The sequence below is a fragment of the Pantoea septica genome, assembly GCF_002095575.1.
GTDB lineage: Bacteria > Pseudomonadota > Gammaproteobacteria > Enterobacterales > Enterobacteriaceae > Pantoea > Pantoea septica.
Window position 1 is genome coordinate 1 of record NZ_MLJJ01000018.1, and the last position, 94,759, is coordinate 94,759.

90 protein-coding genes, 3 tRNA genes and 5 pseudogenes are annotated in these 94,759 nt (G+C 59.5%); 58 read left to right on the forward strand and 40 right to left on the reverse strand.

Annotated features, from left to right (window positions below):
• The first annotated feature begins 4 nt into the window (after positions 1-4).
• Positions 5-79 (forward strand) — tRNA-Gln (locus HA46_RS11400).
• 26 nt (positions 80-105) lie between these two features.
• Positions 106-180: transfer RNA gene (locus tag HA46_RS11405), tRNA-Gln, on the forward strand.
• Between the two features lie 373 nt (positions 181-553).
• Here the strand turns inward: HA46_RS11405 and ubiF are convergent.
• Positions 554-1,726: a 3-demethoxyubiquinol 3-hydroxylase gene (ubiF, locus tag HA46_RS11415; RefSeq protein ID WP_084884335.1), complete on the reverse strand. Its 1,173-nt coding sequence runs from the start codon at positions 1,724-1,726 to the stop codon at positions 554-556.
• Between the two features lie 213 nt (positions 1,727-1,939).
• Here ubiF and miaB point away from each other — a divergent pair, with 213 nt between their 5' ends.
• The 9 genes from miaB (at position 1,940) to HA46_RS11460 (ending at position 11,218) form a co-directional block, all read left to right on the forward strand.
• Positions 1,940-3,376, forward strand: coding sequence for a tRNA (N6-isopentenyl adenosine(37)-C2)-methylthiotransferase MiaB (gene miaB, locus HA46_RS11420; protein ID WP_084884338.1), 1,437 nt, complete (start codon positions 1,940-1,942; stop codon positions 3,374-3,376).
• Between the two features lie 204 nt (positions 3,377-3,580).
• On the forward strand, positions 3,581-4,642 hold the full coding sequence (locus tag HA46_RS11425; RefSeq protein ID WP_084884340.1) for a PhoH family protein: 1,062 nt from the start codon (positions 3,581-3,583) through the stop codon (positions 4,640-4,642).
• Positions 4,639-5,112: an rRNA maturation RNase YbeY gene (ybeY, locus tag HA46_RS11430; RefSeq protein WP_084884342.1), complete on the forward strand. Its 474-nt coding sequence runs from the start codon at positions 4,639-4,641 to the stop codon at positions 5,110-5,112. Before HA46_RS11425 ends, ybeY begins: the two co-directional genes overlap by 4 nt.
• 81 nt (positions 5,113-5,193) lie before the next feature.
• The gene (corC, locus tag HA46_RS11435) at positions 5,194-6,075 is read left to right on the forward strand and encodes a CNNM family magnesium/cobalt transport protein CorC (protein ID WP_033751802.1); all 882 of its coding nucleotides are present in this window, start codon (positions 5,194-5,196) and stop codon (positions 6,073-6,075) included.
• Positions 6,076-6,079: 4 nt separating this feature from the next.
• Positions 6,080-7,603, forward strand: coding sequence for an apolipoprotein N-acyltransferase (gene lnt, locus HA46_RS11440; protein ID WP_084884344.1), 1,524 nt, complete (start codon positions 6,080-6,082; stop codon positions 7,601-7,603).
• A 416-nt stretch (positions 7,604-8,019) separates the two neighbouring features.
• Complete coding sequence (locus HA46_RS11445; protein ID WP_033788924.1) at positions 8,020-8,919, forward strand: amino acid ABC transporter substrate-binding protein; 900 nt, start codon at positions 8,020-8,022, stop codon at positions 8,917-8,919.
• A gap of 155 nt (positions 8,920-9,074) precedes the next feature.
• Complete coding sequence (locus tag HA46_RS11450; RefSeq protein WP_033788922.1) at positions 9,075-9,815, forward strand: amino acid ABC transporter permease; 741 nt, start codon at positions 9,075-9,077, stop codon at positions 9,813-9,815.
• Complete coding sequence (gltK, locus tag HA46_RS11455) at positions 9,815-10,492, forward strand: glutamate/aspartate ABC transporter permease GltK (RefSeq protein WP_033751813.1); 678 nt, start codon at positions 9,815-9,817, stop codon at positions 10,490-10,492. Before HA46_RS11450 ends, gltK begins: the two co-directional genes overlap by 1 nt.
• Positions 10,493-11,218: an amino acid ABC transporter ATP-binding protein gene (locus HA46_RS11460; protein WP_033788919.1), complete on the forward strand. Its 726-nt coding sequence runs from the start codon at positions 10,493-10,495 to the stop codon at positions 11,216-11,218. It abuts the gene before it with no gap.
• Between the two features lie 124 nt (positions 11,219-11,342).
• Here the strand turns inward: HA46_RS11460 and HA46_RS11465 are convergent, their stop codons facing one another.
• Entirely contained in the window at positions 11,343-11,831 is a 489-nt protein-coding gene (locus tag HA46_RS11465; RefSeq protein WP_033788917.1) for a zinc ribbon-containing protein, read from the reverse strand.
• Positions 11,832-12,055: 224 nt separating this feature from the next.
• Here HA46_RS11465 and leuS point away from each other — a divergent pair, with 224 nt between their 5' ends.
• The 13 genes from leuS to lipA all read left to right on the forward strand — a co-directional run bounded on the left by leuS (position 12,056) and on the right by lipA (position 25,562).
• The gene (gene leuS, locus HA46_RS11470; RefSeq protein WP_084884346.1) at positions 12,056-14,638 is read left to right on the forward strand and encodes a leucine--tRNA ligase; all 2,583 of its coding nucleotides are present in this window, start codon (positions 12,056-12,058) and stop codon (positions 14,636-14,638) included.
• A gap of 14 nt (positions 14,639-14,652) precedes the next feature.
• On the forward strand, positions 14,653-15,246 hold the full coding sequence (lptE, locus tag HA46_RS11475) for an LPS assembly lipoprotein LptE (RefSeq protein WP_033788913.1): 594 nt from the start codon (positions 14,653-14,655) through the stop codon (positions 15,244-15,246).
• The gene (holA, locus tag HA46_RS11480; protein WP_084884349.1) at positions 15,243-16,274 is read left to right on the forward strand and encodes a DNA polymerase III subunit delta; all 1,032 of its coding nucleotides are present in this window, start codon (positions 15,243-15,245) and stop codon (positions 16,272-16,274) included. The genes lptE and holA overlap by 4 nt, the downstream gene beginning before the upstream one ends.
• Entirely contained in the window at positions 16,267-16,911 is a 645-nt protein-coding gene (gene nadD / locus HA46_RS11485; RefSeq protein WP_033788910.1) for a nicotinate-nucleotide adenylyltransferase, read from the forward strand. Before holA ends, nadD begins: the two co-directional genes overlap by 8 nt.
• A 119-nt stretch (positions 16,912-17,030) precedes the next feature.
• Positions 17,031-17,348: a ribosome silencing factor gene (gene rsfS / locus HA46_RS11490; RefSeq protein WP_033788909.1), complete on the forward strand. Its 318-nt coding sequence runs from the start codon at positions 17,031-17,033 to the stop codon at positions 17,346-17,348.
• A 3-nt stretch (positions 17,349-17,351) separates the two neighbouring features.
• The gene (rlmH, locus tag HA46_RS11495; RefSeq protein ID WP_033751828.1) at positions 17,352-17,822 is read left to right on the forward strand and encodes a 23S rRNA (pseudouridine(1915)-N(3))-methyltransferase RlmH; all 471 of its coding nucleotides are present in this window, start codon (positions 17,352-17,354) and stop codon (positions 17,820-17,822) included.
• 34 nt (positions 17,823-17,856) lie between these two features.
• Positions 17,857-19,761, forward strand: a complete 1,905-nt coding sequence (mrdA, locus tag HA46_RS11500) for a peptidoglycan DD-transpeptidase MrdA (protein WP_084884351.1) — start codon at positions 17,857-17,859, stop codon at positions 19,759-19,761.
• An 8-nt stretch (positions 19,762-19,769) separates the two neighbouring features.
• Positions 19,770-20,882 carry a peptidoglycan glycosyltransferase MrdB gene (gene mrdB / locus HA46_RS11505; RefSeq protein ID WP_033789012.1) on the forward strand — a complete coding sequence of 371 codons (1,113 nt, stop codon included), beginning with the start codon at positions 19,770-19,772 and terminating at the stop codon, positions 20,880-20,882.
• Positions 20,883-20,892: 10 nt separating this feature from the next.
• Positions 20,893-21,981, forward strand: a complete 1,089-nt coding sequence (gene rlpA / locus HA46_RS11510) for an endolytic peptidoglycan transglycosylase RlpA (protein ID WP_084884354.1) — start codon at positions 20,893-20,895, stop codon at positions 21,979-21,981.
• A gap of 129 nt (positions 21,982-22,110) precedes the next feature.
• Entirely contained in the window at positions 22,111-23,322 is a 1,212-nt protein-coding gene (gene dacA, locus HA46_RS11515; RefSeq protein WP_033788906.1) for a D-alanyl-D-alanine carboxypeptidase DacA, read from the forward strand.
• Positions 23,323-23,422: 100 nt separating this feature from the next.
• Positions 23,423-23,686 carry a DUF493 family protein YbeD gene (gene ybeD, locus HA46_RS11520; RefSeq protein ID WP_033751835.1) on the forward strand — a complete coding sequence of 88 codons (264 nt, stop codon included), beginning with the start codon at positions 23,423-23,425 and terminating at the stop codon, positions 23,684-23,686.
• Between the two features lie 81 nt (positions 23,687-23,767).
• On the forward strand, positions 23,768-24,427 hold the full coding sequence (gene lipB, locus HA46_RS11525) for a lipoyl(octanoyl) transferase LipB (RefSeq protein ID WP_033788905.1): 660 nt from the start codon (positions 23,768-23,770) through the stop codon (positions 24,425-24,427).
• Between the two features lie 169 nt (positions 24,428-24,596).
• The gene (lipA, locus tag HA46_RS11530; RefSeq protein ID WP_084884356.1) at positions 24,597-25,562 is read left to right on the forward strand and encodes a lipoyl synthase; all 966 of its coding nucleotides are present in this window, start codon (positions 24,597-24,599) and stop codon (positions 25,560-25,562) included.
• A gap of 103 nt (positions 25,563-25,665) precedes the next feature.
• Here lipA and tatE read toward each other — a convergent pair whose 3' ends face one another.
• From tatE to HA46_RS11560, 6 genes are all read right to left on the reverse strand, one after another.
• The gene (gene tatE / locus HA46_RS11535) at positions 25,666-25,869 is read right to left on the reverse strand and encodes a twin-arginine translocase subunit TatE (RefSeq protein WP_033751842.1); all 204 of its coding nucleotides are present in this window, start codon (positions 25,867-25,869) and stop codon (positions 25,666-25,668) included.
• Between the two features lie 103 nt (positions 25,870-25,972).
• Positions 25,973-26,743 carry an amino acid ABC transporter ATP-binding protein gene (locus tag HA46_RS11540; RefSeq protein ID WP_033788903.1) on the reverse strand — a complete coding sequence of 257 codons (771 nt, stop codon included), beginning with the start codon at positions 26,741-26,743 and terminating at the stop codon, positions 25,973-25,975.
• A complete protein-coding gene (locus HA46_RS11545; RefSeq protein WP_084884359.1) occupies positions 26,740-27,696 on the reverse strand; it encodes an amino acid ABC transporter permease in 957 nt (318 codons plus the stop codon). The genes HA46_RS11540 and HA46_RS11545 overlap by 4 nt, the downstream gene beginning before the upstream one ends.
• Complete coding sequence (locus HA46_RS11550; RefSeq protein ID WP_084884361.1) at positions 27,693-28,580, reverse strand: ABC transporter substrate-binding protein; 888 nt, start codon at positions 28,578-28,580, stop codon at positions 27,693-27,695. The genes HA46_RS11545 and HA46_RS11550 overlap by 4 nt, the downstream gene beginning before the upstream one ends.
• A gap of 21 nt (positions 28,581-28,601) precedes the next feature.
• Complete coding sequence (locus tag HA46_RS11555; RefSeq protein WP_033788900.1) at positions 28,602-29,396, reverse strand: deaminated glutathione amidase; 795 nt, start codon at positions 29,394-29,396, stop codon at positions 28,602-28,604.
• Positions 29,396-30,364 carry a substrate-binding domain-containing protein gene (locus HA46_RS11560; protein WP_084884364.1) on the reverse strand — a complete coding sequence of 323 codons (969 nt, stop codon included), beginning with the start codon at positions 30,362-30,364 and terminating at the stop codon, positions 29,396-29,398. The genes HA46_RS11555 and HA46_RS11560 overlap by 1 nt, the downstream gene beginning before the upstream one ends.
• 131 nt (positions 30,365-30,495) lie before the next feature.
• Between HA46_RS11560 and HA46_RS11565 the strand changes: the two genes are divergently transcribed.
• Entirely contained in the window at positions 30,496-31,851 is a 1,356-nt protein-coding gene (locus tag HA46_RS11565; protein WP_033788898.1) for an aminotransferase class I/II-fold pyridoxal phosphate-dependent enzyme, read from the forward strand.
• Here HA46_RS11565 and HA46_RS11570 read toward each other — a convergent pair.
• The 3 genes from HA46_RS11570 to pagP form a co-directional block, all read right to left on the reverse strand.
• On the reverse strand, positions 31,835-32,260 hold the full coding sequence (locus tag HA46_RS11570; protein WP_033788897.1) for a GNAT family N-acetyltransferase: 426 nt from the start codon (positions 32,258-32,260) through the stop codon (positions 31,835-31,837). The genes HA46_RS11565 and HA46_RS11570 overlap by 17 nt on opposite strands.
• A 266-nt stretch (positions 32,261-32,526) precedes the next feature.
• Positions 32,527-32,736: a transcription antiterminator/RNA stability regulator CspE gene (gene cspE / locus HA46_RS11575; RefSeq protein ID WP_033751857.1), complete on the reverse strand. Its 210-nt coding sequence runs from the start codon at positions 32,734-32,736 to the stop codon at positions 32,527-32,529.
• 151 nt (positions 32,737-32,887) lie between these two features.
• Positions 32,888-33,457: a lipid IV(A) palmitoyltransferase PagP gene (gene pagP, locus HA46_RS11580; protein WP_084884365.1), complete on the reverse strand. Its 570-nt coding sequence runs from the start codon at positions 33,455-33,457 to the stop codon at positions 32,888-32,890.
• Between the two features lie 386 nt (positions 33,458-33,843).
• On the opposite strand from pagP, the gene HA46_RS21545 reads away from it, so the two are divergent.
• Positions 33,844-34,050 carry an ECs_2282 family putative zinc-binding protein gene (locus HA46_RS21545; protein ID WP_414692270.1) on the forward strand — a complete coding sequence of 69 codons (207 nt, stop codon included), beginning with the start codon at positions 33,844-33,846 and terminating at the stop codon, positions 34,048-34,050.
• Positions 34,051-34,067: 17 nt separating this feature from the next.
• On the opposite strand, the gene HA46_RS21630 is transcribed toward HA46_RS21545, so the two are convergent.
• Complete coding sequence (locus tag HA46_RS21630) at positions 34,068-34,157, reverse strand: small membrane protein YohP (protein WP_445260702.1); 90 nt, start codon at positions 34,155-34,157, stop codon at positions 34,068-34,070.
• 251 nt (positions 34,158-34,408) lie between these two features.
• Between HA46_RS21630 and HA46_RS11590 the strand changes: the two genes are divergently transcribed.
• Entirely contained in the window at positions 34,409-34,654 is a 246-nt protein-coding gene (locus HA46_RS11590; protein ID WP_084884370.1) for a hypothetical protein, read from the forward strand.
• Positions 34,655-34,734: 80 nt separating this feature from the next.
• A pseudogene (locus HA46_RS11595) lies at positions 34,735-35,850 on the forward strand (malate/lactate/ureidoglycolate dehydrogenase).
• Positions 35,851-35,883: 33 nt separating this feature from the next.
• On the opposite strand, the gene gntT reads toward HA46_RS11595, so the two are convergent.
• Positions 35,884-37,200, reverse strand: a complete 1,317-nt coding sequence (gntT, locus tag HA46_RS11600) for a gluconate transporter (protein WP_033788895.1) — start codon at positions 37,198-37,200, stop codon at positions 35,884-35,886.
• A gap of 290 nt (positions 37,201-37,490) precedes the next feature.
• Between gntT and HA46_RS11605 the strand changes: the two genes are divergently transcribed.
• Positions 37,491-38,648, forward strand: a complete 1,158-nt coding sequence (locus HA46_RS11605; RefSeq protein ID WP_084884373.1) for an iron-containing alcohol dehydrogenase — start codon at positions 37,491-37,493, stop codon at positions 38,646-38,648.
• 34 nt (positions 38,649-38,682) lie between these two features.
• Here the strand turns inward: HA46_RS11605 and HA46_RS11610 are convergent, their stop codons facing one another.
• From HA46_RS11610 to HA46_RS11630, 5 genes are all read right to left on the reverse strand, one after another.
• Positions 38,683-39,507 (reverse strand): Cof-type HAD-IIB family hydrolase, encoded by an 825-nt coding sequence (locus HA46_RS11610; protein ID WP_033788893.1) that lies wholly within the window; start codon positions 39,505-39,507, stop codon positions 38,683-38,685.
• 160 nt (positions 39,508-39,667) lie between these two features.
• On the reverse strand, positions 39,668-40,129 hold the full coding sequence (locus tag HA46_RS11615) for an RcnB family protein (RefSeq protein WP_084884376.1): 462 nt from the start codon (positions 40,127-40,129) through the stop codon (positions 39,668-39,670).
• A gap of 804 nt (positions 40,130-40,933) precedes the next feature.
• Entirely contained in the window at positions 40,934-41,635 is a 702-nt protein-coding gene (locus tag HA46_RS11620) for an EAL domain-containing protein (protein ID WP_084268141.1), read from the reverse strand.
• A 317-nt stretch (positions 41,636-41,952) separates the two neighbouring features.
• On the reverse strand, positions 41,953-43,047 hold the full coding sequence (locus HA46_RS11625) for an ABC transporter substrate-binding protein (RefSeq protein ID WP_033788891.1): 1,095 nt from the start codon (positions 43,045-43,047) through the stop codon (positions 41,953-41,955).
• 108 nt (positions 43,048-43,155) lie between these two features.
• Positions 43,156-44,451, reverse strand: a complete 1,296-nt coding sequence (locus HA46_RS11630; RefSeq protein WP_033788890.1) for an HAAAP family serine/threonine permease — start codon at positions 44,449-44,451, stop codon at positions 43,156-43,158.
• Positions 44,452-44,815: 364 nt separating this feature from the next.
• On the opposite strand from HA46_RS11630, the gene HA46_RS11635 reads away from it, so the two are divergent.
• On the forward strand, positions 44,816-45,958 hold the full coding sequence (locus HA46_RS11635) for an AI-2E family transporter (RefSeq protein ID WP_084884378.1): 1,143 nt from the start codon (positions 44,816-44,818) through the stop codon (positions 45,956-45,958).
• Positions 45,959-46,090: 132 nt separating this feature from the next.
• Here the strand turns inward: HA46_RS11635 and HA46_RS11640 are convergent, their stop codons facing one another.
• On the reverse strand, positions 46,091-46,657 hold the full coding sequence (locus HA46_RS11640; protein ID WP_084884381.1) for a UPF0149 family protein: 567 nt from the start codon (positions 46,655-46,657) through the stop codon (positions 46,091-46,093).
• Positions 46,658-47,077: 420 nt separating this feature from the next.
• Here HA46_RS11640 and tcuC point away from each other — a divergent pair, with 420 nt between their 5' ends.
• Entirely contained in the window at positions 47,078-48,388 is a 1,311-nt protein-coding gene (gene tcuC / locus HA46_RS11645) for an MFS transporter (protein ID WP_084884384.1), read from the forward strand.
• 10 nt (positions 48,389-48,398) lie between these two features.
• On the forward strand, positions 48,399-49,205 hold the full coding sequence (locus HA46_RS11650) for a substrate-binding domain-containing protein (protein WP_084884386.1): 807 nt from the start codon (positions 48,399-48,401) through the stop codon (positions 49,203-49,205).
• Here HA46_RS11650 and HA46_RS11655 read toward each other — a convergent pair.
• Positions 49,162-50,079, reverse strand: coding sequence for a LysR family transcriptional regulator (locus HA46_RS11655; protein WP_084884430.1), 918 nt, complete (start codon positions 50,077-50,079; stop codon positions 49,162-49,164). The genes HA46_RS11650 and HA46_RS11655 overlap by 44 nt on opposite strands.
• A 368-nt stretch (positions 50,080-50,447) precedes the next feature.
• On the opposite strand from HA46_RS11655, the gene HA46_RS11660 reads away from it, so the two are divergent.
• Both HA46_RS11660 and HA46_RS11665 read left to right on the forward strand, forming a co-directional pair.
• Positions 50,448-51,071, forward strand: coding sequence for a pyridoxamine 5'-phosphate oxidase family protein (locus HA46_RS11660; RefSeq protein WP_033788886.1), 624 nt, complete (start codon positions 50,448-50,450; stop codon positions 51,069-51,071).
• 252 nt (positions 51,072-51,323) lie between these two features.
• The gene (locus HA46_RS11665) at positions 51,324-52,259 is read left to right on the forward strand and encodes a LysR family transcriptional regulator (RefSeq protein ID WP_033788885.1); all 936 of its coding nucleotides are present in this window, start codon (positions 51,324-51,326) and stop codon (positions 52,257-52,259) included.
• On the opposite strand, the gene mdcH is transcribed toward HA46_RS11665, so the two are convergent.
• The 9 genes and pseudogenes from mdcH to HA46_RS11710 all read right to left on the reverse strand — a co-directional run bounded on the left by mdcH (position 52,240) and on the right by HA46_RS11710 (position 60,502).
• Complete coding sequence (mdcH, locus tag HA46_RS11670; RefSeq protein WP_084884388.1) at positions 52,240-53,142, reverse strand: malonate decarboxylase subunit epsilon; 903 nt, start codon at positions 53,140-53,142, stop codon at positions 52,240-52,242. The two genes, HA46_RS11665 and mdcH, sit on opposite strands and share 20 nt — an antisense overlap.
• Positions 53,139-53,759: a malonate decarboxylase holo-ACP synthase gene (locus HA46_RS11675; RefSeq protein ID WP_033788883.1), complete on the reverse strand. Its 621-nt coding sequence runs from the start codon at positions 53,757-53,759 to the stop codon at positions 53,139-53,141. The genes mdcH and HA46_RS11675 overlap by 4 nt, the downstream gene beginning before the upstream one ends.
• 1 nt (position 53,760) lies before the next feature.
• Positions 53,761-54,721, reverse strand: a pseudogene (locus HA46_RS11680) (AEC family transporter).
• A 137-nt stretch (positions 54,722-54,858) separates the two neighbouring features.
• On the reverse strand, positions 54,859-55,659 hold the full coding sequence (mdcE, locus tag HA46_RS11685) for a biotin-independent malonate decarboxylase subunit gamma (protein ID WP_033788881.1): 801 nt from the start codon (positions 55,657-55,659) through the stop codon (positions 54,859-54,861).
• The gene (locus tag HA46_RS11690; protein WP_033788880.1) at positions 55,659-56,492 is read right to left on the reverse strand and encodes a biotin-independent malonate decarboxylase subunit beta; all 834 of its coding nucleotides are present in this window, start codon (positions 56,490-56,492) and stop codon (positions 55,659-55,661) included. Before HA46_RS11690 ends, mdcE begins: the two co-directional genes overlap by 1 nt.
• Entirely contained in the window at positions 56,485-56,784 is a 300-nt protein-coding gene (gene mdcC / locus HA46_RS11695; RefSeq protein WP_033788879.1) for a malonate decarboxylase acyl carrier protein, read from the reverse strand. Before mdcC ends, HA46_RS11690 begins: the two co-directional genes overlap by 8 nt.
• Before the next feature lie 8 nt (positions 56,785-56,792).
• Positions 56,793-57,647 (reverse strand): triphosphoribosyl-dephospho-CoA synthase, encoded by an 855-nt coding sequence (locus tag HA46_RS11700; protein WP_084884391.1) that lies wholly within the window; start codon positions 57,645-57,647, stop codon positions 56,793-56,795.
• Complete coding sequence (mdcA, locus tag HA46_RS11705; RefSeq protein ID WP_033788877.1) at positions 57,647-59,302, reverse strand: malonate decarboxylase subunit alpha; 1,656 nt, start codon at positions 59,300-59,302, stop codon at positions 57,647-57,649. The genes HA46_RS11700 and mdcA overlap by 1 nt, the downstream gene beginning before the upstream one ends.
• A gap of 282 nt (positions 59,303-59,584) precedes the next feature.
• Positions 59,585-60,502 carry a LysR family transcriptional regulator gene (locus HA46_RS11710; RefSeq protein WP_084884393.1) on the reverse strand — a complete coding sequence of 306 codons (918 nt, stop codon included), beginning with the start codon at positions 60,500-60,502 and terminating at the stop codon, positions 59,585-59,587.
• A gap of 136 nt (positions 60,503-60,638) precedes the next feature.
• On the opposite strand from HA46_RS11710, the gene HA46_RS11715 reads away from it, so the two are divergent.
• A complete protein-coding gene (locus HA46_RS11715; protein WP_033788875.1) occupies positions 60,639-61,205 on the forward strand; it encodes a non-oxidative hydroxyarylic acid decarboxylases subunit B in 567 nt (188 codons plus the stop codon).
• Between the two features lie 38 nt (positions 61,206-61,243).
• Complete coding sequence (locus tag HA46_RS11720; protein ID WP_084884395.1) at positions 61,244-62,752, forward strand: UbiD family decarboxylase; 1,509 nt, start codon at positions 61,244-61,246, stop codon at positions 62,750-62,752.
• 93 nt (positions 62,753-62,845) lie between these two features.
• Here the strand turns inward: HA46_RS11720 and HA46_RS11725 are convergent, their stop codons facing one another.
• Positions 62,846-63,478 carry a hypothetical protein gene (locus HA46_RS11725; RefSeq protein ID WP_084884398.1) on the reverse strand — a complete coding sequence of 211 codons (633 nt, stop codon included), beginning with the start codon at positions 63,476-63,478 and terminating at the stop codon, positions 62,846-62,848.
• 264 nt (positions 63,479-63,742) lie between these two features.
• On the opposite strand from HA46_RS11725, the gene HA46_RS11730 reads away from it, so the two are divergent.
• The 5 genes from HA46_RS11730 (at position 63,743) to HA46_RS11750 (ending at position 68,280) form a co-directional block, all read left to right on the forward strand.
• Positions 63,743-63,979, forward strand: a complete 237-nt coding sequence (locus tag HA46_RS11730; protein WP_084884401.1) for a DUF2171 domain-containing protein — start codon at positions 63,743-63,745, stop codon at positions 63,977-63,979.
• A 336-nt stretch (positions 63,980-64,315) separates the two neighbouring features.
• Entirely contained in the window at positions 64,316-65,008 is a 693-nt protein-coding gene (locus tag HA46_RS11735; protein ID WP_084884403.1) for an RraA family protein, read from the forward strand.
• Positions 65,008-65,958 carry a hydroxyacid dehydrogenase gene (locus HA46_RS11740; protein ID WP_084884405.1) on the forward strand — a complete coding sequence of 317 codons (951 nt, stop codon included), beginning with the start codon at positions 65,008-65,010 and terminating at the stop codon, positions 65,956-65,958. Before HA46_RS11735 ends, HA46_RS11740 begins: the two co-directional genes overlap by 1 nt.
• The gene (locus HA46_RS11745) at positions 65,955-66,890 is read left to right on the forward strand and encodes an SMP-30/gluconolactonase/LRE family protein (RefSeq protein WP_084884407.1); all 936 of its coding nucleotides are present in this window, start codon (positions 65,955-65,957) and stop codon (positions 66,888-66,890) included. Before HA46_RS11740 ends, HA46_RS11745 begins: the two co-directional genes overlap by 4 nt.
• Positions 66,891-66,957: 67 nt before the next feature.
• On the forward strand, positions 66,958-68,280 hold the full coding sequence (locus HA46_RS11750; protein ID WP_143807630.1) for an MFS transporter: 1,323 nt from the start codon (positions 66,958-66,960) through the stop codon (positions 68,278-68,280).
• A gap of 71 nt (positions 68,281-68,351) precedes the next feature.
• Here the strand turns inward: HA46_RS11750 and HA46_RS11755 are convergent, their stop codons facing one another.
• Both HA46_RS11755 and HA46_RS11760 read right to left on the reverse strand, forming a co-directional pair.
• Positions 68,352-71,456 carry a multidrug efflux RND transporter permease subunit gene (locus tag HA46_RS11755; RefSeq protein ID WP_084884413.1) on the reverse strand — a complete coding sequence of 1,035 codons (3,105 nt, stop codon included), beginning with the start codon at positions 71,454-71,456 and terminating at the stop codon, positions 68,352-68,354.
• Between the two features lie 47 nt (positions 71,457-71,503).
• Positions 71,504-72,397, reverse strand: coding sequence for an ABC transporter six-transmembrane domain-containing protein (locus HA46_RS11760; protein ID WP_033788866.1), 894 nt, complete (start codon positions 72,395-72,397; stop codon positions 71,504-71,506).
• A 99-nt stretch (positions 72,398-72,496) separates the two neighbouring features.
• Between HA46_RS11760 and HA46_RS11765 the strand changes: the two genes are divergently transcribed.
• Positions 72,497-73,072 carry a TetR/AcrR family transcriptional regulator gene (locus HA46_RS11765; RefSeq protein WP_084884415.1) on the forward strand — a complete coding sequence of 192 codons (576 nt, stop codon included), beginning with the start codon at positions 72,497-72,499 and terminating at the stop codon, positions 73,070-73,072.
• A 64-nt stretch (positions 73,073-73,136) separates the two neighbouring features.
• On the opposite strand, the gene HA46_RS11770 is transcribed toward HA46_RS11765, so the two are convergent.
• Positions 73,137-75,056 (reverse strand): methyl-accepting chemotaxis protein, encoded by a 1,920-nt coding sequence (locus tag HA46_RS11770; protein WP_084884432.1) that lies wholly within the window; start codon positions 75,054-75,056, stop codon positions 73,137-73,139.
• Positions 75,057-75,550: 494 nt separating this feature from the next.
• On the opposite strand from HA46_RS11770, the pseudogene HA46_RS21325 reads away from it, so the two are divergent.
• Positions 75,551-75,691, forward strand: a pseudogene (locus HA46_RS21325) (IS4 family transposase); the annotation flags it as partial.
• A gap of 45 nt (positions 75,692-75,736) precedes the next feature.
• The gene (locus HA46_RS11780; RefSeq protein ID WP_244277521.1) at positions 75,737-76,084 is read left to right on the forward strand and encodes a DUF2303 family protein; all 348 of its coding nucleotides are present in this window, start codon (positions 75,737-75,739) and stop codon (positions 76,082-76,084) included.
• A gap of 128 nt (positions 76,085-76,212) precedes the next feature.
• On the opposite strand, the gene HA46_RS20860 is transcribed toward HA46_RS11780, so the two are convergent.
• Entirely contained in the window at positions 76,213-76,551 is a 339-nt protein-coding gene (locus tag HA46_RS20860; protein ID WP_143807629.1) for a putative T6SS immunity periplasmic lipoprotein, read from the reverse strand.
• 13 nt (positions 76,552-76,564) lie between these two features.
• A complete protein-coding gene (locus tag HA46_RS11785) occupies positions 76,565-77,080 on the reverse strand; it encodes a type IV secretion protein Rhs (protein ID WP_084884418.1) in 516 nt (171 codons plus the stop codon).
• Between the two features lie 63 nt (positions 77,081-77,143).
• On the opposite strand from HA46_RS11785, the pseudogene HA46_RS11790 reads away from it, so the two are divergent.
• Both HA46_RS11790 and HA46_RS11795 read left to right on the forward strand, forming a co-directional pair.
• Positions 77,144-78,249: pseudogene (locus HA46_RS11790) on the forward strand (DNA polymerase I); the annotation flags it as partial.
• Positions 78,236-78,589, forward strand: a pseudogene (locus tag HA46_RS11795) (tyrosine-type recombinase/integrase); the annotation flags it as partial. The pseudogenes HA46_RS11790 and HA46_RS11795, both read left to right, overlap by 14 nt.
• Before the next feature lie 18 nt (positions 78,590-78,607).
• Here HA46_RS11795 and HA46_RS11800 read toward each other — a convergent pair.
• Positions 78,608-78,684: transfer RNA gene (locus HA46_RS11800), tRNA-Arg, on the reverse strand.
• 180 nt (positions 78,685-78,864) lie between these two features.
• On the opposite strand from HA46_RS11800, the gene folD reads away from it, so the two are divergent.
• Both folD and ybcJ read left to right on the forward strand, forming a co-directional pair.
• A complete protein-coding gene (folD, locus tag HA46_RS11805; RefSeq protein WP_033788854.1) occupies positions 78,865-79,731 on the forward strand; it encodes a bifunctional methylenetetrahydrofolate dehydrogenase/methenyltetrahydrofolate cyclohydrolase FolD in 867 nt (288 codons plus the stop codon).
• The gene (gene ybcJ / locus HA46_RS11810; protein ID WP_048781499.1) at positions 79,731-79,943 is read left to right on the forward strand and encodes a ribosome-associated protein YbcJ; all 213 of its coding nucleotides are present in this window, start codon (positions 79,731-79,733) and stop codon (positions 79,941-79,943) included. The genes folD and ybcJ overlap by 1 nt, the downstream gene beginning before the upstream one ends.
• A 181-nt stretch (positions 79,944-80,124) precedes the next feature.
• On the opposite strand, the gene cysS is transcribed toward ybcJ, so the two are convergent.
• A complete protein-coding gene (gene cysS / locus HA46_RS11815) occupies positions 80,125-81,510 on the reverse strand; it encodes a cysteine--tRNA ligase (RefSeq protein WP_084884422.1) in 1,386 nt (461 codons plus the stop codon).
• Between the two features lie 217 nt (positions 81,511-81,727).
• On the opposite strand from cysS, the gene ppiB reads away from it, so the two are divergent.
• The 4 genes from ppiB (at position 81,728) to purK (ending at position 84,640) form a co-directional block, all read left to right on the forward strand.
• On the forward strand, positions 81,728-82,222 hold the full coding sequence (ppiB, locus tag HA46_RS11820; RefSeq protein WP_033752889.1) for a peptidylprolyl isomerase B: 495 nt from the start codon (positions 81,728-81,730) through the stop codon (positions 82,220-82,222).
• On the forward strand, positions 82,222-82,938 hold the full coding sequence (gene lpxH / locus HA46_RS11825) for a UDP-2,3-diacylglucosamine diphosphatase (RefSeq protein ID WP_033788852.1): 717 nt from the start codon (positions 82,222-82,224) through the stop codon (positions 82,936-82,938). Before ppiB ends, lpxH begins: the two co-directional genes overlap by 1 nt.
• A 131-nt stretch (positions 82,939-83,069) precedes the next feature.
• Entirely contained in the window at positions 83,070-83,579 is a 510-nt protein-coding gene (gene purE, locus HA46_RS11830) for a 5-(carboxyamino)imidazole ribonucleotide mutase (RefSeq protein ID WP_033788851.1), read from the forward strand.
• On the forward strand, positions 83,576-84,640 hold the full coding sequence (purK, locus tag HA46_RS11835) for a 5-(carboxyamino)imidazole ribonucleotide synthase (RefSeq protein ID WP_033788850.1): 1,065 nt from the start codon (positions 83,576-83,578) through the stop codon (positions 84,638-84,640). Before purE ends, purK begins: the two co-directional genes overlap by 4 nt.
• Positions 84,641-84,833: 193 nt before the next feature.
• On the opposite strand, the gene ybbP is transcribed toward purK, so the two are convergent.
• Both ybbP and ybbA read right to left on the reverse strand, forming a co-directional pair.
• Positions 84,834-87,251, reverse strand: coding sequence for a putative ABC transporter permease subunit YbbP (gene ybbP, locus HA46_RS11840; RefSeq protein ID WP_084884424.1), 2,418 nt, complete (start codon positions 87,249-87,251; stop codon positions 84,834-84,836).
• A complete protein-coding gene (gene ybbA, locus HA46_RS11845; protein WP_033788848.1) occupies positions 87,248-87,934 on the reverse strand; it encodes a putative ABC transporter ATP-binding protein YbbA in 687 nt (228 codons plus the stop codon). The genes ybbP and ybbA overlap by 4 nt, the downstream gene beginning before the upstream one ends.
• On the opposite strand from ybbA, the gene tesA reads away from it, so the two are divergent.
• The 5 genes from tesA (at position 87,902) to HA46_RS11870 (ending at position 91,683) form a co-directional block, all read left to right on the forward strand.
• Positions 87,902-88,528: a multifunctional acyl-CoA thioesterase I/protease I/lysophospholipase L1 gene (tesA, locus tag HA46_RS11850; RefSeq protein ID WP_084884435.1), complete on the forward strand. Its 627-nt coding sequence runs from the start codon at positions 87,902-87,904 to the stop codon at positions 88,526-88,528. The two genes, ybbA and tesA, sit on opposite strands and share 33 nt — an antisense overlap.
• Positions 88,529-88,560: 32 nt before the next feature.
• Positions 88,561-89,334 (forward strand): SDR family oxidoreductase, encoded by a 774-nt coding sequence (locus tag HA46_RS11855; RefSeq protein ID WP_033789002.1) that lies wholly within the window; start codon positions 88,561-88,563, stop codon positions 89,332-89,334.
• Between the two features lie 68 nt (positions 89,335-89,402).
• Entirely contained in the window at positions 89,403-90,260 is an 858-nt protein-coding gene (locus HA46_RS11860) for a co-chaperone YbbN (RefSeq protein WP_084884426.1), read from the forward strand.
• A 62-nt stretch (positions 90,261-90,322) separates the two neighbouring features.
• A complete protein-coding gene (locus HA46_RS11865) occupies positions 90,323-91,237 on the forward strand; it encodes an SPFH domain-containing protein (RefSeq protein WP_033788846.1) in 915 nt (304 codons plus the stop codon).
• Complete coding sequence (locus HA46_RS11870) at positions 91,237-91,683, forward strand: NfeD family protein (RefSeq protein WP_033788845.1); 447 nt, start codon at positions 91,237-91,239, stop codon at positions 91,681-91,683. The genes HA46_RS11865 and HA46_RS11870 overlap by 1 nt, the downstream gene beginning before the upstream one ends.
• Here the strand turns inward: HA46_RS11870 and cueR are convergent.
• Positions 91,680-92,090 (reverse strand): Cu(I)-responsive transcriptional regulator, encoded by a 411-nt coding sequence (gene cueR / locus HA46_RS11875; protein ID WP_033788844.1) that lies wholly within the window; start codon positions 92,088-92,090, stop codon positions 91,680-91,682. The genes HA46_RS11870 and cueR overlap by 4 nt on opposite strands.
• A gap of 134 nt (positions 92,091-92,224) precedes the next feature.
• On the opposite strand from cueR, the gene copA reads away from it, so the two are divergent.
• On the forward strand, positions 92,225-94,738 hold the full coding sequence (copA, locus tag HA46_RS11880) for a copper-exporting P-type ATPase CopA (RefSeq protein WP_084884428.1): 2,514 nt from the start codon (positions 92,225-92,227) through the stop codon (positions 94,736-94,738).
• Positions 94,739-94,759 lie beyond the last annotated feature (21 nt).

Here is a 94,759-nt window from a genome sequence, read left to right on the forward strand (position 1 = left end):
TTATTGGGGTATCGCCAAGCGGTAAGGCACCGGATTCTGATTCCGGCATTCCGAGGTTCGAATCCTCGTACCCCAGCCATACAAGACAATTTGAAAAGACACTATTGGGGTGTCGCCAAGCGGTAAGGCACCGGATTCTGATTCCGGCATTCCGGGGTTCGAATCCCTGCACCCCAGCCAAATTGACAACAGGCCCGCTTTTGCGGGCTTTGTTGTTTTTGTCGTCTGCTAATTTTTATACAGCACGTTCTTTTTAAACAGCAACGTCGCAGCCAAATCCGGCCGCCGTGGGGCTCACCGAAGAGCAAAGCGTCCAGCGCAAGGACAAAAACGCCGGGAGCGTTTTTGAACAACGCAGCGCGTTGGCCCGTTTACGGGCGCACCTCAGGGATGAGGTGCGTAACTGCGCGGGCCGAGCGGTCATGGATGACGAACAGCGACTTTGCGATCGGGGAGCCCCTCTGTGGCCGCGCACGGATACCACAGCCACACCTGTTCTCAGGCCCCATATTATAGCCATGCCCGCTCTTCGGCCCGAAAGACGCAGCCGCGTCTACAAACCCAGCGCGTAGCGCAGCACCTTGCGCTTCAGCGCGCCCGAACGCTCAGCGGCCATCAGCCCCAGGTTGCGGGCGAATTTCAGCGGCGGCAGCCGATTGCTAAAGGCGAAATAGAACAGATCCATCCCGCCCTGCATCAGCAGATTATCGCGACGACGCTGTGACTGATAACGACGCAGCACATTCTCGGACGCCCAGTCCTGCGCGTTGGCGCGCGCCTCCACCAGCACCTCTACCAGCGCGTCTACATCGCGATAGCCCAGATTAACGCCCTGCCCCGCGAGCGGATTAATGGTATGCGCCGCATCACCGATTAACGCCAGGCCAGGCAACACATAGCGCTGCGCATGACGGCGCACCAGCGGAAAACCGCCCGCCGCATGCGCTTTAAATCGTCCCAGCCGGGCAGGAAAGGTCGCGGCGATCTCTTTCTCCAGCTGCGGCAGCGGCATCGCCTGCAGCTGACGAATGCGCGCCGGCGCGTCATACCACACCAGCGAGGCGCGATTATCATACAGCGGCAGAAAAGCGCGCGGCCCCTGCGGCGTAAACTGCTGCCAGGTCGCATCGCCCGCCGGATGCTCGCAGGTCACGCTAATCAGCAAACAGGACTGCGCATAGCTCCAGCCGTCAATGCCGATGCCCGCCATCTGCCGCACCTGCGAGTTGGCGCCGTCGGCGCCGACCACCAGCCGGGCGTGCAGCGCTTCGCCATCGCTGAGGTCGAGCCGCCAGCCGCCGTTCTCCTGCTGCAAACCTGCGAGCGTCGCGGGACAGCGCCGCGCAATACCCAGCTGCTCCATCCTTTCCCACAACGCGCGCTGCAACACGCTATTTTCGACCATAAAACCCAGCTCCGGCAGGCCGAGCGACGCCGCGTCGAAACTGACGTGAGCCGTCTGCCACTCCCAGGTTTCCAGCTTGCGATAGGGCGCGCAGCGCATCGCCTGCACGCGCGGCCAGACGTCGAGCTGCTTCAGCAGGCCCGCCGAGGCGCTGCCGAGGGCGGAGATACGCACGTCGGGATCGCTGTCGGCGTCAAAAGGCGCAGGCTCCGCGCGCTCCACCACCGCGACGCGAAACTGCTGAAGCGCCAGACCACACGCCAGCGCGGCGCCGACCATGCCGCCGCCCACCACCACCACATCAAAGCGGTTATCCTGCATTGCTCATCTCCTTCTGAATCTTTACCCGCCGCAAAAAGCGGGATAACTGGCGCAAAGTGTACCGGAAAAACGCCCGGGCGGCAGAAATGGCCTGCCCAACGAGAGCCCGATTGTCACTGCCGCCGCAGATATGCGAAGTATGGCGGCTCTGCGCTGGTCACAACAGCGTCAAAGCATTACAATACGCGCCCTGCACCTCACTGCACTGAATCAATGGCTAGTTCGACAATGAAAAAACTGCATATCAAAACCTGGGGCTGTCAGATGAATGAGTACGATTCATCCAAGATGGCTGACCTGCTGAACAGCACCCACGGCTACACGCTGACCGAGGAAGCTGAAGAGGCGGACATTCTGCTGCTCAACACCTGCTCGATTCGCGAGAAGGCGCAGGAAAAAGTTTTCCACCAGCTTGGACGCTGGAAAAGCTTAAAAGAGCGCAACCCTGATTTGATTATCGGTGTCGGCGGCTGCGTGGCGTCGCAGGAAGGGGATCATATTCGCCAGCGCGCCAGCTACGTGGATATCGTATTCGGCCCGCAAACCCTGCATCGCCTGCCGGAAATGATCAACAGCGTGCGCGGCAGCAAAAGCCCGGTCGTGGATATCAGCTTCCCGGAAATCGAAAAATTCGACCGTCTGCCGGAGCCGCGCGCGGAAGGCCCCACCGCCTTCGTCTCCATCATGGAAGGCTGTAACAAATACTGCACCTTCTGCGTCGTGCCCTATACGCGCGGCGAAGAGGTCAGCCGTCCCTGCGACGACATTCTGCTGGAGATCGCGCAGCTGGCGGCGCAGGGCGTGCGAGAAGTAAACCTGCTCGGCCAGAACGTCAACGCCTATCGCGGCGCGACCTTCGACGGCGAAATCTGCACCTTTGCCGAACTGCTGCGCCTGGTGGCCGCTATTGACGGCATCGACCGCATTCGCTTCACCACCAGCCATCCGATCGAATTCACCGAGGATATTATCGAGGTCTACCGCGATACGCCTGAGCTGGTGAGCTTCCTCCACCTGCCGGTACAGAGCGGCGCAGACCGCATTCTGACGCTGATGAAGCGCGCCCACACCGCGCTGGAGTACAAAGCGATTATCCGCAAGCTGCGCGCCGCGCGCCCGGATATCCAGATCAGCTCCGACTTTATCATCGGCTTCCCGGGTGAAACCCAGCAGGACTTCGAGCAGACCATGAAGCTGATCGCCGACGTCAACTTCGACATGAGCTTCAGCTTTATCTACTCTGCCCGTCCCGGCACGCCGGCGGCGGATCTGCCGGATGACGTTTCGGAAGAGGAGAAAAAGCAGCGCCTCTATATCCTGCAGGATCGCATCAACCAGCAGGCGATGGCCTGGAGCCGCCGTATGCTCGGCACGGTGCAGCGCATCCTTGTGGAAGGCACCTCGCGTAAAAACGTGATGGAGCTGTCGGGCCGTACCGAAACCAACCGCGTGGTGAACTTCGAAGGTTCGCCGGAGATGATCGGCAAGTTCGTCGATGTGGAGATCGTCGACGTCTACACCAACTCGCTGCGCGGCAAAGTGGTGCGTACCGAAGATGAGATGGGCCTGCGCATCGTAGAAAGCCCGGCATCCGTTATCGCGCGCACGCGCAAAGAGAACGAGATCGGCGTCGGCACCTTCCAGCCTTGATACGCGCTTCATTCAGCGGCGGCGCCTGCTGCGTCGCCGCTCTTTTCTTCTGCACGCCCTTGCTTTCTGGCTGCGCGGCCCAAATATCACTAGCTACGCTTGCGCCCCGGCGACATGCCATAAATAATTCCTTCAAGTGCCGTCGTTAATCAACCCGGCATTAGCACACATTCTAACTGGCCCTGAGTGACCCAAAGGATTCGTTTGAATATCGAAACTCGTGAAATCGCCCTTGAACCGGCAGATAACCGCCGACTGATGAGCCTGTGCGGTCCGTTCGACGACAACGTCAAACAGCTTGAGCGTCGTCTGGGCATTGAAATCAACCGTCGCGACAACAGCTTCAAGCTGGTTGGCCGCGCGCTCTGCGTCAACGCCGCCGAAGATATCTTGCGTACCCTTTACGTCAATACCGCGCCGGTGCGCGGCGTCATCCCGGATATCGATCCAGAGCAGATCCATCTGGCGATTAAAGAGAGCCGCGTGCTGGAGCAGACCGCCGACAGCGTGCCGGAGTTCGGCAAAGCCGTGCATATCCAGACCAAGCGCGGCGTCATCAAGCCGCGCACGCCGAATCAGGCGCAGTACATCGCCAATATCCTGGACCACGACATTACCTTCGGCGTCGGCCCGGCCGGTACGGGTAAAACCTACCTCGCGGTCGCCGCAGCGGTGGATGCGCTGGAGCGCCAGGAAATTCGCCGTATTCTGCTGACGCGCCCGGCCGTGGAAGCCGGCGAAAAGCTCGGCTTTTTGCCCGGCGACCTGAGCCAGAAGGTCGATCCCTACCTGCGTCCGCTCTATGACGCCCTGTTCGAAATGCTCGGCTTCGAGCGCGTCGAAAAGTTAATGGAGCGCAACGTCATTGAGGTCGCGCCGCTGGCCTATATGCGCGGCCGGACGCTGAACGACGCCTTTATCATTCTTGATGAGAGCCAGAACACCACCATCGAACAGATGAAGATGTTCCTGACGCGTATCGGCTTCAACTCCAAAGCGGTGATCACCGGCGACGTCACGCAGATCGACCTGCCGCGCAGCACCAAGTCGGGCCTGCGCCACGCCATTGAAGTGCTCTCCGATGTCGAGGAGCTGAGCTTCAACTTCTTCCACAGCGAAGACGTGGTGCGTCACCCGGTTGTGGCGCGAATCGTCACCGCCTATGAAGCCTGGGAAGAAGCGGATCAGAAACGCCGCGACAAGCTGGCGGAAGAGCGCAAACGCGACGCGCTGGCGGCGCAGAGCGAGGCGCAGGAGAGTAAATGAGCCAGGTAATTCTTGATCTGCAGCTGGCGTGCGAACAGACCGGCGGCCTGCCTGACGAGACCGCTTTCCAGCGCTGGCTGGAAGCGGCGGTTACCCCTTTTCAGCCGGAAAGCGAAGTCACTATTCGTCTGGTAGATGAGGCGGAGAGCCATGAGCTTAATCTGACTTATCGCGGCAAAGACAAGCCGACCAACGTGCTCTCTTTTCCCTTCGAGGCGCCGCCGGGCATTGAGCTGCCGCTGCTGGGCGACCTGATCATTTGTCGCCAGGTGGTGGAGCAAGAGGCGGCGGAGCAAGGGAAAAGCGTTGAGGCGCACTGGGCCCACATGGTGGTGCACGGCACGCTGCATCTGCTCGGCTATGACCATATCGAAGATGACGAAGCTGAAGAGATGGAAGGGATCGAGACTGAGATAATGCTTGCTCTTGGTTATCCCGATCCGTACATTTCGGAAAAAGAAGACGCCTGAGCCGCTGGCTCAGTTTATCCCGCTGTCGGCGAGGACGCCGACAGCAACCACCCTCACCAGAGAGATCTCTAAAAAAACGCCATGAGCGACGACCATTCTCAAAACAGCGATGCACCCAGTAGTAAAAAGGGATTTTTTTCCCTGCTTATCAACCAACTGTTTCACGGCGAACCGCAAAACCGTGATGAACTACTGGAGCTAATCCGCGACTCCGAGCAAAAAGAGCTGATTGACGAAGATACCCGCGACATGCTCGAAGGGGTGCTGGATATTGCAGAGCAGCGCGTGCGCGACATCATGATCCCGCGTTCGCAAATGATTACCCTGAAGCGCAACCAGACGCTGGACGAGTGCCTGGACGTGATTATCGAATCCGCGCATTCGCGTTTCCCGGTAATCAGCGAAGACAAAGACCATGTGGAAGGCATTTTGATGGCGAAAGATCTGCTGCCGTTTATGAGCAGCGAATCAGAGCCGTTCAGCATGGAAAAAGTGCTGCGCCCGGCGGTTGTGGTGCCGGAAAGCAAGCGCGTCGACCGCATGCTGAAAGAGTTTCGTTCTCAGCGCTATCATATGGCGATCGTTATTGATGAATTCGGCGGCGTCTCCGGCCTGGTCACCATCGAGGATATCCTTGAGCTGATCGTTGGCGAAATCGAAGATGAGTATGATGACGAAGAAGATCGCGATATCCGTCAGCTGAACCGTCAGACCTATACGGTGCGCGCCCTGACCCCGATTGAAGATTTCAACGAAGTGTTCGGCACGCAGTTCAGCGACGAAGAAGTGGACACGATTGGCGGACTTGTCATGCAGGGATTCGGCCATCTTCCCGGACGGGGAGAGAGCATCGACATCGACGGTTATCATTTCAAGGTCGCGATGTCCGACAGCCGTCGCATCATCCAGGTGCACGTAAAGATTCCTGAAAACGCGCCGCTACCCCAACTGGATGACGAATAACCCTATGTCCCTGGACTTACTTTACCCGCGCCAGCGGGTACGTTTGTTGCTGGCGGTGTTAACGGGTGCCCTCGGCACCCTTGCCTTTTCCCCCTATGATTTCTGGCCCGCCGCGCTGCTGTCGTTGGGCGGCCTGCAGCTGCTGACGCTGGATCGGCGCAGCGGCCAGGCCACCGCTATCGGTTTCGCCTGGGGCTTCGGCCTGTTCGGCAGCGGCGTAAACTGGGTCTACGTCAGTATCGCCACCTTTGGCGGCATGCCCGGGCCGGTCAACGTCTTCCTGGTGATTTTGCTGGCCGCCTATTTGTCGCTCTACCCGGCGCTTTTCGCCGGCGTGCTTAACCGCATCTGGCCGCGCGCGACGCTCTGGCGTCTGGCGCTGGCGGCGCCTGCGCTGTGGCAGCTTAGCGAGTTTCTGCGCGGCTGGGTGCTGACCGGCTTTCCCTGGCTGCAGTTCGGCTATAGCCAGATCGACGGCCCGCTGAAAGGCCTGGCTCCGCTGGCGGGTGTGGAAACCCTCACCTTTATGCTGATGATGGCCGCAGGCTTGCTGGCTTACGCCGTTCATCAGCGCAGCGCCAAAAGCGCTGCCGCCGCGCTGCTGCTGCTGGCGCTGCCCTGGCCGCTGCGTTATATCCACTGGACCCAGCCGCAGCCGGCGCGCAGCGTCGAGGTCGCGCTGGTTCAGGGCAATATTCCGCAGTCGATGAAGTGGGATCCGCAGCAGCTTCTCAACACGCTGCGCGCCTATAACGGCCTGAGTCAGCCGCTGATGGGCAACGCGCCGCTGATTATCTGGCCGGAGTCGGCGATTACCGATCTGGAAAGCAATCAGCAGCCCTTTTTGCGCGCGCTGGACGGCGAGCTACGCCAGCGCGGCAGCGCGCTGATCACCGGCATCGTCGATTCCCGCCTGGAGCAGAACCGCTATCACGACTACAACTCGGTGATCGTGCTGGGCGGCGAGAAGCCCTACAGCTATCAGAGCATGAACCGCTACCAGAAAAACCATCTGGTGCCGTTCGGCGAGTTCGTGCCGCTGGAGAACCTGCTGCGCCCGCTGGCGCCCTTCTTCGATCTGCCGATGTCCTCCTTCAGCCGCGGCGACTATCTGCAGCCGCAGCTGCAGGCGGCGGGCTACCATCTTACCAGCGCCATCTGCTATGAAATCGTGCTGGGCGAGCAGGTGCGCGCCAATTTCCATCCCGACACCGATTTTCTGCTTACCGTCTCCAACGACGCCTGGTTCGGCCACTCTATCGGCCCCTGGCAGCACTTCCAGATGGCGCGCATGCGCGCGCTGGAGCTGGGGCGTCCGCTGCTGCGCGGCACCAATAACGGCGTGACCGCGGTGGTGAATGCGCAGGGCGAAGTAGAGAAAATCCTGCCGCAGTTTACCCGCGGCGTGCTGCTGGATAAGGTGACGCCGACCACCGGCGAAACCCCTTACGCCCATGCCGGCCTGTGGCCGGTCTGGCTGCTGACGCTGGGCGCCGCGCTGCTCGCGCTGTGGCGCCGCAAAGCCTGACCCGCCGTACCGCGGCGAGCGCCCTGCTCGCCGCCTTTCCCCATATTCCGCTCGCTTTCTCGCCCTACTCCCCGATTTTCTGCTGCGTCGTCAGGCTGGCACGATGCTTGCTATTAAAAAACCTGTTTCCTGTAAACCTGGCGGACTGACGCGTTAGCGCAAGCTGGACTGCACCATTAAAAGGCAGAGCGACGCCCTCTGAGCGCGCAACCCGAGAAATACGCCTCAAATTGGTGCGGAACACTTCGCAAAATAAGAAACTTTTTCGTTTCATAACGTTAACAATCCGCTATGTTAGTGAATATTCTTAGCGCGCCGACGCGATGAGATAACAAAAAAAGCAGCAGGAAATACACACAACATCACACATCTGCGCAGTTTATATTCTGCGCGACATCTCTTGAAGGAGTTGGACCATGCAGATTCGCAAAGTGGCATTATCGCTTTTGCTGGCAGGCGTTGCGGCAGCGGGCGCAGCCCAGGCGGAAGACCTCAGCGGCACCCTGAAGAAAATCAGCGATAATGGCGTTATCGTCGTAGGGCATCGCGAGTCATCTGTTCCTTTTTCTTATTACGACAACCAGCAAAAAGTCGTGGGCTATTCGCAGGCTTACTCCAACGCCATCGTCGAGGCGATTAAAGCGAAGCTGAACAAGCCGGATCTGCAGGTTAAGATGATCCCTATCACCTCGCAGAACCGTATTCCGCTGCTGCAGAACGGCACCTACGACTTCGAGTGCGGTTCGACCACCAATAACCTCGAGCGCCAGAAACAGGCGGCGTTCTCCAACACCATTTTCGTTATCGGCACGCGCCTGCTGGTGAAAAAAGGCGGCGACATCAAAGATTTCGCCGACCTGAAAGGCAAAACCGTGGTCGTCACATCCGGTACCACCTCGGAAGTGCTGCTGCATAAGCTGAACGACGAGAAGAAAATGGATATGCGCATCATCAGCGCGAAAGACCATGGCGACTCGTTCCGCACGCTGGAAACCGGTCGCGCCGTCGCCTTTATGATGGACGACGCTCTGCTGGCCGGCGAACGCGCTAAGGCGAAGAAGCCGGATAACTGGGAGATCGTCGGCACGCCGCAGTCGAAAGAGGCCTATGGCTGTATGCTGCGTAAAGACGACGCTTCGTTCAAAACGCTGGTGGACGATACCATCGCCAAAGCGCAGACCTCGGGCGAAGCCGCGAAGTGGTTCGATACCTGGTTCAAGCAGCCGATTCCGCCGAAGAACCTGAACCTGAACTTCGATCTCTCGGCGGATATGCAGGCGCTGTTCAAAACGCCTAATGACAAAGCACTGAACTAACAACGACAACAAGGGCGGCCTCGCTGCCCTCTCGATTGCTGAAAACCCGGCGCGGACAGACAAGCTGCTCAGGTCGTTCCCCTGAAGCAGGCAATACAGACGCCGTTCATCAATCTTCAGGGTAGCTTAGCTACCCTTTTTTACCGGAGCTCGTTATGGGTATCGACTGGAACTGGGGCATCTTTCTCGAACAGGCCCCGTTCGGCAACACGACCTACCTTGGCTGGCTGTGGTCCGGATTTCAGGTGACCATTGCGGTCTCCTGCTGCGCCTGGATTATCGCCTTTCTTGTAGGATCCTTATTCGGCATTCTGCGCACCGTGCCTAACCGCCTGCTTTCGGCGATCGGCACCTGCTACGTAGAGCTGTTCCGCAACATTCCGCTGATCGTGCAGTTCTTTTTCTGGTATCTGGTGGCGCCGGAGCTGGTGGGCGAGAAGCTCGGCATGTGGTTTAAATCGGAGCTGGACCCCAATATCCAGTTTTTCACCGCGTCGGTGATCTGCCTCGGCCTGTTTACCGCCGCTCGCGTCTGCGAGCAGGTGCGCGCCGCCATCCAGTCGCTGCCGCGCGGTCAAAAGAACGCCGGTCTGGCGATGGGATTGACCCTGCCGCAGACCTATCGCTATGTGCTGCTGCCCAACGCCTACCGCGTAATTGTGCCGCCGATGACCTCGGAAATGCTCAACCTGGTGAAGAACTCCGCTATCGCCTCGACCATCGGGCTGGTGGATATGGCGGCGCAGGCGGGCAAGCTGCTCGACTACTCGGCGCACGCTTACGAGTCCTTTACCGCGATTACGCTGGCCTATATCGCCATTAACCTGGTGATCATGCTGATTATGAGTCTGGTAGAGCGCAAGGTGCGTCTGCCGGGTAATCTGGGAGGAAAATAATGTACGAGTTTGACTGGAGTTCCATTCCTCCCAGCCTGCCCTACCTGCTCAACGGTATGGTGATTACGCTAAAGATTACCGTGACCGCGGTGGTGTTCGGCATTATCTGGGGCACGCTGCTGGCGGTGATGCGGCTGTCGAGCTTTAAGCCCATCAGCTGGTTCGCCAAAATTTATGTCAACCTGTTCCGCTCGGTGCCGCTGGTCATGGTGCTGCTGTGGTTCTATCTGGTGGTGCCGAGTTTCCTGCAGCAGGTGCTGGGCCTGTCGCCCAAAACCGATATCCGACTGATTTCAGCCATGGTCGCTTTTTCGCTGTTCGAAGCGGCGTACTACTCAGAAATTATTCGTGCCGGCATCATCAGCATCTCACGTGGACAGGGCAACGCCGCGCTGGCGCTGGGCATGACGCACTGGCAGTCGATGCAGCTGATTATATTGCCGCAGGCGTTCCGCGCCATGGTGCCGCTGCTGCTGACGCAGGGTATCGTGCTGTTCCAGGATACCTCGCTGGTCTATGTCTTGAGCCTGGCGGACTTCTTCCGTACCGCGTCCACCATTGGCGAGCGTGACGGCACCCAGGTGGAAATGGTTCTCTTCGCCGGTCTGGTCTACTTCGTTATCAGCCTGAGCGCTTCGCTGTTGGTCAGCTATCTAAAAAGAAAAAGGACGGTTTAAATGATTAACCTGAAAAACGTTTCTAAGTGGTATGGTCACTTTCAGGTGCTGACCGACTGCACGACCGAAGTCCAGAAAGGGGAAGTCGTGGTCGTGTGCGGGCCGTCGGGCTCGGGCAAATCAACCCTGATCAAAACCGTTAACGGCCTGGAGCCGATTCAGCAGGGCAATATTCTGGTGAACGGCACCGAAGTGAACAACAAGAAAACCAATCTGGCGCAGCTGCGCAGCAAGGTCGGCATGGTGTTTCAGCACTTCGAGCTGTTTCCCCACCTCAGCATCATCGATAACCTGGTGCTGGCGCAGGTGAAAGTGCTGAAGCGCGACAAGGCCGCTGCGCGGGATAAAGGCCTGAAGCTGCTGGATCGCGTCGGGCTGACCGCTCATGCGCAGAAGTTTCCCGGCCAGCTGTCGGGCGGCCAGCAGCAGCGCGTGGCGATTGCGCGCGCGCTCTGCATGGATCCTATCGCCATGCTGTTCGACGAGCCGACCTCGGCGCTCGATCCGGAAATGATCAACGAAGTGCTCGACGTGATGGTGGAGCTGGCGCAGGAAGGCATGACGATGATGGTGGTGACGCACGAAATGGGCTTCGCCCGCAAAGTGGCCAACCGCGTCATTTTTATGGATGAAGGCAAGATCATTGAAGATACGCGTAAAGACGACTTCTTTAATAATCCGCAGTCGGATCGCGCGAAGGATTTCCTGGCGAAGATCCTGCACTAAGGAATAGCCTGGTGCTGGCGCCTGCGCGCCAGCACCGCCTGGCTGCCATCCGGCCTGCGACAGCCTTGTCGCGGGCCGTTTTACTCTTCGGACAGTCTCATCCGCGTAAGCGCAGTCCCCCTGCTTACGGCTCAAACGGCTGGCGCTGGAACTGATCGTGTCCGCACTCCGGGCAGCGCGTTAAGGTCTCGGGGGTATAAATCGCGCGCGTAAAGTGACACTTCTCGCACACCAGATTGCCCAGCCCCACCACCTCGCCGCTCTGATACACGCCGTGATGATGGAGATCCTGAAACACCTCGCGCCACTCCAGCTGGCTCTTGTCGGTGATATCCGCCAGCTCTTTCCACAGGCTCTCGCGCATAATGCGCATAAACAGCGAATCATTCGCCTTCTCTGGCTGATGGATCTCCTGATAGCTGCGGGCAAACTCCTCTAAATCGCGTCGAACCGCCGCCAGCGCCCGATCGATCTCGCCCGGCGTCGCGGACTCGCTGGCCATGAGCTGCTGACGTCGCGACGTCACCAGCGCGTCAATGTCCCGATCGCCCTGGCGCAGTCGCTCCGTCAGCGCGGCCAGGGATTCACGGTAAATTTGCGCCACTTTGTTCATTTTATTCTCCTTTCTGCGCGGGTAAGCGAGCTTTAAGTTTAGCCGCTTTGCGCCGTTTGCCGCGTTGTTTAGCAAAGCGAATCGGAATATGAGAGCAGGATGCGACCTTCCGTGAGAAATCGCCGCATCAGGGCGGTGAAGTGTTGTTGACCGGCAGCCATATGGGTATGCTATGCGGATCTTAAAGTAAGCTAAGCGTTATTCATTAAGGACCACAGGCTGCCATGCAAGAGCAATACCGCCCGGAAGAGATAGAATCCCGCGTCCAGCAACACTGGGACGAAAACCAAACGTTCAAAGTGACCGAAGATGAGAGCAAAGAGAAATATTACTGCCTCTCCATGCTGCCCTATCCTTCCGGCCGCCTACATATGGGCCACGTGCGTAACTACACCATTGGCGACGTGATCGCCCGTTACCAGCGTATGCTCGGCAAAAACGTACTGCAGCCGATCGGCTGGGACGCGTTCGGCCTGCCGGCGGAAGGCGCGGCGGTAAAAAACAACACCGCGCCCGCGCCATGGACCTACGACAACATCGAATATATGAAGAACCAGCTGAAACTGCTGGGCTTCGGCTATGACTGGAGCCGCGAGCTGGCCACCTGCAAGCCCGAATACTACCGCTGGGAACAGTGGTTCTTCACCAAACTGTATGAAAAAGGCCTGGTTTATAAAAAAACCTCGGCGGTGAACTGGTGCCCGAACGATCAGACGGTCCTGGCGAACGAACAGGTTATCGACGGCTGCTGCTGGCGCTGCGACACCAAAGTCGAGCGCAAAGAGATCCCGCAGTGGTTCGTTAAAATCACCGACTATGCCGATGAGCTGCTTAACGACCTCGACACGCTGGAAGACTGGCCGGAGCAGGTCAAAACCATGCAGCGCAACTGGATCGGCCGTTCCGAAGGGGTCGAGATCACCTTCGACGTCGCCGACAGCGAAGAGAAAGTGACCGTTTACACCACGCGTCCGGACACTTTCCTTGGCGCTACCTATGTCGCGGTCGCCGCTGGCCATCCGCTGGCGCTGCAGGCTTCGATGGGCAACCCGGTGCTGGCTGACTTTATCGCCGAATGCCGCAACACCAAAGTCGCCGAAGCGGAGATGGCGACGATGGAGAAAAAAGGCATGGCGACAGGCCTGTTCGCCATCCATCCGCTGACCGGCGACAAAGTGCCGGTCTGGGTCGCCAACTTCGTGCTGATGGAGTACGGCACCGGCGCCGTCATGGCGGTTCCGGCGCACGACCAGCGCGACTGGGAGTTCGCCACCAAATACGATCTGCCGATTACGCCGGTCGTGCTGAACCAGGACGGCAGCGAGCCGGACGTCAGCGCCGCCGCAATGACGGAAAAAGGCACCCTGTTCAACTCCGGCGAATTTAGCGGCCTGAGCCATGAGGCGGGCTTCAACGCTATCGCTGACGCGCTGGCTGCGAAAGGCGTCGGCGTGCGCAAGGTCAACTACCGTCTGCGCGACTGGGGCGTCTCCCGTCAGCGCTACTGGGGCGCGCCGATTCCGATGGTGACGCTGGAAGACGGCACCGTGATGCCGACGCCGGAAGATCAGCTGCCGGTGATCCTGCCGGAAGATGTGGTGATGGACGGCATTACCAGCCCGATCAAAGCGGACCCGGAGTGGGCGAAAACCACCGTCAACGGCCAGCCGGCGCTGCGTGAAACCGACACCTTCGACACCTTTATGGAGTCATCCTGGTACTACGCGCGCTACACCTGCGCCAACTACGATGAAGGCATGCTGGATCCGGCTGCGGCCAACTACTGGCTGCCGGTCGATCAGTATGTCGGCGGAATTGAACACGCCATCATGCACCTGCTCTACTTCCGCTTCTATCACAAGCTGCTGCGCGACGCGGGCCTGGTAACCTCTAACGAGCCAGCGAAGCGTCTGCTGTGTCAGGGCATGGTGCTGGCGGACGCCTTCTACTACCACGGCGCCAACGGCGAGCGCAACTGGGTCTCTCCGGTGGACGTCACCGTCGAACGCGACGAGAAAGGCCGCATCGTGAAAGCAACCGACAGCCAGGGCCGCGAGGTGATTTACGCCGGCATGAGCAAAATGTCGAAGTCGAAAAACAACGGCATCGACCCGCAGCTGATGGTTGAGCGCTACGGCGCCGACACGGTTCGCCTGTTTATGATGTTCGCTTCGCCGGCGGAAATGACGCTGGAGTGGCAGGAGTCAGGCGTCGAAGGCGCGAACCGCTTCCTGAAGCGCGTGTGGAAACTGGCCTACGAGCATACGGCGAAAGGCGCGACGGCAGCGCTGGATGTCAGCAGCCTTAACGACGATCAGAAAGCGCTGCGTCGCGATCTGCACAAAACCATCGCCAAAGTTTCCGACGACATTGGTCGTCGTCAGACCTTCAACACCGCCATCGCGGCGATTATGGAGCTGATGAACAAGCTGGCGCGCGCGCCGCAGGAGAGCGAGCAGGATCGCGCGCTGATGCAGGAAGCGCTGCTGGCCGTCGTCCGCATGCTCTACCCGTTCACCCCGCACGCCAGCTATGTGCTGTGGCAGGAGCTGGGCGGCGAAGGCAGCGTGGACAACGCCGACTGGCCGGTAGCGGACGAGGCGGCGATGGTAGAAGAGTCGCTGCTGGTGGTTGTGCAGGTAAATGGTAAAGTGCGTGGTAAAATTACCGTGGCCGCCGACGCGACGCAGGAGCAGGTTCAGGCTCGCGCCGCCCAGGAACATCTGGTGGCAAAGTACCTTGACGGCGTTACCATCCGCAAAGTGATTTATGTACCCGGCAAACTGCTTAACCTGGTCGTAGGTTAAGTTCAGGAGGAACTGTGCGACATCTGATTATCAGGCTGTTTGTCCTGCTGGCGGTGATGGTTACCGCCGGCTGTGGTTTTCATCCGCGCGGCACCACGCAGGTGCCGAGCGAGCTGAAAACGCTGATCTTGAACAGCGGCGATCCGTACGGACCGCTGGCGCGCACGGTGCGTCAGCAGCTGCGCATCAACAACGTCACCATCGTTGAAGATACGAAGCAGAACCGTACCGATATCCCGACGCTGCGCCTTGGCGGTGAAACCCAGGGCCGCGATACCGCCTCGGTGTTTATCAGCGGTACGACGGCGGAATACTCGCTGATGATGAACGTGACGGCGCAGGTTCTGCTGCCGGGCAAAGGCATCTATCCGATCAGCACCACGGTGTATCGTTCGTTCTTCGATAACCCGAACGCGGCGCTGGCGAAAGATGCCGAGCAGGATATGATCGTGCAGGAGATGCGTCAGCGCGCCGCAGAGCAGCTGGTGCGTAAACTGCTGACCGTGCATGCCGCGCAGATGAACCAGAAAGAGACGCTGCCGGCGTCGGCCAGCGAACCTGCGGTGCCCGCGCCTGCCTCCTCCTCTTCCGCAACCAGTACGCAATGATCAGGATCTATCCTGAGCAACTTGGCGCGCAGCTCCGCGAGGGGCTGCGCGCTTGCTATTTGCTAGCCGGAAACGAGCCGCTGCTGCTGCAGGAGAGCGCCGACGCGATTCGCGCCGCTGCCGTCGCGCAGGGGTTCGAGGAGCATTTAAGCTTTACGCTCGACGCCCAGACCGACTGGGAAAGCCTCTTTGCCAGCTGTCAGGCGCTCAGCCTGTTCGCTCAGCGTCAGACGATGACGCTGCTCTTCCCGGAAAACGGTCCCAACGCCGCGATGGCCGAACAGCTGAATAAGCTGGCGGGCCTGCTGCATGCCGATATTTTGCTGATTTGCCGCCTGGCGAAGCTGACCAAAGCCCAGGAGAACAGCGCCTGGTTTAAAGCGATCTCCGCCCACGGCGTGCTGGTGCCGTGCCAGACGCCGGAGCAGGCGCAGCTGCCGCGCTGGGTGGCGACGCGCGCCAAAAGCATGAAGCTCTCGGTAGACGACGCGGCGATCCAGCTGCTCTGCTACTGCTATGAGGGCAATCTTCTGGCGCTGGCGCAGGCGCTGGAGCGCCTGTCGCTGCTCTGGCCCGACGGCAAGCTGACGCTGCCGCGCGTGGAAGAGGCGGTCAGCGATGCGGCGCACTTTACTCCGTTTCACTGGGTGGACGCGCTGCTGGCGGGCAAAAGCAAGCGCGCACTGCACATCCTGCATCAGCTGGAAAAAGAAGAGAGCGAGCCGGTTATTCTGCTGCGCACCCTGCAGCGCGATTTGATGACGCTGCTGCACCTGCAGCGGCATCAGGCGCAGCAGCCGCTGCGCGCATTGATGGATCAGCAGCGCATCTGGCAGAACCGCCGCGCGCTGTTTACCGAGGCGTTGCAGCGCGTGGACGGCGCGCGACTGCAGCGCGCAATTCGCCTGCTGACGCAGATTGAACTCACCCTGAAGCAGGATTACGGGCAGCGTATCTGGCCGCAGCTGGAGACGCTCTCGCTGCTGCTCTGTCATCGACATTTTCCTGCGAGCTTCGCCAGTGTCTGAACTTCACGCCCTGTTCGGCGGCACCTTCGATCCTGTCCACTTCGGCCATTTGCGGCCGGTAGAAGCGCTGGCGCAGCAAACCGGACTGGCGCGCGTGCTGCTGCTGCCCAACAACGTGCCGCCGCATCGCCCGCAGCCGGAAGCGAGCGCGGCGCAGCGCGTCGACATGCTGCGCTGCGCTATTCAGGACCGGCCGCTGTTTGATATTGATACCCGCGAGCTGATGCGCGAAACGCCTTCGTGGACGGTGACGACGCTGGAGGCGCTGCGCGCCGAACGCGGGCCGGATCAGCCGCTGGGATTTATCATTGGTCAGGACTCGCTGCTCAACCTCTCGGGCTGGCACCGCTGGCAGGATTTGCTGTCGCTTTGTCATCTGCTGGTGTGCAAGCGTCCCGGCTACCCGACCGAGATGGCGTCGCCGGAGATGCAGCGCTGGCTGGAGAGCCATCTGGCCGTTGATACGGCGCAGCTGCACCAGCAGCCCGCCGGCTTTATCTGGCTGGCCGATACGCCGCTGGTGAATATCTCCGCCACGGAAATCCGGCAGCGCCGTCACGCCGGCCTGTCGTGCGAGCAGCTGTTGCCGCCGGCCGTTATCGACTATATCGATCGCGCAGGCCTCTATCTGAAATAAGCGCTCGCCGGGCATATATCGCGCGGGCAAAGGCGTGCTATACTGCGCGGCTTAATTTTTTGGCTGCCTTATCGGGGCCAGCAGCCGGCCCGCTACTATCCGTATTAAAGGGGAACCTTTTGCAAGGTAAAGCACTCCAAGAGTTCGTTATTGATAAGATTGATGATCTTAAAGGTCAGGATATCGTCGCGCTCGACGTTCAGGGTAAATCCAGCATCACCGACTGCATGATCATCTGTACCGGCACCTCGACGCGCCACGTCTCGTCTATCGCCGATCACGTGGTGCAGGAGTCGCGCGCCGCTGGTTTGATCCCGCTCGGCGTCGACGGCAAAAATGCCGCTGACTGGGTGGTGGTCGATCTGGGCGACGTCATTGTGCACGTTATGCAGGAAGAGAGCCGCCAGCTGTATGAGCTGGAAAAACTCTGGAGCTGACGCGTGAAACTGCAGCTTGTGGCCGTGGGCACGAAGATGCCCGACTGGGTGCAAACCGGTTTCACTGAGTATCTGCGTCGTTTTCCCAAAGATATGCCGCTGGAGCTGGTGGAAGTCTCTGCCGGAAAACGCGGCAAAAACGCTGATATCAAGCGTATCCTGGAAAAAGAAGGCGAGGCGATGCTGGCCGCAACCGGCAAGGGCAACCGCATCGTTACGCTCGATATTCCCGGCCAGCCGTGGGAAACGCCCCAGCTTGCTCAGCAGCTGGAGCGCTGGAAACAGGACGGCCGCGACGTCAGCCTGTTGATTGGCGGTCCGGAAGGATTATCACCCGCCTGCAAAGCCGCCGCCGAGCAGAGCTGGTCGCTTTCCGCGTTGACGCTGCCTCATCCGCTGGTGCGCGTGCTGGTCGCTGAAAGCCTCTATCGCGCCTGGAGCATCACCGCCAATCATCCTTATCATCGTGAATAACCGGTAAGGCTAACCCCGACATTTTAAGTAGCGGATGAAATTACAAAGCAACGCCTTTCGCGATTACAGTGCCGAACAGAAACTCTTTGTCCGTCGGGCGTTAATTGCGTTCTTCGGAATTCTGGTGCTCTCTAGCGTGCTGGTGGTCAATCTTTACCACCTGCAAATCCTGCGCTTTGAAGATTACAGTACCCGCTCTAACGAAAACCGCATCAAGCTGGTGCCGGTGGCGCCGAGCCGCGGCATTATCTATGACCGCAACGGCACCGCCCTGGCGCTTAACCGCACCATCTATCAGGCGGAGCTGGTGCCGGAAAAAGTCGACAACCTCAAGCAAACGCTGGAAGATCTGCGCCCGGTGCTGGATATCACCGACGAGGATCTCGACGCCTTCGACAAAGAGCGCAAGCGCTCGCGTCGCTTTACCTCTATTCCCGTTAAGGTCGGCCTTAACGACGTGCAGGTGGCGCGCTTCGCCGTCAACCAGTACCGCTTTCCCGGCGTCGAGGTGAAAGGCTATCAGCGTCGCTACTACCCCTACGGCCCGACGCTGACGCACGTCGTCGGCTACGTCTCCAAAATCAACGACCGCGACGTGGCGCGCCTCGATAAAGAGGGCAAGTGGCCGAACTACGCCGCAACGCACGATATCGGCAAGCTGGGCATCGAAAGCTACTACGAAGATGTGCTGCACGGCATTACCGGCTATGAAGAGGTCGAGGTGAATAACCGCGGCCGCGTCATCCGCCAGCTGCACGAGCAGTCTCCTCAGGCCGGGCGCGACATCTGGCTGACCATCGATCTCAAGCTGCAGCAATATATCGAAACGCTGCTGGCCGGCAGTCGCGCGGCGGTGGTGGTCAGCGATCCGCGCACCGGCGAGATTCTGGCGATGGTCTCTACGCCCAGTTACGATCCGAATCTTTTCGTCGACGGCATTTCGAGCAAAGATTACCGCGGCCTGCTCAACGATGAAAACCGCCCGCTCTATAACCGCGCCATTCAGGCTTCCTATCCGCCCGCCTCGACCGTGAAGCCCTATGTGGCGGTCTCCGCGCTGAGCGCCGGCGTCATCAACCGCAATACCAGCCTGTTCGACCCGGGCTGGTGGCAGCTGCCCGGCTCGGAAAAGCGCTATCGCGACTGGAAAAAATGGGGCCACGGCCGCCTCAACGTGACCAAGTCGCTGGAGGAGTCGGCGGACACCTTCTTCTATCAGGTGGCGTATGACATGGGCATCGATCGCCTGTCGGAGTGGATGAACAAATTCGGCTATGGCCACCGCACCGGCATCGATCTGCCGCAGGAGAGCGCCGGCAACATGCCGACGCGCGACTGGAAGATGAAGCGATTTAAAAAGCCGTGGTATCAGGGCGACACCATTCCGGTCGGCATCGGTCAGGGTTACTGGACCGCGACGCCGCTGCAGATGAACAAGGCGCTGATGATCCTGATTAACGACGGCGTGGTAAAAGTGCCGCACCTGCTGCGCGCCACCCGCGAGGGACGCACCATGGTGCCCTGGCGTCAGCCGCCGGGCGAACCGATTGGCGATATCCACTCCGGCTACTGGGAGATCGCCAAAGACGGCATGTACGGCGTGGCGAACCGCGCAAACGGCACGGCCCATAAAAGCTTCGCCGACGCGCCCTATAAAATCGCCGCCAAATCGGGTACCGCGCAGGTCTTCGGCCTGAAAGAAAACGAGACCTACAACGCGCATAAGATCGCCGAGCGTCTGCGCGACCATAAGCTGATGACCGCGTTTGCCCCCTATGACAAACCGCGCGTCGCCGTCACCATGATTCTGGAAAACGGCGGCGCAGGTCCGGCGGTCGGCACGGTGATGAGACAGATCCTCGACCACATTATGCTGGGCGACAACAATACGGCTCTGCCGGACGCGACCCCTACCCCGCCCGGCTATGAAGGTGAATAACGATGTCGATGAACGATAGTCCGCAGAAGAGATCGATCTGGACGCGTATCCACATCGATCCGCTGTTTATGCTGGTGATTCTGGCGCTGCTCGCCTATAGCGCCATCGTGATCTGGAGCGCCAGCGGACAGGATCCGGGCATGATGGAGCGCAAAATCGGCCAGATTGCGATGGGCCTGGTGATAATGCTGGTGCTGGCGCAGGTGCCGCCGCGCGTCTATGAGGGCTGGGCGCCCTATCTCTATATTATCTGCGTAATATTGCTGGTCGCGGTGGACGCCTTCGGCCATATCAGTAAAGGCGCGCAGCGCTGGCTCGACCTCGGCGTAGTGCGCTTCCAGCCCTCGGAGATCGCTAAAATCGCCGTGCCGCTGATGGTGGCGCGCTTTATCAACCGCGACGTCTGCCCGCCGACCTTAAAGAATACCGGCATCGCGCTGATCCTGATCTTTATGCCGACGCTGCTGGTCGCGGCGCAGCCCGACCTCGGCACCTCTATCCTGATTGCCGCCTCCGGGCTCTTCGTGCTGTTTCTTTCCGGCATGAGCTGGAAGCTGATCGGCGTGGCGGTGCTGCTGGTCGCGGCCTTTATTCCGGTGCTCTGGTTCTTCCTGATGCACGACTACCAGCGCGACCGCGTAATGATGCTGCTCGATCCGGAAAGCGATCCGCTCGGCGCGGGCTACCATATTATTCAGTCTAAAATCGCTATCGGCTCCGGCGGATTGCGCGGCAAGGGCTGGCTGCACGGCACCCAGTCGCAGCTGGAGTTTTTGCCGGAGCGCCACACCGACTTTATCTTCGCCGTGCTTGCGGAAGAGCTCGGTCTGGTGGGCGTGCTGATCCTGCTGGTGCTCTATCTGCTGCTGATCCTGCGCGGGCTGGTGATCGCCGCGCGCGCCCAGACCACCTTCGGCCGCGTAATGGCGGGCGGATTAATGCTGATTTTGTTCGTTTATGTTTTCGTTAATATTGGCATGGTAAGTGGTATCTTACCGGTGGTGGGCGTCCCTCTGCCGCTGGTCAGCTATGGCGGCTCGGCGCTTATTGTCCTTATGGCGGGATTCGGCATCGTCATGTCGATCCATACTCACAGAAAAATGTTATCTAAAAGCGTTTAAGAGGCTGCACATGCGTAAGGAATGGCCTGCTGTTGCTCTGGCACTACTGGTTTTGACCGCCTGTACTACTACCCAGGAACCGCAAAATACCGCGCCGCCGCAACCGGCCTATAACGGCCCGGTGGTGGAAATCCCGGGCGTCGAGCCAAAATATGAGCCCATTAATCCCGGCACCAGCCAGGATTACAGCGCGAACGGCAAGTCTTACCGTATCGTCAAGGATCCCTCTAACTTCAGCGAAGTGGGACTGGCCGCCTGGTACGGCGACGAAGCGCAGGGCAAGCGCACCGCTACCGGCGAAAGCTACGATCCCGACGCGCTGAGCGCGGCGCACCCTACGCTGCCGCTGCCCAGCTACGTGCGCGTCACCAACCTCGCCAACGGTCGCCAGATCGTGGTGCGCGTCAACGATCGCGGTCCTTATACCCCGGGACGCATTATCGACCTGTCGCGTGCGGCGGGCGATCGCCTCAATATCTCGAACAACAGCCGCGTGCGCGTCGACTACATCAAGGTCGCGCCGGACGGCACTCTCTCCGGTCCCGGCACTATCGGCACCGTGGTGGCGAAGCAGAGCTATGCCCTGCCCGCGCGCCCGGATCTCGGCGGCAATGGTGTGATGAACGGCAGCAGCGAACCTGCCGCCGCGCCGGTGCCGGCGCAGGATATTCGCGCCGTCGACAACCGCACCCTGCAGAGCAACGGCGAGATGGGCGCGCCTGTCAGCAGCAGCGGCTTCCTCGGCGCCCCTCAGCCGCTGGCAAACGGCGTGCTGGAGGGCAGCGAGCCTGCGCCGCAGCCGATCGCCGCGCCTGCGGCCGCACCAGCGGCGGCGGCACCTGTCGCCAGCAGCGCGACCGCGCAGCCGTCCGGCGGTTTCGTGGTACAAGTGGGCGCCATCAACGACGCCGCGCGCGCGCAGCAGATGGCGCAGAGCCTCGGAGAGAAATATGGCGTGCCCGGCTCGGTCGAGAATGCTGGCAACAATGTCTATCGCATTCAGCTCGGCGGTTTTAAAAACCGCGCCGACGCCGCTGCGCTGCAGCAGCGCCTGAACGCCAACGGCCAGGCGTCATTTATCACCAGCGCGCGTCGTTGAACCTCGGCTCGCCGCGCTGGACATCTCTGCTAACAACAGAATGACAAAGCCAGATGCCTGTAAAACAGGCATTTGCTATGATGAGCCACTTTTTTTTAACCTTAACTCACGGATATTGTAGTCCATAACATGAACACGCTGAAACCCTCTCGTTTTCTGAAACGCCTGACAGTGGGATCACTGGTCGCCTTTTCGCTCAGCCACGTAGCATTTGCTGATGACGTCAACCTCAAAACGATGATCCCGGGCGTGCCGGATATCGACGCCGAAGCCTATGTGCTGATCGACTACAACTCGGGTAAAGTCCTGGCCGAGAAGAACGCCGACGCCCGTCGCGATCCTGCCAGCCTGACCAAAATGATGACCAGCTACGTAATTGGTCAGGCGGTCAAAGCGGGCAAGATCCATCAGGATGATGTGGTTACCGTAGGCAAAGATGCCTGGGCGACCGGCAACCCGGTGTTCAAAGGCTCGTCGCTGATGTTCCTGAAGCCGGGCGATCGCGTGCCGGTTTCGCAGCTGACGCGCGGCATCGTGCTGCAGTCGGGCAACGACGCCTGCGTAGCGATGGCGGACTATGTCGCCGGCAGCCAGGATGCCTTCGTTGGCCTGATGAACAACTACGTGAAGGCGCTGGGCCTGCAGAACACCCACTTCCAGACGGTGCACGGCCTGGACGCGGACGGCCAGTACAGCTCGGCGCGCGATATGGCGCTGATCGGCCAGGCGCTGATCCGCGACGTGCCGGACGAGTATTCGGTTTATAAAGAGAAAGAGTTCACCTTTAACAATATCCGCCAGACCAACCGCAACGGTCTGCTGTGGGATACCAGCCTCAACGTCGACGGCATTAAAACCGGCCACACCGAAGCGGCAGGTTACAACATCGTCTCTTCCGCCACCGAAGGCCAGATGCGTCTGATCTCGGCGGTGCTGGGCGGCCGTACTTTCAAAGGACGCGAAGTCGAGAGCAAAAAGCTGCTCACCTGGGGCTTCCGCTTCTTTGAAACCGTGGCGCCGCTGAAGGCGGGCAAAGAGTTCGCCTCTGAGCCTGTCTGGTTCGGCAACAGCGATCGCGTACAGCTGGGCGTAGAGAAAGACGCCTATCTGACCATTCCGCGCGGCCGCATGAAGGATTTGAAAGCCAGCTATGTGCTGAACAACAGCGAACTGCACGCCCCGCTGCAGAAAAATCAGGTAGTGGGCAGCATCAACTTCCAGCTTGACGGCAAGACTGTGGAGCAGCGTCCGCTGGTGGTGCTGAACGAGGTGCAGGAAGGCGGATTCTTTAGCCGCATCATCGATTACATCAAGCTGATGTTCCATCACTGGTTCGGCTAAGCGGCCTGGCGGTTGAAAAGTCGCCGCGTCGTCGCCATAACTACGCTATGATAATGCTCCCGCTTCGGCGGGAGCCTGTTTTTTATGCACCGGAGTCAATATGAAAACCAAACTGAATGAACTGCTCGAATTCCCTACTCCTTTTACCTATAAAGTGATGGGTCTGGCGCAGCCGGAGCTGGTTGATCAAGTGGTTGAAGTGGTGCAGCGCCATGCGCCAGGCGACTACTCGCCCGACGTCAAGCCAAGCAGCAAAGGCAACTACCACTCGGTATCGATCACTATTAACGCCACGCATATCGAACAGGTGGAAACCCTGTATGAAGAGCTGGGCAATATCGATATCGTGCGCATGGTGCTGTAAGTGCCGGCGTCGGCGAAGGGTCTTGGTCTTGCCCTTTGCCGACGTTATACTCAGCCTTTCCTCCTTAACCGGACCGCCGTTTTGTCAGCAGATACGCTTCTTATCCGTCAGCTCGGCCAGCGCGACTGGCAACCCGTCTCCGATGCCATGCATCAGTTCACCGATCGCCGTAACGGCGACAGCCGCGATGAAGTCTGGCTGGTGGAGCATCACGCCGTTTTTACCCAGGGCCAGGCCGGCAAGGCCGAACATCTGTTGATGCCGGGCGATATTCCGGTGGTCCAGAGCGATCGCGGCGGTCAGGTCACCTATCACGGCCCGGGCCAGCAGGTGATGTACGTGCTGATTGACGTTAAGCGCCGCAAGATCGGCGTGCGTCAGCTGGTGACCGCGCTGGAAGAGACGGTGATCGGCACGCTGGCGCACTTCGGCGTCGAGGCGCGCGCGCGTCCCGACGCGCCGGGCGTCTATGTCGGCGAGGAGAAGATCTGCTCGCTCGGCCTGCGCATTCGCAAGGGCTGTTCGTTTCACGGTCTGGCGCTCAACGTCGCGATGGATTTAACCCCATTTCTGCGCATTAACCCCTGCGGCTACGCCGGGATGCGCATGACGCAGCTCAGCGCCTTTCAGCCCGGCGTCAGCCTGGCGGACGTGCAGCCGCTGCTGGTGGCGGCCTTCGCGCGCCAGCTGGGCTTTACCCAGGTTGAGTGGCTGGCGGCTGAATCTGCGCCGCTGCCTTAACCGTGCATGCGAATTTACAAAATTGTAACTTTTCCCGCCGCCGGACGGCTGCTTCTGCCAGGCGGAACTGATATAATTTTTGAAATTTTATCAAATAAAGTTGAAAGCTTTACCGCTGACCTGAAGGCGAAAGCTCTCATCACGCAATCCGACCGGAACCTGCAGACTTATGAGTAAACCAATTCAGATGGAACGCGGCGTCAAATATCGCGACGCAGATAAAATGGCGCTGATCCCGGTAAAAACCGTGGTGACAGAACGTCAGGAGCTGTTACGCAAGCCCGAATGGATGAAAATCAAGCTGCCTGCGGATTCCAGTCGAATCCAGGGCATCAAGGCGGCGATGCGCAAAAACGGGCTGCACTCGGTATGCGAAGAGGCCTCCTGCCCTAACCTGGCTGAGTGCTTTAACCATGGCACCGCGACCTTTATGATCCTCGGCGCCATCTGTACCCGCCGCTGCCCATTCTGCGACGTGGCGCACGGCCGCCCTAACGCACCGGACGCCGGCGAACCGCTGAAGCTGGCGCAGACTATCGCCGATATGGCGCTGCGCTACGTTGTCATTACTTCGGTAGACCGCGACGACCTGCGAGACGGCGGCGCGCAACACTTCGCCGACTGCATCAGCGCGATTCGCGAAAAGAGCCCGGCTATTAAAATTGAAACTCTGGTACCCGATTTCCGCGGCCGTATGGATCGCGCGATGGAGATCCTTACCGCTACGCCGCCGGACGTCTTCAACCACAACCTCGAGAACGTGCCGCGCGTCTACCGCCAGGTGCGTCCGGGGGCAAACTACGACTGGTCGCTGAAGCTGCTGGAACGCTTTAAAGAAGCGCATCCGTCGATCCCGACTAAATCGGGTCTGATGGTGGGCCTGGGCGAAACCAATGCGGAAATTATCGACGTGATGCGCGACCTGCGCCGTCACGGCGTCACCATGCTGACGCTGGGCCAGTACCTGCAGCCGAGCCGTCACCATCTGCCGGTTCAGCGCTACGTCAGCCCGGCCGAGTTCGACGAGATGAAAGAGGAAGCGCTGGCGATGGGCTTTACCCATGCCGCATGCGGTCCCTTTGTGCGCTCTTCTTATCATGCGGATATGCAGGCGAAAGGCCTGGAAGTGAAATAAACGCAGCCCTGCCGCAGGCAATAAAAAACCAGACGCGGTAAGGTCTGGTTTTTTTATGTCCGTAAGAAATAAATGGTTACATCTATTCTCTGGCGGTCATGCATCACTCTTTATGGGTGACGCGCTCTGCCGGAACATCTTCAGCCGTTGTCTTGGTTGCGGTGGGTTCTTCATCTTTCATGGCTTTTTTGAAGCCTTTGATTGCGGAGCCCAGATCGCCACCCAGTGAACGTAACTTGTTGGTGCCAAAAAGCAGTACGATGAGCGCACCGATGATCAGCAGTTTGGCAATACTGATACCTTCCATACTTTACCTTTCAACCTAAGCGAAAATGAACAGTGCTATTTACGCGCAGATCGCCGCCAACCTCAACTAGATTCTGTAACAGAGTAAGATTATTGATGCCGCGTTAAATAAAACGGCTTAAAAACGCCTGGGTGCGCGGATGCTGCGGCTGCGCGATCACCTGTTCGGGCGGCCCCTGCTCCACCACCACGCCGCCATCCATAAATACGACCCGATCGGCCGCTTCGCGCGCGAAACCAATCTCATGGGTCACGACGATCATGGTCAGCCCCTGATCCGCCAGCGTGCGCATGGTGGCCAGCACTTCGCCGACCAGCTCAGGGTCAAGCGCCGAGGTCGGCTCGTCGAACAGCATCAGCGTCGGCTTAATCGCCAGCGCGCGAGCGATCGCCACACGCTGCTGCTGACCGCCGGAAAGATGCCGCGGCCAGGCGTCCGCCTTGTCGCTCAATCCTACCGTCGCCAGCAGCGAACGCGCATAGGCTATCGCCTCGTGACGGGGAAACTTATGCACGCCGATCGGCGCCTCGATAATGTTCTGCAGCACCGTCAGATGGGGGTAGAGGTTGAACTGCTGGAATACCATGCCGATTTTCTGACGCTGAAGGGCGATTTTACGCGGCGAGAGGCGATGCAGAATGCCCTTTTTCAGCTCGTAGCCAATCTGCTCATCTCCTACCATGATCGAACCGCCGTTCATATCTTCCAGATGGTTGATGCAGCGCAGGAAGGTCGATTTGCCCGAGCCGGACGGCCCAAGGATCACCACCACTTCGCCTGGAAACACGTCGAGATCGATCCCTTTCAATACCTGGTTATGGCCGTAACTTTTATGGACGTTACGCGCGCTGACCAGCGGCGCGACAGCACTCATATATCCTCCTTCTGAAGCAGGCGCGCGCCGGGGAGCGGCGTGGATGCGCGCGATTTCGCCGCCTCTACCGTGCGGCGCGTGCCCCGCGCGTAGTAGCGCTCTATCGCCGACTGGCCGACGTTCAGGATCGAGGTAATCAGCAGATACCAGATTACCGCCACCATCAGCATCGGGATAATTTCAAAGGTGCGGTTATAGATCGCCTGCACTGAATAGAGCAGGTCGCCCATCGCGATAACGCTCACCAGCGAGGTCGCTTTGATCATGCTGATCAGCTGGTTGCCGCTGGGGGGAATAATGGCGCGCATCGCCTGTGGAATAATGATGCGTCGCAGCGCGCGGCTGCGGCTCATGCCGAAGGCCTGGGTGGTTTCGACCTGGCCGTTGTCCACCGACAGCAGTCCGGCGCGGATAATCTCCGCCATATAGGCTGCCTCGTTCAGCGCCAGCCCGGCGATGGCCGCCGTCAGCGGCGTAATCAGATCGTTGGTGTTCCAGCTGGCCCAGGTCACGGATGTCCAGGGCAGCGTCAGCGAAAGCGTGGGAAATAGCGTCGACAGGTTGTACCAGAATATCAGCTGCACCAGCAGCGGCGTGCCGCGAAAGAACCAGATATAGAGGCTGGCGATGCCGCTCAGCAGCCGGTTCTCCGACAGACGCCACACCGCCAGTAGCAGTCCCAGCCCGGTGCCGAGGATCATCGAGACGACGGTCAGCCCGAGCGTGATTTCCAGCCCCTTCAGCACCGACTCCTCGGTAAACCACTGCAGCACCACCTTCCATTCGAAGTTAGGATTGGTCGCCACCAGCCAGAGAAAGTTGGAGGCGAGGATCAGCGCCACAATCCAGGAGACCCAGCGTCCCCAGGCGGGCGCACTGCGGGCGAAAGCCACGTCGCGCTGCTGCACGTCGGCCCTGTCCGTGGCTCGTGTATTGTGGATGTCCGGACTCATTTTGCCGCCCCTTTCGCCAGGTTGAGGCCCGGCGCGCTAATCATATTACCGTCCAGCTTCCACTTTTTCATGATGGCGGCGTAGGTGCCGTTTTGGTAAAGCGCCTTATAGCCATCCAGCACCACCTGGCCCAGCGGCGACCCTTTCGGCACTACCGTGCCCTGGAAAATGTCACCGAAGCCGTTTTTCTGCCCTTTGCCCGCCAGCTCAAGCTGGCCGCTCGCCTGCTCGATGAAGTATGTCAGGGGCGCCTGCGAAGAGAAGAAGGCGTCAGATCGCTTCGAGCGTACCGCAAGAATCGAAGAGGGCTGATCGGTAAAGGATTGCACCACCACGGCCGGCTTGCCCGCCGCCACGCACGCTTCCGACTGTTTGCGGATCACCTGCTCCGCCGATCCCGCCGCCATTACCGCGATGCGCTTGCCGCAGGTATCCTCCAGCCCGTTGATCTTTTGCGGATTGCCTTTTTGTACCCCGAACACCACGAACTCCTGCACGAAGTCGATAAAGTCTACTTTTTGCTGACGATCCGGGTAGTCGCCTATCGGGCCGATCGCCAGCTGGTAGCGTCCGGAGTTAATGCCAGAGAGCACCCCTGACAGACCGCTGACCGTGGCGTGCTCGATTTTCACGCCCAGCAGCTGGCTTAGCGCGCTGCTGAGGTCGGCAGAAGCGCCGTCCATGGCGTGCGGGCCGTTGACGATTTCATAGGGCGGAAAGGATCCGTTGTTTACCGAGATCATCTTGCCCGCCTGCTTAATGGCCTCGGGCAGGCGGTCATGCAGCCCCTGGTCGACCTGCTGCGTCGGAATCGCATCGGCGGCGTGGGCCAGCGAGGTGCTCAGGCCAAGCGCCAGCAAAATAGCGGTTGCACTCTTTTTCACGGTGGTTTCTCCCAGGCGTGCTTATTCTGTTTTGAGCTCTGGACGAGCGAAGCGACGATTTTCCAGCACCGGCAGCACGCTGCGCGCATAGGCGATACGCTGCGGATCGAGCTCCGCAAACACCAGCGCAGTCGACTCCGGCGCTTTGGCGATAGCGACGCCAAGCGGATCGACGACCAGGCTGTTGCCGATATTGCGCGGTCCGCACTCTCCCACCGCCACCATATAGCAGGTGTTCTCCAGCGCCCGCGCCGTAGTGAGCAGCTCCCAGTGCATCTCTTTCAGCGGGCCTTTCACCCAGGCGGCGGGCAGCACCAGCACCTCGGCGCCGTCCAGCGCCAGACGCCGCGCCAGTTCGGGAAAACGCACGTCGTAGCAGGTCATCAGCCCTACCTTCATGCCGGCGACCTCAACCAGCGGCGGGATAGCGGCGCCGGGATTGACGCGCTGCGACTCCTGCATGGCGAAGGCGTCGTAGAGGTGCAGCTTTTCATAAGCGGCGATAATTTCGCCGTTGCGCAGCGCAACCAGCACGTTCAGCGCTTTGTCGCCTTCGGCCGGCACATGAACGCTCATCATGGTGGTCAGCGCGCTGCCCTGGCTTTTCCTCAGCAGCTGCGTCAGAAAAGGACCGTCCAGCGGCTGGGCCGCCTTCAGCACCAGATCGGGATCGGCGATATCGCGCGCCAGCACCCCTTCCGGCAGCACCAGCAGATCGGCGCCGCCCGCTGCGGCGCGCGCCATAAGATCGAGGCAGATAGCCGCGTTTTCCTGCCATTCGCGGCTGACCGCGAACTGCCCCATCGCTACTTTCATCATATGTCCCCCTTGCTGGCCGCCGGGAAGATCGCTTCCGGGGTCAGGCGCGTTTTCGTCAAACCTTGCAGATAAAGCTCATCGGCAAAGTCGGCAATCATCTTCTTGTTAACCTCAAACCCGTTCTGATTCCAGCTGGCGGGCAATTCCTGCGCGGTGCGTCGCAAATCGTCCAGCAGCCAGGGCGTGGTGTCAGCGTACTTCTCCCGCTTTTGCATCCACAGTCGCCATGAGCGATCGATAATCTCGCTGAGCGCCTGCGGCAGCCAGGGGTGCGCTTCGGCCAGAGCCGGCTTGAGCGCCAGAATATGAATGCCCGGCACGTAGCCGACGCGGTGGAAATAGTCGCGTTCCGCCTGCTGGAAATCGATTTGTAGCTGACGCAATCCAGAGTCCGGCAGGAAAAAGCCTTCCGGCATAAAGGGCGTAAACAGCGCGTCCAGCTCCCCCGCTCGCAGCAGATCGAGCAGTGGACGCTCGCCCGGCGCGGCCTCGATGCGGCCCGGACGGCCAAAGCCCGCCAGGCGATCGACGACGGGATGCGTCTCCGTCAGGCGACCAGCGAACCAGTAAGCATCGTCGATCTCTATGCCCGCCTCGCGCAGCACGGCGCGCGTCCAGGTGTTGCCTGAATCCTGCCAGCCGGTGACGCCGATGCGCTTGCCTTTCAGCTGCGCCGGCGTCGTGAGCGGACTGTCGGCAGTGGTGATAATGCAGCGCTGACGAAAGCCGCGCATCAGAAAGTGCGGCAGACCCAGCAGGCCGCTTTCGCCGCGCGCCCGCCCCTGGGCATAGCGGCTGAAAGAGACTTCGCCGCCCTCATAGTCGGGGCTGTCGGCGAGGCGATCGACCAGCGTGCCGACGCGGTCGATCACCAGCTCAAAGCCCTCGGGTTGCAGGTCGCCCAGCGCCAGCGGCGTAAAGTAATCCCAGTCGCGCACGGCCAGTCTGACGGTTAATCTGCTCATGTTTGCCCCGTTAGCAGGTAGCGCCCTGCGGCGCTGATGGTTTATTCATCAAATAGTGCTTGAATTTGATACTAGTTCGGGAATACTTATCTGAACAATCATTAATTCGTTACTGAACAAAGTATTTTCTTATGACGCAAACGGTGGATATCGACTGGCTGAGCGAGCAGATAAGCGACGCCTCAGTAAAAGGCATTGCGCTGGCGGCTTCCACGCTGATCCGCGAGGGCAAGATTGCGGTAGGTATGCAGATGCCCGCCGTACGCGAGCTGGCGGAGAAGCTGGGCGTCAGTCCGGCGACAGTGTCGGCGGCCTGGGGGCAGCTCAAAAAGCATAAGGTGCTGGCAGGCAAAGGACGCAGCGGCGTCTGGGTGTCGGGCAATACCGTGATGCCGCGCCCGATTCGCTTTGAGAAAATTGGCAACTACGGCGACAACATCCGCGCCGATCTGTCGATGGCCTCGCCCGATCCCGCGCTGCTGCCCGATTTGCAGCCTGCCCTACAGGCCGCGCTGCAGTCGCCGCATCTCAACAGCTATGTTCGCGAGGCGATTTCGCCGGTGCTGTTGTCTGCCATCAAGCCGCGCTGGCCCTATGCGGCCGAAGCCTTTCTGGCGACGGACGGCGGCTTCGACGCGATGAATCTGGTAGTGCAGACGCTGGTCTCGCCAGGGGACCGCGTGGTGATTGAGGATCCCACTGCGACGCGGCTGCTGGATATGCTCGATAACGTCGGCGCGGAAATCCTGCCGTTAGCCTGCGACGATGAGGGACCGCTGCCGGAGATGCTCGCCGCGCTGCTGCAGAAGTCGCCGGTGATGGTGATTTATCAGCCGCGTACCCATTCCGCGACCGGCAACAGCGTCAGCCGAGCGCGTCAGGCCGCGCTGGCGCAGACGCTGGCGCAGAGCGCGACGTTGATTGTCGAAGATGACGGGCTGGGCGATCTCTCCGCGACGCCCGCCTGGAGTCTCGGCAATATTTTTCCGGACCGCACGCTGCACGTCCGCTCGTTTTCCAAAGCTTACGGCCCCGATCTGCGGCTGGCGGTTCTCTCCGCAACGGCGGAGATGGTGAGGCGCATTCAGGCGTGGCGCAACTTCGGTGTCAGCTGGACCAGCCGAATTTTACAGGATAGCGTCGCCTGGCTGCTGCAGGACGCCGCGACGCAGGAGACGATCGCCGCCGCGCGCGCGATTTATCGCCAGCGTCGCGAACAAATGCTGGCGGCGCTGGCGGCGCACGGGCTGAGGCTGCCGATGCGCGACGGACTAAGCATCTGCATACCGGTGGCGTCGGAGCAATATGCGATGATTACCCTGGCCGCGCGCGGCATCGCCGTGCTGCCAGGCGAACGCTGTCGGCTGGGGCCGACGCAGTTTATCCGCGTCAGCATTGCCTGTTTGCAGGAGAGGCAGCTGGAGATGCTGGCCAGCGCGCTGGCGATTGCCGCCGGACGCGAGGCGCGGCTTAGTTCAGACCTTTGATATGGTAGCGCGGCGACTCTTCATAGCCTTCGCGCAGGTAAAACTGGTTCGCTTTGAGCCGCGATGCGTGGCAGTGCACTTCCATGCGGTCGCAGCCGCGCTGCATCGCCATCGCTTCAGCGTGCTGCAACAGCTGCTGGCCGACACCCTTGCTGCGCTCCCCTTCTGCGATGCAGAAGTAGCTGATGCGCGCAAAGTCGCCCGCCAGCGCCAGCTGAGGAATAAAGTGCATCGACAGGAAGCCCAGCACCTGGGTGCCATGCTCCGCCACCAGCAGCATCTCGTCGGGATCGCTGCTCAGCTGCGAAAGGCGTTTATCGATAAAGCTCTCGGTGCCGCCATAGCCTAATTCGGCCAGCAGCGCGCTGAGCGCAAAGCTGTCTTTCGCCTGTGCCTGACGTATATTCATCCTGCCTCCTGAAGAAAATAATGCTGCCGCTCTGTTATATAGCGTCGGCAGAAAAAAAGCTGCAACTACGGGTTGTTATAATAATGTTACGAGGCTTTTATGTGACTGACGCCGCAGTTCGTGCGGCGTGACGCATTCATCATGAGCGATTCAGGCGGAGTTAATCTTTGTCGTCAAAGTCGGGCAGTTCAGCGAGCGGGTTTGCGGCTTTTCAAGCCATAAAAAAACCCGCCATAGGGCGGGTTTTTGAAATTCTGACTGTTAACTTACAGGCTGATAACGTTAGCAGCAGATGGGCCTTTGGCGCCTTCGGTGATTTCAAACTCTACGCGCTGACCTTCAGCCAGAGTTTTGAAGCCGTTGCTCTGGATAGCAGAGAAGTGTACGAACACGTCTTTGCTGCCATCTTCTGGAGTAATGAAACCGAATCCTTTAGATTCATTAAACCACTTAACGTTACCTTTAATCTTGGACATCTAAATTACCTTTACATGAAAAATGGACACTAAACTGTGTCGCCGTCTAGTACAGCAATTGCCGTGACATTTGTCCAGTGAGAATTGATGAAAAAGTGATAAATATCGCCTTTTTTTCACTTTTTCCCTGCCTGACAGATGCCCTGAAAAGTTAAAACTGAAGCCGCAGCCAGGCGAAGTAGACGTTGCCGTTATTGTAAGTGCCTGGAATATAGGTCATCTGAAAATTCAGCGGGCCATAACCCACCGACGCCAGCGGCAGCAGCGCGGGAACCGGAATATAGTGCCAGTTATCGCGCGCCGTGACGCCGGCGGTGTAGCCTGCGCCAAAGTGAAAACGGCTCCCGTCGATGGGATGCCACGTCGCCTCCCAGCCGTAGCCGGTGAAGGGCTCCCACTTGTTATAGGAGTCCTTAAAGGCCATCAGATAGAGGCCATGCCAGTTGCCCTTCTCGTCATAGCGCGAGATGCCGCCGCCCGCGCCCCAGGGTCGCTCGTTGTAGCGCTCGATATGCTCGTCGTCGTAGGTCCAGCGGTTATGCCAGGTGATAGCGGGCAGATACAAATCGCTTTCCTGCGACTGCCGCCAGGTCTGCTGCAGGTTGTTGGTAAAGGTGTTCCAGCCGCTCTGGACGGCCGTAAGCGTCGCAGCCTGGAGGGAATATGAGAAAATAAGCGCGGAGCAGGCGCCGACCGCGGCGCTCGAAGAAAACCGGTTCACAACTCTTTTCCTGTACAAATCGACGCGCGCCGACCAGCTTGCTCCTGTCAGGCCGCACGCATCCTGGTTAAATACAATCCTGCGTCAGGGGCGCGATTATGCGCAACCGAAATCAAACCGGAACCAAACAGAGAAAAACAATTGCTTTTAGATGCCTCGACAGGCGGGCCCGGCGCCGTTTCTACGCCTCATCGGGCAGCGTCTTATATTTCACTCCGCACAAGAGTTACCAAGAGCAACAATAACTCAATATAATTATTAAATAATTAAACAAGAACCTCAAAAGATAACGCGCATTAATTGTTTAGAATTTTTGATAAATAAACCGGAGGGATTTGTTAGAATAGCGCCTGTTCGATTCAGGCAAGGAGAGCATTAGTATGGTAATGAAGATTCGCTGCACCGCCTGTGGCAGTGCGAAGTTTACTTTTACCCACGATCCTTCTGCAGATCCGGCGTTTCATGGGGCACGCTGCGCCAGCTGCAATAAGCGCCTGACCGCGCGGGATCTGTTGCCGAATACGCTTGTCGACCCTATCGCGCGCTGTCTGGTCGCGCAGGCGTCTAAGAGGCACAGAAGCAAGGGCACCTGAGCGGTGCCCGCGTTGATTCAGAAAATTAACTTAAATACGCCGGTCAGCGTCAGTAACCCAACAATGAAAATGATGGCGATAATCCACAAAATTATTTTCATATCCATGTTCCTTTGCCAGTAAAAAACCTTTCCAGATAAGAGTATAGCCTATCGCTGCGTTTTTGCTGGGCCACCTTACGCGCTGGCCGGCGCGAACCTTTTCCAGATAAGCCCGAACTATTTTTGCGACGTCGATCGCAGCAGCTGTTTTTTTAACCGCCTCACGCTTCGTTTCCGCCTTTTCCACCCGCTAAACTTTTAGCGGCAAAGGCAGGCCTCTGCGACGACCACCATAAGATGAGCAACAAGGAGACACTATGAGCATGATAAATACCAGTATGGGTCGCTACAGCCTCAAGGCGAAAAATGCTGGCGATCACATTAAAGGGTCTTTCGCTATCAATGATGAAGGCGGCACGCAGCTCAGCATGCAAGAGTTCGATGAGCACTATATTGATGATGTTATCAACAACGTGATCTACCCCGTTACCGGCGGTAATCGCGAAATTTCGCGCGCGCTGCGCGAGCAAATGATCAAAGCTGGCTTTGAACAGCCGCATTAACCCGCTGTTTTGGGCCACGCGTTGTGGCCCATCTTATCCTCTGAAACCATCACTTGCCGTCGCTTTTTTTTAGCCGCAGGATGCGGTGTACCCATAAAAAGGAGAAGAGCAAAGTGAGTGAACTCTATCGAATCAATGCCGCGCGGCTGCATCAGTTTGTGCAGGCGATATGGCTGCACGCCGGCAGCGAAGCCGACGAGGCGCGTCTGGTGGCGGATCATCTGGTGGCGGCGAATCTGGCCGGACACGACTCCCACGGCGTCGGCATGATCCCCAGCTATATGCGCTCGTTCAGCTAGGGCCATCTGCAGCTTAATCAGCATCCGGTGCTGGAAAAAGACGCCGGCGCGGTCCTGACCTTTCACGCCCGTTCCGGCTTCGGCCAGGTGGCCGCTTATGAGGCGATGGAACAGGGTATCGCGCGCGCGCAACAGTTGGGGATCGCCGCGGTCGGCCTGCACCACTCGCACCATATTGGCCGCATCGGCCACTGGGCTGAACAGTGCGCCGCGGCGGGTCTGGTCTCTTTTCATTTCGTCAACCTGATGGGCGACCCAATGGTGGCGCCGTTCGGCGGCAGCGATCGCCGCTTCGGCACCAACCCCTTCTGCGCCATTTTTCCGCGTCGTAACGCCAGTCCCCTTCTGCTCGATTTCGCCACCAGCGGCATCGCCTTCGGCAAAACGCGCGTCGCCTGGAATAAAGGGGTGGACGTGCCGCCCGGCTATTTGATCGACCATCAGGGCAAGCCGACCGAACATCCTGCCGTTATGCATGAAGCGCCCTACGGCTCTCTGCTGCCCTTTGGCCTGCACAAGGGCTATGCGCTGGCGACGCTGTGCGAAATCCTCGGCGGCGCGCTCTCTGGCGGACGCACCACCCATGACGAAACGGTGCTCGCCAGCCATGATGCGATCTACAATTGCATGACCGCCATCATTCTTAACCCGGAAGCGTTCAACGCGCCGGCGATGCAGGAGGAAGCGGAAGCCTTTCTCGACTGGGTGAAGCGATCGCCGCAGAGCGGCAGCGAGCCGATACAGGTGCCGGGAGAATGGGAAGAGGCGAATCGCGCGCAGCGCGAGCGTGAGGGGATCCCGCTGGACGCCAACAGCTGGGGGCAAATCTGCCTGGCGGCGACCCAGGCGGGGATGCCTGACGAGGAGCTGGCCGCGTTTCGCGCGCTGGCCAGCTAAGGTTGTGCGCCGGGCAACGCCCGGCGATAAAGTTTAAATCACCATCGACAGCAGCATACAACCCACCAGGCCGCACACCGAAATAATGGTTTCCAGCGCCGACCAGGAACGAATGGTCTCGCCAATCGTCAGGTTGAAATACTCCTTAAACAGCCAGAAGCCGGGATCGTTGACGTGGGAGAAGATGACGCTGCCTGAACCGACCGCAATCACCATCAGCTCCGGACTGGCGCCGCTGCTGGCGATCAGCGGCGCGACGATGCCGCCTGCGGTGATCGCCGCTACGGTGGCGGAGCCGAGCGCAATACGCAGCACTGCGGCAATCGACCAGGCCATAAAGATCGGCGAAACGTTGCTCTCCTGCATCATCGCGGCGATATATTTATCGACGCCGCTGTCCACCAGCACCTGTTTGAACGCCCCGCCGCCGCCGATAATCAGCAGCATCATGGCGATAATTTTAATCGAATCGGTAATGGTGCCCATCACCTCATCCATGCTGCGTCCACGATTGAGGCCGAAAGTGAAGATGGCGATCAGCACCGCAATCAGCGTCGCCATCACCGGGTCGCCGAAAAACTCCGCATAGGGCAGCAGGACATGCCCTTTGGGCAGCACCATTTCCGCCAGCGCGCGCAGCGCCATCAGCACTACCGGCACCAGCGCGGTCCAGACGCTGACGCCGAAGCCGGGCATCTCTTCTTCGCTAAACGTTTTCGGGTTATAGAGCCCTTCCGGGATCGGTTTATCGATGCCTTTCAGGAAGCGGGCGTAAACCGGGCCGGCGAGGATCACCGTCGGGATGCCGAGCAGCGTGCCCCACAGCAGAGTTTTGCCCATATCGGCGTTAAACAGCGTCGCGATTGCCGTCGGACCAGGATGCGGCGGCAGAAAGCCGTGCGTCACCGACAGCGCGGCCGCCATCGGCACGCCGACGTAGAGCAGCGGCACGCGCGCCGAGGCGGCGATGCTGAACACCAGCGGCAGCATCAGCACGAAGCCAACTTCATAAAAGAGCGCGAAGCCGACGGTAAAGCCGGTCAGCACCAGCGCCCACTGAATATGCTGCTTGCCGAACTTCTCAATCAGCGTAGTGGCGATGCGCTGCGCGCCGCCGCAGTCGGCCAGCAGTTTGCCGAGCATGGCGCCGAAGCCCATAATCAGCGCCAGACTGCCGAGCGTGCCGCCGACGCCGTTTTTGATCGAAAGGATCACTTTATTGACCGGCATGCCCTGCATCATGCCGACAACCAGCGCCACCAGAATGAGCGCGATGAATCCGTTAAGTTTGAAGCGAATCATCAGCAGCAGCAGTAACGCCACGCCGATCGCCACAATAAGTAAGGGCATAGGTTTTCTCCACCTGACTGACCGGCGAGCGCCAGCAGCATATTGTTCTCATGGGTCCGAAACGGACATTGGGTACGGCATCGGAAAAACGGACTAACAGCCTGACATAATCTGTTACCAGTAACATGTTAAGGGTAACATCCTGATGAAAGCATCTCCCCTCACAGGCTGAATTTCTGTTTTGCGAAGGTGATCAACTTTTCATCGCAGCGTTATCAGAAAGTTTGCCGCTGCCGCCGTTCGGCTTTTGGTTACACTCTCTCTTTTCCTGATGACATAAGGATGTTGCGGTGAGTGAGAACCTGATCGAGCTGTACAGCAATCAACGAACCCTCTCTGGACGCGGCAGCATCAATAAGCTGGTGCCGCTGCTGAGCGCCGACCCTCAGCCTACGCTGCTGTTCTGCGGGCGCTCTTTTCTTAACGGGCCCGTCTATGCGCGTCTGAAAAGCGAGCTGAACGATCACATTATTGGTTATGAAATCGTGGCGCATGAAGCGTCACCGGCTGAGATTGACGCCTGGGTCACACGCTGGCGCGGCCACGTGGATCGCGTAGTGGCGATTGGCGGCGGCAGCGTGCTCGACGGCGCCAAAGCTTTCAGCGCCATGATGCAGCATCCGCTCCCCACCGCGCGCTATCTGGAAAAGGTCGGCGATACGCCGGTGCAAGCGGTGACGCTGCCGCTAATCGCCGTGCCGACCACGGCCGGCACCGGCAGCGAGGCGACGCAGAATGCTGTGGTGACCGATCAGCATGACATCAAGGTGAAGGCTTCGCTGCGCCATCCGGTATTTGTGCCGCAGGTGGCGATTCTGGATGCGGATCTGCTCAAAGGCGCGCCCGATAAGGTGCTGGCGACCTGCGGCATCGACGCCTTTACCCATCTGTTCGAGGCCTATCTCTCCAGCAAAGGGAATCTGTTTACCCGCCAGCTGGCGCTGACCGGGCTGCGCCAGTTTATCCAGGCCTGGCCCGCGCTGAACCGCGACGATACGCAGGGCGACGCGGCGCGCGACGCGATGATGATGGCCTCCTGGCTGGGCGGCGTCTGCCTCAGCAGCGCCGGCCTGGGCGTGATCCACGGCATTGCCGGCGAGCTGGGCGCCATCAAGCCTTATCATCACGGCGAAGTATGCGGCCGGCTGCTCTTTCCGTTTCTCGATCTGCTGGCGGAAAGCGACGATACGCAGCAGCAGCGGCTGATGCAGGATCTGCAGCAGCAGCTTTTCGCCGCGCCGGCGGCGCAGCCAGCGCGCTTTTTGAAAAACTGGCTGCAGCAGCAGGCGATCGCGCCTTTCTGGCAGGAGACCCAGACGCTGAGCAGTGAAGAGGTGGAGTGGATTCTGGCGCGCGCCAACAGTAAAAACTCGCTGGTGAACTACAGCCAGCAGGCGATGCGCACGATGCTGACGCAGGCGTGGCGCGTGGTGCCAGCGCAGGCGTAACGGGCAGCGACGCCGCCGCCCGCCCGCGCAGAATTCAGGCGAACGGCGGCGCGCCTGCCAGCATCTTCTCGATAACCTGCAGAACGCCCGCCTCGTTGTTGCCGGGCGCAGCGTAGCGCGCCGCCTCTTTCACCCGCTGCGGCGCGTTGGCCATGGCGAAGCTAAACCCGGACTGCCTGAGCATTTCCAGATCGTTGCCGCCGTCGCCAAACGCCAGCACCTGCTGATGATCGATGCCCCAGCGCTGCGCCAGAATGTTCAGGCCGTTGGCCTTGTGATGGCCCGGCACGATAAGATCCACCGAGCCGTGACCGCTTGAGGTCGCCGCCGCAGCGCCCGCGTGCAGCCGCTGAATATCCGCCATCAGCGGCTCGACATAGTCGTCGGAGAGGTTAAGCGCGAACTTGAACAGCCGATCGTCGCCGGTCTCGTCCAGCGAGTTAATCGCCTTCAGCCGATGGCAGTAGTGGCGCATTTTCGCCAGCCACTGCTCTTCAACGCCGCTGAAGTAGTAAGCGCTTTCACGTCCGCACAGGATATAACGCAGCCCTGGATAGTTGCCGTTTTGCAGCGTATCGAGCACCGCATGCACGTCCGGACGAGAAAATGCGCCGCAGAACAGCTCTTCTTCGCCATCGAGGATCCAGGCGCCGTTCTCCGCCACAAAGGCGATCTCGCTGGCAATAGCGGGAAAGAAAGATTTCAGCTGGTAGTACTGATTGCCGCTGGCGACGACAAACTTAATGCCGCGCGCTTTCATCTCTTCATAGCAGCGCATAAAGCGCGGGCGGTCGTACTGCTTCTGGTTATCAAGAAAGGTGCCATCCATATCGACCGCCACCATTTTTACCGCTGTCATCTCGACTCCTTATCAGGCGAAAGGGAACAGTATGGAAGCAAAGCATAGCCTGGAGAGCGTGAAAAAAAGAGGAACAGGTGCGCGCGCAGGCAGCCGGTTTTCCGAAGACCGAGGCGGAAATCAGGGAGAACGAGCGGCCGGAGCCGCCCGAGTGGCCGCCTTAGTTAAAGGCGTTGCCGAGGATCAGCGAAGTGATAATGCCCGTCGCGGCGGCAATCAGCACATAGTTGCCGTCGATATAGGACCAGTATTCGCCGCGCGGCGGCTCCGGCAGACGGCGCTCGCGCCAGTCGTCTACCCGATAGTGCGGGCCGCGATATTCGTGCGGCATCGGGTGGCCGCGGCGAAAATCGTGTCCGTTCCAGGCGAAATGATCGCGGTCACGGTCGTGGTAGTCATGTCGGTCGCCATGAGGGTTGCCGGCAAAACGGTCGCGATCCGGACCATGGCCTTGCGGACCACGGCCGCGATCGTCGTGGCGGTCGCCATCGCGACGATCGCCATCATGCTGCCGCCAGGGCTGGCCATGATGGTCTCCCGGGCCGTCAGCCCAGGAAAGGGTAGAAATCAGCGAGCTGCATGCAATAAAAGTCGCGATAACGCGTAATGTTGTTTTTTTCATCGTAAACCTCCAGTGGCAACAGCGAACGTTGCGCCGTTGAGCTCTACTATCGGCGATTCGCATGGCGCCTGCATCTCCAAAAGTCTTAAAAATCTGAAACTTACAGACTATTACGCCGTTTAGCGCTTCCTTAACACTCGGCAGAAATTATGGAGACCGCTGGACCTGCGGGCGGCGCGATGAACAGACCGCGCAGGCAGCGCGGGCAGCGCATTAAAGGGCGGTTTAGCAGAGAGGAAAATAGAATCAAACCGAAATGAAAACCCGATCGAAATCGATCGGGGGAATCGAAATTCCTTTATACCGAAGGCCGGCTAATCCTTGCCAAATCAAGGAAAAAACTAGAGGAGACAACACCACATCACTAGTGTTGAACAAAGAGACTAACACTGTAGCTATTATTTTGGCAGCACTAATTTTCCTGATTAGGATATTTTCTTATTCATATCACGCTGCGCTGACTTAATTTTTAGCGTGAATTAGACTTTCCGTTAAATATCCGCCTCGCGCATCATCATTTAAACAAAACAGGTATGGGGTCTGACCAGAGGGAGGAATTAATTATTTGGACTATTAATTTGGCTGCTAAATATCGCCTTGCGAAAACTTTAGCGCGCGGTCTGATGGCTCGCCCGCATGTCGCGTCAGCTCTCACCCTGACGAAGCACAGCGCGAACGAAAAAAGCAATAGTGTTTTCATTTTATTTACGCTTTATCCGCCCCGCTTAGCCAGGTTTATTAATCGCATTTTTTATGCGAAAGCGATAAAACACGCGATATGCGCTGCGCCCAATAAAAAAGGACTCAGCTGAAAAACTGCGGTAAATCCTCTATTTCCAACGCGCTAAAATAGTATCCCTGCAGACCGTAAAGCGGGATATGTTCCAGCGCCGCCAGATCCTCTTTATTTTCGACGCCCTCTACGATTATCTGCGGACAATAGCGCTGAATATTGGCCATCAATACCGGAAAGATCGATTTATCCTTTTGCTCCCAGAAAAAGCGCTTGTCGATTTTTACCGCCTCAAACAGACCGGTATAGAGCGCTTCCAGATTGGCGAAGCCGGTGCCGAGATCGTCGAGGAAAAAACGGATGCCGCGCGCTTTCAGCCGATGCAGCGTTTCGCGCGCCTCATGATCCTGGTGAAAGTCGATAGCTTCGGAAACCTCTAGCCGTATGACGCTGGCGGTGCTGAGCAGCCAGCCCAGCCGCGCATCCTCCTCCAGCATGGTCACCATATCGCGGTCTACATTGATACTGACGAAGAGGTGATGCGCCTCAAGCAGCGCCACAACCGGCGACAAATCGCCCAGCTGCTCATAGAGCAGATCGCGCTTTTCGCTGCACGGCATATTTTCAATCACCATAAAGGGATTGCGCGATTTCCCCGCCAGCGAGGTGTAGCGCGTCAGCAGCTCAAAACCGACAAAGCGGCCGCTCTGCGACATAACCGGCTCAAGGATAAATTTTTTACTCAGCGTAGAGGCCAGGGAGTGTGAATTCATAAATACCTCGGGCAAAGCCCAAACGACAGCGTCCAACCCCGCATAAAGCCCGCCAGGGCTGGCTGCGACGAGAAGCGCTGCCTCATTGATCGTCTGGTTTTGCACTTCCTGTTGCACGGTTTATTAGGCCCGCGCGAAATAAACGCGCGCATTTCACCCTGTTTTTTAGTTTTGGCAATATTTTTTCAACTGGCGGCGTGAGAGACGCAAAGAAATACCGGAAGCAAAAGTAAACAGCGGTTTGTTTAAGAGTAGCGAAAGATAGCGCAGCGGAAAGGTAAATTAACCGCGCGTTTTGTCAACGCGCGGTCGGCGGCTCAGGGCGCGCTTAAGGTCACCGGCGCATCCGGCAGCCGGGTAAAGTGGGTCACGATGTAGTGGAAATCGGCCGTAGGATCGAGCTGCGCAAACGTCTGCGGATAGAGATCTTTCGCCAGAATCTCCATGCCGATGATGTTGTAAGGATGGTTATAGAAGTGGTGATAAACCCCATAAACGCGGCCATTCTCGACCGGCGCGATCTGCTTCAGACCGCTGCGGTTCAGCAAACCGCTAAAGGTCGCTGAAACCTCCTGCGGCGTCGTGTTATAGCCAAACGGCAGCACGCCAGGGTTAGGACGCTTCGAGCCGGTCATAATATAAACGTCCGGCTTCATAGCGATAATCTTCTCAAGCGAAACAAAGCCGGCGTTGCCCGGCAGCAGCGCGGAGCCGATATTCTTACCGCCCACCGCCTCCACCAGTCCGCCCCAGCCGTTATGGCCGTGCGTGAAACAGCAGTTGTCGCTGTTGCCGGCGATCGGCTCGATAAACACCGTCGGCTTCTTCGGCACCTGGGCGATGGCCGCGTCGAGCTGCTGTAAACGCTGCTGATAAAAGGCGGTATAGTCGGCCGCCTCTTTCTCGCGGTTAAGCACCTTGCCGAGCAGCGCCACGCTGCGCGCGGTGTTCTCTTTCGGGTGCAGCTCATAGTCGATAAACAACACCGGAATATTGAGCCCTTTCAGCGTATCCAGCACGCCTGACTGCTGCAGCGCCGATTTCGCGCGCAGCTGGGCGATCATCAGGTCCGGCTTCTGCGCCAGCACGCTTTCGAGATTGACCTGCCCCTGATCGTTGAAGCCCATATCAACAATGTTGCTTGCCTGCGGCCAGCGCTGCCTCAGCAGCTCCCAGGTCTGGGTATCCTGCTTTTTCGGCAGGTTATTCCACGCCACCACGCGCCTGAAGGGATTGTCGCGGTCGAGCAGCGCCAGCGCCAGCACGTCGCGGCCATCCTGCAGGATCACATGCTGCGGCTCACGATCGAGCCGAATGGCGTTGCCGTCGAGATCGGTGATCTGCAGCGGGTAAGTGGTGGCGCCGCACGCCGCCGACGTCAGCAGCCCGGCCAGCAGAAGTCCCTTTTTCATCGCTTACTACCTCAGTAACTAATAATTATTCTCAACAAAGTTAGCATGTTGCGGGACGGGAAAGCTATACCGCGACTAAACGGCCCGCGCCAGGCGGGCGTCTTCTCGTTAGCTGAGCAGGGAGTAGAAGATGGCGGAGATCGCCACCAGCCCAACCAGCACCACGAACAGATTGCTGAGATGCCCGCTGTATTTGCGCATCGCGGGAACGCGGCGGATGGCGTACATCGGCATCAGGAACAGAATTATCGCGATCACCGGCCCGCCGAGGGTTTCGATCATATCGAGAATGCTCGGGTTCCAGCTCGCCACCAGCCAGGTGCTGAACAGCATAAACAGCGCCGTCGCCCGGTTCAGCTTCGCAGGCGCCAGGCTTTTGCCGCGGCTGTGCAGCATTTTATTGACCAGGCCGTTAAAGCCTTCGCGCGCGCCGAGATAGTGGCCGAGAAAGGATTTGGTAATGGCGACGATGGCGATCAGCGGGCCGAGCCAGGCGATAACCGGGACGTTAAAGTGGTTGGCGAGATAGGAGAGAATCGAGATATTCTGCGCCTTCGCCGCGGCGAGATCCTGCGGCGACAGGCTGAGCACGCAGCTAAAGACGAAAAACATCACCGTCGCCACCATCAGCAGATGGGAACAGGCGAGAATGCGCGAGCACCTGGGCTCCGCGCCTTCGCCATACTCCGCGCGCTTCGCCACGGCGAACGAGGAGATGATGGGCGAATGGTTAAAAGAGAAGACCATCACCGGGATCGCCAGCCACAGCGTCATCGCGATGCCTTTGCCGCCGCCGCTGTGGTGCAGCGACAGGGTCTGCAGCGCCGCGCCATGCCAGTGCGGGATCAGATATACCGCCAGCAGCATCAGTACCGCGACAAAGGGAAAGACCAGAATGCTCATCGCCCTGACAATCATCTGTTCGCCGAAGCGCACCACCGTCATCAGACCGATAATCAGTATCAGCGACAGCAGCACGCGCGGCGGCGACACCAGCCCTAACTGATGTTCGATAAAGCTCTCGACCGTATTGGTGATCGCCACGCTGTACATCAGCAGAATGGGAAAGATGGCGAAGAAGTAGAGCAGCGTAATGATTTTGCCCGCGCCGGCGCCGAAGTGCTCTTCCACCACGTCCGTAATATCTTCTCCCGCGTTTTTGCCGGAGAGCACAAAGCGGGTCAGCGCGCGATGGGAGTAAAAGGTCAGAGGAAAGGCGAGGATCGCCATAATGATCAGCGGCAGCAGCCCGCCGACGCCTGCGTTGATGGGCAAAAAGAGTACACCTGCGCCAATGGCTGTGCCGTAAAGCCCCAGCATCCAGGTGGTGTCGGTTTTGCGCCAGCCGCGTTCGGCGGGCGCCTCTGCGGCTGCGGTCAGCGCGCCGGTTTGCGTGGTTTTCATCTGCCTGTCCTGTCTTCATGACGCCAACGCCGTCGACGGTGAGTTGGCATCGACGGCCGCATTACCGCGTCGCCCTGCACTGCCGCCTTGCGGCAGCACGACGATTCGCGGCAAAAAAACGTCTCTCCGCGGCGGGAGTAAACGATTGCGCAGGATTTTTACACACCTTAACGACAGGCTTCAACCGCGATGCGCCGATCGTGCATATTTAGGCCGAATATCCGCTAACGCGGCGATGCGCCCGCTTTGTCGCGCGCGCTCCGACGCGCTGGATATAAATTTCAAACGAAACCGCAGATTGGCATTACAAAGCGCGCCGGGCGTTCTATAGTTCACCCGCAACACTTAATCCTGAGGTTTATGCATGCGTGTTAAAGGACTAAATATCGGTTTCTTCATCGTGATTCTGGCGATAGTGACCGTTGCGTTTTTCGATGTACTGGCGCCCTACTTTTCCCCGATTCTCTGGGCCGCCATCCTGGCGGTGATTTTCGCCCCCCTGAAGACCTGGCTGCGGCATAAAATGGGCGATCGCAACGGTGTGGCGTCGCTGGTGACGCTGCTGATTATCTGCCTGATCGTGTTTACGCCGCTGGCGGTTATCGCCTCTTCGCTGGTGGTGGAGGTTAACGCCGTCTATCTCAAGCTGCAGAGCAATTCGGCGCAGTTTCCGGCGGTATTCGCCGATCTGCTGCATCACCTGCCCGGCTGGCTGCGCAACTTCCTCTCTGAGCATCAGATGAATAACGCGGCGCAGATCCAGCAGAAGCTGTCGACCTTCGCGCTCAAGGGCGGCCAGTATATGGCGGGCAGCGTGTTCCTGATCGGCAAAGGCACCTTCACCTTTACCGTCGGCTTCGGCGTGATGCTCTATCTGCTCTTCTTCCTGCTGAAAGATGGCTCCTATCTGGTGCATCTGATTCTGGAGGCGCTGCCGCTTTCGACCTACGTGAAGCATCACCTGTTTATGAAGTTCGCCGCCGTTTCGCGCGCCACGGTCAAAGGCACGGTAGTGGTCGGCATCGTGCAGGGGATTCTGGGCGGGCTGGCGTTCTGGTTTGTGGATATCGACGGCAGCCTGCTGTGGGGCGCGCTGATGGCGTTCCTGTCGCTGATCCCCGCCGTGGGTTCGGCGATTATATGGGTGCCTGCGGCGATATTCTTCTTCGCGACCGGCGCGCTGTGGAAGGGGTTATTCCTGGTCGGTTTCTTTGTGGTGATCGTCGGCCTGGTAGACAATATTCTGCGTCCGCTGCTGGTGGGCAAAGATACCAAAATGCCTGATTACCTGATTCTGATCGCCACCTTAGGCGGCATGGAGATTTACGGCATTAACGGCTTCGTGATTGGTCCGCTGATCGCCGCGTTGTTTATCGCCTGCTGGAACCTGCTGTCGGGCAAAGATAACCGCGACAACGTCGAAGAGATTGACGAAGAGTTTATCGAAGAAGGGAAAAAGCTGTCGGACGAGGCCGCACTCGGGAATGACGCGGGGAGTGGTGCGTGAGCGGCATCCCTGCCGGCTCGGCCCGCGCGAACAGGCATTTCATCCCTGAGGAGCGGTAGCTGCCGGGCCAACGCCCGTTTTTACAGGCTTAAGGAGCCGTCTGTGTGGGACCCACTCAGACGGCTCCGGCGCTTAGTGAATCGCGTCGGTTTTGCCATGCCAGTAGTTATAGAGACGCAGCGCCGCAGGCTGGATAGCGTCAGTGCTCTGCAAGTAGGCGATCTCATCCATACCGTCGAGTTTTTCGACCTCATCAATATCGCCGTGCAGCGCAATCGCCTGCAGAGACGGCTGTAGCTCGGCGGGCAACTCCGGCCATTCCGCCAGCGCCACGCCGGTCATATAGCCGAAGCACCACTCTTCCACCACCAGCAGTTCGCGGCCGTCCATTTCACGGTAGCCGAACAGCGGCTCAAACTGCTCCGGGTAAAGGCTGAGGCGCTCGGCGATATCGTTCATCATCCGCGCCGCCAGGGTATTGAAACGCTGCTCATCCGCAGGATCGTCCCAGTCCGGCGCGCTTTCGCCCCAGATAACCGGCTTCATCGCATCAAGCGCCAGCGGCGACGGACTGGAGAGCGCCGCGGTGAAAAGACCGTCCAGCTCGCTGATATCGATCAAGCCGTCTTCGCTGTCGTGCTCCATCAACACATCTTCCATCCACTCGATTTCGTCTGCGTTCAGTGGGCCTGTAGCCATGGTAATTCCTCTTGTGGTGTGTCGAAGGTGTGGGCGGCGCACGCTGGCATGCAGCCCTGTGGAAAGTCGGGTGAGAAAACCGCGTCTCAGCGGGGAATCTGTTTCGCTGCGGGTAGTGTGCCTGAGAGCAGGCGCGAAGCCAACCAAAGAGACCGGCGGCAAGCGAATGTCGTACCACGTCGGTATGAAGCCGGTCACGAAATTGATAAGGCAAAAAGGAGCCGTCAGAGGCGGCGAGCGGTCGCCTGTGCGCGCTGTCGCCAGTCGCTGCCGGATGTCGCTCTCAGCAGGCGGAAAATTCATGCGCCGCACGCATTAATCGATACGCAAAATGCACTTATTAACTCCGCCTTCCTGTTCCAGTCTTGAGTCACAACAAAGTAATGAATCATTAACATTACGTAAACGCTGGAGCATTTAATGGAAACATCCTCTGCATCAATCAACACGGTTTGCGCCCGGGCAGGCGCGATCCTTCGCGTCACTTCGGGAAACTTTCTCGAACAGTTCGACTTTTTCCTGTTCGGCTTTTACGCCACCTATATCGCCCACACCTTCTTTCCGGCGAGCAGTGAATTCGCCTCGCTAATGATGACCTTCGCCGCCTTCGGTGCCGGCTTCCTGATGCGCCCCATCGGCGCGGTGGTGCTGGGCGCCTATATCGATAAAGTGGGCAGGCGCAAAGGGCTTATCGTCACGCTCTCGATTATGGCGACGGGCACCTTTCTGATCGTGTTGATCCCTTCCTATGCGGCGATCGGCTACTGGGCGCCGCTGATTGTGCTGATGGGACGGCTGCTGCAGGGCTTTTCCGCAGGCGCGGAGCTGGGCGGCGTCTCGGTTTATCTCTCTGAAATCGCCACCCCGGGCAAAAAAGGCTTCTATACCAGCTGGCAGTCCGGCAGCCAGCAGGTCGCCATTATGGTGGCCGCGGCGATGGGATTCGCCCTCAACGCCCTGATGGAGGAGAGCGCGATTCGCGACTGGGGATGGCGCATTCCTTTTCTGTTCGGCTGCTTGATCGTACCGTTTATTTTCTTCCTGCGGCGCAATCTGGAGGAGACGGCGGAATTCAGCGCGCGCCGCCAGCATCCTGAAATGCGCCAGGTCTTTAGCACGCTGCTCGGCAACTGGAAAACCGTGATGGCGGGCATGCTGATGGTGGCGATGACCACCACCGCCTTCTATCTGATCACCGTTTATGCGCCCACCTTCGGCAAAAAAGTGTTGATGCTAAGCGCATCGGACAGCCTGCTGGTGACCCTGCTGGTGGCGGTCTCAAACTTTATCTGGCTGCCGATCGGCGGAGCGATCTCGGATCGCTACGGGCGAAAACCGGTGCTGATCGCCATGGCGCTGATCGCCATCGCGACCTCCTACCCTGCCCTTAAATATCTGGCGGCCGATCCGAGCTTCTACTCGATGCTGGGCGTGCTGCTGTGGCTCTCGTTTATTTACGGGCTCTACAACGGCGCCATGATCCCGGCGTTAACGGAGATCATGCCGGTCTCGGTCCGGGTCGCGGGCTTCTCGCTGGCCTATAGCCTCGCCACCGCGCTGTTCGGCGGCTTTACGCCCGCCATCTCCACCGCGCTGATTGAAGTGACCGGCGACAAAGCCGCGCCTGGCTTATGGATGAGCTTCGCCGCCGCGTGCGCGCTGCTGGCGACCCTGTTCCTCTATAAGCAAGAGGCGGTCCATCATCACGCCGCTAAAAAAACGTTTGGTTAAGGAAAAACAGATGAAACGATTGTTACCCCGCCTGCTGCTTATCGCGCCGCTCTGCCTCCTGAGCTGGGAGACGTCGGCGAAAGAGATCACGGTCATGATCTCCGGCGGCTTCAAGGCCGCCTGGGAAAAGCTTAGTCCCGCTTTCGCCGCTGAAAAAGGCTATACCATCAAGACGGTGCCGGGACCGTCGATGGGCCAGTCGCCAGAGGCGATCCCCAACCGGTTAGCCGCGGGCGAAAAAGCGGACGTCATTATTATGGTCGGCTATGCGCTGGATAAGCTTGATAAAGAGGGACGCCTGCTGCCCGGCACGCGCACCGAGCTCGCCGACTCAAAAATCGGCGCAGTGGTGAAAAAAGGCGCCGCCGTGCCCGACATTACGACGGCGAACGCGCTCAGGGCTACCTTGCTGAAGGCGCACTCTGTCGCCTATTCCGACAGCGCCAGCGGGAAATATGTCGAGACGACGCTGTTCAACAAGCTGGGCATCGCTGAACAGCTAAAGCCTAAGGCGAAGAGGGTCGAGAAAACCCCTGTGGCGCAAAGCGTCGCCAGCGGCCGCTACGAGATCGGCTTCCAGCAGGTCAGCGAACTGCTGCCGTTGGCCGGGGTGACCTTTATCGGCAAGCTGCCGGAGGATATGCAGTATGTCACCCGCTTCGCCGGCGCGGTCTCTAACCATTCAGCCCAGCCGGAAGAGGCGAAAGCCCTGCTGGCGTACCTCTCCTCTCCCGGGGTGCAGCAGCAGATTCAGGCAACCGGCCTCGATCCCGTTAGCGGTCGTGCGCCTGCCCCTCAGCCGCGTTTATCGCAATAATCATCGCCTCCAGCTCACCGGCAAGATGCGGCAGCTCCTGACCGGTGCGCTTCACGATGCCGACCGTGCGGCGCACCGTCGGCTCATGGAGGGGAATGGTGGCTAAAAAAGGGTGGCCCCCTTTCGGCATCGCCATCCCCGGCACCGCGGCGATCCCCAGACCGGCCTCCACCATGCCCAGCAGCGTCGTGACGTGACGCGTTTCGCAAACGCCCGGCTTTTCCGGCACGATGCCCGTCAGCGCCTGATCGAGCAGGTTGCGGTTGCCCGAGGTTTTATCCAGCCAGACATAGGGCCAGCTATAAAATTCCCGCCAGCTCAGACTCTTCCTGCCGGCGAGCGGATGGTCGCGCGGGCAGACGGCGACGTAGGCTTCATCCACCAGCGGCAGAAACCTGACATCCGGCTGCGGCGCGCCGGTAAAGCTCAGGCCGAAATCAGCCTGCCCGGCGATCACCGCGTCGTAGACGTCACCGGCGCTGGAATCGATCAGCTTAATACGTACGCGCGGGTAGTGAAGCTGAAACTGCGCGATGACTTTGGGCATAAAATAGTAGGCGGCCGACGGCACGCAGGCGACAGTCACCAGGCCCGTTCGGTTCGAATTGACATCCCCGACGTTGGCGATGGCACTCTCTAAATCCTTCAGGATCTGCTGCGCGCGCGGCGCGAAACTGCGGCCCGCCATGGTCAGGCTAACGCGCCGCGTGGTTCTTTCGAACAGCCTGACGCCAAGCGACGTCTCTAACTTATCGATGCGTCGGCTCAGCGCCGGTTGAGAAAGATGAATCGCCTCTGCGGCGGCTTTAAAGCTTCTGAATGTCACCAGAGCCTGAAAAGCGTAGAGATCGTTAAGGTCGACGTTTAACGTCATCGGCTTCATATCGCAGTGGGTTCCAGGTTGACGGCGGTAAGCGCCTTATTCTACAGGGATATGCCGCCGTTGCGGGCATCTTTGCTACACCCCGTCACTCTAATCCCCTCAGCAGGCTGCCAGGCCTTCCGCATCCGCCAAAAAACGTCGGCGGCCTCCTCTTTAAGGTTTTCCGACTGAAACTGGACGCCGCTGCAGGCGGGGCCGAGCGCTGCCTCGTTGCAGGCCGGTTATCTGCTGGCTGGGGGCAAAGGCTGCGTTGTCGCAGGCTCGGCCTGAAATAAAACGGCACGACAGCCGGTGCGCCGCTGGCTGCGCTGCTGTATAAAAGAGAAAAGCGCATATCTGCATACTGAGGCGGTGACGTAATGACGAATGAAAAGAGAGGCATTACTTGCGAAGCGGAACTGGAACGGATTTATGGCGCGGTCGCCAGACCCTCGCTGACCAAGGAGAGCGACCATATCCATCCCGCCTACCGCCCTTTTATCGAGGCGGCGCCCTTTGCGGCGCTCGCGACCTCGGGACCGGGCGGGCTTGACGTCTCGCCACGGGGCGATCCGGCAGGCTTTATCGTTATCGAAGATGCGAAGACGCTGTTGCTGCCTGACCGGCGCGGCAATAACCGCATCGATAGCCTGCGCAATATTCTGCACGATAATCGCGTGGCGCTGCTTTTTCTCATACCCGGCATCGGCGAAACGCTGCGGGTAAACGGCACCGCGGAGATCTGCAACGATCCCGATCTTCTTACCCGCTTCGCCGTCAACAACCAGCTGCCGAAAACGGTGCTGCGCATTAGGGTGGATAGCGTCTTTTTTCAGTGCAGCCGGGCGATTATTCGCTCAAAACTCTGGGATCCCGCCGCACAGATCGCGCGTGACAGTCTGCCCAGTCCGGGAGCGATCCTGCATCAGCTTTCGCAAGCGGAAATAGACGGCGAGGCCTATGACCAGGCGCTGCCGGAACGCTTAAAGAACACGCTTTACTGAACGGCCTGCCCTCAAGCCCTGATGCGATCGGGGCTCTCTGCGTTTATTCACTCTTCTCTTTGCCGGATCAATACCTGCTCTGCGGCGCCAGTTTATATTCCCTGCGGAATACAGGATTCACAGTACACTTAGCCGAAGAAGCACGCATTCTCTTGCGCTGCGCGCTGGCGATCCCGCGCGTTGGCTTTGCCTCTTTTGTCGCGCCAGGATTATTCTTTACGCCCGCTTAAGGAGATCCGCGAAGGAAAAAGCATGAATAACGATATCAATCAGGAGATTACCTTCCGTAAGCTCAGCGTTTTTATGATGTTTATGACCAAAGGCAATATCGCTCGTACGGCGGAGGCGCTCGATCTGAGCAGCGTCAGCGTGCACCGCGCGCTGCACACGCTGGAAGAGGGAATCAACTGCCCGCTGTTTATCCATAAAGGACGCAATCTGGTGCCGCTGCCCGCCGCATGGACGCTGCTGGAGTATTGCCAGGACGTTACCGCGCTGATGAGTAAAGGCATAGAAGAGGCAAGACAGGTAGCAGGCGTTGGCTGCGGCCGATTAAGGATCGGCACGCTCTACTCGCTCACCCTGGAGACGATTCCCCGTCTGATTATGGGCATGAAGCTGCGGCGCCCCGCGCTTGAGCTCGATCTGACCATGGGCTCCAACCAGACGCTGCTCAATATGCTTGAGGACGACGCGCTCGACGCGATTCTGATCGCCACCGACAGCGCCGAACTCAGCGACTCGGCTTTTGATGTGATCCCGCTTTTTCACGACCATATTTTTCTTGCCGCGCCGGCGGGCGAAAAGCTCGATACCTCGCGCGACGCGGATCTGCGCGACTACGCCGATCGCGACTTTGTCTCGCTGGCGGAGGGCTTCGCGACCTACGCCGGGTTTCAGGAGGCGTTTCAGGTGGCCGGATTCCAACCGCGCATCGTCACCAAAGTAAACGACATCTTCTCTCTGGTCAGTCTGGTACAGGCGGGCATGGGCTTCTCGCTGATCCCCGGCCGCATGAAAAAGGTTTATGAAAACAGCGTACAGCTGGTCCGCCTGGCAGAGCCTTACCAGATGCGCCAGCTGGTTTCCATCGTCTACTCGCACCATCGCGAGCGCGATCAGGATCTGCTGGCGCTCGCCGCAGAAGGCCGAATGTACGCGCGCAGCCTTACTGACTCAGCCGTTTAGCCAGGTGGAGCGCAACCTCGACGCTGTTACGCTCCATGCAGATCGCCTCTCCCTGCCAGCCCGCCTGGTGCGTCAGCGCGGTCAGCACATTGCCCGGCGGCATCTCAATCGCCAGCCTGGCGTCGCGCTGATTGGCCGCGATCACGGCGTCGCTCCACTGCACGGTGCGCGCCATATTGAAGGCCAGATCGTCGGCGATCCTGGCGGGTTCCCAGATCACGCGGCCGGTCGAGCCGCTCAGATAAGCGCATGAGGGCCGCGACAGCGAGACCGAGCCGAAGGCGCTGGCCAGCTCCGCCGCCGGCTTATCCAGCAGCGCGCAGTGGGACGGTACGCTGACCGCCAGCCGCGCCGCCTTGCTGGCGCCCGCGTCGAGCGCTTTTTGCGCCACGGCCGCCATATCCTCGTCGCGTCCGGCGATCACCGTCTGGGTTTCCGCATTGATATTGGCGATATAGGTATTGCTGCCCGCCATCAGCTTCTCCAGCTGGCTGAGCGTCAGCCCGACGATGGCGGTCAGGCCGTAGCCGTGAGGATAAGCGCGCTCCATCAGATCGCCGCGCAGCGCGACCAGCCGCAGCGCGTCGCTGAAATCGAGCGCGCCCGCCGCCACGGCGGCGGGATAGGCGCCGATAGACAAACCGCTGACGATATCCGGCTTCACGCCGTTTCTGATCAGCTCGCGCGCCCAGGCGACGCCGACGATCAGCAAGCAGAGCTGCACCGCGCGCGTGTGCCGCAGCGCCTCCGGGCTGTCGAGCGCGTCGGTCTCCTCTCCCAGCACGGCGCGCACGCTGCTCAGCAGCGCCTCTCCGTCAGGGAGATTGCGCAGCATGCCGGGGCGCTGCGTGCCCTGGCCAGGAAAGGTAAAGAGGATTTTCATACAGTCTCCCTGCTCCAGGGCGACGCGGTCAGCACCGGGCCGGCGGCGGTTTTCACCAGCGCGCGCCCTTCGCGCAGCCACTCGCTAAGCGCGAAGGCGCCTGACGGCGTTTCAACCTGGGTGTCGACGCGGCAGGGCAGACTCTCCGTCTGCGCCTGCCACTGCTGTAAAAGGTCGCGCGCCAGCGGCTGCGGCGCGCGGATGGTTAAATCGAGGTCGCTGCCGGAATGCAGCACCGGAATAGCCGTTGCCAGCGCATAGCCGACGCTGCCGGTAACCCCCCAGCGCCAGGGCCAGCGGTGCTCGCTGAGCGCAAGCGCCGCCTGGATCGGGCGGTAAGCGACAAAGGGCGACGCCAGCAGGCGGGCGCGATCGGCGACCATTTCCGGCGTAGTGACGTGCAGGATATCCGCCGTCTGCGCCCAGGCGGCGGCGCGCTGATCCCGCCGCGCGCCGCGCACGCCGACCGGGATGCGGTCGGCCGTGGCGACATCGCGCCGCACCACCACCGGCAAACCGGCGTGCCACTGCTCGCTGACCCACGCCTCTTTCACCGACAGCAGTACGCTATCGGCGCGAAGCCAGAGGAGATCGTGAGGGCGCGGCGTCAGAGTCATATCAAATACCTGAAGTCAGAGTAATAAACAGCGGCAGAGAAAGAATACACAGAATCGAGCTGAGCAGCAGCACCGCCTCCGCATCGGGCGACTGCACGCCAAAGCGGTTGCCGAAAACGACGCCGAAGAAACCGGCAGAGAGCGCGATCATCAGGATGGCGGTAACGGCAACCGGGCCGCTCAGGCCGAGCGCGGCGACGATGCCCCAGGCGATAAAGGGCTGAACCAGCAGTTTGACGAGGGTGCCGACGCCAACCACCGCGTTGAGTTTCAGCTTACGCGCCGAGAGGATCACGCCGGTCAGAAACAGCGCAGCCGCCGTGGCCGCCAGTCCCAGCGGTTTAATCGCCGCCAGCACCAGGTCCGGCATTTTGATGCCGATCGCCGACAGCACCACACCCACCAGCGGGCCAAGCACGATCGGTTTTTTCACCGAACGCCACATCAGCACCGGCAGCATCGCAAAGGTGGAACCGTGATCTTCACCCGCGGTGCGCGCCTTTTCGCGCTCCAGAATCAGCAGGCAAAGCGGCGTCAGCAGCACCGAGCCGCAGGCGATCGACACCGCCACAGAAAGCGAGGTGGTGGCGTTTTCACCCAGCACGCTGCCGAGGATCGGCAGCCCCAGCGCGGCATAGTTCGGCAGCGCCACGGTGAGCGTCAGCACCGCCGCATCCTGAGGGGATTTTTTTAAATACTTTGGTCGCGAGAAAATAGATAGCCGCATAGGTAATCCACATGGCGCCGGTAATGACCACAATCAGCGGCCACTGCGCCACGATCCCCGGCCAGGGCGTCTGTACCGTGGCGCTGAACAGCGCGGCAGGCAGCGCAAAGTCCATTACGAAGATATTAAGCAGCGAGACATTTTTATTGTCGACCATCCCCGCTTTACCGGCCCAGAAGCCGAGCAGCATGATGACAAATATTGGCGCAAGGGCATGAACAATTGTGTAAATCATAAATCACCTGTATTTAAGAAATAAAATTTCAGTCACGCGATGTTTATAATTTCTAAAAGCGGCCCCTGCGCCGGGGTGCAATTACGCACCCCGAACGGACCGTTTCCGGCAGGTCTTTTTTTATTTATTTACGGCTATTACCAGGCTGCGCGCATTCGTTCGCGCACCAAAGATGAGCTGCGGCGGTTTTCCGCGCCGAGCCGGGTTTTCAGGGAAGGATCATGACGCGCGTCGGCAATCGCCTTTTGCAGCGCAATCTCTACCTGCGCCAGATCGGCGTCGGAGGGGGCGTCAGGATTGCCCACCGTCAGCAGATCGGCCAGCAGGCCCAGCGTAGCGAAGTTGCTGACGTCATAGGCCATCGGCGGAATGGTCGCCGCCAGTTTTTCCAGCGCCTCGACCGTACGCAGCGTAATGCGCGCGGCGGACGCTTTGCCCATCGCATGCACCAGCACGCCCCGATCGTTAATCGCGATCAGACGGTTCGCCTGATAGCCGTGCGCCAGAAACGCGCCCGACATCGCCTTGCCGACAATCAGGCCGATCACCGGATGTCCAGCCAGACGCGCTTTGGCATAGGCGCCAGCCGCGCCGGCAAGCGCCTGATGAATGCCGAACGCCTCTTCGCGTCGACCGTAGGCCTGGCTCGGCACGTCGATGACCGCGATAATCGGGCGCTTCACGTCGCTGTTTTTATCTGCGTCGATGGTTTCATTCACCACCTTCGCCAGCGTCCAGCCCTCCAGCAGCCCGACTTCGCCGCGCGCGGCGCGCGGGTAGTGGTTGTTTGCATCGGGCACCACGGCGATCAGACGTACGCGCTCGCCGTTGAGTTCGCCGTCAGCCACCTGAACGGAGTCGCACAGGCCGCTCAGGCGCTGCGCATTAGGTGCCAGTTTTTCCAGCCAGGTCGCACCGCGGCTGATAGTCTGGGTCATTATTTATCCTCCCGGGCAAAAAGCTGTTTAATCTGCGCCGTATCCGCCTGCTGACGCGTATCGAAACGGGTCAGACGCGGCAGGAAGTCGGCATATTTGTCGCTGCGATGCTGCGCCGGCACGCCCTTTTCGATAAAGCCATTCATCGCGGTTTTCACGGCGTTGATGCCGTCATCGACCAGCGCGTCGGCCAGTCCGCTCGCGTAGCGGATTTCGCCGCCGGTCATGCTCCAGATAAAGGGGCGGTCGCGCGAGTCGTACTCTTCGATGCCCGCTTCCTGCTCGATAACCTGCGGGCCGTTAAGCCCCAGCCGCGCCTCGCGCGTGACGATCAGATAGCTGCAGAGCGCGGCGGCGATCGACATGCCGCCGAAGCAGCCGACGGTGCCGGCGATAATGCCGATAACCGGCGTATAGCGGCGCAGGTCGACAATCGCGGCGTGGATATCGGCAATCGCCGCCAGCCCCAGATTAGCCTCCTGCAGGCGCACCCCGCCGGTTTCCAGGCAGAGCACCGCCTGGGTCGGAATGCCGTTGCGGTTGTCTTCAGCCGCCAGCTCTAACGCCGCCGCCATTTTCGCGCCGGACACTTCGCCCATGCTGCCGCCCTGGAAGGTTCCCTCGATGGCGATGACCACCGCGGACTGGCCGTTAATCGTGCCGCGCGCCACCACCATGCCGTCGTCGGACTGCGGTACGACGCCCTGCGGCGCCAGCCAGGGCGACATGATGCCCTCAAAAGGATCGAGCAGTTCGCGGTAACTGCCCTCGTCCAGCAGCGCATGGGCGCGATCGCGGGCGCGCAGTTCGATAAAACTCGGATCGTTACGCATGGCTCACCTCTTCAAAAACCTGTTCGATACGGATGCGCGCAACGCCCGGCGTCGCGCCGAAATCGTGAATGACCATCTGCCCGGCAGGCAGGCCGTTGATCAGGCTGAGGCGATCGAACAGCGCCTTCCAGCGGGTGTCGCTATTGTCGAGGGAGGTGGTGATATCAATACTCAGCGTTTGCCCTTCGGTTGCGGTGAACAGCACTTCCATATCACCGGAACCAACGACCCCTGCAAGGGCTCTGCCGCTGAAGGTGCGGTTAGCAGGGAAAGATAATGTGATGTGTTCCATAACGTCCTCTAAAGAAAAGAGTGATGGGCCGTAACGGCTACCCTGTCAATGAACAGCGTGGCGGCCAGCAGATCGGCGGCGCCTCCCGGCGAGGCGTTCAGGGCCAGCATGTCGGCATCCAGCTGCGCCAGCGCGCGCTGGCCTTGCGCCGTCATGCAGCCACCGGCCAGCAGCACCGCCCGGGCGCCCGCCTGCATCGTCTGCAGGCCTTCGAGGCCGGCGCGGGAAAGCACGCAGGTGTCGCTGAGGGAGGTCATGATCGCCATCAGCGCGTCAAGCCGGGCTTCGCTTTCGCTCGCGCCCGCCGCGCGGCTGCGCAGCAGCGCCAGCCTGACGACGTGGGGAAAGGCCTGCTGCGCCTCTTCCCGCGCGCCAGGCACGCGATAGCGATGCGTCGCCTTCAGCCCTTTGCTGAACAGCTTCGGCGCGGCGCGATCGGGCAGGCTGGCCAGCGACGCCGCGGTACGGGCGAGCCGCTCCGCGTCGGCGCCGCCGCCGTTCATCGCCGCGGCGCTGACCAGCAGGCCCAGCGCCCAAATCGCGCCCCGATGGGTGTTGACGCCGCCGGTGGCCGCCATCATCTGCCGCTCCCCTTCCCGCCCGAGACGGCCGACCGCTTCGCGCAGGGCGACGTCAGCCGGACGCTGCCAGCACTGACGCGCCAGCTGCAGAAAAGTCGGCTGCAGGCTGCGGGCCGAGCGCTCCATCAGCGCGAGCGTCAGATCCTGATGCGCGCCGTTGCCGCGGCTGTCCACCAGACCCGGCTTCGGACTGAGGCGCGCCTCATCGATCAGGCAGTCGCGCGCGATGGCCGCCAGCTGACTAACCTGCGCCTCGGCTTGAGTCTGTGACAGGAGTTTCATTACCAGCTCCGGAATTTTGCCGGCGGGTTGTAGAGGCCGCCCGACCATTCGACCAGATCCGCGACGCTGCCTGCGGCGAGCAGAGAGCGCGTGGCGTCTGAGCGGCGAATGCCCATATCTTCCGGATAGACGACCTTGCCGCTTTTACGCAGCGCGGCCACGCGCGCGGCGTCGACGCCCAGACCAATATCGGTGATGCCCGCTACCGCAGCCACCATGGCGCGGCGCTCTTCCAGACTGTCGGCGCGATAGAGATAGGCGATGCCCTCTTCGGTCAGCACGTGGGTCACGTCATCGCCGTAAATCATTACCGGCGCCAGCGGCATGCCGGACGATTTCGCCACTTCCACAGCGTCGAGCTGCTCGACGAATGTCGGCTTCGCGCCCGCCTGGAAGGTTTCCACCATCTGCACCACCAGCTTTTTACCGCGCTGCATCGGGTCTGGCTCGGTAATCATATTGAGCCAGGCGGGCGTCGCATGGCGGCGACCGTGGGGATCGTGGCCCATGTTAGGCGCGCCGCCGAAGCCGGAAAGGCGACCGCGCGTCACGGTAGAGGAGTTCGCCAGCCCGTCGACCTGCAGGGTCGCGCCGATAAACATATCGACCGCGTACTGACCGGCCAGCTGACAGAACGCACGGTTAGAGCGCATCGAGCCGTCGCTGCCGGTGAAGAAAATGTCTGGACGGGCGCGGATATACTCTTCCATTCCCAGCTCGCCGCCGAAGCAGTGCACGCTCTCTACCCAGCCGCTCTCAATCGCCGGGATCAGCGTCGGATGCGGGTTTAGCGTCCAGTGTTTACAGATTTTGCCTTTCAGCCCGAGCTGCTCGCCGTAGGTCGGCAGCAGCAGTTCGATTGCGGCGGTGTTGAAGCCGATGCCGTGGTTGAGCGACTGCACCTGATGTTCGGCGTAGATGCCTTTGATCGCCATCATCGCCATCAGGATATGCTCCTGCTTGATCAGACGAGGATCGCGCGTGAACAGCGGTTCGATGAAGAAAGGCTTGTCGGCGACGACAATGTAATCTATCCAGGACGCGGGAATATCGACGCGCGGCAGGTCGCTTTCGTCATCCACCAGCTCGTTGACCTGGGCGATAACGATGCCATCGCGGAACGCGGCGGCCTCCACCAGCGCCGGCGTATCTTCGGTGCTGGGACCGGTGTAGAGGTTGCCTTTGCGGTCAGCTTTATAACCGGCAATCAGCGCCACGTTCGGGCTGAGATCGACGTAGAGGCGGGAATAGAGTTCGATGTAGGTGTGGATGGCGCCAATTTCCAGCTGACCATCCTGCAGAAGCTGGGAAATACGTAAACTCTGCGGGCCGGAAAATGAGAAGTCGAGTTTGCGGGCGATGCCCTTTTCGAAAATATCGAGATGTTCGCTACGGCCCACGCTGGGCATAATCATATGCAGGTCGTGTACTTTTGCCGGATCCACTTCAGCCAGCGTACGCGATAAAAAATCCGCCTGCTTCTGGTTATTTCCTTCAAGGACAACGCGGTCCCCTGGAGCAATTAATTTTTCGAGCGCTTCTACCGCTCTTTCAGTAGGGATTACTTTACCGTCTGCGGGAAAAGATGCCAGTCGACGCGCTTTTTCACTGCGGCGCGTATTCCATTCCCGAACCGGCGCTTGGCCAGCGTGCATTATAACCTCCTGATTCAGATAACCATTATTTCGTTTATGCTGGATGGAGTCTGCGCTTTCTGCTCAAGTGATTCAATTAAGGCAAGGGGACGATCATTAGTCTTAGAGTAATGATTCAGGGATCGTAGTGGAGATAAGCGAAACACAAAAACTGAGTGTAGACGCCATCTTCAGGAGAAAAAGGCAGGAGCAAAATATTTCTTCAGTTTGCAATATATATTTACCACGCATTTCTGTTTTTTAATCCGCCTGAATAGCCAGGCTGCAAGCATAATATGCGGATTATGCTGGTTGTTTTTTCTCGCTGACAGACGGCATAAACAGCGACTGCGTATTTTTAATAAAATGCATCATGTCGCTATTTTTTCTTCCCTCTTTCCAGCAAAGGTACAAAGAGGTGGTGATATCGGTGCCGGTAATATCTAACGCCACCACATCCTGACGCAAAAAATTACGCTGCGAAGCGGGAATGCAGGTTATTCCCATCCCCATCGCCGTCAGGTCAATGGCGGTGTTGACGTCCCGTGCCCGCACTATTTTCGCCGGCACCAGACCCGTTTCCGTATACATACGCAGCACGGTGCCGCCCAGCCCAACGCCGTCGGGATCCTGCTGAACGATCAGGGTTTCGCCAGCCAGCTCGCGCAGGCTGATCTGCTTATCCCCTGCGCGCGGATGGTCGTCGGGTATCACCGCGCTCAGCGCCGTCTGATGGATTTCCCTGCAGGCGATAAAGCGAAAATCGGGCAGCGGCCCGCGCAGGATGCCTGCATCCAGCTCGCCGCTTTGCAGCAGCCCGATCTGCTGATTGACGTTATATTCCATCGGCTCAAGGCGGATAGCCGGAAACTGGCTTCTGAAACTTCGCAGCGCCCTGACCAGCAGCGGCTCGAGCACCGCCGTGCCGACATAGCCGAGCCGCAATAATCCCCTGCTGCCGGCGGCGACCTCTTTGACGGTTGCGCGCAGGTTGTCGAGCCTCTGCACCGTGCGCTCCGCCTCCTCGAGCAGCAGTTGCCCTTCGACCGTCAGGCTGACCTGTCGTTTGTTCCGCTCGAACAGCCTGACGCCCCAGCTCAGCTCCAGCGACTGAATATGCTGGCTCAGCGCGGGTTGCGTCAGGCCGACCTCCGCCGCCGCGCGGGCAAAATGCAGGGTGCGCGCCAGGGTAATGAAGGATCGAAGCTTAGGGTATTCCATGACTCACCTGATAAAGATTGCTTATTAATAAAAGCATAATACCAATTAGACCCTTATCAGTCTCGGCGTTATCTTCCTCTCATACCGCCATCCGGCCCTTCGGGCTGGGCATCTTTCACCTGACTCAGGAGGCTGCATGAGAATTATTGTCGGCATGACCGGTGCGACGGGCGCGCCGCTCGCAGTGACCCTGCTGCGCAAACTGGCGGCGATGCCGCATGTAGAGACGCATCTGATCGTCTCCCGCTGGGGTAAAACCACCCTGGAGCATGAAACGGGTTTGCAGCTTAGCGACCTTAAAGCGCTGGCGGACGTTTACCACAGCGCCGGCGATCAGGCCGCGACCCTCTCCTCCGGCTCCTTTGTCACCGACGGAATGATCGTCATTCCCTGCAGCATGAAAACGCTGGCGGGTATTCGCAGCGGTTATGCTGAAGGGTTGATTGGCCGCGCGGCGGACGTCGTGCTGAAAGAGCAGCGCAAACTGGTGCTGGTCGCGCGGGAAACGCCGCTGAATACCATTCATCTGGAAAATATGCTCGCGCTCTCCCGCATGGGCGTCAGCATCATTCCCCCTGTTCCCGCCTGGTACAACCATCCCGAGACCATCGCGGATGTTGAAAACCATATCGTCGGTCGCGTGCTCGATCAGTTCGGGCTGGATACCGCGCAATCGACCCGCTGGCAGGGCCTGACCCGTTAAACAACCGGCTGCCTCTTATTTTGATCCAGGAGAAAAATATGACAGACATTGCACATCGTCCCGCAGAGGAAAAAAGCTTCGATCTGCGTGCCGCCATCGACATACTGAAACAGTACGAGGGCGAATATATTGAGACCAGCGAACCGGTGGATCCGGCCGCAGAGCTGTCAGGCGTTTACCGTTATATCGGCGCAGGCGGCACGGTAATGCGCCCGACCCGCACCGGACCGGCGATGGTCTTCAACAAAGTGAAAGGCTATGAGGATTTCCGCGTGCTGATCGGCCTGCTGGCTTCGCGCCAGCGCGTCGCGCGCCTGCTGGGGGTGCCGAAGGAGAATCTGGCTAACCTGCTGCGCGAATCGGTGCATCGCGCCATCGCGCCGGTGGTGATCCCCAACGAGCGAGCGCGCTGCCAGGAGGTGGTGCATCTGGCGTCCGACGAGGGATTCGATATCCGTACGCTGCTGCCGGCGCCGACCAATACCCCTGAAGACGCAGGCCCCTACTTCACGCTCGGCATGTGCTACGCCGCCGATCCGGAGACGGGAGAGCATGATGTAACTATTCACCGTCTCTGCGTGCAGGGCAAAGATGAAATCTCGATGTATTTCGTTCCAGGGCGTCATCTCGATCAGTTCCGCATCAAAGCGGAACAGGCTGGCAACGCGCTGCCTGTCACCATCAGTATCGGCGTGGATCCGGCAATTGAAATCGGCGCCTGCTTCGAGCCGCCGACGACGCCGCTGGGCTTCGATGAGCTGGCCATCGCCGGCGGGCTGCGCGGACGCGCGGTAGAGCTGGTTGAAGGGGTCGCGGTCAAGGCGCGCGCCATCGCCAACGCGGAAATTGTGATCGAAGGCGAGCTGCTCCCCAACTATCGCGTTCAGGAGGATCAGCATACCCATACCGGCAAAGCGATGCCGGAGTTCCCAGGCTATACCGGCGAAGCGCAGGCGGCCGTGCCGGTAATTAAAGTGAAGGCGGTCACGCACCGTAAGCACCCTATTTTGCAGACCTGCATCGGACCCAGCGACGAGCACACCAATCTCGCCGGCATTCCGACCGAGGCCAGCATTCTCGATATGGTGGAGCGCGCGCTGCCGGGGCTGGTGAAAAACGTGCACTGCCCGTCGCCGGGCACCGGCAAATATATGGCGGTGCTGCAGATCAACAAGCGCGGCCCGCAGGATGAAGGACGCCAGCGTCAGGCGGCGTTACTCGCCTTCTCCGCCTTTTCAGAGCTTAAACATGTTTTCCTGGTGGATGACGATGTCGATATCTTCGATTTGAGCGATGTGATCTGGGCGATGACCACCCGCTATCAGGCCGACATGGATACGGTGTTTATTCCCGGCGTGCGCTGCCATCCGCTCGATCCGTCGCAGGATCCGGCGTTCAGCCCCTCGATCCGGGCGCACGGCATCACCTGCAAAACGATCTACGACTGCACGGTGCCTTATGACCTTAAGTCGAACTTCCAGCGCTCGCAGTTTATGGAGGTTGACGTTAATCGCTTCGTGCCGGGTTTTATGGAGAGTGCAAAATAACGGCCGGACATTGTCGCTGCGCCAGCGAGCCAGCGACAACCTCCCGCTCTGCCCTGCCGGAAAGCGCCCCCGAGTGCGCTCCGGCAACGGCGCTTAATCGAGCTCTACCGTGCTGATCACCACGCGCCGGTTGAGGTGACTTTCCGGCTCTGCGCCCCAGCAAAAACCGGCCCAGTGCTCGCAAAACTCATCCCATCCGCGCACGCGCTCCAGCTTTCTGTCCTGCCAGGCCGCATTATAGATATAGACGTAGTGTCCCGAATCGCGCAGCGCCCAGGCAATCATGCCTTCCCACATAACGCGAGCGGCATTGGTCTGTGCGCTGTCGGTAACGATGACCGAGTAGGTTTGCAGAAAGTAGCGGAAAAAGCGGCGGGCGATGCCGTGCACCGCATGTTCATGTTCGGGTTGCCGGGTGCGCCATACCATGACCTGAATGCAGGCGCGCTCCGGTGAGGTAAAATCCTGCGTCTCATCCAGCCTGACCGCATATACCGTTTCCGGCACAGCTTCACTGGTCACCATACGGTACTGCTTTTCATCTGGGCAGCTCACCAGACGGTAGCCAAACGGCAGCGTATAGCCAGGCAGGACAAAATCAGCGTGACCGCGCGCAAGAAAAGCCTGAGTATTTATTCTGTTGGTCGTTTCGGGGCTCAGCACCTGGTTGAAGCTTGTGTCGGGAATAAGGATGGGCATCTCATCGTCTGCTATAGATTTTTTCACGGGCTCTCCTCTGGTGCCGGAGGGGTTAAGGAACAGACAAAAGTGTAGACGAGAACTGAATCTTTCTTTTTAGCGCCTGTCAGGGCCAGCGGAAATAACGGTTTATAGCGCCTAAAAGCAGAGGATTTCTCTGCCATAGTGCCCATAGTAAATATTTCATTTTGTTACTGACTTGACCGAACCGGCAGGTAGCGACCAGGCTTAGAGAGTCTTGAAGCACATCGAACGATGCGTTTCACCCCACTAACTCAGGATGGAGGCATTATGGTAAGCAAATCAGAAATTTTAGACCACGCTCAGGTTGTAGACGTTAACGGTGAACACGTCGGTATCGTCGACCATTTTGAGGGCGAAGATAAAATTAAGCTGGCTAAAAGCGATCCTGAAGCTGGCGGCAAGCACCACATTATCCCGTTTGACTGGGTGAAAGAGGTGGACGACAACAAGGTTATCCTCTCTAAATCTAAAGCAGATGTGGAAAGCGAGTGGCAGTCTGCCTGATTTTCCGCGCCGCGGCCTGCGCCGCGGCGTCTGTTTTCCCTCGCTTCAACGCCACCGTTTCCGACCACTCTTTTTATCCGCCGCTCACGCATTTATTACCGTCTACGCACTAAAAGCCCGTGCAAGATGGCCGTTGTGCCGCGCCATTTACCCCGCGTCTGCCCCCGTAAAATCTCCTTCAGGCGCTATCGGCCATTAACTGAGCAAATTGTGATTCACATCTTATTTACACCATAAATAAAACCTTAACAGTAGCGGGCCACAAATTAACATCGCTATAGTAGTTTTACATTGTACAACCATGTTGCACACAGTAAAACAAAGCGAGAAAACTCTATGTCAAATGCAGACAACATCTTCATCAAACGCGATATCACTCGCGTTTCGCCGGAGCTGGTGAAACAGGCCGCGGAGTTTCAGGCCGCTATCCTGGCAGATGTCGCGGGCCGTCGCGGCACGCTGCACGGTCGCGTTAAGCCGCTTGCCGCCACAATGAAAGTGGCAGGCCCCGCCATCACCGTTGAAGTTCGCCCCGGTGACAACCTTGCGATCCATGCGGCGCTAGCTATCGCTCAGCCTGGCGATGTCATCGTGGTGGATGGTAAAGGCGATATCAGCTGCGCGCTGATTGGCGAGATTATGTCGACCCAGGCTCACGCCTCCGGTATTGCCGGCATTATCATCGATGGCGCGGTGCGCGATGCGGATGCGCTGCGCGAAAATGGCTTTCCGGTCTTTTCGGCGGGTCTGAACCCGTGCGGCCCGACAAAGTCTATTGCTGGCCGCGTTAATTACCCGACTTCGGTCGCCGGCGCGTCGATAGAGCCGGGCGACCTGATTATTGGCGATGCCGATGGTGTGGTGGCGCTACCGCGCGAAGCCGTCCCTGCCCTGCTCGACCTGGCGCAGAAAAAGCTGGATGCCGAGAATAAACGTATTGCGGGCATTCGCGATGGCGATATTCGCGCGCCCTGGCTGGAAAAAGCGCTGCGTAATGCCGGTATGCTGGCTGAAGGGGAGGCTCTGTAATGGCTCACGCTAAACCGGTTATTCTGATCACCGGCAGCGATATTGCGCCAGAGGCGCTGGAGCTGCTGACCAACTTTGAACTGGTCTACGCGGGCAGGCAGCCGAACGAAGATGACTTATGTCGGCTGTGTGAGCAGCACGATCCCGTTGCCTTCATCGTACGCTACGGCAAGATCACGGCACGCATTATGGATGCGGCCCCGCACCTGCGGGTGATCTCCAAACACGGCAGCGGCATCGACGTGATCGATCAAAAAGCGGCGGCGGAACGGCACATCAGCGTTCAGTCAGCCCCAGGGGCCAATGCCGCGGCGGTTGCTGAACACGCCTGGGCCATGATTCTGGCGTGCGCAAAATCGGTGATGCCGCTGGATCGCCGTATGCGGGAGGGACACTGGGATAAGTCCACCCACAAGTCGGTGGAGCTGGAAGGCAGAACGCTGGGTCTGGTCGGGCTGGGCGCCATCGGCGCACGGGTCGCCCGTATCGGCAATGCGTTCGGCATGAAGGTGCTGGCTTACGATCCCTTCGCCAAATCCTTTCCTGAAGGCTGTCGATCCGTCTCGCTGGAGACGCTGCTGCAAAGCGCGGATGTGATCTCCCTGCACTGCCCGCTGACCGACGAAACGCGCGATATGATCAACCGCGACACGCTGGCCTGGTGTAAAAAAGGCGCGATACTGGTCAACACCGCCCGCGGCGGTCTGATTAACGATGAGGATCTGCTGCGCGCGCTTAACGACGGCACCCTGAGCTGGGCAGCGCTCGACAGCTTTACCGTTGAACCCTTAACGACTCCCCATCTCTGGCAGGAGGTCGGGAACGTTATCCTGTCACCGCACATTGGCGGCGTCAGCGATAAATCGTTCGTTAAAATGGGCACGGCAGCGGCCAGTAACGTCCTGAAAGCGCTGGCAGAACCGCTGAAAAGCGAAGGTGCGCTGCCATGATGTTCCTGAGCCCGCCAGAGATACGCACTACGACGCTGTTTACGCGTCTGCCTGATACCTTCCGCCAGCCAGACCCCAGCAATGTCTGGGCGCAGGCCAACCGGGGCGGCCAGCCGGTCGACTCGTTTCTGGAGGGGCCGGTATGGCATCCATCGGGATGCCTTTACCTGACTGACATCCCTTACGGTCGCATTTTCAAAGTGGATATGCAGGGCAACTGGGAGCTGATCGTACAGTACGACGGTGAGCCGAACGGCATGAAACTGATTTCGGCGGATACGCTGCTTATCACCGATTACCGCCACGGTTTAATGAAGCTCTCTCTGAACGATTGCAGCGTGACGCCCTGGCTGGCTCGACGCAACAGCGAAAGCTTTCGCGGCGTCAACGATCTGACGCCAGACAGCCAGGGGAATCTCTATTTCACCGACCAGGGCCAGACCGGGCTGCACGATCCCACCGGTCGCGTCTACCGCCTGTCGCCGCAGGGGAAACTGGATTTGCTGCTTGATAACTGCCCCAGCCCGAACGGGCTGGTGTTATCGCCAGATGAAAAAATCCTGTATGTCGCCATGACGCGCGGCAACGCCATCTGGCGCTGTCCGCTACAGCCGGACGGTTCCGTCAGTAAAGTCGGTCAGTTCTTTACCTCCTGGGGCCCCAGCGGGCCTGACGGGCTGGCGATCAATGCCGAGGGCGAGCTGCTGATTGCCAATCCAGGACTGGGACGCGTCTGGCATTTAAATGAGCTGGCCGAGCCGGTAGAGATCCTCATTAGCCCGCTGGGCCGGTCGACAACTAATCTTTGCTACGGCGGTGATGATTTGCGCCAGTTATACATCACCGAATCCGTTTCAGGCTCGATACTGACCTGCTCAATGGCCACGCCCGGCAAGCCTGTTCCCGTCCCGTCCCTCGTTCCTGCCAGATAAAAAGGTGTGCGCGCCACGCGCACAGGAGATTGCTATGGCCCTGCTTACCTCGACTGAAGAGAATAATATGACTTCATCGCCGGGCGCGCCCGGCGTGCGGAGTCCCCTCAACGAGCACGATTTTACCCTCAGCGAAACGGCGGCAAAAAAAGCCTTCAGGCGTATGTTGCCGTTTATTTTTATTTGCTATGTCGTCAGCTACCTGGACAGAACCAACGTGAGCTTTGCCGCGCTGGGGATGAACAATGATTTAGGGATTACCGCCGAACAGTTCGGTTTTGGCGCCGGTATGTTCTTTATTGGCTACTTCCTGTTTGAAATTCCCAGCAATCTGATTATGCAAAAGGTGGGCGCGCGCGTCTGGATTGCGCGCATTATGATCTCATGGGGGCTGATCTCCATGCTCACCGCCTTTGTAACCGGCCCGACGAGCTTTGCCGCTGCGCGTTTCCTGCTTGGCGTGGCTGAAGCGGGCTTTACCCCGGGCATCTATCTGTTTTTCACCTACTGGTTTCCCGGCGCCTGGCGCGCAAAAATCACGGCGGCCTTTCTGGTGGGGATACCTGTCGCCAATATCATTGGCGCGCCGGTTTCAGGTGCGCTGATGCAAATCACCCATCACGAGCACATTCGCAACTGGCAGTGGCTACTGCTGATTGAGGGCGCGCCGGCGGTGGTTTTAGGCATTGTCTGTCTGTTCTTCCTGAGCGATAAGCCGGCGAAAGCAAAATGGCTAAGCGATGCGGAAAAAAGCGTGCTGACCCGACGCCTGGAGTCGGAACAGCAAAAGATCGCCGCCTCCCACGGCTCGAGCCTGAAGGATGCGCTGAAAAATCCCCTGCTCTACCTGCTGGCCTTGATCAACTTTTGCGGCATTGTCGGCTCCATTGGGGTTGGCCTGTGGATGCCTCAGATCATTAAACAACTCGGCGTCAGCCATACGCAGACGGGCTTTCTGACCGCCGTGCCCTATCTGTGCGGCGCGATAGCGATGCTGCTGTGGGCGCAGCGTGCCAACCGGGCAAAAAACCGCATTGTCTGGATTAGCGGAGCGCTATTTATCGCTGCGGTTGCCCTTGCCGCCAGTGCGCTGGTAGATGAGCCGGTGCTGAAAATGATCGCCCTCTGCTTTGCCGTCAGCGGCATCCTCTCTTTTCAGGCCTCGTTCTGGGCGCTGCCTTCCGGCTTTCTGACCGGCAGCGCGGCCGCAGGAGGGCTGGCGATGATCGTCTCTGTTGGTAACCTGGGCGGTTTCTTTGGGCCTTCGCTGATCGGCTATATCAAACAGATAACTGACGGATTTATGTGGCCGCTGCTGGCGGTCTCTGCCGTGCTGCTGCTGGGCTCGCTGGCTGTCGCGCTGGTGAAAGATCCCTATCGTCATATCTGACCCTGCCCTGCCAGTGCGACCCGGTTGTACTGGCAGTCAGCCTCAGGATAACCTGAGGCCAGCGGCTTTCTTTACCTTTTCAGCGCGCCGCTCAGCCTTTGCACCGCAGAGGTGATAATGACAAAGCACGCCGGCACGAAGAAGATGGCCAGCAGCGTGCCGCTGATCATCCCGCCAAAAACGCCTGTGCCAATCGCGTTCTGGGTGCTTTTACTGGCCCCGCTCGCCAGCATCAGCGGCACCACGCCAAGCGTAAAGGCCAGCGACGTCATGATAATGGGGCGCAGGCGTAACCGGGCGGCCTCTCTGGCCGCCTCAGCCAGGGGTTTGCCCTGCGCATAAAGCTGCCGGGCAAACTCCACGATCAGGATGGCGTTTTTGGTTGAAAGTCCGATGAGCGTAATCATGCCGACCTTGAAAAAAACGTCGTTCGGCATCCCCGCGACAAACACCGCCAGCAGCGCGCCCGCCATACCCAGCGGAACGACAAGGATGACGGAAAGCGGCACTGACCAGCTCTCATACAGCGCGGCAAGCACCAGGAAAACAACCAGCACGGATAAGGCTGTCAGCAAAGGCATCTGCGCCGCGGTGCTGCGCTCCTGCAGCGAGGCGCCGGTCCACTCGGCGAAATAGCCTGTCGGCAATGATGCCGCGAGCCTGTTCATCTCAGCCATCGCCGCGCCGCTGGCGTAACCCTCGCCGGGACTGCCGGCGATTTTAATGGCCGGATAGCCCTGATAACGGCTGAGCTGCTGTGGCGACTGCGACCACTTTGCCGTGACAAAGGCCGACAGCGGCACCATCTCGCCCGAAGCATTCCTGACGTAGAGCCTGAGTAAATCCGCCAGCTGCATGCGGAAGGCGGAATCCGCCTGCACGATAACCTGCTGCACGCGTCCGTTATCCACGTAGTCATTTACGTAATTTGAGCCGATGGCGGATGACAGCATCTGGTTAATGTCGTCAAAGCTGACGCCCATCGCCTGCGCTTTCTCCCTGTCCACCTCAAGCGCGGCGCTGACGCCCTCGGGCAACCCCTCAATGTAGACATCCCTCACCACGCCGCTCTGGCTGGCCTTTTCCGTCAGCGCATTAGCCGCCTGCAACAAGGCGGCGTAGCCGCGACCGGCGCGATCCTCGAGGTAAAGATCAAAACCTGATGACGTCCCCATATCGGAGATGGCGGGCGGCATCAGGCTCATTACCGTGGCGGCAGCGTCGTTGTTCATTGTGGCCTGAACAAATGCCGCTTCGCCATCCGCGGTTGCGCCCTGGCGTTCGCCCCAGTCCTTCAGCGTGGTAAAGGCCAGTGCGGTGTTCGGGCCGGAGCCGGAAAAACCAAAGCCGAAAATAGAGATATTGCTGGCGATGCCCGGCCTTGCCATGATCGCTTTTTCAAGCCGATCGACCACGTAGCGGGTTCTTTCCTGCGTGGCGTCTGACGGCAGCTGTATCGACGTCATAAAGTAGCCCTGATCCTCATCGGGGATAAACGATGAGGGCAGCGCCGAATAGCCGGCAAAAACCGCCGCGCACAGCGCGGCGTAAATCAGCATGACGCGGCCGCTGCGGCGCAACGTGGCGTGCACCCCTTGCTCATAGCGGGCCGTCAGGGCGCTGAAGCGGCGGTTAAACCAGCCTGCAAAGCCCCGCCTCTCCTCGCCGCGCTGCGCAACCGGCTTCAGCAGCGAAGCGCACAGCGCGGGCGTCATGGTCAGCGCGAGGAAAGCCGAGAACAGAATGGAAACGGCCATCGAGAGCGTGAACTGGCGGTAGATAACCCCGACCGAGCCGGTCGCGAATCCCATCGGGATAAACACGGCGGTCAGCACCAGCGTAATGCCGATAATCGCCGGCGTGATCTCGCGCATCGCCTCACGCGTTGCCTCTTTCGGCGACAGGCCTTTTTCCGCCATCAGGCGCTCAACGCTCTCCACCACCACAATCGCATCGTCCACGATGATGCCGATGGCCAGCACCATGCCGAACATGGTCAGCACGTTAATGGAAAATCCGCTCGCCAGCATCACGGTAAAGGTGCCGAGCAGCGCCACCGGCGCGACAATCGCCGGAATAAAGGTGCAGCGCAGATTCTGCAGAAACAGCAGCATCACCAGAAAAACCAGCACCATGGCTTCAATAAAGGTGTGTATGACTTTCTCAATCGACAGCTTCACAAAGGGCGCGGTATCAAAAGGCACCGAGAACGCCATGCCCTGCGGCAGCACCGTTGAGAGTTCATTCAGGCGTGAACGCACGCCTTCTGCGGTGCTGACGGCATTGGCGCCAGGCATGAGCTGAACCGCTGCGGCCGTGGCCGCGTGTCCGTTTTCGCGAATAGCGAACGCGTAGCTTTGCAGCCCCTGCTCCACGCGCGCCACGTCAGCCAGCCGGACGCGCGAGCCGTTGCTCAGCGCCTTAAGCGTAATGTTGCGGAAATCTTCCACCGAACTGAGCTGTCCGCGCACCGTGAGCGGGTAGGTGACGGACTGGCCGGGCTGCGCCGGTTCATCGCCGATCCTGCCGGGCGAGACCTGGGCGTTCTGCTGGCTCAGGGCTGTCGTGACGTCGCTGACCGAAAGCTTATAGTTGTACAGCTTGATCGGATCCAGCCACACGCGCATCGCTTTCTCCGCGCCGAACAGCTGCACTTTGCCGACGCCCGGCACGCGCCGCAGCTCCTCAGAAACGTTGCGCGCAAAATAGTCGCTCAGGTCCTGTTCGCCGTACTGCCCCGTGGGCGAGCGCAACCCGACAATCATCAGAAAGCCCGAGTTGGCCGCCTCCACGTTCAGCCCGTTCTGGCGGACGGTTTGCGGCAGGCGGGGTTCGGCCACCTTGATTTTATTCTGCACATCAACCTGAGCGAGCCTGATGTCCGTGCCGGGTTTAAAGGTCACCGTGATGGTGGCGGTGCCTGAGGTATCGCTTGAAGACTCGAAGTAGAGTATGTCGTCGACGCCGGAGATCTCTCTTTCAATCAGCGAGATAACCGATTCATTCATGGTTTCTGGCGTGGCGCCCGGATAGGTCACCGTAATGCTGACGCCCGGCGGGGCCACCGGGGGATACTGCGCCACCGGCAGCTGCGGAATGGCAATGACGCCCGCCAGGACGATAAACAGGGCGATAACCCAGGCGAAAACGGGCCTTTCAATAAAGAATTGCGGCATCGGAATATCCGGTGGTTAAGCGGGAGGCGGTCATTTCTACGTTATGCTCAGATTTGCCCGGTGTTGACGCGGCGGCCGATGTCTTTGAGCTGGGAGTACTTTTCCAGCAGCTGCGGGCCGTCATCCAGACTCATGGCGAACATCCACATATAGGTCATCACCGAATAGATGTGACCAGCATCGTGAACGCCGTTTAGCGTCATGTAGAGAATGGTCATGGCGAACAGCAGCGCAGTCACGCACCCAATGGCCAGATATCCCATGGCTTCACGATCGGAAAGTCGGATACGCAAGCCGGCCAGCACGCCGTAATGCTTCGCCAGCGCAGGCGCGCTGGCGGTGCTGACAAAGCCGACCTCTTTTTCCAGCCGGTTATTCAGACGCACAAATAGCGCTTCGTTTTTACGCGTGAAGCCGGGCAGAAAGCCGCCAAAGAAAACCAGGATGGCGATACAGGCGATGCCGGTCCAGAACTCAATAGCCAGCAGCATCACCGCGGCTCCCGTAATCGACGCGACGGAGGTGATCAACACCGGCAGATGCTTCTCGAAAAAATCGACGAATTCGCGCGACAGCGTCACGCGCGCCGCAATGGTCGATGCGCCCTGATTTTCGCTGCGCTGCGTCAGGATCACCGGTACCGCCAGCTCGGCGTATATACGGGCAAAAGTGCGGGTATCTACGCTGCGGCGCGCGGCGCCAATCGCCCACATGATAAATACCATGCCCGCGTATAGCATAGCGTGCAGCGCCCGCCCCGACAGAATGGCGTTGATGGCAAACCCCGCCAGTAACGGGTAGAGCAGATACATAACGTTCTCGACAACGACCAGCAAAAAAGTGAGCAGCAGCTTTTTACGATGCCGCCGTCCCAACATTTTCAGGGTCTGCAGAGCGCTGCGAGCAGGCGCAGGCGGCGCTGGCGTTTTGAATATTTGCATGTTTAACTTCTGATTATGATGTTCTTGAGCGGTTGCTCAAGACTGGGGCGAGTCTATTTGAGCACTTGCTCAAAGTCAATGCAGGGAAATAATGTAGCCATGCCAGCTGAAAATCTTCGCGCTAAAATCCTCGACGGAGCGATAGCGCTTTTTATCGATAAAGGTATCGATAACGTGACGACCCGGGAGCTTACCGAGCATGTCGGTATCTCACGTAGCCATATCTATCACTATTTCCGCGACTGGCGTTCACTCAGGCTGGAGGCGGTTGAGCGTTTTATGCAGGCCGATCTTGAAGCTTTTAAAGAGGCTATCGCCGGTTTCGCGCCGGATGTCGCGCTTGATGCTTTTATTACCAGTTTGCCGGCAACCCAGGATGCGGACTGGCTGCTGTACAATTCGGTCTGGACGCAGGCCCAGCACGATCCGGCCTATGCCGATTTGGCCATGAACAACATGAACAGGTGGTTTAGCCTTTTAGAAAGGCTTATTGAAACGGGCATTGGCCAGGGACTTTACCGGCAGGTCGATGTGGCGCGCACCGCCCGTATGATAGGCGGCGCGGTAAATGGCTATGCAGATATTCTGAGCGTCAGTCCCACAGCAGCGGGCTTCCAGCAAGCGAAAGAGGATTTACGCTATTTGGTTAAACAGCTTTTAAGCGTTGCTGAGTGAATAGCGGGCATTCGCTGGGCGGTGTTGCCGTTTTGTGCCCCTCTTCCCGAGGGGCTTTGATAAATCAAAAGGTTACCCAGTCATTCTCAGCAGGCGTAGCGGATGCCGGCTTCTTAAGGCTGTTTCTGTTATCCGCTACTTTCTGATGCATCGCAGGCGTCGATGACGGCAGTCGGAAGACGGAGACGGTTTTTTCCAGCCCAAGCGCCTGCTCTTCAAGGCTGCTGGCCGCCGCTGAAGACTCCTCCACCAGCGCCGCGTTCTGCTGCGTAGTGGTATCCATTTCCGTCATCGCCTGAGCAATCTGGGTAATGCCCCGATTCTGCTCATCCGACGCAGCGGCAATTTCGCCCATGATATCCCTGACCTGCGACACGGATCGGACGATATCCTGCATCGTATCTCCGGCGCGATTAACCAGCTCAGTCCCGCCGTTGACCCGCTCCAGCGACTCCCGGATTAACGTTTCAATCTCTTTTGCAGCCAGCGAACTCCGCTGTGCCAGATTTCTTACCTCGCCGGCAACCACCGCGAACCCACGCCCCTGTTCACCCGCCCGGGCCGCCTCAACAGCCGCGTTGAGCGCAAGGATATTGGTCTGAAAGGCGATACCGTTTATCACGGTAATGATCTCGCCGATTTTTCCAGAACTCTGGCTGATGCCGCCCATCGTGGTAATGACGTCTCTGATGATTTCCCCACCCCGCCCGGCATTATGCGAAGCCTCAGTGGCCAGCCGGCTGGCATGATGCGCGTTTTCAGCATTCTGTTTTACCGTCGAAGTCAGCTCTTCCATACTTGCTGCGGTTTCAACGACGGCTGCGGATTGCTGCTCGGTTCGCGACGACAAATCGATATTGCCTGCGGCAATTTCCGAGGATGCGCGCGCCACGCCGTTTACGCCGTCACGAACGCGCGAAATGATGGTTCGAAGGCTCAGGTTCATGGCGTTGACAGCGGTCATTAGCTGACCCAGCTCATCAGAGCGCGTGCTGGCTATTTCCGACGTCAAATCGCCTTCCGCAATACGCTGCGCGGAAGAGAGGGTTTCTTTAAGGGGCCGGGTAATGCTACGGGTCATCTGCCATGCAACCAGAAGGCTAAGCACGATGCAGGCGATAGTGGTAAAACCAATCTGCCAGAGCGCCGTCTCAATATACTTGCCTGCCATTTCTGACTGATAAAGCGCCAAATCTGTCATCGTTTTATTCAGCGTCACTGCGGCTCCGGTCATCTCGTCTGAAGCCAGTTTTTCTGAATGTGCCTGCTGAAGATATTTTTGCAACAGAGCGGGCATGGCTGCGCTTTCCTGTCGCATGGCTGTCAGCAATTCGCTGAGCAAAGCATCATCAGAGGTACCCGCCGTTGCCATAAGCGGCTGAATTTCATCGAGTTGCCTGATAAGGGTATTCAATAACGCTTCATCTGGCTTTGTGAGGTAATCTCGTAATTTCAAAGAGAGAGAATCAATTTTCGATTTCAGTGAAAAAATCGCCGCCGCTGTTTCAGGGGGTACAAAAGATGCACGTGAAGAGAGCTGCTCTGCGAATGAAGGAAAAGCGATTGCGGTTAGTTCAGTTAATGCGCTGTCGGTGCTGTTCGTCGCGGCAAGAAAGCTCGCTCGTTTATCCTGATACCTTTTCAGATTCTGTTCGAGCTGGATGACTTTCGCATCCCCTTCAGCAGACCATACGTGTTCTTCGAGATTATCTTTCAATACGGTCAGCTTATTCATTGCCGTCCCGTTAAGCTCAAAATACTTTTTATCCCTTGTATATTGAAACAGCGTCCGATTCAGCCTGGCGTCACTAAGCGTATTGGCCATATCAACGATAATGTCACGTTTAGCCGAGTTTTCCTGAATGCTAAAAAAACAGCGGAACGCAAGCAGCGCAATGATGACAGAAGCAAAGATCACTAACGCGAAACCCAGCGTTAATTTGCCGCCTATCTTCAGGTTGGGAAAAATATTCATAACTTTCATGGATGCAGCCCCTGTTTGGCAGTTTTTCAGTGGCAAAAAGCCCTGCTGGATATCTGCTTTATCGGGAAAATATTCGTAAAATTTATATTTATTTTGAGGCACAGCGCATCTGTCTGCATTTAAATTGACAAAGATCACTTTTCTGCCGCTTAAAACAAGAGGCCGAACATTAAGATACCTAACCATTTCCTGTGCAATAATAAACATAAAAAGAGAAATAACGCGCGCCCGCGTTCCGTTTCCCCTGGACGCTAAAAATATGCGCGAAACATCCTCTTCAAGAAAATTTAAACGCCTAAAAGCCCTCTTCCGCCCTAAAGAAAATAATAACAATGACGTTAACTATAATTAGCCTCACCAGGGTAAGTTAAAAATAAAGAAGTACTTCACCCCACTTACGTCTGAGGAATCCCCAGAAATGTGCGGGTGAAAAAAGACAGGCATAGGGTTTTGTGATCTACTGATTGTGCTAGCAATTCAATGAGATTACCCCTATGCCTGTCTATCAAGTATGCCAGAAGTTTTTCCGCGATTCTTTTATGCCATTCCACAAATAGCGGCAAAATGCCTTGCTGGATGCCACTACCGCGATAGTGAACGGGGCATCACTTTCACTAACCAGCATCGGACGCTATAGCCACTCCGCAGTTTATCAGTGCGTAAAGTCCAAACCCTGGAAGATTTGGGAAGAACATGATGAAACCGCTATGGGACAGAAGGCTTTCACTGAATTTCTGGAGGACCGCGCTGGCGACATTGTTACCCCAACCAGTGCGGAACTGCTGGAAATTGCAACTAAATTCCCGGTGGTTTGCAAAGCAGTGTTTGGTTCCGCTATCCGCCTCGCCACCGGGGAGTTTCAGTTCAACTACAGCGATGAAAACGACAAAGGCACCATTGAAGTACCAGAAGTTATCACGCTGGGGCTGGCACTGTTCCACAGCGGTAAATCATATGAGGTGCAGGCCCGTTGCGCTACCGCCTGCGCAAAGTTAAGCTGGCCTTCACCTTCAAGCTCATTAACCTGAAGCGCGTACTCTCAACGTCTTTAACTCAGTCGTTGAGAGTGTTAAAGCCGGTGTGGCCGAAGCAACTGCCTACGATGCGCAAGCCTGATTGACATTCCTCCACCCGTCAAAAAGCCGGTTGTTTTTTATTACTTGCTATAGGTTTTTGTTACTTTTTTATGGGCATCAGTTATAAACTCGAACCGATACTTTTCACCGCCTAATACATAAATCAACTCATAGTTCGTACTGTTTTTAAGAATCAAAGGTATGCAGGTATCAGGATTTTTTTTCGCGATATTACCTTCCGTTAAAATAGGCACCTTATAGCTATTTTCTGACGAACTTAAAGAATAATATTCCAAAATATCGCCTGAAGCCGATGCTATACAAATCTGATTTTCATTTATGGTTGCGCTACCCTTCTTATGAAACGCAAGTCTGTCGCCAGCGCAGCCCGCCAGCAGGAAAAGGGAAAGGCATAACAAAAATTTTTTATCATTAAGGAAACCCTTTTAAAATCCCTTGGTATTTAGCAACCAAATCTTTCACGGGTTGAGACGAATCATAGTCTTTATAATTGATCATTCTTTTGTTCTTTACGAAGCCAGGCTTCATTAGCAACCAGTAATCGGACGCTATTGAAGCCTGCTGCTCCATCGAATAATCAGATAATTTTTTCTTATCAAGGCTATACTTGTAATTCGCAGCCCATGAAACCAAACCACGTATTCTGACGTTCATACCACGCTGGTATTGCCAGACGTGCATCATTTCATGCATAAAAAGATGCTGATAATCAACCGAAGCCATAGAATAATCATCACGATAAACGTTGGTTTCAAACCATATCTCACCGTTCGGGGTCATCGCTGTATTATTTTCCTGCAAACCAAATGGCAGATAGCTACCATGATGAACCCATACCCGATTGTACTGGATGTTGTGACAGTATAGCTCAGTTGCCAGACGAATTTCGCCCGAAGTTAATAATCGCAAACCACCTCTTTTAAGCATAGGGACTCCTTCCCACATAACGTCTATTCATTTCAGGTTAACCCTATTACATAAGGCAACTTTATGTCCAAGATATTATGGCTTGATCTCGAGGCTTTCGGCGAAGTGCCCATAAAAAACGGAACCCATGCTTACGCCGAAAATGTTGAAATAATGCTGTTTGCCTGGGCTATCGATACTGCGCCGGTACAGGTATGGAACGTTACCGCTAATGTAAAAAACCCTATTGAACTCTGACTTGCGCTCAAAAATCCTGATGTGCTGATTTATGCCTGCAATAGCCATTTCGACCGCACGGTGTTAAAGCACGCCATGCCGGGTGTCGCTGTCGGTGGTGTGGAGCGCTGGCGGGATAAAATGGTCAGGGCGCTGCCCCCCGGTCTGCCGGGTTAGCCAGGTGACCTGCGCGACATTCCCAGTGTTTCGCACGATAAGGTTGGTAAGCAACTGATCCAGCTATTCTGTAAGCCTCGCCCCAAAAACAGCACTATCCGCCGCGCTACAGCCAAAACACATCCTGTCAAATTGCAGTGATTCGTTGAGTACGCCGGGCTGGATATTGATGCCATGCGAGAGAACGACAAAAAGCTCCCTGGCTGGAATTGCTCAGGTCAGAAACTGGCGCTTTGGCACCGTGATCAGCGCATTAATGATCGCGGTGTATTTATGGATGTGCAGCTTGCAGAGGCAGCGGTTACGGCTGTTGAGATGGAACAGAAGGTTCTGGCCAAACGAACGCGGGAACTCACGGACAACGAAGTGCAGGCGGCAACACAGCGTGACGGCATGCTGAAGCACATAGCAGAAGCCTTTAGTATAGAACTGCCCGATATGCAGGCCTGCACCTTGCAGCGCTGAGTAACCATCCTGATTTACCGTTTGAACTTCGTGAATTACTCGCTATTCGCCTACAGGTCAGTTCCACCAGCACCAGCAAATACAAAGCCCTGATGAAGGGCGTCAGCCGCTACGGACGCCTGCGCGGGACGTTACAGTTTTGCGGGGCATCACGTACAGGCCGCTGGGCCGGTCGCTTATTTCAGCCGCAAAACCTTCCCAGACCAACGCTAACGCATAACGACATTGATTTTAGTATTGAAGCACTGAAAGCCGGGTGCGCCGACCTGCTTTATGATGATGTGATATTCACGCTGAGTGTTTGTACACGACAAGGCGAAACATCGCAGCGACGGAACGCTGGCGCCGGCAGGGAGAAAAATGCGTAGCGATGATAACACGGCATGGAATATCGGTCTAAAGCGCGCGGGCATAGAAGACTTTCGTTTTCACGACCTGAAGCATACCTGGGCAAGCTGGCTAATCCAGTCTGGTGTTCCCTTGACTGCGCTGCAGGAAATAGGGGGATGGGAAAGCATCGAAATGGTACGCAGGTATGCTCACCTGGCACCCAGTCATCTTACGGAACATGCGAGGCATATTGATGCGATTTTTGGCAGTCGCGTCCCAAATCTGTCCCATGTGGAAAATTTAAAAGCAGGAGGAGAGTGATAACTCATTGAAATGTAATGGCACGCCCTACAGGATTCGAACCTGTGACCTACGGCTTAGAAGGCCGGTGCTCTATCCAGCTGAGCTAAGGGCGCACGGGGATGGCGAGGATTATACGGCGAGACCTCAACGAGTCAACGATTTTGGCCGCTGCCGCAATGCATATGCCGAAGAATCAGACAACGGGCGGCGATTCAGAACCTGACAGCACGCCGCGCTTCTGACAGAATAGGCGCCTTCCCCGATTCAACACAACACAGTGGATTTCCTCTCTGATGGCAGCAAAAATTATTGACGGTAAAACGATTGCGCAGCAGGTGCGCCTTGAGGTTGCGGAAAAAGTAAAGCAGCGCCTGGCGGCCGGTAAACGCGCGCCGGGTCTCGCAGTCGTGCTGGTGGGCGAAAACCCCGCTTCGCAAATTTATGTCGGCAGCAAACGCCGCGCCTGCGAAGAGGTCGGATTCGTGTCGCGCTCTTACGATCTGCCCGCGGCCACCAGCGAAGCCGAGCTGCTGCAGCTAATTGACGATCTCAATGACGATCGGGAGATTGACGGCATTCTGGTGCAGCTGCCGCTGCCGGCCGGGATCGACAACGTTAAAGTACTGGAACGGATTACGCCCGATAAAGACGTCGACGGCTTCCATCCCTACAACGTCGGCCGTCTCTGCCAGCGCGCGCCGACGCTGCGTCCCTGCACGCCGCGCGGCATCGTGACGCTGCTGGAGCGCTACAATATCGACACCTACGGCCTGAACGCCGTGGTGGTCGGCGCCTCCAATATCGTGGGCCGTCCGATGAGCATGGAGCTGCTGCTGGCGGGCTGCACCACCACCGTTACCCACCGCTTCACCAAAGATCTGCGTCACCACGTCGAGCATGCCGATCTGCTGGTGGTCGCCGTCGGCAAGCCGGGCTTTATTCCCGGCGACTGGATTAAGCCGGGCGCGGTGGTGATCGATGTCGGCATCAACCGGCTGGAAAGCGGCAAAGTGGTCGGCGACGTCGATTTCGACGCGGCCTCGGCGCGCGCTTCGTACATCACGCCGGTGCCGGGCGGCGTAGGTCCCATGACCGTCGCCACGCTGATCGAAAATACGCTGCACGCGTGCGAAACTTATCATGATAAAGAGGAAGCATAATGGCGACTTTTAGCCTGGGTAAACACCCCCATGTCGACCTGTGCGATCTGCTGAAGCTGGAAGGCTGGGTAGAGAGCGGCGCGCAGGCGAAAATCGTTATCGCCGACGGCGAAGTGACCGTTGACGGCGCGGTAGAAACCCGCAAACGCTGCAAAATCGTTGCCGGGCAGACCGTCGCGTTCGCCGGGCAGCGCATCACCGTTACCGCCTGACAGCGGCGACAGCGGGAGCCTGGCGTAAAGGCCAGGCGTCCCGCCTCGCCCTACTCTTCTGCCATACGCGCCTTGCCCTGTCACTTTCTGAACACCGCCCTTGTCCACTCGCGATGCCGCACAACCCCTTCCTGGCACCAGCTGAAGCATAAAAAAGGGCGCCTGAGCGCCCTTTGCGATGTTACTTACGACGCCAGGTAGAGCCCTGCGGCCCGTCCTCCACAATCACGCCCAGCTCGTTCAGCTTGTCGCGCGCGATATCGGCCTGCGCCCAGTTTTTCTCTCTGCGCGCGTCGGCGCGGGCCTGCACCCAGCGCTCGATCTCGGCGACGTCGTCGGCGTTGGCCTGCGCGCCGCTCTGCAGGAACTGCTCGGGATCCTGTTGCAGGATGCCCAGCACGTTGGCGATCTCGCGCAGCTTCGCCGCCAGCGCACTGGCCGAGTCGCCGTTTTCGCCTTTCAGACGATTGACCTCGCGCGCCATATCGAACAGCACCGAGTAAGCTTCCGGCGTGTTGAAGTCGTCATCCATCGCCGCGCGGAAGCGTGCGTCAAACGCTTCGCCGCCCGCCGGCGCGACGCTGCGATCGGTGTGGCGCAGCGCGGTGTAAAGGCGCTCCAGCGCCGCGCGCGCCTGGTTAAGGTTCTCTTCGCCGTAATTAAGCTGGCTGCGGTAGTGGCCCGACATCAGGAAGTAGCGCACCGTTTCGGCGTCGTAGTGCTGCAGCACGTCGCGCACGGTGAAGAAGTTGCCGAGCGATTTCGACATCTTCTCGCGATCCACCATCACCATACCGGAGTGCATCCAGTAGTTAACATAGGGACCGTCATGGGCGCAGGTCGACTGGGCGATCTCGTTTTCATGGTGCGGGAACATCAGATCCGAGCCGCCGCCGTGAATGTCGAAGTGCGCGCCGAGCTGTTTGCAGTTCATTGCCGAGCACTCGATATGCCAGCCGGGACGGCCGTTGCCCCACGGCGAAGGCCAGGCGGGCTCGTCTGCTTTCGACATCTTCCACAGCACGAAGTCCATCGGGTTGCGCTTCGCTTCGGCTACTTCCACGCGCGCACCGGCCTGCAGCTGCTCCAGATCCTGTCGCGACAGCGCGCCGTAATCGGCATCGCTCAACACGTCGAACATCACGTCGCCATTGTCGGCGACATAGGCGTGACCCCGTTCGATCAGACGCTCTACCAGCTCGATAATCTCGGCGATATGGCGCGTGGCGCGCGGCTCCTGATCCGGCGGCAGAATGCCGAGCGCGGCGAAATCGTTGTGCATCTCGCCAATCATGCGGTTGGTGAGGGTTTCGATGCTTTCGCCGTTTTCATTGGCGCGTCGAATGATCTTATCGTCGATATCGGTAATATTGCGCACGTAGTTCAGACGATAGCCGCTGTAGCGCAGGTAGCGGGCAACCACGTCGAACGCCACGAAGGTGCGCCCGTGGCCGATATGACAGAGGTCGTACACCGTGATACCGCACACGTACATGCCGATTTCGCCAGCATGGATAGGTTTGAATTCCTCTTTCTGTCGACTCAGGGTGTTATAAATCTTTAGCATTGAACAGTTCCGTTTAGACGAGTGCGGTAAACACTTTTATCAGGTTATTCAGTTATTGTGCCGTATTTTTCGCGCTTGCGCGACGGCAGCGTGCCGAGAGCGCCGCGGGCGTGCTGACGCGTCATTGGAATTTATGATATAAGAGGCGTCGACAAAAATGGCCAGCGCGCTTTGCGGCGGCCAGACAGCTGACGACAACCTTTACAGGACGAGAATGATGGTTACTTTCCAGACCAACCACGGCGACATCGTAATTAAAACCTTCGACGATAAAGCGCCCGCTACCGTGCAAAACTTCCTCGAATACTGCCGTGAAGGTTTTTACGATAACACCATTTTCCATCGTGTTATCAACGGCTTTATGATCCAGGGCGGCGGTTTTGAGCCAGGCATGAAGCAGAAAGAGACCAAAGCTGAAATTCGCAACGAAGCGAACAACGGCCTGAAAAACACCCGCGGCACGCTGGCGATGGCGCGCACCTCCGCTCCGCATTCTGCTACCGCGCAGTTCTTTATCAACGTCGCCGACAACGACTTCCTGAACTTCCGTGACGAGAGCCTGCAGGGCTGGGGTTATTGCGTATTCGCAGAAGTAGTGGAAGGCATGGACGTGGTCGACAAAATCAAAGCGGTTTCTACCGGCCGCAGCGGCATGCACCAGGACGTACCGAAAGATGACGTCGTCATCCAGAAAGTTACCGTCAGCGAGTAATGTCGCGCACCCTGTTTATCGCAGATTTGCATCTGTGTCAGGAAGAACCGGCGATCACCGCCGGTTTTCTGCGTTTTCTGGCGCGTGAAGCGCCGCGCTGCGACGCGCTCTATATCCTTGGCGATCTGTTTGAAGCCTGGATCGGCGATGACGATCCCAACCCGCTGCACCAGCAGGTGGCCGATGCGCTGCGCGCGCTGCCGGTTCCGGTCTACTTTATTCACGGCAACCGCGATTTCCTGCTCGGCAAGGCTTACGGCCGCGCCAGCGGCATGACGCTGCTGCCGGAAGAGCAGGTGCTGATCTGCTACGGCCATCGCGTGCTGATCCTGCACGGCGATACGCTCTGCACCGACGACGCGGGCTATCAGCGCTTTCGCGCCAAAGTGCATCAGCGCTGGCTGCAACGCCTTTTTCTCGCCCTGCCGCTGTTTATTCGCCAGCGCATCGCCGCGCGCATGCGCGACGGCAGCAAACAGGCGAACCAGCATAAGTCGCTCACCATTATGGACGTCAACGCCAACGCGGTTGAGTCGGCGATGGTGCGTCAGCAGACGCGCCTGATGATCCACGGCCACACCCACCGTCCGGCGATCCACCGCTTCACGTTACAGGGAGAGCCCGCCGAGCGCGCAGTTTTAGGCGCATGGCATGAGCGCGGCTCGATGATCCAGCTGGATGCCAGCGGCGTCAGCCTTATCGAGTTCGACTTTTAAAACGGCGCTCAACGTGCCGGAAAGGCGGCGACGCAACCGTTTTCCTTCCGCCTTTCTCATGCTATTCTCTGTGCCCTTCTTTACCTGCCCGACCGGCCAGGTTCGTTTGTTTATTCACAGGAGTTGACCGCATGTCATCCAACGCCGCCCCGGCCCGCATTGCCATTGTAATGGGCTCCAGAAGTGACTGGTCCACCATGCAGTTCGCTGCGGAAATCCTCACCAGCCTGGACGTGCCCTTCCACGTTGAAGTGGTCTCCGCGCACCGCACGCCGGACAAGCTGTTCAGCTTCGCCGAAACCGCCGCGGACAGCGGCTATCAGGTGATTATCGCGGGCGCGGGCGGCGCGGCGCATCTGCCGGGCATGCTGGCGGCGAAAACCCTGGTGCCGGTGCTGGGCGTGCCGGTGCAGAGCGCAGCGCTGAGCGGTGTCGACAGCCTCTACTCTATCGTGCAGATGCCGCGCGGCATTCCGGTCGGCACCCTGGCGATCGGCAAAGCGGGCGCGGCCAACGCCGCGCTGCTGGCGGCGCAGATCCTGGCGATCCACGACGCGGCGCTGGCCGCGCGCCTTGGCGCCTGGCGCCAGGCGCAAACCGACGAGGTGCTGAATAACCCGGATCCGCGGGAGGACGCATGAAGCCGGTTTGCGTACTGGGCAACGGCCAGCTGGGCCGTATGCTGCGCCAGGCGGGCGAGCCGCTGGGCATCGCCGTGTACCCGGTTGGCCTCGACGCCGAACCGAACGCCCTGCCGATTGCGCAGAGCGTGATCACCGCCGAAATCGAGCGCTGGCCGGAGACCGCGCTGACGCGCGAGCTGGCCGTCCATCCCGCCTTTGTGAATCGCGATATTTTTCCGCGTCTGGCAGATCGCCTGACGCAGAAGCAGCTACTCGATCAGCTGCATCTCGCCACCGCGCCCTGGCAGCTGCTGGCCGATAAAAGCGAATGGCCGCAGGTGTTTGCCTCGCTGGGCGAGCTGGCCATCGTTAAGCGCCGCACCGGCGGCTATGACGGCCGCGGCCAGTGGCGGCTGCGTGCGGAGGAAACCGACGCGCTGCCGGATGAGTGCTACGGCGAGTGCATCGTTGAACAGGGCATTAATTTCTCCGGCGAGGTGTCGCTGGTGGGGGCGCGCGGTCGGGATGGCCGCACCGTGTTCTACCCTTTGACGCACAACCTGCATCAGGAGGGCATTCTGCGCACCAGCGTCGCCTTCCCCCAGGCGGACGCCGCGCAGCAGACGCAGGCGGAAGCGATGCTCGGCGCCATTATGCAGGAGCTGAACTATGTCGGCGTGATGGCGATGGAGTGCTTCGTTACGCCGGAAGGTCTGCTGATCAACGAGCTGGCGCCGCGCGTGCACAACAGCGGACACTGGACGCAGAACGGCGCCTCCATCAGCCAGTTCGAGCTGCATCTGCGCGCCGTACTGGGCCTGGCGCTGCCGCAGCCGGTGGTGTTCGCGCCGTCGGTGATGGTCAATCTGATCGGCACCGCGCTGAACAGCGACTGGCTGCAGCAGCCGCTGGTGCATCTGCACTGGTATGACAAAGAGGTGCGCCCGGGCCGCAAGGTCGGGCATCTCAACCTGACCGACAGCGATAGCGCGCGGCTGACCGCGGCGCTAGCGGCGCTGGTGCCGATGCTGCCGCCGGAGTACGCCAGCGGCATCGCCTGGGCCGCAGCGAAGTTCTGATTAGCCAGTATATCCCACGAGGTTTATTAATAAAGTGCCAGCGCGGGTAACATGGCCCGATCGCAAAGACGCAAAAAGCGGCATCCTTGCCAGCTCGGCCCACGCCATCCCTGGCGTGGGACGCTTTGCTCTTCGGTCCATGTTACCCGCTTGCGGGCTTTAATTGCGGCCTGAAGTAAGCAAGAGCCGATGATCAGAATCCCTCCGCGCGCCGGAACAGCGCCTTGCCGCGCAGCAGCCGCACGCCCAGCCAGCCGCCGCACAGCGAAAGCAGCAGCGCGCCGCCCAGCGGCAGCGCCAGCCACAGCGTCCAGTCGGGCTGCCACGGGAAGTCGAAGATTTTGCGCTGCAGCGCCCAGAGCGCCGCTTCCGCTCCCAGCGCCGCCGCCACGCCGGAGACCACGCCGAGCAGCGCGAACTCGCACCACAGCGTCGCGCGCAGCAATCTCTTGCTGGCGCCCAGCGTGCGGCAGACCACCAGCTCCTGGCGGCGCTGATGCATCCCGACCTGAATTTGCGCCAGCAGCAGCAGCACGCCGCAGAAGGTCACCAGCACCACCATAATCTCCAGCGCCTGGCTCACCTGCGTCAGTACCAGGCCGATCTGCCGCATAATGCTGCCGATATCGAGCAGGCTCAGCGTCGGAAAGGCGCGGTTCAGCTGCGCCAGCAGCGCCGGATCGCTATCCAGCCTGAAGCTGGTCAGCCAGGTTTGCGGCTGCGCATCCAGCGCGCCGGGCGGAAAGATAAAGAAGAAGTTCGGCCGCAGGCTCTCCCAGTCCACCTTGCGCAGGCTGGTAATTTTTGCGCTAAAGGTCTGGGTATCGCCGGTAAAGGTCAGCGTATCGCCCAGCTTCACCCCCAGGCGGCCGGCGAGTTCCGCCTCCATCGACACTTCGCCCGGCTGCGGCGGCCAGCGACCCGCCGTCAGCGGATTGTGATCGGGCCGCTCGCGCATCCAGGTCAGATTCAGTTCGCGGTTCAGGGCGTTATCCAGCTTCGGATCGGCCTCTTTGCCGTTCAGATCGGTCAGACGCGCTCGCGCCACGGGATAGAAGGCTTCCGGCTTCACCTTATGCGATGCGAGGAAAGCACGCACCTGCGGCACCTGATCCTGGGTCATATTGAGCAGGAAATAGTTTGGGCTGTCCGGCGGCAGCTGCTGCTGCCAGCGGTCCAGCAGATCGCCGCGCATTACCAGCAGCAGCGCCAGCAGCATAAAAGAGAGCGAAAACGCCGCCAGCTGGCTCAGCGTCATGCCCGGCTGACGCAGCAGACGGTTAATCGCCAGCCGCAGCGCGAGGCTGCGCACCACCAGCCGCCGCAGCAGCAACAGCGTGCCCCAGCCCAGCAGCGCCAGCACGCCGGCCAGCGCCGCCACGCCCGCCAGCAGCGCCCACAGCATCTTGCTGCCGCCCACCAGCAGCGCCAGCAGCGCAATCACCACCACGCCCATCGCCGGGATATAGCGCTTCAGCGGCCAGATATCGGCCACCGCGTCGCGACGCAGCACGCGCAGCGGCTGGGTCGCCAGCAGCAGTCGATAGGGGCGCAGACCCACCAGCAGCGAGATCGCGAACAGCGAGCCGATCGCCCAGAGCCACGGCCAGCCGCTGGCGGGCGGCAGGGTCGCGGGCAGCACCGGCTTCAGCATCTGCATCAGCAGCGCCTCGACGCCCATCCCAAGCGCCCCGCCGCACGCCGCCGCCAATAGCAGCACCGCCAGCCACTGGCCGACGATAAGCCGACGCAGCGCGTCCCGCGTCGCCCCCAGCGTTTTCAGCACCGCGACCAGATCGTAGCGGCTGCGGCAGTAGTGGCTCATCGCCACCGCGACGGCGGCGATGGCCAGCATCAGGGTCAGCAAGGCGGAGAGCAGCAGAAACTGCTGGGCGCGCTGCATTGAGCGCCCCAGCGCGTCTTCGGAATTCTCAACGCTGATCCAGCGCTGATCCGCCTTCAGCTGCGGCTGGATCCAGCGATCGTAGCGCGCCAGCTGCTGCGGCTCGCCGGCGAACTTATAACGCCAGGTCAGGCGGCTGCCCGGCTGAATCGCGCCGGTCTTCTGCGCATCTTCAAGGTTGATTAGCAGGCGCGGCGCCATCTGAAAGGGATTAAAGCCGCCGTCCGGCTCCTGAATCACCTCGCCCACGATGCGCAGGCTGGCGTCGCCGACATCCAGCCTGTCGCCCACCTTGAGGTTAAGCAGCGCCATTAGCCGCGGCGCAGCCAGCGCCGTGCCGGGCGTGGGTTTCAGGCCCGCCGGGTCGGTCTGCAGCTCGCCGAACATCGGATAGCGGTTATCGACCGCCTTGACCGCCGCCAGCTGCGGCGTCTCGCCGGCGAAGGTCATGGTCATAAAGCTAAGCTGCCCGCTGACGCTTAGCCCCTCTTCCCGCGCCTTCGCCAGCCAGGCGTCCGGCACCGCCGCGCTGCTGCGCAGCGTGCGGTCGCCCGCCATAAAGTCGCGGCTCTGCTGGCTGAGTCCTTTCTCCATGCGGTCGCCGATGGCGCCCAGCGCCAGCACGCAGGCCACCGACAGCGTCAGCGCCATCCAGACAATCAGCAGCGAGGGCGAGCGCCACTCGCGCCAGAACCAGCGCCAGATCATCGCTCCTCCCACACTTTGCCGTCGCGCAGCCTCAGGCGGCGGTCACAGCGCGCCGCCAGCTGTTCGTCATGCGTCACCAGAATCAGCGTGGTGGCGTAGTCGCGGTTGAGCGAGAAAAGCAGATCGGCGATGCGGTCGCCGGTTTTCCGGTCCAGATTGCCGGTAGGCTCATCGGCGAACAGCAGGCCGGGCTGCCCGTTAAAGGCACGCGCCAGCGCCACGCGCTGCTGTTCGCCGCCGGAGAGCTGCGCGGGCAGATGCGTCAGGCGCTCGCCCAATCCCAGTTGGGTTAACAGCTCGCGCGCCTGCTCGCGGCTCCGGCGGTCGCTCTCGCCGCGCAGCAGCGCAGGCAGCTGCACGTTCTCCAGCGCGTTCAGCGTCGGCACCAGCATAAAGGACTGAAAAACAAAGCCGACCTGCGTCGCCCGCAGCGCGGCGCGCTGCTCTTCGTCGAGCAGGTGCAGAGGCTGTCCCAGCAGCCTGACCTCACCGCTGCTGCCGTCGTCGAGGCCCGCCAGAATGCCCAGCAGCGTCGATTTGCCGGATCCGGACTCGCCGATCAGCGCGATGGTTTCGGCCCGTTTGACAATGAAGTCAACTCCGGTAAGGATGGACAACTGGTGTTCCCCCTGACCGACGGACTTTGTAAGATGATGAACTTCAAGAATGTTTTCCGCTGGCATTACTCTTTCCTGTTTTTCGTTCTTCTGCTGGCATCGCATCTGGCCGCTGCGAACACCCTGTTAGTGTTAGGCGACAGCCTGAGCGCCGGCTATCGCATGTCGGCCAGCGCCGCCTGGCCGAGCCTGCTGAACGGCAGCTGGCAGCAGCAGCCCAAAGTGGTCAACGCCAGCATCAGCGGCGACACCGCTGCGCAGGGACTGGCGCGCTTGCCGGCGCTATTAAAACAGCATCAGCCGCAGTGGGTGTTAATCGAACTGGGCGGTAACGACGGCCTGCGCGGCTTTCCGCCGCAGGCTATCGAGCGGGATCTGCGTAAAATCATCGACGACGTAAAGGCGGCGAACGCCGAGCCGCTGCTGATGCAGGTGCGTCTGCCCGCCAATTACGGGCGGCGTTATACGGAAGCGTTCAGCGGGATCTATCCCAGACTGGCACAGCAGTACAACATTCCTCTGGTGCCCTTTTTCATGGAGCAGGTCTACCTGAAACCTGAATGGATGCAGCAGGACGGCATCCACCCGAACCCCGATGCGCAGCCCTTTATCGCCGAGCTGATGGCGAAAGAACTGGCCCCTTTAGTTAAGCATGAGTAACCTGCGGCGACGCGCTTTTTATGGGTAAAGATATGCAAAAAACCGTTGTAATTACCGGCTGTTCCAGCGGTATCGGTCTGGTGGCGGCGCAGGATCTGCTGGCGCGCGGCTACCGCGTGATCGCCGCCTGCCGCAAGCCCGAGGATGTCGAGCGAATGCGCGCGCAGGGCTTTGTCGCCGTCGCCCTCGATCTTGACGACGCGGCGAGCATCGATCGCGCCGCCGATGAAATTCTGACGCTGACGGCGCATCGTCTGTTCGCGCTGTTCAACAACGGCGGCTTCGGCCTGTACGGCCCGCTGCGCACGCTGTCGCGCCAGCAGCTGGAGCAGCAGTTCTCTACCAACTTCTTCGGCGCTCATCAGCTGACAATGCGGCTGCTGCCCGCGCTGGAAGCGCACGGCGACGCGCGCATCGTCAATACCAGCTCCGTGCTCGGGTTGATCTCCACGCCGGGCCGCGGTGCCTACGCCGCCAGCAAATACGCGCTCGAGGCCTGGAGCGACGCGCTGCGTCTTGAGCTGCGCCGCAGCGGCGTGCGCGTCAGCCTGATCGAGCCGGGGCCTATTCACACCCGCTTCACCGACAACGTGACCCAGGGCGAGCCGGACCAGCCGGTGCGCAACCCCGGCATCGCCGCGCGCTTTACCCTGCCGCCGGAGGCGATCCTGCCGAAGCTGCGGCACGCGCTGGAGAGCCCCCGTCCGCGCCTGCGCTATCCGGTGACCCTGGTCGCACATGCGATGAGCATCCTGAAAAGAGTGCTGCCGGGCTGGATGCTGGATCGCATTTTAAGCAGCCGCTGAGAATTCATCTTGAAGCGGGCCTGTCCGGCCCCATATTCTTTAAACACTTTCTGCCAAGAGACTTAGTCATGTCACCACAAGCTTCGATTATCGACGTTAACGAATCCAACCTGCATCAGACGCTGGAACAGTCCATGCAGATCCCGGTGCTGTTCTATTTCTGGTCGGATCGCAGCCAACATTGTCAGCAGCTGACCCCGCTGCTGGAGCGTCTGGCGCAGGAGTACGCCGGCCAGTTTATTCTGGCGAAGCTCGACTGCGACAAAGAGCAAATGGTGGCGTCGCAGTTCGGCCTGCGCTCAATCCCGACGGTCTATCTGTTCCAGAACGGCCAGCCGGTCGACGGTTTCCAGGGGCCGCAGCCTGAAAAGGCGGTGCGCGCGCTGCTGGAAAAAGTGCTGCCGCGCGAAGAGGAGCTGAAAGCGCAGCAGGCGCTGGCGCTGATGGAAGAAGGCAAACTGCTGGAGGCGCTGCCGCTGCTGAAAGAGGCCTGGCAGCTCAGCCGCCAGGCGAGCGAAATCGGCTTTTTGCTGGCGGAGGTCTTGATCGGCCTGAACCGCAGCGACGAAGCGGAAGAGGTGCTGGCGAAGGTGCCGCTGCAGGATCAGGATACCCGCTATCAGAGCCTGATGGCGCAGATCGATCTGCTAAAGCAGGCGGCCGATACGCCGGAAATCCAGCAGCTGCAGGCGCAGCTGGAGAGCGATCCCGCCAATGCCGAGCTGGCTGCCAAGCTCTCGTTACAGCTGCATCAGGTAGGCCGTAACGAAGAGGCGCTGGAGCTGCTGTTCGGCTTCCTGAAGCGCGATATGAACGCGGCGGACGGCCAGGTGCGCAAAATGCTGCAGGAGATCCTCGCGGCGCTCGGCACCGGCGACGCGCTCGCGGCCCGCTACCGTCGCCAGCTCTACTCGCTGCTCTACTAAACCGGCGGCGCGACATCCGGGCCGAAGCGACTCGGCCCGTACATTAACAATTGGGAGGTTATATGTTAACAGTCATTCCTGCGCTGATTGTGCTGGCGCTGGTCACGGTATGGGCGGGCGTCAAGATCGTGCCGCAGGGCTATCAGTGGACCGTCGAGCGCTTCGGCCGCTACACCCGCACGCTGCAGCCCGGGCTGAGTCTGGTCGTGCCCTTTATGGATCGTATTGGCCGCAAGATCAATATGATGGAGCGGGTGCTCGATATTCCCTCGCAGGAGGTCATCTCCAAAGACAACGCCAACGTCACCATCGACGCCGTCTGTTTTATTCAGGCGGTGGATCCGGCGCGCGCCGCCTACGAGGTCAGCAATCTCGAACTGGCGATCATCAACCTCACCATGACCAACATCCGCACCGTGCTCGGCGGCATGGAGCTGGATGAAATGCTGTCGCAGCGCGATAACATCAACACCCGATTGCTGCACATCGTCGACGAGGCGACCAATCCCTGGGGCGTGAAAATCACCCGCATCGAAATCCGCGACGTGCGTCCGCCGCAGGAGCTGATCGCCGCCATGAACGCGCAGATGAAGGCGGAGCGCACCAAGCGCGCCGACATCCTTGCGGCGGAAGGCGTGCGCCAGGCGGCGATTCTGCGCGCCGAGGGCGACAAGCAGTCGCGCATTCTGAAGGCTGAAGGCGAGCGCACCTCGGCATTCCTGCAGGCGGAAGCGCGCGAACGCCAGGCGGAAGCCGAAGCGCGCGCCACGAAAATGGTCTCCGAAGCGATCGCGGCGGGCGACATTCAGGCGGTGAACTACTTCGTGGCGCAGAAATATACCGACGCGCTGCAGAAAATTGGCGAAGCCAGCAACAGCAAAGTGGTGATGATGCCGCTGGACGCCAGCAGCCTGCTCGGCTCGGTAGCGGGCATCAGCGAGCTGCTTAAAGGCGCCTCTTCAGAGTCGAAACGCTGATGTTGATGGAAATCATCGCCCATCCGCACTGGTTCTGGCTGACCCTCGGCGGACTGCTGCTGGCGGCGGAGATGCTCGGCACCAGCGGCTATCTGCTGTGGAGCGGCATCGCGGCGGTGCTGGTGGGGATCGTGGAATGGCTGGCGCCCTTCAGCTGGACAGCGCAGGGCTCGCTGTTCGCCCTGCTGACGCTGGTCTGCGTTTATCTCTGGTATCGCTGGATGCGCCATCGCGAGCGCCATCAGCAGCCCAACGCCCTTAACCAGCGCGGCAATCAGCTGATCGGCACCCTTCTGACGCTGGATGCGCCGCTGGTCAACGGCATCGGCCACGTGCGGCTAGGGGACAGCAGCTGGCGCGTGCAGGCCGATCGGGATCTGCCGGCAGGGGCGCAGGTCGTCGTGACGGGCGTCGAGGGCATAACGCTGCACATTACGCCGCGCTAATCGGGCTGGCTATGGCCGCAGCATCCCGCCAGATTATTGATAATCGGGCACTCCGCGCCTTCGTCGCCCGGACAGGCGTCGGCCAGCGCCAGCAGCCGCATGCGCATCGCCTGCAGCTCTTCGATATGGGCGGCGATCTCCGCCGCTTTCTGCAGGGTGCGCGCTTTGACGTCGGCGCTGTGTCGCGTCGGATCGTTGAACAGCGTCACCAGCTCGCGGCACTCGTCGAGGGTAAAACCCACCTGGCGCGCCTGGCGCAGCAGATTAAGCTCATCGAGGTGATGCGCGCTGTAGCGACGATAGCCATTGTCGCTGCGCAACGGCGGCGTCACCACGCCCTTCTCTTCGTAGAAACGGATCGCCTTGCTGGTCAACCCGGTTTTTTTCGCTACATCGCTGATATTCACCCTGCTCCTCCTTAAAAATCGAGCGCGGCCAGTCTGGTAAAAATAGTTTGACCTTCCCCTTGATGGAAGGTTTAGCCTGTATCACGAGTGATAAAAAGCTCACATTGTTAACGGCGACAAAACAGGAGCACGCTATGTCTCATACTATCTCGCTGGCGCTGGAAGGCCTTTCCTGCGGCCACTGCGTCAAACGCGTTAAAGAAGCGCTCGAACAGCGCGACGATGTCGAACAGGCCAGCGTCACGCAGCAGGAGGCGCAGGTTGTCGGCAGCGCCGACGCCGCCGCGCTAATCGCAACGGTGGAAGAAGCGGGCTATCACGCCACGCTCAGCGGCGACAGCCACCCAAAGCCTGAGCCGTTGACAGCTTCAGAGCCGCCGCCGGAGGCGCTGACAACGGTGGCGGAAACCCAACCGGCACAGGAGCATGAAAATGCGCAGTTTCTGCTTATCGAAGGCATGAGCTGCGCCAGCTGCGTCAGCCGGGTAGAGAAGGCGCTGGAAAAAGTGCCTGGCGTGACCCAGGCGCGCGTCAACCTTGGCGAACGCAGCGCGCTGGTGATGGGCGACGCCTCTGCGCAGCAGCTGGTCGAGGCGGTCGACGCGGCGGGCTACCACGCTCAGCCGGTGCAGGATGAACAGGAGCGGCGCGACAGGCAGCAGAGCAGCGCGCGCAAAGCGATGCGCCGCTTTAGCTGGCAGGCGGCGCTGGCGCTGGCGTTCGGCGCGCCCCTGATGATCTGGGGCATGCTCGGCGACAATATGATGCTCAGCGACGCCAACCGCACGCTCTGGCTCGCTATCGGCACCGTCACGCTGCTGATTATGGTTGTCGCCGGCGGCCACTTCTACCGCAGCGCGTGGCGCAGCCTGCGCAACGGCAGCGCCACTATGGACACGCTGGTGGCGCTCGGCACCGCTGCCGCCTGGATCTACTCCATCAGCGTCGCCCTCTGGCCCGACTTTTTTCCCGTTCAGGCGCGGCATCTCTATTTTGAAGCCAGCGTGATGATTATTGGCCTGATCAATCTCGGCCACGCGCTGGAGCAGCGCGCGCGCCAGCGCTCCTCTAAGGCGCTTGAGCGGCTGCTCGATTTGACGCCCGCGCAGGCGCGCCTCGTCAGCGAGCAGGGCGAAATGCTGGTGCCGCTCAGCGCGGTGCAGCCGGGCATGACGCTGCGCCTGACCACGGGCGATCGCGTGCCGGTGGACGGCGACATTACCGACGGCGAAGCCTGGCTTGATGAGGCGATGCTGACCGGCGAAGCGGTGCCGCAGGGCAAACGCGCCGGCGATAAGGTCTACGCCGGGACGCTGGTGCAGGACGGCGCGGTGCGCTTCGTGGCGCGCGCCACCGGCCAGCACACCGCGCTGTCGCGCATTATTCATCTGGTGCGCCAGGCGCAGAGCAGCAAACCGGACGTGGGTCGCCTCGCCGACCGCATCTCGGCGGTTTTCGTGCCGGTGGTGGTCGCCATCGCCCTGATTAGCGCCGCCATCTGGTATCTGTTCGGTCCGCAGCCGCAGATCGCCTACACGCTGGTGATCGCCACCACGGTTTTGATTATCGCCTGCCCCTGCGCGCTAGGTCTCGCGACGCCGATGTCGATTATTGCGGGGGTCGGGCGCGCCGCCGAGCTGGGCGTGCTGGTGCGCGACGCCGACGCGCTGCAGCGCGCCAGCCGCATTGATACGCTGGTATTTGATAAAACCGGCACGCTGACGGCCGGCACGCCGCAGCTCGACGAGGTGGTGACGTGGTACGGCTGGTCGCGCGAGGCGGTGGTGCAGACCGCCGCCGCGCTGGAGCAAAACGCCAGCCACCCGCTGGCGCAGGCGATTACCGCGGCAGCGATTGCTATGAACACGGGCGAAATAGCGCAATTTCGTACAATACGCGGCAAAGGCGTCAGCGGCATACTCGACGGCAAGCCGCTGCTGCTGGGCAATGCGGCGCTGATGCAGGATAACGCTGTCGCCCTGCAGCAGGCGCAGCCGGATATCGAGCGGCTGTCGCGTCAGGGCGCGACGCCGGTGCTGCTGGCGCAGGACGGCGAGCTTGTCGGCCTGATTGCGCTGCGCGACCAGCTACGTCCCGAGAGCAAAGCGGCGCTGGCGCGGCTGCATCAGGCGGGTTACCGCCTGATGATGCTGACCGGCGATCGGGAAGAGACCGCGCGCGCCATTGCGCAGGAGGCGGGCATCGACGAGGTGATCGCCGGCGTGCTGCCGGAAGCAAAGGCGCAGACTATCGCCGCGCTGCAGCAGCAGGGCCGCCGCGTCGCCATGATCGGCGACGGCATCAACGACGCCCCGGCGCTGGCGCAGGCGGACGTCGGCATCGCCATGGGCGGCGGCAGCGACGTGGCGGTGGAAACCGCGCCCATTACCCTGATGCGCGCCGATCTTAACAGCGTCGCCGACGCGCTGGCGCTCTCCAGCGCGACGCTGCGTAATATTCGTCAGAATTTGCTGGGCGCCTTTATCTACAACAGCCTGGGCATTCCGCTGGCGGCGGGCGTGCTCTATCCACTGACCGGCGCGCTGCTCAGCCCGGTAGTAGCGGGCGCGGCGATGGCGCTGTCGTCGATTACCGTGGTCGGCAACGCCAACCGGCTGCTGCGCTTTCGCCCGACGACGCGGCAATAGCCGCTAATGCCCTGTTTTTCA

Coding starts and splice junctions, on each gene's coding strand:
- ubiF (WP_084884335.1), bottom strand. CDS start 1,726: ATGCAGGATAACCGCTTTGATGTGGTGGTGGTGGGCGGCGGCATGGTC.
- miaB (WP_084884338.1), top strand. CDS start 1,940: ATGGCTAGTTCGACAATGAAAAAACTGCATATCAAAACCTGGGGCTGT.
- ybeY (WP_084884342.1), top strand. CDS start 4,639: ATGAGCCAGGTAATTCTTGATCTGCAGCTGGCGTGCGAACAGACCGGC.
- corC (WP_033751802.1), top strand. CDS start 5,194: ATGAGCGACGACCATTCTCAAAACAGCGATGCACCCAGTAGTAAAAAG.
- lnt (WP_084884344.1), top strand. CDS start 6,080: ATGTCCCTGGACTTACTTTACCCGCGCCAGCGGGTACGTTTGTTGCTG.
- HA46_RS11445 (WP_033788924.1), top strand. CDS start 8,020: ATGCAGATTCGCAAAGTGGCATTATCGCTTTTGCTGGCAGGCGTTGCG.
- HA46_RS11450 (WP_033788922.1), top strand. CDS start 9,075: ATGGGTATCGACTGGAACTGGGGCATCTTTCTCGAACAGGCCCCGTTC.
- gltK (WP_033751813.1), top strand. CDS start 9,815: ATGTACGAGTTTGACTGGAGTTCCATTCCTCCCAGCCTGCCCTACCTG.
- HA46_RS11460 (WP_033788919.1), top strand. CDS start 10,493: ATGATTAACCTGAAAAACGTTTCTAAGTGGTATGGTCACTTTCAGGTG.
- HA46_RS11465 (WP_033788917.1), bottom strand. CDS start 11,831: ATGAACAAAGTGGCGCAAATTTACCGTGAATCCCTGGCCGCGCTGACG.
- leuS (WP_084884346.1), top strand. CDS start 12,056: ATGCAAGAGCAATACCGCCCGGAAGAGATAGAATCCCGCGTCCAGCAA.
- holA (WP_084884349.1), top strand. CDS start 15,243: ATGATCAGGATCTATCCTGAGCAACTTGGCGCGCAGCTCCGCGAGGGG.
- mrdA (WP_084884351.1), top strand. CDS start 17,857: ATGAAATTACAAAGCAACGCCTTTCGCGATTACAGTGCCGAACAGAAA.
- mrdB (WP_033789012.1), top strand. CDS start 19,770: ATGAACGATAGTCCGCAGAAGAGATCGATCTGGACGCGTATCCACATC.
- rlpA (WP_084884354.1), top strand. CDS start 20,893: ATGCGTAAGGAATGGCCTGCTGTTGCTCTGGCACTACTGGTTTTGACC.
- dacA (WP_033788906.1), top strand. CDS start 22,111: ATGAACACGCTGAAACCCTCTCGTTTTCTGAAACGCCTGACAGTGGGA.
- ybeD (WP_033751835.1), top strand. CDS start 23,423: ATGAAAACCAAACTGAATGAACTGCTCGAATTCCCTACTCCTTTTACC.
- lipA (WP_084884356.1), top strand. CDS start 24,597: ATGAGTAAACCAATTCAGATGGAACGCGGCGTCAAATATCGCGACGCA.
- tatE (WP_033751842.1), bottom strand. CDS start 25,869: ATGGAAGGTATCAGTATTGCCAAACTGCTGATCATCGGTGCGCTCATC.
- HA46_RS11540 (WP_033788903.1), bottom strand. CDS start 26,743: ATGAGTGCTGTCGCGCCGCTGGTCAGCGCGCGTAACGTCCATAAAAGT.
- HA46_RS11545 (WP_084884359.1), bottom strand. CDS start 27,696: ATGAGTCCGGACATCCACAATACACGAGCCACGGACAGGGCCGACGTG.
- HA46_RS11555 (WP_033788900.1), bottom strand. CDS start 29,396: ATGAAAGTAGCGATGGGGCAGTTCGCGGTCAGCCGCGAATGGCAGGAA.
- HA46_RS11560 (WP_084884364.1), bottom strand. CDS start 30,364: ATGAGCAGATTAACCGTCAGACTGGCCGTGCGCGACTGGGATTACTTT.
- HA46_RS11565 (WP_033788898.1), top strand. CDS start 30,496: ATGACGCAAACGGTGGATATCGACTGGCTGAGCGAGCAGATAAGCGAC.
- HA46_RS11570 (WP_033788897.1), bottom strand. CDS start 32,260: ATGAATATACGTCAGGCACAGGCGAAAGACAGCTTTGCGCTCAGCGCG.
- cspE (WP_033751857.1), bottom strand. CDS start 32,736: ATGTCCAAGATTAAAGGTAACGTTAAGTGGTTTAATGAATCTAAAGGA.
- HA46_RS21545 (WP_414692270.1), top strand. CDS start 33,844: ATGAAGATTCGCTGCACCGCCTGTGGCAGTGCGAAGTTTACTTTTACC.
- HA46_RS21630 (WP_445260702.1), bottom strand. CDS start 34,157: ATGGATATGAAAATAATTTTGTGGATTATCGCCATCATTTTCATTGTT.
- HA46_RS11590 (WP_084884370.1), top strand. CDS start 34,409: ATGAGCATGATAAATACCAGTATGGGTCGCTACAGCCTCAAGGCGAAA.
- gntT (WP_033788895.1), bottom strand. CDS start 37,200: ATGCCCTTACTTATTGTGGCGATCGGCGTGGCGTTACTGCTGCTGCTG.
- HA46_RS11610 (WP_033788893.1), bottom strand. CDS start 39,507: ATGACAGCGGTAAAAATGGTGGCGGTCGATATGGATGGCACCTTTCTT.
- HA46_RS11615 (WP_084884376.1), bottom strand. CDS start 40,129: ATGAAAAAAACAACATTACGCGTTATCGCGACTTTTATTGCATGCAGC.
- HA46_RS11620 (WP_084268141.1), bottom strand. CDS start 41,635: ATGAATTCACACTCCCTGGCCTCTACGCTGAGTAAAAAATTTATCCTT.
- HA46_RS11625 (WP_033788891.1), bottom strand. CDS start 43,047: ATGAAAAAGGGACTTCTGCTGGCCGGGCTGCTGACGTCGGCGGCGTGC.
- HA46_RS11630 (WP_033788890.1), bottom strand. CDS start 44,451: ATGAAAACCACGCAAACCGGCGCGCTGACCGCAGCCGCAGAGGCGCCC.
- HA46_RS11635 (WP_084884378.1), top strand. CDS start 44,816: ATGCGTGTTAAAGGACTAAATATCGGTTTCTTCATCGTGATTCTGGCG.
- HA46_RS11640 (WP_084884381.1), bottom strand. CDS start 46,657: ATGGCTACAGGCCCACTGAACGCAGACGAAATCGAGTGGATGGAAGAT.
- tcuC (WP_084884384.1), top strand. CDS start 47,078: ATGGAAACATCCTCTGCATCAATCAACACGGTTTGCGCCCGGGCAGGC.
- HA46_RS11650 (WP_084884386.1), top strand. CDS start 48,399: ATGAAACGATTGTTACCCCGCCTGCTGCTTATCGCGCCGCTCTGCCTC.
- HA46_RS11655 (WP_084884430.1), bottom strand. CDS start 50,079: ATGACGTTAAACGTCGACCTTAACGATCTCTACGCTTTTCAGGCTCTG.
- HA46_RS11660 (WP_033788886.1), top strand. CDS start 50,448: ATGACGAATGAAAAGAGAGGCATTACTTGCGAAGCGGAACTGGAACGG.
- HA46_RS11665 (WP_033788885.1), top strand. CDS start 51,324: ATGAATAACGATATCAATCAGGAGATTACCTTCCGTAAGCTCAGCGTT.
- mdcH (WP_084884388.1), bottom strand. CDS start 53,142: ATGAAAATCCTCTTTACCTTTCCTGGCCAGGGCACGCAGCGCCCCGGC.
- HA46_RS11675 (WP_033788883.1), bottom strand. CDS start 53,759: ATGACTCTGACGCCGCGCCCTCACGATCTCCTCTGGCTTCGCGCCGAT.
- mdcE (WP_033788881.1), bottom strand. CDS start 55,659: ATGACCCAGACTATCAGCCGCGGTGCGACCTGGCTGGAAAAACTGGCA.
- HA46_RS11690 (WP_033788880.1), bottom strand. CDS start 56,492: ATGCGTAACGATCCGAGTTTTATCGAACTGCGCGCCCGCGATCGCGCC.
- mdcC (WP_033788879.1), bottom strand. CDS start 56,784: ATGGAACACATCACATTATCTTTCCCTGCTAACCGCACCTTCAGCGGC.
- HA46_RS11700 (WP_084884391.1), bottom strand. CDS start 57,647: ATGAAACTCCTGTCACAGACTCAAGCCGAGGCGCAGGTTAGTCAGCTG.
- mdcA (WP_033788877.1), bottom strand. CDS start 59,302: ATGCACGCTGGCCAAGCGCCGGTTCGGGAATGGAATACGCGCCGCAGT.
- HA46_RS11710 (WP_084884393.1), bottom strand. CDS start 60,502: ATGGAATACCCTAAGCTTCGATCCTTCATTACCCTGGCGCGCACCCTG.
- HA46_RS11715 (WP_033788875.1), top strand. CDS start 60,639: ATGAGAATTATTGTCGGCATGACCGGTGCGACGGGCGCGCCGCTCGCA.
- HA46_RS11720 (WP_084884395.1), top strand. CDS start 61,244: ATGACAGACATTGCACATCGTCCCGCAGAGGAAAAAAGCTTCGATCTG.
- HA46_RS11730 (WP_084884401.1), top strand. CDS start 63,743: ATGGTAAGCAAATCAGAAATTTTAGACCACGCTCAGGTTGTAGACGTT.
- HA46_RS11735 (WP_084884403.1), top strand. CDS start 64,316: ATGTCAAATGCAGACAACATCTTCATCAAACGCGATATCACTCGCGTT.
- HA46_RS11740 (WP_084884405.1), top strand. CDS start 65,008: ATGGCTCACGCTAAACCGGTTATTCTGATCACCGGCAGCGATATTGCG.
- HA46_RS11745 (WP_084884407.1), top strand. CDS start 65,955: ATGATGTTCCTGAGCCCGCCAGAGATACGCACTACGACGCTGTTTACG.
- HA46_RS11750 (WP_143807630.1), top strand. CDS start 66,958: ATGACTTCATCGCCGGGCGCGCCCGGCGTGCGGAGTCCCCTCAACGAG.
- HA46_RS11755 (WP_084884413.1), bottom strand. CDS start 71,456: ATGCCGCAATTCTTTATTGAAAGGCCCGTTTTCGCCTGGGTTATCGCC.
- HA46_RS11760 (WP_033788866.1), bottom strand. CDS start 72,397: ATGCAAATATTCAAAACGCCAGCGCCGCCTGCGCCTGCTCGCAGCGCT.
- HA46_RS11765 (WP_084884415.1), top strand. CDS start 72,497: ATGCCAGCTGAAAATCTTCGCGCTAAAATCCTCGACGGAGCGATAGCG.
- HA46_RS11770 (WP_084884432.1), bottom strand. CDS start 75,056: ATGAAAGTTATGAATATTTTTCCCAACCTGAAGATAGGCGGCAAATTA.
- HA46_RS11785 (WP_084884418.1), bottom strand. CDS start 77,080: ATGCTTAAAAGAGGTGGTTTGCGATTATTAACTTCGGGCGAAATTCGT.
- folD (WP_033788854.1), top strand. CDS start 78,865: ATGGCAGCAAAAATTATTGACGGTAAAACGATTGCGCAGCAGGTGCGC.
- ybcJ (WP_048781499.1), top strand. CDS start 79,731: ATGGCGACTTTTAGCCTGGGTAAACACCCCCATGTCGACCTGTGCGAT.
- cysS (WP_084884422.1), bottom strand. CDS start 81,510: ATGCTAAAGATTTATAACACCCTGAGTCGACAGAAAGAGGAATTCAAA.
- ppiB (WP_033752889.1), top strand. CDS start 81,728: ATGGTTACTTTCCAGACCAACCACGGCGACATCGTAATTAAAACCTTC.
- lpxH (WP_033788852.1), top strand. CDS start 82,222: ATGTCGCGCACCCTGTTTATCGCAGATTTGCATCTGTGTCAGGAAGAA.
- purE (WP_033788851.1), top strand. CDS start 83,070: ATGTCATCCAACGCCGCCCCGGCCCGCATTGCCATTGTAATGGGCTCC.
- purK (WP_033788850.1), top strand. CDS start 83,576: ATGAAGCCGGTTTGCGTACTGGGCAACGGCCAGCTGGGCCGTATGCTG.
- ybbP (WP_084884424.1), bottom strand. CDS start 87,251: ATGATCTGGCGCTGGTTCTGGCGCGAGTGGCGCTCGCCCTCGCTGCTG.
- tesA (WP_084884435.1), top strand. CDS start 87,902: ATGATGAACTTCAAGAATGTTTTCCGCTGGCATTACTCTTTCCTGTTT.
- ybbA (WP_033788848.1), bottom strand. CDS start 87,934: ATGCCAGCGGAAAACATTCTTGAAGTTCATCATCTTACAAAGTCCGTC.
- HA46_RS11855 (WP_033789002.1), top strand. CDS start 88,561: ATGCAAAAAACCGTTGTAATTACCGGCTGTTCCAGCGGTATCGGTCTG.
- HA46_RS11860 (WP_084884426.1), top strand. CDS start 89,403: ATGTCACCACAAGCTTCGATTATCGACGTTAACGAATCCAACCTGCAT.
- HA46_RS11865 (WP_033788846.1), top strand. CDS start 90,323: ATGTTAACAGTCATTCCTGCGCTGATTGTGCTGGCGCTGGTCACGGTA.
- HA46_RS11870 (WP_033788845.1), top strand. CDS start 91,237: ATGTTGATGGAAATCATCGCCCATCCGCACTGGTTCTGGCTGACCCTC.
- copA (WP_084884428.1), top strand. CDS start 92,225: ATGTCTCATACTATCTCGCTGGCGCTGGAAGGCCTTTCCTGCGGCCAC.